Genomic DNA, 115,343 nt, shown 5'->3' on the forward strand with positions numbered 1-115,343 from the left:
GGTGGAAGCTGCGGCTGCGGCGGACACGGATCAGATGGAAGCTGCGGCTGCGGCGGACACGGACACGAACATGGCGACCGCAGTGAGCATCACGGGCAGGGCTGCGGCTGCGGCGGACACGGACACGGACACGGACACGGACACGCCCACTAAACCCTCTTCTTCCCCACTCTTAGGGACACTAAGGAATCCTCATGACTGCATTTGTTCTCGACATTGCTGGATCTGAGTCCACCGGCGGTGCCGGCTGCCAAGCCGACCTGCGCACCTTCCACCAGTTGGGCGTCTACGGAGCGTGCACCCTCACCTGCATCGTGGCGTTTGACCCCGCTAACGGTTGGAACCACCGCTTCGTCCCAGTCGATCCGCAGGTCATCAAAAACCAAACCGAAGCTACTCTCGCCTGCTGGGACATCGACGCGGTGAAGATCGGCATGCTGGGTACCGTCCCAGCTATCGACGCCACCGCAGAAATCCTCTCCCAGAACAACTTCCCGCATGTGGTGGTAGATCCCGTACTCATCTGCAAGGGTCAGGAGGCAGGGGCCGCCCTCGACATCGACAATGCACTTCGGGAGAAGATTCTTCCCCTCGCCACCGTCCTCACACCCAACCTCTTTGAAACTGAAACCCTCTCCGGTATGGAGAACATCAGTACCGTGGAGGAACTCACGGAAGCCGCCAAACGCATCGCCGATTCCGGCGCCAAGGCAGTACTCGTAAAGGGCGGCGCTAACCTGCCCGGGGACAATGCCGTAGACGTCCTCTGGGATGGGCACGAAGCCACCGTCTATTCCGCCCCCAAAGTGGGTGACCTGCGAGTCTCCGGCGCCGGCGACAGCCTGGCCGCCGCCCTTACCGCAGAACTAGCCAAGGGCAAGGACCTCCATGCCGCTGTGAGGGCGGCGAAGGACTTCGTCACCCACGGTATTGCCCAGTTACTGGACGCTGGAACTCCCTTCGGGGTCGTTTGGCAGAGCTAAGAGCACGTCACCAACACACAGGTAGCGGGGTGGACCAGCACTATCTGGTCCACCCCGCTACTTTGGCGCCGTAGCTGCACCTCCGACTAGTGCTTCGGCGGACAGCCCGGAGTGTGCGCCAGGGCATCGTTATACTGTGTACGCACACCACCAATGTACTTCGGGCGGGTCCGCGCAGCCGTCAGCGAAGCTTCCCCCACCTGATTATGGGTCAACCGCACCGGCACCGCGACAGCACGCAGATGCATTCCAATGAGCGTAGCGCCAATATCCAGGCCTGCATCTGCCCGCATAGATTCCACCACCATAGGATGGTCAAAAGTCTGGTAGGCGGCAGTCGCGAAAGAGCCCCCCGCGGTGGGAACGGGGCGGGCGTTCACTTCTTCAGCCCACCAACGGCCCACCATCGCCTCCCGCTCCACAACGAGTGCCCGGTTCAAGTGCTCGCAGCACTGGGCAGCTAGATGGATCCCGCGCGGTAGCAGTACGTCCACCAAAGCGTCGACCACTGCCTGCCCCACAACCGGGCTGGGCTCTGCGCCAATGTCATGGCCGGTGATCTCTGACGAAGAACACCCCACCACGAAAAGCGACCCGGCAGAAAGTTCACTTTTGTCACATAATTCGGTGGCGGCATCCCGCACCTGTTGCTGGATCTGCTGCACTGAGAGCGCCATGCGCACTATCCTCCTTGGCTCTGTACCTCTCCTAGCTTAATCAGCAGCCTCACAAGACGAGCAGTGTTAGCGGTGATGATTAGCCACGACCACCTTCACCCCCACCACGCATGCCACCACGCCCAGCAACAAAAGAGCGTTCACGATCGAGAAAGACTCCACGCCCGTTGCCATGGAATAAACGAACGACGAGCACAATCCACTACTTTATAGAGCGGATGTCACGCCATTGCGTCGTCCTTGTTCTGCCAGTGCTTTCACTGGCGCACCAATCATGCGGTAGTCATACCAGCCCTGCACCTCTCGACCGCCCATATGCTGGTAAACGTCAATAGCTGCCTGATTCCAGGTCAACACCGTCCATTCCAATCGGCCCCAGTTATTCTCCTCCATGATCAAGGCCAAACGCTGGAACAGGAGCGACGCATAGCCCTTTCCGCGGGCAGACGGCCGAATGTACAAGTCCTCCAGGTGAATGCCGTACACGCCCTCCCAGGTGGAGTATGTGGTGAACCAGAGTGCCATCCCCTGCACACCGTCCTCATCCACGATAAGCTCTGCCCACGCCTGCGGGTCGTCTCCGAACATTGTTTCCACAATTTGGGCGGGCGAGGTTTTCACCTCTGCAGGAGCTTTCTCGAACTCCGCTAGAGCACAAATGAGCTCATAGATAACGGCGGCGTCATCCACAGTGGCCCGCCGAATAATGGGGAGGGTCATCCTGTATTAACGCTTCCGATAGAGAGATTTACGCTGGTAGACCGGTTCAGAGGTCACCAGAACTCCGAGATTTCGGAAGATGCCGGTGTCCACTGACCCCAGGATAGTGGTGGTGTGTACATCGCACCCTCGGAGCGCATGAATCTGTGCCAACGCCCGGCGCGCATACTCGTCCGTGTTGGCGGACACAGACAGCGCAATAAGAACCTCATCAGTGTGGAGTCGAGGGTTCCGCGATCCCAAATGTTGCGTCTTTAGGGTCTGGATAGGCTCAATCGATTCACGCGCCAGTAGTTCTACCTCGTGGGGGATTCCCGCCAAGTATTTTAGGGCATTAAGCAGCAGTGCTGAGGAGCATCCCAACAGAGGGCTCGTCTTGCCGGTGATGATGGTACCGTCGGCCAGCTGAATAGCGGCTGCCGGCGCCCCGGTTGTGGCTGCAACCTCCAGCGCAGGGGTGACGACAGCACGGTCCTCCGTGCTCAGCTTCATCTTGCTCATGAGCAGGGCGATGCGCTCCGATTGGGTGGGTTCAAGCTCCTGCTGCTTTTCGTACACTTGCGCCTGGTAGAAGCGGCGAATGATCTCCTGCCGGGCAGCTTCTCTGCAGACCTCGTCATCACTGATGCAGTAACCAGCCATGTTGACCCCCATATCGGTGGGCGACTGATAGGGGGAGGCCCCCATCACTCCCTCCAATAGCTGTTTGAGGACGGGGAAAACATCAGCGTCACGGTTGTAGGACACCACCTGTTCCCCATAAGTGGCCAGGTGGAAGGGATCGATAATATTGGCGTCTTCCAGGTCTGCAGTGGCAGCTTCGTAGGCCACGTTCACCGGGTGGTCGAGGGGAAGGTTCCAGATGGGGAAGGTTTCGAATTTGGCGTAGCCAGACTTCATCCCTTGCTGGTTCTCTGCATAGATCTGCGAAAGGCAGACGGCCATTTTGCCGGAGCCGGGTCCGGGTGCGGTCACCACCACAACGTCGCGGGTGGTCTCGACATACTCGTTCTTTCCGTAGCCTTCGTCAGAGAGAATTCGACTGATCTTATTGGGGTAGCCGGCGATGGGGTAGTGGCGGGCAACGGTGATTCCCATACGGTCGAGCTTGCGATGGAACTCTTGAGCCTGGGGGTTGTCGTCATTCCAGCGTGTGATGACAACGTTGTCGACGAGGAAACCGCGCGACCGAAACACATCGATCAGACGGAGCACATCCTCCTCGTAGGAAATGCCAAGATCCGCGCGTACTTTGTTGCGGATGAGGTCTTCCGCATTCAGCACCACAAGAATCTCCATCTCGCTCTTCATGGACTCCAACATGAGAATCTTGTTGTCGGGTGTAAACCCGGGGAGGACACGCGAGGCGTGCATATCGTCGAAGAGTTTTCCACCCATTTCCAGGTAGAGGCGTCCACCGAATTGGGCCCGTCGTTCCTTAATGTGGCGTGACTGCAGGTCAATGTACTTCTGGCGGTCGAAACCAACAGCGTTCATACTGACGTGTCCTTCTTCGGTTGTAAGATTCGAGATGTCTTCCCCCGCTATTGTTGCACACGCCCTTCGGATGACTGGAACGAATCAGCCGAGGTCCGCTCTCCAGACTCCCCAACAACGCCGTCACCCGAGTCTGCGGATACATCGTCATCATCGGCGGACGGCATCTCGTCACTGTAAAAATCAACACAGAACTCGCCGGGTTCCGAACCGGTGGGCACCTCCCCCATCGAGCCACCACCCTCGGGGATATTACCCACAGTCACGGCCGGGTCCTCGTCCCCTTCCTTGCTGTACAGCATGCCGAGCTGGTGTTCTTCGGCGACTGGACCAATATCGCCGTCCTTCACACGCCCTACGAAACCAAAGATCTCTTGCTTCACCACAGGCGCCAAGAAGTAGAGCCCGAGCAGATTGGGAACAGCCATGAGGAAAAGCATCGCGTCGGAAAAGTTGACGATAGGGTCGAGGGACGTCGTCGCCCCCACCACAATGAGCAGGATGAAAACAACATTGTAGATTTTCTCCGCTTTACGCGAACCCCCGAAAAGGAACCCCACTGCCTTACACCCATAGAAGGAGTAAGAGAGCATGGTCGAGAAGGCAAAGAGAGCAACCGCGATAGCCAGTACATAGGAGAGCCACGGGGCAACAGTTTCCCATGCCCCCGAAGTGAGGGCAACGCCCTCTACCCCCGGCTCAGGATTCTGCCACACCCCCGTGATAACAACCGTTAGGGCGGTGATGGAACACACTAGCACCGAGTCTACAAAAGGCTCCCACATGGCGACGAACCCTTGTGAAGCCGGACGCCGGGTTTTCACCGCGGAGTGTGCAATGCCAGCTGTTCCGACACCCGCCGCGTTGGAGAAGGCAGCCCGCCGGAAACCGATAATCATGGCTCCGAATACGCCGCCAGCAGCGCCCTTTCCGGTGAATGCCCCATCCACGATAGCGGTGACAGCGGCAGGCAACTGCTCAATATTGACACCGATAACGACCAGGCAGGTCAGTACGTAGACAGCCGCCATAATGGGGACAATGCGGGAGGTGTAGTTACCGATTTTGGTGATTCCTCCCAAAATGACGAGTGCTACCAGACCCGCGATCGCGATGCCGATGGCCCAGCGGTAGGGTTCCAAAACTCCACCTGAGACCGAGACGATCTGCGAGGTGGCCTGGTTCGCCTGGAACATATTGCCGGCGCCAGTCATACCGAAGATGGTCGTGACGGCAAACGCCACCGACAGGACTTTGCCCAGGGTGGCGTGGCCCTGCTGTTTGAGACCATCCCGTAGGTAGTACATAGGGCCACCGTCGGTTGTGCCATCCTCTCGCACAATGCGGAACTTCGAGCCGAGCGTTGCTTCTGCCATCTTTACGGACATGCCGAGCAAGCCTGCCACGGCAATCCACAGCGCGGCGCCGGGCCCACCCACTGTGATAGCGATCGCGACGCCGGCAATATTGCCGAGCCCGACAGTGCCGGAAAGCTCGGTGGCGAGGGCCTGGAACGAAGTGACTTCACCGGGGTCCGTCTCCCGCGCAAAGCGGCCTCGGATGAGATGGTAGGAAAGCTTTTGGGAGTGGGGGCGGAGCTGTTGGACACCCAGGTAGAGCGTGAAGAAGAGGGATCCAGCGAGTAGCCAGACGAGGATGATCGGGAGAGAGTTCTCCCCGATGGGGATGTCGAAGAAGACGACGGAGGAGACGGCATCCGCGATGGGCGACATCACCGTTTCTATAGCATCATTGACGGGACTAGCTGCGAGAATCATAAGGTTAAGGTCGTCCTTGCACGGGGAAAAGTCTTTTTTCAGCGTATCGTAGGCACTATTTTGTGGACAACATGCTGGGGAGAATCGCTGCGCCGCATACTTCTACCACCGGCTTCCCTAAAATATTCTGTACACAAACGAAAAGCTCGGTTCCGAAAGGAACCGAGCTTTTCTTCTTAGTAGCGGGGGCAGGATTCGAACCTACGACCTCTGGGTTATGAGCCCAGCGAGCTACCGAGCTGCTCCACCCCGCGATGTTGCACGTTTAACGTTAGTTCACCGTGGGGCCAGGAAGCAAATCGGTAATTCTGCAGGTTACATCATGACGTGATAGTCAACATCGTTAACACGAAATAACCAGATTCCTGCGAAATAGGTGCCGCTGCTACTTATCTGCGCTCTGATAGTCCTGCACGGCACGGTCCAGATTCTGCAGCGCTTCACCGAAGCGCCCCATATCTCCCGAGGCCTGCGCCTGCTTGAGAGCAGCGAGTGCCTCACTGAGCTTCGCAGCAGCTTCATCGCGTGTCATCCTACCGGGAGCAGGATTCTTCGCTATCGGCGGGGCGGTACCGTCACCTTCTAGACCTTCTGGCTGCTCCACCAGGGAGCCATCCAGACCCACTTGCTCAAGCGCCTCAGACAGGGAGCGCCCGTATCCCATGCGATTATTGAACATCACCATCACACGAATGAGTTTCGGGTAGGCAGACTCCTGTCCCTTCCGCTGAGCGTAGAGAGGCTCCACGTACAGCACCCCCCCGTCGCCGATGGGCAAGGTCAGCAGATTGCCGTAGATGATGGTATTAGCACCTTCCAACTGCAGCTTCTCCGTCTGATAGCCACCGGCGGAGGTCATGCGGTCAAGGGCATTCTTGGGACCCTGCGTCGTGGTGTTGGTGGGCCACTGACGGATGGTGATGTGGCCGTAGTTATCCGGATCGGACGACACGGAGATCTGCGAAGAAAGGAACTCACGCTGATTCCACAACATGGGGGTGGTCAGCTGGAAGCTGGGACGCCCAGTGCGTGGGTCGGCGGAAACCACATAGTAGGGAGGCTGATCGAAAAGACCGCGGGCGGCCGCGTTCTCGGATGCCTCATTCTCGGAGATAGTGGGCTCGTTCGGGACCTGCCAGTAGGACCCGCCAGTGTAGAAGCCAAGCGGATTGGTCACATGGTAACGAGAGAGGATTTCTCGCTGGGCTTTGAACATATCCTCCGGGTAGCGGATGTGCTGACGCAGCTGTTCCGACATGTCAGACTTTGGCTTCACCAAACCCGGGAAAACACGCTTCCACGCCTTCAGCACCGGATCCTTCTCATCGAAGGTGTAGAGCTGCACGGAGCCATCGTAGGAATCCACCACTGCTTTAACCGAGTTACGAATGTAGGACACCTGCTTCATTGTCGGGGACCAATCACGACGCGACGTCTGCGAGTCGGTGGTCACCTCGCCCAGATTGACCTTCTGTGAGTAGGGCAAAGAATCCAGGGTGGTGTAGGCGTCCACGATCCACTTGATATGGCCATCAATGACAGCGGGATAAGCGGAGGTGTCGGCGGTGAGCCAAGGAGCCACCGCTTCCACGCGTGCCCGCGGGTCACGGTTCAACAGAATCTTGCTGTCTCCACCGATGAGTGTGGAAAGGATGAAGTTCAGCTCCCGATATTCGATGGCATAGGCCAACCGGTTACCCACGCTGCCCACATGGACGCCACCTGCACCCTGGTAGGTGTAGTTGGATCCATCCACGTCGTATTCCTGCGACTCTCCGGCTGTCTTCACGATGGCGTAGTCCGGGTTCTGCTTAGCGATGAGCGGACCGTAGTAGACGCGAGGTTCACGCAGTTCAAGTTGCGCAGTGTCGCTGGGGACGGGGCTGCGCTGTGCGCCATTGGCGGTGGCCTTCTCACGCGCTTGCTTCGCTGCTAGGGACTGCAAGTCGTAGACCTCGTACTTGGGGTTGCCGCCGCGGTCTCCCGCATCGGTGACAATAGCGTCAACAGTATTCGCGGGGGCCATCACAATGCCATTGCCATGGGTGTAGACGGTGTGACGGTTGATCCAGTCCGTCTGGTTACCAGTGAGAGCACTGGGATTGATTTCGCGAACTGCCACCACATAGTCGCGTAGCTGTCCATCGACCTGGTAGCGGTCAATAGAGAGAGTCTGCGGGAATCCGTAGAAAGACCGCAGCTGCTTGGACTGAGTAAACGCAGGCGACAGCACGTTCGGGTCGAGTAGCCGGATATTGGCAAGCGTTGAGGCAACACCTTTGCCACCCGGCTGTGGAACCGGAGCACTTTCCTTACCGAAGTTCGGCATCACCGTAAGGTTGTTATCCCCCAGGTTGTAGGCGAAACGGGTGGCCTGAATATTGCGTTCGATGAATTCCGCTTCTTTGTTGGCCTTGTTGGGTTTCACCGACAGCTGCTCCACCGCCCACGGCAAAATGCTGCCCACAGCAACGCCACCGATAAGCATGATGGCTGTTGCCAGTGCGGGGATACGCAGATCCCTAATAACGAAGCTGGTGAAGAACGCCACCGCACAGAACACGGCAATGACGGTGAGCAACAGCTTTGCCGACATGAGAACATTCGCAGACGTAAAGCCCGCACCGGTGATGGTCTGGTCTTTGAAGTTAATATCACCAGACAGTAACTCGTAGCGGTCAAGCCAGTAGCGTACACCCACCAGCAGGATGAGGATGCCGCCGAGGATGGCGATCTGTTGACGTGCTTTCTGTGCCAACACCACGCTGCCACGCTGCTTGCCCTGCCGCGGACGCAGTTCCAGCGAACCCTGGAAGTAGTGCAGGAAAATGTTGAGGATAACGCCAATAGCCACCAACGACACCAGCCATGTCACCAGTATGTTGAGGAAAGGTAGTTGGAAGGCGTAGAAGCCCAAATCGCGCCCAAACTGGGGGTCATTAACACCGAACGACTGAGCATTGAAAAAGACGCTGACCTGCTGCCACTTCATCTGTGCAGAAAAACCAAAGAAGATGCCCAACACTGCCGCGATAACGGAGAAAACGGGCTTGTGCTTACCCGAACCCATGCGTCGGTAAGAATCCAGCACGGGGTTAGGACGAGCCGGTGTCGTCGGTTTAGTCCGGTGGGCAAGCTCCATACACAGGTAAAGGATGACTGCCGAGAGTGCTCCGAAGATGAGGAAAAGCCCCAGACGGGTTCCCAGGATCGTTCCGAAAACACCGCCCTTAGCCAGGGAGTCGAACCACAGCCAGCCGGTGTACACACTGACCAGCGGGGGAACGATCACAAAGATACCGATAAGCACTGCCACCACAATGCCGACGGTCCTCAGCTGCTTCTTCTGCTTAGGGTTCAGAGGCTGCCGCTGGCGCGGTTGTGGAGGGCGCCGCTGCGGCTGCTGGAAACCACCAAAGCCGGGGAAGTTAAAGGCCATTACGTCTCCTCAAGACAACAACAATGCCTTAAGGATACGGGAAAAACAGGGTTCTGGCAGGAGTGCTACTGGCTGGCCTGGCAGCTCGGGGCAGGTTTACCGGCGCGCACCAACGCCAACGCATCAAGCGCACTCTGCAGGTTCGTCACCCGAATAAGCGTCAGCCCCTTCGGTACATCCGTCAGGGCTTCCCGACAATTCTGTGCAGGTACCAGGAAATAGCGGGCCCCAGCAGCACGAGCTCCCGCCAGCTTGTGGGTAATTCCACCAATAGGCCCCACCGTCCCGTCATAGTCCATGGTGCCAGTACCGGCGATGAACTTCCCACCAGTAAGAGAACCGGGGCTCAGCTTGTCGATAATCGCCAAGGTGAAGATAAGACCCGCGGAGGGACCACCCACATCCGCCAAGTTGATGTGCACTTGCACCTTGCCGGAAGGGGCACTGTAAATACCCACTCCCAACAGACCCCGATCCACAACATCGGGAGCACCACTCATCAGTGTGATGGGAAAAGTGAGGGGTTGACCATGCCGCAGCACCGACACCTGCACCGTCTGCCCCGCTGTGGTTCCTCGCAGCGCCGCATGCACATCCGTCGCCAGCGTGGTGACTTTGCCATTCACTGCCACAATCTGGTCTCCCGCCTGCAGCTTTCCTACTGCGGGACCCTTTTTCACCACTCTCCCCACATAGGTGGAGACCGGCAGGTGCAGATAGTGCAACGCAGCTGTGGCGGCGGCGTTCTCTGACTGCGTCATCTCCGCCGCTTGTTCCTGCTGCACCTGCTCCTGGCTCACCCCCGGAGGGTAAATAGCCGAGAGCGGCACCAGATTCCATTCCTTATGGAGACCAATCCGCACCATCTCGAAGAAATTCATACCCGACAGCACGTTCACCGTCGTCATGTTGAGGTGGCCATCGACCTGATCAAGCGGGGCACCCGTAATGTCAATAACCGGCACCAGCTTGCCCTTCCCGCCGGCCGCAGATGTGCTGCTAGTGGACCCACCACCCTCCCTTGGATTACTCGGGACACGAATATACCCCAAGGTGTTGAAGGTAGGGCCCGGCCCCATTGCCGCCACCGGCATCTTCACGAGCGTACCGAGCGCGAGAAACGCCAGCAGAAGGACGGTGATAATAACGGCTGACTTGGTCTTCGGTTTCACGATTGTCAGCCTACCGTGCGGTACCGTCCTCCCCCACCTACCGTGGCAGAACTGCCTCCGCGAGAAAACCCCCATCCCCCCGTGACACCCACGATAGCAATTTCGTGCCCTCACTCCTCGAGCCCGGTACCCTGAAGATATGAGCGACAAGAACGACACTCCCACTGGTGGTTCCAATGCCAACGACCCACGCGGTAATGGCGACAATAACGACCCCATGGAATTTCTCCGCCGACTGCTAGGAGGCAAGCCCGGGGACGGCTCCGCCGGCGCCAACTCTGGTACGCCCGGCAATGGAGGAGCGTCTGGCAGCTTCAACCTTAACAACCTCGGAGGGTTCAGCTTCGGCTTCGGCCCCAACCCCGGTTCGTCCGCTGCTGACGGGGACACGCACTCCGCCGATGCCGCCGGCAACCAGGGCCGCGAAGGTGGTTTCATGTTCATGATGCAGCAGATGGGAGACTTCATCTCCGGCATCAGTAGCTCCTTCGGCAGAGGTCAGGACGGCGCCATCAATACTACAGCCGCTCGCAATGCCGCTATCCGCGCACTAGGTGCGGACCCCACCGTGCGTGATGGTCAACGCCGTGCTGTGGAGGACTCGGTGCAGCTCGCAGACCTGTGGTTGAACGAAGTGACCACCCTGCCATCCGGGGTGTCTCACGTCGAAACCTGGATTCCCCGTACCTGGGTGGAGAATTCTCTTCCCACCTGGGGGCGCCTCCTCTCCCCCGTGGTGGCACGAATGAACACCGCCGGCTTAGAGGGGCTCCCCGGCGACATTTCAGAGCAGATTGGGCAGTTCGCCGAAAGCATGGGGGGCATCATGAACATCATGAACGCCATCACCAGCTACATGTTCGGAACCCAACTTGGTGGCGCACTCGCCACCCTCTCCCAACAGATCACCTGCTCCTCCGAGATGGGTATCCCCCTGGACTCTGCTGGTACCGCCGCACTACTGCCGAACACTATCGCGCAGCTATCGGAGGACCTCGAACTTCCGCAGCGCGACGTCCTAGTCTTCCTCGCTGCCCGAGAAGCCGCCTACCAGCGGCTGTGGACGCACGTACCGTGGCTTGCCCCGCGCCTTTTGGGGGCCATCCAAGACCACGCCAATGGCATCGTGGTGGACTACTCCAACATCGAATCCGCCACGCATGAGATGGGCCTCGACCCTGAAGCACTCTCGGATCCGGAGAAACTGCAGGAAGCCATGAGCCAGATGCAGACCATCGAGCTCACCCCGGAAATTCACTACACCCACGAGAAAGCACTGCAGCGCCTCGAGACAATGCTTGCCCTCATCGAAGGGTGGGTCGACGTCGTAGTGCAGAACGCCATTGGGGACCGCATCCCCTCCACTCCCGCCTTGGCAGAGATGTGGCGGCGGCGGCGCGCCACCGCCAGCCAAGCAGAGGACGCACTCAAAGCCCATGCAGGGCTGGAATTGCGGCCACGCCGGGTGCGTGACGCCGTCACCCTATGGACTCGTATCACTGACGCCTGCGGGATGGAGAAGCGTGACGGCTGTTGGGCACACCCGGATTTGCTGCCGCGCGCCAGCGACCTCGATAACCCGGCCGCCTGTATCGACCGGCTGCTGGATGACAGCACCGACTCCTTCGAGGCGGATCTTGCCAAGCTGGAAGAGGAACTTCTCGGTGGAGACGACGGCGACAGCGACAACGGTGACACTACTCCCCGGCAGTAGCCCACAAGCGGCGCACAGACACTACTGCAGTTCGTAGCGGGAGGCCGCCTCGAGGTAGCCGCGTGCCCGCTCCGTCTTCGGGTAAAACGCCACCGCCTGCCAGAAGGCCTCGGTGTGCCCACCCGGTACCGTCAAGTGGCACAGTTCGTGGACGATCACATAGTCCAACACGTAGCGTGGCATGGTCGCTAACGCCGGATGCAGCCGGATAGTGCGTGTGCGATAGCTACAGCTTCCCCAGCGGGACGTGACGTCGCGACTCCACTCGACGGCTGCTGGTTGTGCCTTACCAGCGCAGTAGCGTTCGTCTAGCTGGTGCACATAAGCGGCGAGTTCTGCACCATTCATTGTTTGCTGGGCATGCTTACGACGCTGCTGTTTACGCAGTTTCTCCACCATACTTGCCACCGCGCGTTCTTCCGCTTGTGCGCTCAGGCGTTCCGGCACCATGACGATCACCCGGTCGCCTTCAGTGCGGCCTGCAATGGTTTTGCGGCGACGGCTGGAGCGGCGGATCTCCACCTGTTGGGGAAAGGCCAGCTCATCAGGGTGGGTCATCTTTTCTGGAGACTTTTCTGGAGACACCTCATTTCCCTCACAAAGGTGGCTTTTACCTGGGATGTTAGGGAAAGGGCTGGTGTCGTGCATATCTCGAATGTACCGGGTAGCTTCCCTATCAGTGCAGTTGCCCTGCAATCATGTCGCTATGAGCATCCCCTTTGGCCCTCAGCTGCACCCCTACCTCACCGTTATCCAGTGTGCGCAACGCACACTTCAGGTGGGGCTTGTTCCCCAGGAAGCGGTACTGGTGACCGTCCCGGAAGAGTACCAACCGGAGGATGTGCAGTGGCTGCTGACACGCTGTGACGGTTCCCGGAACATGGATGAGCTGGTACGGCTATTTGGAACGGGACGGAACAAGGTGATGAGTCCCACTCATGTTACCCAGCTATTGAGGGAACTGGAGCGACTGGGGGTAGCGCATTTAGGTGAGACGAAGCACCGCCCCGCGATTCCTCGCATTTGTGTGTACGGTAAGGGCCAGTTGGCGACCCAGCTGCGACGTCTGCTGGCATTCGAGGATGTGCAGATGGTGGAGGAACGGGAGGCATGTACGCGGCAATGCACACTGGCGGTGTTGGCGGGCTCGATCGTTCCCGACCCGGTGGTGGTACGGGAGTTAATGGAGCGAAAACAGCCGTTTTTGGTGTGCACATTGGTGGACAACCGTGGGGTGGTGGGGCCACTGGTGGCACCGGGTGGTTTAGCGCGCTCCGCTCTACAACAGCTGGCGGGGCAGCTGGCACAGGTCCCGTTGGCGACTGGACTGCCTGCGCAGGTGGCCGCGCAGTTGATGCGTCAGGAGGGCCGCGCATCGCATGCGACGGTCTTGGCTACTGCGGCATTTGCAGTCCCGTTGATTGTGCAGCGAACGCAGTTGGGGGCTGCGGAAAAAGTGCTTCCCTACTATCAGCGGATGGTGGTGGCACCGGACGCCCAGCTGGTGACGCTGGTTTCAGCGAGCTAGAGAGTCTGCCGGTATTGGGTTAGAGGCTATCGGCTACCAGGCGGAGGAGATCTTCCCCATAGGTCTGCAGTTTGGCCTGCCCGATTCCGTGGATGCCGGACAGTTCCCCCAGTTCACGCGGGCTGTGAAGGGCCACCTCGATGAGGGTGCGGTCCGTAAACACCACGAAAGCGGGTTTGCCGATCTCCGCAGCGGTGGCTTTACGCCAGGCCACTAGCGCTTCAAAAAGCTCCTGTTGCCGGTAGGACATCGCCTCTAGAGCCTCCCGTTTCCATTGCTTCGAGGAGGTTACTGCACCTGCATGGCCTACTGTTCCACTGCGCGATGCTGACGGGCGTTGGGGGTTTCCCGTGATACGGCGGGGGTCTGTCCGCTTCGGTGGATCGATACTGTCGAGGAATCGGCAGCGTTGACGGGCCTTGCCGCCGGCTCGCCGGGCTGCACCCCACGTGAGAGTCAGCTGATAGCGGGCACGGGTGATGGCCACGTAGAGTAGCCGTCGTTCCTCTTCAAGAGCATCGGCGGGGGCATTGTCGTCAAACACGTAGCGGATGGGTAGTGTTCCTTCCACCAGCCCAACAACATAGACAGTGTCCCATTCCAACCCTTTCGCCGCATGAATGGAGGCGAGGGTGACACCCCGTACGGTGGGCGGTTGACGGTTGTCTGCCCGATCCTGCAACTCCCGCAGCAAACCGTCAAGCGTCAGGGAAGGGGCGGCGTCCGTAATATCCTCCACAAGAGTGACTAGAGCAGTGAGGGCCTGCCAGCGCTCCCGCGCCTGCTGGCCAGTGGGTTCCTCCGACGTGAGCCCTAAACTTTGAAGACTTGCCCGCACCAGTGTGACTAGGTGGGGACCGACCATCTCTGCCGGTAGATCAGTGCGGGTACCCAATCGCATCAGCTGGCGGTAGGCCTGCTGGATCTCTGTACGCTGGAAGAACCCTTCTCCACCACGTACTTGGTAGGGGATATGGCGTTCCTCGAGTGCCTGCTCAAAGAGTGCGGACTGGGCGTTGGTGCGGTAAAGGATGGCGATGTTCTCCGGCAGCTGGCCGGCTACGATATCAGCGGCGATGGCAGTTGCCACCTCTTCTGCTTCTTGGAAGTCATCATCGAAGCGGAGGATCTGCGGTGCACTTCCTCGCTGTTGTTGCCCGCGGAGCTGCATACTGGGTTGGGATACGTCACCTTTGGCGTCCGCGATCACCTTATTGGCGCAGCTGACGATCTCTGGGGTGGAACGGTAGTCACGCACCAAGGTGACGAACGTGGCGTGCGGGAAGCGTCGGCGGAAGCTCACTAGGAACTCCGGGGAGGCACCGTTGAAGGAGTAGATGGTTTGGTTGGGGTCACCCACGACAGTGAGGTCATCCCGCTCCCCTAGCCACCCGTCGAGAAGACGTTGTTGCAAGGGGGTGACGTCTTGGTATTCGTCCACGACGAAGCTACGGTAGCTGGCGCGAAATTCTTCTGCGATGCCAGGGAATTCGTCGAGAGCGGCGCTCATATAGAGCAGCAGATCATTGAAATCGAGGAGCATGCCGTCGCTACGCCGCTTTAACTCCTCGTAGCGGGCCATCACCTGCGCCACTGTGGCGGCATCTGCAGGGGGCTCCCGGTGGAGTCGGGCTACGCCTGCCTGGTACGTTTCTGCGTCAAGCAGCTCGGATTTAGCCCAATCGATTTCGGTGAGAAAGTCCCGGATCGCTTCTTTACTAGAGTCCGCCCCACAGTGGTCGGCGGCTCGCGCTACCACGCCGAAGCGGTCACGGTCGATGATCGACCATGGCACGTCCCCCATCATCTGCGGCCAAAAATAGCGAAGCTGGCGCAGTGCGGCAGAGTGGAAGGTGGAGGCCTGGACCTGCTGTCCCCCAAACTGTCCAACCCCCATGTGGGTGAGGCGCTCCCGCATCTCTCCGGCTGCCCGTTTGGTGAATGTGACGGCGAGAATATGCCGAGGGTTGACCTGCCCGTCGTGGATGAGACGGCTAATACGGTGAGTGATGGTGCGGGTTTTTCCGGTGCCAGCGCCGGCCAGAATGCATACGGGACCACGCGGCGCAAGGACGGCGAGATGTTGTTCGTCATCCAGCTGCATGGTCGTTCTCCTTTCTCGCCAACATGTCTCAGTGTAGAGACCGACTGTGACATTTCTAGCCTGCAAAAGCTAGCAACAGACTATAAAACGTGGTTTTCTGGAGTTATGAGTACTGTTGAAGCCCCTGAGGCCCCGAAAAACCTTGAAGACATCACCATCTACTCCGCGGCATGGTGCCCCCACTGCCAGCGTCTCAAGAAGCTCCTGGGTGAGCTCGACATTCCTTTCCACAACGTGGATGTTGACGAATATGAAGATACAGACGCCGTAGCCGCGTTCGTGGAAAGCGTGAACGACGGAAATCGGATTATCCCCACCGTTCTTTTCTCCGATGGCACCACTATGACCAATCCGCGCGCCACCAAGGTCCGCGACAAGCTCAAAGAGCTAAAGGATAACGCCTAACATCGATAGGCTATGCTGCAGCTAAGGTACCCCGCAGCCCCTCTATGACCCTACCGGTCAGTGCTCGTCCCTGCCGGTCCCCGCTGCGCTTGTCCTACCCGACCAAACATGATGCCCCACCTGCAGGTGGGGCATCACTGTAGATTAGACAGCGCGTGTCATAGAAGGCAGCGCACGTTATCGGCAGTGGATCTCAGACGTCTTCGTGTAGGGTGCCCGGTGTAGCACGCACCTGAACAGGCTAGCCGATGACAATGGGGTTCGTGTTCTCCGTCATGATGGCGGGTTGAGTCATTCGCACGTAGAGCAACCGGTCCCCAATTTCCAGCGTGTCAACCCCTGGATTGTTAACGCGATAGAGCTTGCCGTGCCGCACCACACCCAGCACCAAATCTTTCAGGTGCCGTGGCGAACCACCCAGTTCAGATTCTTCCACCGGCCGTTCGGAAACAGAGAAGCCTTCCTCCGGGGACAGAAGATCCTCAGCAAGACTCACGACAGAGGGGGTGACGGTGGCGAGGCCGAGCAGACGACCAGTGGTTTCCGCGGAAACCACCACAGAATCAGCACCGGACTGCTCAATAAGGTGGGCGTTTTCAGATTCGCGGATAGAGGCGACAATGGTAGCCCGCGGGTTCAATTCGCGTGCCGATAGTGTGACGAGGACAGCTGTATCGTCTTTGTTCGTGGCGACGATAATCGATTTCGCACGGGGCGCCCCGGCAAGTTTGAGGACGTCCGCCTTCGTTCCGGAGCCATGTACAGTGACCAGCCCCTTTAAAGCGGCAAGGTCGAGGGCAGACTGGTCGGTATCGACAACGACAATGTCGCTGGGAGGAACATCGTCGGCTAGCATAGCAGCGACCGCGGACCGACCTTTGGTGCCATAGCCGACGACGACGGTGTGGTTACGCAAGGTGGACCTCCAGCGTTGGATTCGGAAGGCTTGGCGGGAACGTTCCGTGAGAGCCTGCAGCGTCGTTCCAATCATGACGATGAGGAAGAAGACGCGGAGAGGGGTAATGAGGATGACGTTCGCAAGTCGAGCTGATTGGGTGACAGGGGTGATATCACCGTAGCCAGTGGTGGTGAGAGTGACAGTGGCGTAGTAGATACAATCCACCAGAGTCATACCGTTGGCTGGGTCATTATTGTCCTGGTAGCCAGACCGTTCAGCGTAGGTAATAATAACGGCCAGAATGAGGGCGCCAATGGCCCAGAGGACACGGACGGCGATCTGTCGCCAAGGGCTGGATTCGAGGAGTGGTACCCGTACGACACCAACGAGGGCGTAGTCTGGGCGGTTATCGAGGCGGGATTCTGGAGAGATGAGACTGCGCAGACTCTTCCCGATCCGACGGCTCACTGCCACGGGATCCTCCTTCCTCGGCAGCTGTGTGGCGGCAGGTTCACGAGAGACTCGGGACCCGTCACCCTTTTCCAGTATGGCAGGTGCGGCGCGGGGGCGCCTATGGCTGAACTCTAGCCGTTGCCAGCGATTCCTTCCACTGAATCGCCAGTGGATGTGGTGAGGTCATCGATGAGTCGCTCCAACTCGACCGAGTCGGCGAGCTCATCTAGCCAAAGAGTGTAGTCGTGCGCAACATAGTAGAACGCGGCACGGATGTTCTCTAACGGTAGAGCAGGTTGACCGTGTTCGGCTCGCTGTACATTGATAATGCGGTGAAAGGCAATACGGTAGGTGGCAAGCTGTAGTGCTTTGGTGGTGCGGTCGCGGGCAGTACGAGGGATAGTGCCTGTCTTCCAGTCCACCACCGTGTAGTGGTCGGCGTCGTCGCGGAATACGGCATCGATGCGGCCATTAATGACGACGCTACCGAGGGAGACGTCGAACGGCACTTCCACCATGGACGTGGTGCGTTCCGCCCAGCTGGAGGCGGCGAAGGTATCTTTGAGACGCGTCAACGACACTGGTTCGGCAATGTCGTCGCGCGCATCCATAATGTCCTCGAGGTCGACCAGGGAGCCAAGGTCACCCGAAAGATGGTGCTCCACCCACGTGTGGAAGTCGGTGCCGCGACGGGCATAACGATTGGGTTTAAAGGGAATGGGACGGCGGAGACGGCGAGCGAAATCCTCTGGATCTTCCCGTAGCGCCACGATTTGGCTAGCCGTCAGCCGGGTAGGAAGGGTGACGGTGCGGGCTGTTGGATCGTCTCCTGCTTGCTGACGCAGGTATTCGGCGAGGAGAACGTCGGTGTCTTGGGAGAGTGCCCACTCGGCATCGGATGCGGGAGGTGGGCTGGTGTGCTCGCTCCCTTCGCTGGCCTGCGCGCTCTCGACTGCCTGCTGGAGAGCGGCGTGTACCTGGCGAATGTGAGGGCTGTCGGCGAGATGGTCGACGGGCCAGGTAGCGCGGGCGTTACGGGCGGCGAGGGGGTGGAAGGCTGGGTCGGGAACGAGCTCTCCTTTCGGAGTGGTGATGCAGTTCGCTGGCGCGGCAGCCCAGTAGGGGTGGATGGTGATAGTCCCCCCGTGGTGGGTGGTGACGACGTGTGGCGGGGTGGGTTCTGTCTGGTCGTCATAGCTGACTAGGGGGAAAATGTCGGCGTCCGCACCGTGGTCGACGGCCATGGTTTCGGCCCACTGGTAGGCGTCGCGAAGATACTCGGAGGGTTCATGAAAGGTGATGTCGTGGTACGACCAGCCATGTCCAGTGAGCAACAGGGAGCGTTCAGTACGGGTAACACCGACGTACATGAGGCGAAGTTTCTCCTCCAGCTCTATGGCTTTGAGTTCGGTGAGGTGCTCGGTGAGCTGTTGCCAGTATTCGCTGCGGTCGTTGGCGTCTGCTGCGATAAAAGTGGGCATACCAGAAGGGAGTTCAGCTCCGGGGAGCAGTACAGCAGTGTCCCCACGGAGGTTAGCGGGGAGCTCAGCGGCGGTTTTCACCCAGTTGGTGCGGCTGCGGGCGGGTGGAAATTCACGCTGGGAGAGGTTCGGGATGGCGACACATTCCCATTCCAGTCCTTTCGCCCCAAAGATGGTGATGATTTGGACGCAGTTGCGGCGAACGGTGACGGTACCGGGAGCGAGACCGCCTTCGGATTCAGCAGCTTGTTGGAGGTATGCAAGTAGGGCGCCAAGGCTGGGATTGGCGCCGCGGCAGAAGGAGGCGACGGCATCGGCGAAGGCATCGAGGTGGTGGCGTCCAGTAAGGTGCCCAGCTCCGGGATCGAGGCGAGCTTCGGCTTCAACGTCTACTCCAATAATGCGCTCGACTTCCGCAATCAGTTCGGGAAGTGGTTGGCCGAGGCGTTTGCGAAGGTGCCGGACGTCGGCACGGAGCTGCTGAAGCCGGGCGTATCCGGCAAGTGAGTAGCGGTCTGCCGGACCGGGGTCGTCAATGGCATCGGCGAGCCCTACTTGGGCGGCGGCATCCTGCGGGAGTGCGTCCTGCAACATGGCAAGCAGATTATCGAGCGTGGTGGGGTCGGTGTCTTCAGCGGGGTCGAGATCTCCGCGGAGTTCGCGGGCACGTCCCCAGAGGGCGCGGAGGTCACTGGCACCGAGATTGAGGCGGGGACCGGTGAGTATGCGGAGGGCGGCGCCACCGTCGAGGGGGTCCGCAATGATGCGGAGCATGGCCCACACATCTTGTACCTCGGGGATGGAGAGGAGACCGCCAATGTTGACGATTTCGGCAGGGACGCCTGCTGCTTCGAGTGCTTGCGCCATGGGGAGGGAGTCTCGGTTGCGGGTGACGAGTACGGCACTAGTGGGTGGTAGTTCTCCGCGTGCAGCGGCCGCATCGAATTGGCTACGGAAGTAGCGGGCGATCCAGGTGTATTCGTCTTCGGCACTGCCGAAATAGCGGCAGTGGATGTCGGCTTCTGCTGCGTGGGGTGCAGGCCGTAGGTCGGGGACGACGATGGCGTTGCGGGTGGCAGCGCTGAGCCGGTGAGTGTAGGTGCTTGCCAGGCTGAGGATGTCGCCGGGGTTGCGCCAGCTGGTGAGGAGATAGCTGACGGGGGCGGGCTGTGCGGTGGGGGTGTCGGTGGTGACGGCTGGGAAATCGGTGCGGAAATGGGCCAGGTTGGTGGCGGAGGCGCCGCGCCATCCGTAGATGGATTGCATAGGGTCGCCAACTGCAGTGACGCTGAGAGTGGGGTCTTGGCCGTTTCCGAATAGAGAGCGGAGGAAGACGCGCTGCGCATAGCCGGTGTCTTGGTATTCGTCGAGGAGGACTACCCGGTAGCGGGCGCGTTCAGAGTGGCCGACCTGCGGATGGGTGAGGGCGAGTTCGGCGGCGTAGGCCATTTGTTGGCCGAAGTCGAGGTAGCCCATCTCGCGCATACGGTTATCGAAGAGATCGATGAGGTCGAGTAGCTGGTCTCGGTAGTCGCACACGCTGAGGAAGTCGCGCATGTCTTTGGAGAGGTCGGAGCGAGCTCGCTTCGCTTTGGGAAGATCGGTGAGGCCTTCACGAAGGCAACGGTTTTCGGCGCGAACCGTGGCGGAGTCCACCATATGGTTGGCCATTTCTCCGCGGAGACCAAGCAGGTCGTTGACGACGCTGGAGGTGGTTCGTTCGACGGCGAAGGGATGCGGCCACTGGGAAACCAGGCGGACGGCTTCTTCGGAGAGTTCAGCGGCGTTGACGATAGTGGCGGTGGTTTCCACGGGAAGGAGAAGCCCGTAGCTGCGCAGAATCGTGCCAGCGTAGGAGTCGTAGGTGGCGGTGTTCGGGTCACTGGTGTGGATGGCGTGGCGGATCTGGTCTGCTTCGGGGCCGGTGAAGTCGGGGCTGGCGGCGAGCCGTTGGAGCCGCTGGCGGATACGTTGTCCGAGCTGCTGCGCGGCTTTTCGAGTAAAGGTGAGTCCGAGGATCTGGTCGGGACGCACGTAGCCGTTGGCGACAAGCCACACTACTCGAGCCGCCATCGTCTCGGTTTTTCCTGCTCCTGCGCCGGCGATGACGAGGAGGGGGCCAGGAGGAGCGGAGATGACGTCAGCTTGCTCGTCGGTGGGGGAGAATTTCTGGCCGAGGAGGCGGGCGATATCAGCGGGTGTGTAGCGCATCCTAGGCCTTTCTAGTGAGGACGGATTGGGACTGGAGGGGGCAGGACTCGCGCACTGCACACTGTGCACAGTGGTCATTACGGCAGGCCTGGAAGGTGGGCCCGCTGGTGGCACTGGCGGCGGTTTGGAGGGCGAGACGCCAAAGTTTCTGTTGTTCGGCATCGAAGCTGTGTTGTTCTCGTTCCCCCAGTGTGCCGCCGCGGGGTCGTAGATAGACCAGTTTGGCTTTGGCGACGGGGCCTTTGGTGGCGGAGACAGCGAGTTGGTAGAGCGCTAGCTGGGCATTGTCTGCGGTGGCGGCTTTGGAGGGGAGTGTCTTACCGGTTTTGAAGTCGACAATGACGTAGTGTCCGGCATCGGTACGCTCCAGCCGGTCAATACGGCCTTTGACGCGAACAGGTATAGTGCTGGCATCAACTGCGGCGAGATCAGCGGCGCTAATACCGTAGTCGGCCAGGTCTGCGGCGGTGAAGATATGGTCCACTCCCACTTCCAGCCCGTCGAGGGTGAACGTGGCGCTTTCGGTAGCGTTCCAGGTGGCGTAATTGGCGAGGGCTTCTTCGGCGCGAGTTTTTTCCTGGTCGGCGAGCCACGCTGCATCAATGCCAAGAGCTGGCCAGGATTCATCGAGGGCCGTGCGAAGATCCGCCTCCGCTACCCCACTGGCAGAAGCTTGAGTGAGGGCGTGGATGAGGGTGCCGAATTGAGCTGCCAGCCCGGGAGCAGTGTCACCCCCATTACGGCTCAGGAACCAGCGGAGGGGGCACTCTTGGAGAGTTTCGAAGGCAGAAGGGCTGAGAGTAACGGGGCGCGGTTCGAGAGGCGTCACAGATTGGGGGCTTGTATCGGAGGTGGCGTGAGGAGTGGTGAGAGTCCACAGAGGGTCGTCTGAGGTGATCCCGTCCACTCCCCACCAGTTGAGGGCTCCGGGAACGCCTGCTTGTGCGAGTCTGACCAGCTGGTGGAAGGCCTGCTGTTGGTAGCTATCCCACTCTTCCGGTGGAATGGTGGGGAAAGGGGCGGTAGCGCACACAATGGAGCGTAGTCGAGCAACCATGGTAGGCATCGATAGCACACAGGGGACGGTGGAGGTGATGGTGGGGAGGTTGGAGTCCTCGTCGGCGCGCAGGTGGGGAGGAACGATTACCTCGGCCACGTCTTCGAGAAAGCGGCTGGGGGTGAGTGTGTCGGCACCACCACCTGATACGGCGGTGAGGACGAGACTCCGGCGGGCGCGCGAGAGAGCGACGTAGAGGAGGCGACGTTCGTCGGCGAGCTGGGGAGCGCGTCGCGAGACAATGGGGTCGGGGGCGACTCCGGCGATGCGGTCAAGCAACTCGTTGAGCTTCAGTAAGGACCCGCGTACCGCGAGGGTGGGCCATTCATCTTCTTGGATGCCGGGCACGATGACGGTATCCCATTCTCGTCCTGCCGCCGAAGTGGCGGAGATGATGGTGACGGCATCGGTGGTGTGGAGGCTGCGAATACGGGGCAGGGAGGGGAGTTCTTGTTCGCGGATATAGCGCACAAAGCTGGCGACAGTACCGGTGGGGATGCGGTCGACGTAGTCGCTGGCTGCATCGAAGAGTGCCATCATGGCGTCCAGGTTACGGTCGGCTTGGGCTCCGGCAACTCCTCCGCGCAGGCTGGCTACTCGCCAGCTATCAGCGAGTCCGGTAGCATTCCAAGCTTCCCAGAGGACTTCTTCTACGGTGCCGTGGTGTTGGACGGCCCGCCAGGCAGCATCAACTACTGTGTGTACCTGTTGGAGAGGTTTGGACTCAAAATCGGTGAGGCCAGCTTCGATCGTGCTGAGCGGGATGTCCGAGGAGTGCTCGGCGTAATAGGTGTCGCGTGCGGTAGGCGAGAGAAGGAGAGTGAGGAGGAGACCGGAATCTCGGCGACCGCCTCGGGCGAGTTCAGTGCGACGCAGCCCGCGACGCAAGCTTCGTACGTCTGCGGGATCTGCGCGGCCGACTACACCGGTGAGGAGTTTTTCTGCAACGTCACTATCGCAGGCACCGGAGACCGCTTCGAGCACCGCCAGAATGCCATCTGCGGCGTACTGTTCGGTCAGAGGCAGGTCGGCAGCATCGGTGCGAAGGGGAACGCCAGCAGCTGCCAAAGCCCGGCGTAGAGAGGGCAGATGGGGCCCCACACTACGGCAGATGATTGCGATGTCGCTCCAGGGAACATTGTCGATGAGATGGGCTCGCCGCACCACGTCTGCCACAGTGGCTGCTTCCGCAGCAATACTTTCCGTGAGGTGGATCGTCGGGGCGGGTGCCGCGGTGCCGCTCCGGGCGGCGGTGAGCTCACGCCACTGTTGGCTGTTGTCGGGGAGGCGGCTGCCCGTCACTCGCACGACCTCTGCGTTGCGGGGGGTAAGCCGGTAGCTGGAGCTCAAGACGATACGGTGGCTGCTGCCTAGGGGGGCGAGGTTGTGGAAGTAGCTGGAGTCGGCTCCGCGGAAGCGGAATACCATCTGGTCGGGGTCTCCGGCCAGTACGGTGAGCTGTGCCCCGCCGCGGATGGTGTCAATGAGTTCCGCCATTTGGGGGTCGAGGTGGTGGGCGTCGTCAACGAGGAGTAGTTCGAGGCGCTGTCGTTCTCTCGCCAGGATGTCTGGGTGGGTGGCGAGCCCTTCTAGTACCGCGCCTACCAGTTCAGCGGCGTCGAGTGCCGGACTAATTTCCTCTTCTCGTGCTGCGCCCACACTGGCGCGGAGAAGTTGGATACGCTCAAAGTCGGTGGCGAACTGCCCGGCGGCAACCCACGCGGGTTCGCCGGCGTCCTCGCCGAGGGCGCGTAGTGCAGCTCCGTCTAATCCCCGTTCGGCGGCGCGGGAGATGAGGTCGCGGAGTTCGCGGGCGAAACCGACGGTAGTGAGGGCGGGGCGGATCCACTCCGGCCAGAGGTTGGTCTCATCTTCGGCGATGGTCTCGAGCATTTCTCGGTAGATCACATCTTTTTCTGCGCCGGTGAGGAGTTTCGGAGCTGGTGCACCTTCCGCTGCAGCAATGCGGGCAAGCAGGCTGTAGGCGTAGCTATGGACGGTGCGAATGAGGGGTTGCTGAGAAGCGAGACCGTCACTTCCCACCAGCTGGGTAGCAACTTCTTCAGAGAGTGTTGCGGCAGCTCGTTTCGACTGGGTGAGGAGAAGCACCGCATCGGAGCTGTGCTCGGGCTGCCGACAGTAGGCGCAGGCGAGGTCGATGAGGAGGGAGGTCTTTCCAGTTCCGGGCCCGCCCACCACTTGGTAGGGGACAGGATCGGTGATGGGTGCACCGGTAGTCGTAAACAGCGTAGCAGCAGCACCGGTCCACTGACGCGCGGTGTGATGCTCCCCTGTGGGGGGACGGAGCAGCGTCACATGGAGGGCATCATCGGAGAGGGGGGCTGGTTCCGTCATGCTGCTAGTCGATCATACTGCTGTAACATTTGTGGGCACTGCACAACCTGCACGGACACTCAGTGATGTTCTGGGGAAGTGGCGTCCTCCCCCGTCTGGAGCTCTGGATCTGCTGAGGCAGAGCTGTCTGGGGCTCCCTCCCATGCATCGCCAACCTCGGGAAATTCTGCGGTGTCTTCCCAAGAGGTGGGTTCTGGAGAGACGTCCAGGTGCGCGCTGGAGTCCGCGCCTTCATCGACGGTGATCTCCGCAGCAGGCGGTTCGGTAGACGGCACAACCGCCGGCTCTACCGACGTGCTGTTAGCCACGAAGTCTGCAATCACCACGCCCGTGTGGAGCAGCTTGTCGTAGGCGCTCGCGGCGGAATGACGGTGCACAAGGTGCAGGCCCAACCGGAACAGATACGCTCGCAAAAGCTGTTGGGGCCATTCGGACAGGTGGCGCCAGCGCTGTGGCAAGTCGGCATCTGCTCCCGCCCAATTCAGGGCATCCACCACTATGACTCCCGCAGCCCAAGCCGGGTTGTGCCAGTAGGGCACAATATCGGGGACCAGTGGGGCACTTCCTGGCTCAAACAGTGTTCCAAACAGCATGTCTCCGTGGACAACTTGGGCAGGAGCGTGGACATCTTCTCGTAAGTCTGCAAACTGCTGGTAAAGCTCCACCCCTGCGGCAATATCAGCCCGCAGGCCGCCGTCAACTCCAGTTCCGTGCGGCAGATAGTCCCGCAGTAGTTCCAGCCCGGCAGGGTGGAAAGCGGCCCGGTCGGCCATGCTGAAGTAGTCTGCCTCCGTCCAAGGGGAGGCAGGAGCACCGACGAGGAAGCGTGGACGCTCCTGGGGGGCGAGGGCGTCGTGCAGGCGGAGAGACGTGGCGATCACCTCATCGGGGCGATTCTGCAGAACTCCGGGGCCATAGTGGTCAGCCCGCCAGTCCCCCACAATTGTGCGACCGTCAGTAGCACGGAACGGCCTGGCGATGCGGATTCCGGAGGGGTCGAGGGTGTCGCGGACGCGGGCGGACCAGGTGGCCCGGGCACGGTCCGCCACTGGGGTTAGCACGATGGGGCCAGCGAGCACGCCTCCACCCCAGCCGCGAGGGGCGGGGCTTAGATGCGGATCACGCAAACCAAAAGCGTTGAGGACATTCGGAGAGGGCTGCAGCATACTCACGTCTTTATCCTACGTGTCGGAGGCGGGTTGTGGCCGGACGAAACCCGGCGAGACCGTCTACCTATCAGGGCGAAGTGCGATTTCTCGAATACGCATCTGCATCGCGTCATAATACAACACGCGCCCCAGCAGATTATCGCCCTGTCCGAGGAGGAGCTTCACGGCTTCTGTCGCCATGAAGCCACCGATAGTACAGCAGAGCGCCCCCATGATGCCGGCACCGGGCTCCCGAGAAGGTGCATCGGCGGAGGGTTCCTGGGGATACAAATCTCGTAAGGTGACGGCACGGGCTGGATCGGGGCATTGCTCCCAAAAACTCGTCACTTGGCCGCGCCAGTGCAAAACTGAGCCCATCACCTCCGGTACTCCCAGCTGTCGGGCAAGGTCGTTGATGAGGTAGCGGGTGGCAAAGTTATCGGTGGCATCCACCACCAGATCCCAGTCGGTTCCAAATTGGGCAAAGTCGCCGGCGTGGAGACGAACCGGGAAGGGGATGACGTTTACCCCCGGGTTGACTCCCCGCATACGCCGGGCAGCCGACTCTACCTTTTGCTCCCCCACAGTGGCGGTGGAGTGGATCACTTGCCGCTGCAAATTGGAAAGATCCACGACATCATCATCAACGATGCCGATGGTGCCCACGCCAGCTGCTGCCAGATAGAGCAATACGGGAGAGCCCAAACCACCGGCTCCGATAACAAGCACCCGAGCGGTGGAGAGGCGACGCTGCCCCTCCTCCCCTACACCGGGTAGGTTGAGATGCCGGGCGTAGCGCCCTTCCTGATCTGCGGTGAGTGGGGTTCCCACTGGGGCCAGGGGGGCGAGGGGAACGCGGCTAGGGGGTACCGGGCGAGGAGTCATGTCTCCAGCATAGAAGTCGGACAGGGACCCGTCACCGGTCTTGCGACTATTACTCGTGGTGAGGAAAAAGCCTTAGGGTGTTTCGGAAACGGGAAGCTCTGGAAGTGTAGCGGCAACGACGTTTTCCGGATTAGGCCAGGGATTGGGCTGACAGGTGAAGCTGGCGGAGAATCCGGGAGCTCTGGAGAGACTCGGCTCGAGTTTCGCAACGATCGTATTGCGGAGGGTGAGAGTTTGCTGCATCATCACCGGGGCAGTGCCATTGGCAGCTCCACATACTTCGTGTCCGAACCCTAACCCATGTCCTAGCTCATGGTTGATGACGTAGTAGCGGTAGCCGGCGAGGTCGTGGGAGAAGGTGGCGGCTCCCCGGACAAAGCGTGCCAGGTTGATGACGACGCGGCGAGTCTGCGGCGACCAGCAGGAGGTTTCCACGGGCAGAGTGTAGCCGCACAGTTTGCGGGTCGTCAGTGGGGTGGCGAGGGTGAAGTGTAGGGCAGTTTTGCGAAGGTCAGCCCCTACTCCGGTGGGCTCTTTCTGGAGTGCAGCGAGCCCTACTGTGTCGAATTGGTGGAAGCTACGACGTCCACCGCTCACCCAACCGCGGGGATCCCCTAAGGCCGAATGCACCCACCACGCGAAAACATCGCGGCCACCGATGTGGCTGGTGTTGATACCGCCCTCGATGTCGATAGTGTAGGGGATGGTGACTGCCCCAAGAGTGGCGGCAGCAACAGCATCTGCCACCGAGTTAGGGGCTCCCTGCCCTGGTGTGGCTGCGGCGCTTGCTTCCATACTGGGGGCGACGTGCAGTGGGTCGGTGACAAACTCTCCGGTGCCACGCTCGGTATAGGGGCCGCCCGCGGGGAGGAATGCGGCATCAACGATGGCTGCGAGGGCGGGGTCGGACAGGTGGGTGGCTGAATGGCCATTGGACTGTTCTACGATGGCCGGCTGGTGGCCGCTGGTGGCAGTATTGTGTGTGGACTGTACGGCTTGGACAATGCCCACGATGATGATGACCACGGCGAGGAGTGCCATGAGCATGCCGCCAACCAGCCATGCTCCACTTCTTTTTGCCTGTTCAGAAGCGGCACTTGTAGATCTTGTGGAGTGTGGGGAGGGGTGTTGTGGAGCCACGGGACATCCTTTTAATTTGAACCGAGTTCACTTCTCACCTGGCCACCCTCCGGTAAGGTGCGAAGTAGCGGAGACGGTTACGACTGTATCTGTGGAGCGGGCTGCCAGGTCGTTGGCTGACGAGGAGGTACGGAGTGAACACCACGTCTACTAGTCGAGTGTCGCGAGAAGAACGGCGCGAGGCAATTTTGGACGCGGCGCGTCGCCATTTTGTCTCCAACGGATACCACGGAACCGGTATGGATGATGTGGCCAGCACACTGGGGCTCAGTAAGCCCATCGTCTACCAGTATTTTTCCTCCAAACACGATCTTTATTTGGCGGTGCTGGAAAAAGCGGGGGAAAATTTGGAGGAGACCATCGGCGCGGTGCTCAACCAACCGGGCCGTAATCGTGACATAGTGCAGGCGTCGGTGCGTGCCTTCTTTGAGTTCGTCGCCGATGACATGCAGTATTATCGGCTGCTGTTCGACTCCGACATGCTCGATGATGTGGATGCTGCGGAGCGGGTTGAGGAGGTGACGTCTGCCGTCGTGGAACGTATCGCGAACCATATTTCGAGCGACACGGGGCTCGCCGCACCACATGCGCAAGTGCTGGCAAGTTCAGTGGTGGGAGCGAGTGAGTCGGCAGCGAAGGCGTGGTTGCGGACGTCTCAGAGTGAGCTGGATATCGACACAGCCTCTGACCTCATTGCGGGAATGATGTGGAGCGGCCTACGCGCTCTACCAGCACAGTCGTAGCGCACTGCCGCGGAGTAAACCCCCACCATAATGTGCCAGCTGCGGTGATGGGAAGGGCACCTAACACTACGGGGCTGTTACTGTCGCTGATGCTAGTTGGCGAAGCCGACTTTACGGCCTTCTTCAGCGGAGACTTCCGCGGCGACAATCTTGGAGGCAGCAACGACATATTGGTGCTTTTTCACGTCAGTAAACTCCAGGACACCTGCCTGGGAGGCGAGGGCATCCTTCACCTGTGCGAGCACTGCTGCACCATCGTCCACCTGGGCAGAAATCTGGACGGGAGAGTCCTGCAGGGTGATTTTGACGGTGACGGCCATGGGTTCCTCCTCGGTGGGTGCAGGATGGCAGGGTGCCAGTCTGCGGGGTTCTCTTCTGCCAGTGTACGCATCGCCTTCCAGGTCTGCACTTCTCCTTTGCTAGACTTGAGGCACGCCGCCTGTTGAGTCAGGTTGTGTAGAAAGAAATGTGCGCGGCCTTCCATGCTTGTGGATATCTCTCCGCAAGTCGGCAGCTGAGGCAGTTCCCGGTGTTTGTCCCGCTCTGGGCGCAAGAGGAGCGCGAGAGACGGTGATGGTGCTTCCATCATGAGCATCCCATCGTCAGTACCGTGCGGAACGCTTCCCCTCCCTTCTGGACGCGCGTGCCGATAGTTTTCGCGGAAAGCGAGGCGCCTGTTATGGCCCACCCCTCCAACTTTGTAGAGTCTCAGCAGCACGATTCCGAACTGGATATGAATGTCCAGACGACGGTGCTGGATGATGGTGCAACGAGCACCGCTAACTCCCCCACTTTCGCCGCTTTGGGCGTCCATCCCGCTATTGTGGAGGCTCTGGCGGAAAAGGGTATTGAACACACCTTTGCGATCCAGGAGCTCACCCTTCCGCTGGCCATGGCGGGGCAGGATCTCATTGGTCAAGCCCGTACTGGAATGGGCAAAACGTATGGTTTTGGGGTGCCGCTGCTGCATCGTTTGGTGATGTCACCTGATCGTCCGCTTGACGGCACACCCCGCGCCTTAGTGGTCGTTCCTACTCGTGAGCTGTGCCTGCAGGTGGAGGAGGACCTTGCACAGGCTGCTCACACCCTACAGGTGCAGGAACGGACGGAGGATGGCGACGAGACCGGCCGGGTACGTCCCCTGTCAGTTTTAGCGGTCTATGGTGGCACCCCCTACGAGCCGCAGATCAAGGCCCTGCACGAGGGGGTTGATCTGGTGGTGGGTACCCCCGGCCGATTGATGGATCTTGCCCAGCAGCATCACCTTATCCTTGGCAAGGTGTCAGTGCTGGTCCTGGATGAGGCCGATGAAATGCTGGATTTGGGCTTCCTTCCCGATATGGAGAAGATCCTCAGCATGGTGCCGGAGGATCGGCAGACGATGCTTTTCTCTGCCACGATGCCGGGGCCGATCATTCGGCTTTCGCGCTCCTTCTTGCGCCAGCCCACCCATATTCGGGCTGAGTCGGTGAATGCCTCTGCCACACATGAGAACACCGCCCAGTTTGTGTATCGCGCCCACGCCCTTAACAAGACGGAGATGGTCGCCCGTATTCTGCAAGCCGAGGGGCGTGGTAAGACGATGCTCTTTACCCGGACTAAGCGCACCGCCCAGAAGTTGGCGGAGGAACTTGCGGAGCGCGGTTTCCGGGTCGCTACCGTCCACGGCGATTTGGGCCAGGTGGCCCGGGAAAAAGCTCTTGATGCATTCCGGGACGGCACCGTGGATGTGCTGGTGGCTACCGATGTGGCGGCCCGCGGTATTGACGTTGATGATGTCACCCACGTTATTAACTACCAATGCCCAGAGGATGACAAGACATATGTCCACCGCATTGGCCGTACCGGCCGTGCGGGCAACTCTGGTGTTGCTGTTACGTTGGTGGACTGGGATGACATTCCTCGCTGGATGCTCATCGACAAGGCCCTAGATTTGGGGAAGGGTGAGCCGGAGGAGACCTACCACACCTCCGAGCACCTTTACTCCGACCTCGGGATTGATCCCGACGTGAAGGGCGAAGTAGGCCCCGCACAGGAGCTCATTGGGGTGCCCACGCGGCGCCGGAGCCGAGCCCGGGATGGCCAGGGCGGCCGCGGTGGAGAGCGCGGTAAGCGCAATGGTGAGCGCCGCGAGGTGCGGGGTCGTGCCCGCCAGCGGAAGGATGCGCAGGACGGTGACGGCGAGGAGCGCCGCGAGGTGCGGGGTCGTGCCCGCCAGCGGAAGCGCACTCGTGCTGGCGCCACCCAGGGGGCGGAGATGCAGCAGGCTGTTCCTCCCGAGGCCCACAAGGCTACTGCCAAGGATTCTGTGGATAAGAATGCCTCTGCTAGTTCCGCCAAAGAGACTGGCGCGCAGCAGGGCCAAGGTTCCCAGCGGCGTCGGCGCCGCCGCCGCCGTACCCAGCATTCCTCCGCTGAGTAGGAGGCCAGGATGGCCGCCCAGCATGCTTCTGCTTCTCCTCGCCTGCGCCGCCAGTCCCGCCCTGTGCGGGTAGCGGCGGAACGCTATACCGTTCGCGATGTCGTTGCGGTGGCTCTCATAATAGTGGCAGTTGTCGTGTTGGCGGCGGTCACGTGGGTGACGGGAGGCCGGTCCCACGCCGTTCTCGCCCGTGGCGGGCAAGTACAGAGTGGTGCTCCTATTACGCGTGAACCAACTGGGCTGGTCGTGGTGTGGCGGGCCCCATCTCCGGTGACCGCCACTCGGCTGGTGCGCGGTCCGCTCACCGCTGGCCCGGTGGTGCTGACGGGCACGTTTGAGGCTGTTACTGCGCGCAGTCCGATGACGGGCGAGATGGTGTGGGAGTACCGGCGTGGTATTCCTTTGTGTGCGCTGGAAGCCGCGTGGGGCGGGGCGGTTACTGTCTGGGACTTCCCTGGTGGGTGCGGCGATGTCATGCTTATTAAGGGCGATGGCGGGCGGTATGGACCCTCTCGGTCTGGTTTTGCAGCTGGTCCACGTCGGATTGTGACCGGCGGACAACATATTCTTTCCTATGGACCGCACCAGGTGGAGTCCTGGCGCGCTGATTTGGTGCGAACGATGCTGGTGGGTCCCAGCGAAACTCCCTTGGAACCAGATCAAGCACAGCAGCCGGTGTGTGACGTCGTGGATGCTACCGAGAATGATGACACGGTGGGTGTGCTGCGGCGGTGTCCTGGCGATGCATCCCTGCGATTCACCTTCTTTAACGCTGTTCCGAAGGAGGATGTCACTCCTGAACTAGAGGGGAGCTGGTTGACGGGTGCGCACCATGGAGCGGTGCTGGAAGTCACTGATTCTCGAGCTTTGCTCTATTTAGCCGAACCTACCCCACGTTTTGTCGTGTTACGCCATTCGCGTCGGGAGAGTGCCGATGAAGCTGCGCGTACGACAGTGCGGGTACTCGAGATGACTCGTGCGGAACATGGGCGGGCGGCGTTACCGGGTATTCCGATTGTGCGGACTGATAAGTCCCTTTTCTGGAATGACGGTGAGAATCTCTACGCTTTCGATGCAGAGACTCTTGCGCCGAAGTGGAGTGCTGCGCACGTGGTGGGTACACCGGGTATTCTGTCGAGCCTGATGGGTTCCCCACATTGGTTGGTCGCTCCGGTGCGTGGGGGGCTCGCATTGGTGGATGGAAATACGGGTAAGCGGGCTCGGTTGTTGCCAGTTGCGGGGCCGGCAATCCGCAAAGTTGTGGTTATTGGAGGCATGATTGTGGTCCAGCAGGGTGACACTATCCTGGGACTTTCGCCTTTATGGGATGTGCATTAGAGGTGTCAAATCAGGATTTGTGAAAAATCCTGTTGTTTACTCCCCGGTAACATAAACTCAGCACACAGATTGCGGTGTCCCTTTTTAGGACTTTTCCCAGGAAATGCATTTACCTGCATTTTTAGGAAAAGTGAGACCCACTTCTCATATCTCATCTAGTGACTCAGATCATAGGTGAATTTACACTGTGGCTTTCGTCACATTAATGAAAAAATCTCTTGACATCCATCTTAATCGTGACAAGATTTAACGAGTGTGCAAAGAACACCCCCGTTCTTCCCATAACTTCTCTAGCTTAGATGCAATAAGCAACTCCCCCAAACTAACGACTGCAATATTTTGTGACTTTTTCAGTAAGGAGCATCGACTATGGATTGGCGCCATGAAGCACTCTGCCGCGACGAGGACCCGGAACTCTTCTTCCCCGTAGGAAATTCTGGTCCCGCGCTGGCGCAGATTGCCTGCGCAAAGCTGGTCTGTAATCGCTGCCCGGTGACCAACCAGTGCCTCGCGTGGGCCATTGAATCCGGTCAGGATGCCGGTGTCTGGGGAGGCATGAGCGAGGAAGAGCGGCGCGCCCTCAAGCGTCGTAAGGCTCGCGTCCGTGCCCGCAGCACCGTCTAATTACAACCACTTTACGATCGCCTCACTTCTCCAGTGGGGCGATCGTTTTTATCTAATTGCACTGAACCGCCCGGTAATGAAAGAATAATTTTCGTTCCAATTTGTACTGACACTTCGACGACCTCGTGGTTCGATTCGGAGGATGGTGCACACCAAACGAACCAAGGAGGCAACTATGGGAAAGCGTGGACGCAAGAAGCGCGCCCGTAAGGGCAGCAAGGCCAACCACGGAAAGCGGCCAAACTCTTAAGTCGCGGACAGGCTTGGTCTACCGAGCAGCCCGCTTAGAACGCTTCAGGCGCCTCCCGGATGCTTTCGGGAGGCGTCTTTTTCAACGCTGGGCTAGCTGTTGAGTTCTTCTCCATCAGCAGGCAGTTCACTGTTAGAACAGTGAATATACGATAACAGGCGAAGACGGAGATTTTCCGGAGCATGTTCCGCACACGCGTAATGGAGTTTGCCGCGCAGTTTCGATTCCACCTCGAGAAGCTCCGCGCCACACGGGCACTCCGCCAGTTCCTCCCCCACTTCTGCCGCCAACTCATCGTCATCATCTAGCTGGTGCAACATTCGCTGCACTTCATAAACGACGACGGAGCAGTCCAACGAGGAGTAGTCCGACACATGGGGGTCCAATAGCGCGTATGCGCGGTTCACCGGACAGGACGACGACGTGGGGTTACCGGAACATCCACAACCATTAGTGCCACAGTGGCTGGCATGCTCCTGCTGTGAGGCCAGCAAATTACGGCGACGACTGCTCACAGTTCTCCCCCCTCTCCACCAATACCGGCGGCTAGTGCGATATCTCGAAGCGACTCACGCAGCTGCTTCCGTCCACGGTGTAGACGAGACATGACCGTTCCGATGGGAGTGTCCATGATCTCTGAAATCTCCTTATAGGGCAACCCCTCCACATCCGCGTAGTACACCACCATACGACGATCCTCCGAAAGCTCATTGAGCGCATGCTTAATAGTCTCGTCGGGAAGATTATCCAGGGCCTCTACTTCGGCGGACCGGAGACCTGTGGCGTGGTGGTTCGCTACCTCAGCAACTTGCGCGTCCGTCATCTCTTCCGCGGGGGAATGATACGGCTGGCGTTGCTTCTTCCGATACGTATTGATGTACGTATTCGTCATGATGCGGTAGAGCCAAGCTTTAAGATTGGTGCCTTCTTTATAGGAAGCGAAGGAGGAGAATGCCTTCGCGTACGTTTCCTGCACGAGGTCTTCAGCATCGGCAGGGTTACGCGTCATCCGCATTGCTGCACCGTAGAGTTGGTCCAAGAGAGGCAGTGCATCGCGCTCAAAACGTGCGGCCAACTCGGTAGGGTTTTGAGCGGAGCGAACTGGGGCAGAAGCGGTACTGACGGGATTAACCTTTACTAGCAATGCACGACACGGAGGGCGCCGGGCGGGAAGAGCACTACCCCTTAACCCTAATGGGTAAGGGTCGCTCTTAGCGAGCAGGACAGTGTCAAGAATTCGTACCGACTCTTGGTTCGGCCTACACAAAATTGGGCTGTCTAGGATGCCAATGGCCATTCTCCACCTCCTTCCATCCACCTCAACACCCCCCAAATAGGTGATATTCCGTCTCATACCAAGAGTTGCCGAGAGCGTACAAGTAAAGTGAAGGGCGTGAATAAAGCTGCTTCAACCCCCGCTAACACCCCTGCTCTTGCTGCTCTCGCCCACACCTCACTCAACTACCGCGTGCACACCTACGAGAACGAGTCAGAACACTACGGCCAAGAAGCCGCACAGGTGATGGTGGACCGGCTGGGCATCGAACCAGAACAGATCTATAAAACCCTCATCATTGAGCTTTCCGGCACCCTCGCCCCCGGTGAGTCACCCCTCGCAGTTGCCATTGTCCCCGTCACCACTACTCTCACCGTGAAAAAGGCTGCGACGGCTCTGGGCGCGCACAAAGCACGTATGGCTGCCGTTGCCCTCGCCGAGAAAACAACGGGATACGTGGCTGGCGGTATCTCTCCATTAGGCCAGAAGCGAGCACTCCGCACTGTTATCGACGAAAGCGCCTTGTTGTGGGACACCATTTTTGTGTCTGGCGGACGGCGCGGCTGCGACCTGGAGATCGCACCTGGTGACCTCATTACCCTAACGAACGCGATAGTCGCCGATATCGCAGCACAATAGCAGGACTGCCACACCCCTATGTACTAGTACATGCGCATTTTTATACCTCTCGTACAATTTCCTATATTCGCAGTTCTATACACATTTTACGAATAGAGCAGAGAGATTCTCGCGGCTACCGAATCGCCCAGAGTGAACGTAGAATAATTTTTTAGAGACAATGTGTCGCTTAAGCTATTCTTAAAAGAGAAAGACTAAGTGTAGCCAACCCTTATTAAGGCTCTTCACGTCCGCATCCACAGAACACGGGATTGGAGTACTCCATGGCGAAGACCACGAAGACGAAGAAATCTCCGAAGGAACCACTGGGGACACGCGCTGGAACCCGCGTCATCCGCCTCGCTCTTCTCTTGGGACTCATCACCACCGCAACCACCGGAGGCCTCTTTGTCCTTCTCGGCACCGTCATTGACGCTGCCAACAACGGCACAGATGTCAGCGGTGGCACCATCACCGGCATCATTGTCCTGGCGCTCGTCTCCATCTTCATCGTCGGGTTCAGCCTCTTCCTCACACAGACCTCCGCCGTCTGGGAAGAACTCCACCTTCGCCACAAACTCGTCAACCACCTCATGAGCCTCGGCACCCAGGAACGCTCCGCAGAACGCACTGGTAGCATCGTCAGCCTGCTCACCGACGATACCGAACGCATCTCCTATTACCGGCAGACCTTCCTCGGCCCCATGATCGGCTCCATGTTGGCCCCCGTCATCACCATCCTCATCATCGGATCGACCATCGACTGGGAAATCGCCGGCTGGCTCTCCCTCACCATCCCAGCGGTGCCCATCCTCATCGGCAGCTTTGAAATGGTGTTCAGAAAAGTCTCCGGCAAGACCGTCAGCGCCCGGTGGGAACTCTCCTCCACCTACCTGGACGCCATCCAAGGCCTCACCACCCTGCGTACCTTCCGCGCCGCCAAACGCATCGCCAAACAACTCGCAGATATTGGTGAAAGCAACCGCGTCAGCATGATGAAACTCCTCTTCGGCAACCAACTGGTCATCTTCATCGTCGACGCCGTCTTCTCCCTGGCCATGATCACCCTCTCCACTTTCCTCGCCTACCAAGCGCTCCGCGACGGAAACATCACCATCGGGCAAGCCGTCGCTGTCGTCCTCCTCTCCACCATCATGCTGGAGCCCCTCGATCGCATCGGCCAATTCTTCTACGTCGGTATGGGAGGCCTCGCTGCCCAGCGCAAAGCTCGCGCCTTCCTCGCCGAAAAACCCGCCTACCAGATCATCAGCGAGGAAAAGCGGGCTGCCGACCCCACCGTCCACCAGGACGCTGCCGCCAGCGCACAGCCCGGCGCCATCACCCTTCACAACGTCACTTTCGCCTACAGCGCCGACGACGATGCCAAACAGGTCCTCCGCAACCTCAACCTCGACATTGCCCCCGGTGAACATGTGGGCCTCGTCGGTACCTCCGGGGGCGGAAAGTCCACCCTGGCTGGCCTTGTCCTGGGCGATCTCGTCCCTCGCACCGGATCCGTCACTGTGGACGGAAAGATCGTGGGTGAAGTACCAGCCGCACAAATTCGCTCTGGCACTGCCGCCGTCAACCAAACCACTTGGCTCTTCACCGGCTCATTGGCAGACAACCTCCGCATCGCCAAAGCCGATGCCACCGAGGAAGAAATGTGGCACTCCCTCGACACCGCTGCCCTCGCCGAAGACGTCCGCACTATGCCGGACGGCCTCAATACCGAGGTGGGCGAACGAGGCTACTCACTCTCCGGCGGCCAAGCCCAACGTCTCGCCATCGCCCGCGCCATCCTCGCCGACGCCCCCATCATGGTGTTCGACGAACCCACCTCACACGTCGACATCAACTCGGAAGCGGCCATCCTCGCCGCCATGGAAAAAGTAGGCCACGGCAAGACCGTGCTCACCATTGCCCACCGCCCCACCGCCCTCCGCGACGTGGACCGCGTCCTCGTCCTCAAAGACGGCAATCTCACAGAGGAGAAGCAGGCATGATCAAGCGCTCCGAACTCGCTCGTCAACTCGTTAGCGTCACCAAACCCGTTATGTGGCCGCTCATCCTGAGCACCCTCTGCCGCATCGTCGACCAGGTGCTGGGGATCGTGCTGCTCTCCCTCGGAGCCTGGGGCCTCGTCACCATCGGACTCGAGTACACCCAACCCACCCCTGACACCGCCGCCATCAGTCACGCCGCCGGAGTGACCTTCGGATGGATGATCGGCATCGCCTTCATCAAGGCCCTCATGCGCTACCTCGAGCAATTCCTCGGGCACTTCTGCGCCTTCCGCTCCCTCGAGCTTCTGCGCACCGACTTCTTCAACAAGATCTGGCCGCAGGCCCCTGCCATCCAACACACCACCAAATCCGGTGACCTGCTGGCACGCGCCACCAAAGACAACGACCGTATCGAAGTGTTCTACGCACACACCGGCGCCCCTGCCATCGCTGCCGTCGTCGTACCCCTCGGTACCCTCATCTGGCTCGGCGCCAGCATCAGCTGGACCGCCGCCCTCACCATCCTGCCTTTCGTCGCCCTCGCCGCCTACGTCGTGCCCTTCGCTTTCTCCGGCCCCGCGCACCGCGCCGCCCGACACATGCTACGCATCCGCGGCGACCTCACCCAGCACCTCACTGACACCACCCAAGGCATGCGGGAAGTCCTGGGCTTCGGCTACGGCCCCCGCCGCCTCACTGAAACTGATGCCATCTCGCAACAGGTAGGAGAAGCAGCCTTCGCGAACCGCCTCACCTCTGGCATCCGCCGCAGCCTCTGCGAAGGTTTACGACTCTTCGCTGTCCTCACTACCGTGCTCGTTGGGGCAAACGCCGTTCGCGACGGAAGTCTCAACCTCCCCGACCTCGCCATCTGTGCCACCGTAGCGCTAGGAGTATTCACCCCCGCCCGCGGTACCGAAGACTTTGCAGACGACCTGGAACGCTCCTTCGCAGCTGCCGAGCGCATGAGCATCATCAAGTACCGGGAACCCTTCGTCCCTGACAGCGGCGACCCCATGCCCGCAGGCTCCATCGACACCATCAGCTTCCGCCACGTCACCTTCACCTACCCGGGAATGACCGACACGGTCCGAGACCTCGATGACGCCGACCGAGGTGTCACCGTCCAGCAAGTCCGCAAACAAGCTCTCCGGGATGTCTCGGTAGACTTCCCCGGCGGCCAACACACTGCCGTCGTGGGCGTTTCCGGATCCGGCAAATCCACCATGGTGCACATGCTGCTGCGTCACTTCGACCCCGATGCCGGCGAAATCACCATCAACGGTGCGCCTACCACCAGCATCAATCCCGATGACCTCCGTGCTGCCGTCACCGAAGTGAGCCAAGCCAGCCACCTCTTCAACACCTCCATTGCAGAGAACCTGCGTCTAGCCAAACTCGATGCCACCGACGACGAGCTATGGGAGGTCCTCCGCATCGCAGGAATGGACCGAGACATACGGAACAGTCCGCGCGGTCTTGACACCCCAGTGGGGGAATTTGGCACCGAACTGTCCGGTGGGCAGGTGCAACGACTCACCATCGCACGTGCTCTCCTCACCGACGCCCAGGTGCTCGTGCTGGACGAATACACCTCTCACCTTAACCAGGAGCTGGCCCACCAGGTAGGCGAACAAATAAAGGCAGCCCGCCCCAACGCCACCATCATCGAAATCACCCACCAGCCCGCCAGCGCCCTCGACGCCGACAACGTCATCGTCATGGAAGAAGGCCGCATCGTGGAACAGGGCGAACCACACACCCTGGCAGCAGACAAGAGCAGCATCCTGGCTCGTCTCCTGCAACGCTGGGATGACATGGAAGCTGCTGCCGCACAGCACTAACCTCCGCCCTGCGCGTGCGATAATGGAGACATGAGTCCCACCTTGTACGCCGCACCCTATGGTGCCACCCCTGTGTCCGCCACCGTGCACGTACCCGGCTCTAAGTCGATCACTAACCGTGCCCTCATCCTCGCCGCACTAGCAGACGGCCCCTCCACCATCACCGGTGCCCTCCGCAGCCGCGACACCGACCTCATGATTGAGGCGCTACGGAACCTTGGCACAGAGATCATCGACGTCATCCCCGACAATGCCCGCGATAACTACATCACCCAGGCGGACAGGCGTCCCCGCGCCACCACTCTGCGGGTCATCCCGCACCCCCTCACTGGTGGCCACGTCTACTGCGGACTTGCCGGCACTCTCATGCGCTTCCTCCCCGGCGTAGCTGCTCTTGCCACCGGCGACACCTACTTCGATGGCGACGAACAAGCCAAACAGCGCCCCCTAGCCACTGTCCTTGACGCCCTCCGAGACTTCGGCGTCGAAATCACGGGCAACAACCTCCCCTTCACCGTCTCTGGCACTGGCGCAGTCCAAGGCGGCGACGTCACCATTGACGCCTCCGCCTCCAGCCAATTCGTCTCCGGCCTCATGCTCTGCGGTGCCCGCTTCGCGCACGGCATCCGCATCCACCATGAGGGCAAAGAGGGCGTCCCCAGCCAACCCCACCTCATCATGACCATGGACATGCTCGCCAAACACGGCATCCATGTCGATACGAGCGCCCCCAACACCTGGTCAGTTCCCGCCGGAACACTCCACGCCTACGACTGGACAGTTGAACCCGACCTCTCCAACGCCACCCCCTTCCTGGCAGCAGCCGCCGTCACCGGGGGCAACATCACTATCGCAGACTGGCCCACCGACACCACCCAGCCAGGCAACGCCATCCGCGACATCCTCACTCGCATGGGCTGTCGGGTAGAGCTGAGCGATGCCGGCCTCACCGTCACCGGCCCACAGCAGCTCCACGGCATTACTCTCGACATGCACAGCATGGGAGAACTCGCCCCCACCGTCGCCGCATTAGCTGCCTGCGCCGACTCCCCCACCGAACTCAGCGGCATCGCCCACCTCCGCGGACACGAAACCAACCGGCTCAACGCTCTCGTTATGGAGATCAACAGGCTGGGAGGAGATGCGGAAGAAACCGCTGACGGGCTCATTATTCGCCCCGCCCAACTGCAGGGCGCTGAATGGCGCAGCTACGCAGACCACCGTATGGCCACCGCGGGAGCCATTGTCGGGCTCCACGTCACCGGTGTCACGGTCCAGGACATTGAGACCACCAGTAAAACCCTCCCCGGGTTCGCAGACGCCTGGAGCGCCCTGACAGGAACCGCCGCGATACCCACGGAGCAGACCCACAATGACGCCCCCACCGATACCTCCTCGGGCCACCCCGGCGCCTCCGGCGCGCCACAGCGCACAATGGAGGTGTGGCTCTGAGCGCCCAGCACCGCGGCCGCAGCACCCGCGATTACGACGAATCCGATGTCAAGGTACGCGCTAAGCGCACCTCCCGCCCCCGCACCAAAAAACGCCCCAGCTACCACAACGCCGTCACCGCCCGCATAATCACCATTGACCGCGGCCGCTGGGGCTGCGCACTACTCTCCGATGCGCCCTGCAACACCGCCGACCCCACCAGCGGAATCAGCCCTGCCGGCACCCACATAACGTGCATCCGCGCCCGCACTCTGGGACGCGAGCGCATGGTGGTGGGCGACATTGTTGACGTCGTAGGCGACCTGTCCGGCAGCCCCGACGCCATCGCCCGTATCGTCCGGCTCCACGACCGTGACACCGTCCTACGTCGTACCGCCGACGACACCGACCCCTACGAACGCATCGTGGTAGCCAATGCGGACCAACTCCTCATCGTCGTAGCTGCCACCAACCCCCCACCCCGGGAGGGGTTCGTCGAACGTGCCCTCGTCGCAGCCTACGCGGCGGGTATTCGCCCGATCCTCTGTATGACCAAAAGCGACCTGGCTGACCCCACCGACTTCCTCACCCAATTCACTGGGCTTGACCTGCCTGCGGTCGTGTGTGGCACAGACGACCCGACCGATGAACTCCTCACCTATCTCGAAGGACACGTCACCGCCCTCATCGGCCATTCTGGGGTAGGTAAATCGACACTCGTCAACCGGTTGGTTCCCGCCGCAGAACGCCCCACCGGGGATGTCTCCAAAGTGGGGAAAGGCCAGCACACCTCCACCCAATCCATGGCGATGGAGTTGCCGGGTGGCGGCTGGGTCGTAGACTCCCCCGGAATCCGGTCCTTCGGCCTCGCACATGTCACGGTGGAGACCGTCGTCGCTGCTTTTGACGACCTATCTGCCCTGGCAGAGCATTGCCCGCGGGGGTGTACCCACCGGGGTGAACCCTTCGATAAAGACTGTGCCTGGGATGCTGCGCTGGCGAAAACACCCGCCGATTCGCCGCTGGCCCGCCGGATTCAGGCGGTCCGACTGCTCCTTATTGCGCTCCACAGCAATGACACGTGGGCCTTGGGTATCGCCCAAGACTAGACGCGACAGACAGAACCCCAGGTAGCTAGGCAACACTCGGCATATCGCGGAGCACGTGCTTCCGCAATTAGGACAGGTCGAGGAGGAATGCCACCTCTTCCGGCGCGTACCAGGCGAGTTCAAAATCCTCGGCATCCCCCACGGTAAGCTCCGCATCCTCATCACCGAGGTCGGCAGCGTCAATAACGGCGACAGCCGCTGCCACTGCGTCCGCCGCCATATCAAGGTCGACGTGCACAGCAGCTACCGTCCGCGCTGCCACACTGTCGTCAGCGAGCCGCACCACTGCGAGGTCTAGGTCGGGACGGCAGGTGACGAGGACATCGTCGACATCAGCGGAAATGACGACTCGTTTCCGGGCGGCAGCCCCCACCGGAACCGGGTCCCCCGCTGCTCCGCTCAGGAGGCGCAGTGATGCACGGGCCGCATCCTGGAACGCAATGTGCTCTAGTTCTTCATCATCACCAGACACATAATGCTCCCGCAGCGTCGGGGTGAGGGCGAAAGCGGTACCCCCACGTACCGGAACTACCGCCTCATCCACATAACGCTGCAGATCCGTCAATAAAGCGGGAATGTAGATACGCATTAGTGCAGGTTGAAGAGGGGCCGAAGTTCCGCTTCAGTGCGGTCATAAGCGGTGTACAGCACACCGATCAGACCCGCACGCACTGCTGCATGAATATTCTCAATGGAGTCATCCACGCATACGCAGTCTTTGTGATCCTCACCCAAAGCTCGGCAGGCAGCATAGAAGGCTTCGAAGTCTGGCTTCTCTACCCCGATTTCCGAGGACAAGACAATTTCGTCGACGTATCCGGTTTCCTTCCACCGAGCTAGGTCCGCCGGTACGTCGAAGGAATCAAAGTTGGTAAGGACGGCAATGCCAATGCCGTTCATCCGCAGTTCGGAAAGGAGCAGTTTCCAGCCTTCGGCGTCGGCGGCAGGGCCTTCCAGAACGCCGGCATAATCAATGATCAATCCGCGCATAGTCACACCCTTAGTGTATACAACCTGGGGATCACGTGGTGTTTCTGGCTGCGGCGAACTCGACTCCCGGCAGGCAAACTTTTTTATTTTTCTTGCACTGTGGGATGACGAGTCCCAAACCATATGTGAGCTGCAAATATTGTGGTGTTTTCTAACCCCAGCGTCCATCTACAGGGGCGAGCAGGCAAAGTAGCATCCCCACACGACACGCACATTTGCGACAATCCCGGCACGCTTCTCACGATAAGGACCCCCAGTGCCCAGTTCTTCGGACTACCACAACACCAGCTCGACGCTCAGCGCCGTCCCCACTCAGCAGCCCGTGCCGCACCCCTCCGCTGACAGGTTCCAGTTCGCACACCCCTACACCCATACCCCCGCATGGGCGCATAGTACCGTCACAAGTACTCCTGCCCCGACGGCCCCTCCTTCGGAACGTCACAACTCGGAGACCCCTGCCTCACAGACTGACAGCTTACAGACGCCTACCGCTGATAGTCAGCAAAGGGCGCAGGCTGCCCCTGCACCCTCTACCATCAACGATCTGCTTGGAACGGGTGGTGGAACCAGCACCGCAGAGCTTTTCCGCCAACCCCTCAAGCCACAGGACTACCGCTCCTCCAGCTCCTTCGCCCAGAAGGCCATCAGCCAACTGTTGGAAACAGTTGACCGACGCCGCCCCTTTGGGCATCTCCGCGGCTTCGTCACCCCCGACATCATGGATATCGTCGAGCAGTTCTCTACTGGGCGAAGTCGCGCCATCATGGAACTTGCCGGCCCCTCCCTCACAACTCCCGGCGCACCGGCTATGCAACCTGCCCCCTTGCGACTGCTGCGGCTCCATCTGCGTGCCCGGCGTCTCAATGCTCAGGAATCTGCGGCCGCGCGTGCTCTGGAGCGCGCCCTTCCCCCTGGCTATCAGGCGGCGGTACGTCCCGGCCAACAGCCCAAACCCACCAGCGCCATTACCGCAGATGCGGATCTACGGGTGGAAGTCTGTGGCACCTACCGGGATGGGGCACGGGTCAAGGCGTTCGCGGGAGCTGCTGAACGGTGCGAAAGCAAGTGGCGGCTAACCTCTTTCAACTTCGTGTAGCAGCCAGTTACGACTACCGAACGCACACCCCTGGCGCACTCTCCTGCCTATGAGGTGGAGCGATTGTCCCGCGAGGCAACAGACTGAGGGGAGGGCCAGCTGTTGCTGGCCCTCCCCTATCACATCTGAACTCATAGGTTGACCACCTCCACCAGGCGGCCAACCGAGTGAGGCTACTGCTGCACGTTGCCCTTCTTCCGGGCGGCACGCTTAGCGGCGCGACGCTGAGCACGGGAACCATAAACCGTAGAGTCATTCTGGTTCGCTAGCTGGCCCTGCTCATTCGGGCCGGCCAGGCTCATCGCGGCAGCACGAAGAGCAGCTTCCGCTTCGCCCTTCGCGCGAATCGTGCGCTGCATTTCTTCCTCATCGGCACGACGCTGGGCTTCCGAACGGGTATCGGCAGGTTCCACACCCACCGAGAACAGGTAGGCGATGGATTCTTCCTTAAGACCATCCATCATGGTGTCGAACATTTCGAAACCTTCACGCTGGTATTCCGTCAGCGGATCACGCTGGGCCATAGCACGCAGGCCAATGCCCTCCTTGAGGTAGTCCATCTCGTAGAGGTGCTCGCGCCACTTGCGGTCGAGAACCTGCAGCAGCACGGAACGTTCCACCTGGCGCATAGCGTCCGGGCCACCGATCTTCTCGATAGCTTCTTCGCGGGCTTCGTAGGCGGCGCGGGCGTCGGCGCGGATAGCTAGCAGCAGCTCATCTGCACTGAGGTCACCCGCCTGGCCGTACTCGTCACCGTCGATAAGATCCTGGTATTCGATACCGATCGGGTAGAGCTGACGCAGACCCGTCCACAGAGCGTCGAGGTCCCAGTCTTCCACGTAGCCGTTCTCGGTAGCGCCTTTCACGTAGGCCTCCAGCACCTCGTCGAGCATGTTCTCAACCTGCTCCTTGAGGTCTTCGCCTTCCAGGATGCGCTTGCGCTCTGCGTAGATAACCTGACGCTGCTTGTTCTGGACGTCGTCATACTTCAGAACGTTCTTACGAATTTCGAAGTTCTGGGACTCGACGGAGGTCTGGGCATTCTTAATTGCCTTGGTGACCATGCGGGAATCGATAGGCTGGTTGTCGGGAACCTGCAGACGCTCCATCAGGGTTTCCACCGCACGACCGTTGAAGCGGCGCATGAGATCATCACCCAACGACAGGTAGAAGCGGGACTCACCCGGGTCGCCCTGACGACCGGAACGACCGCGCAGCTGATTATCGATACGGCGAGATTCGTGACGCTCCGTACCGATAACGTATAGGCCACCAACCTCGCGCACCTTCTCGGCAGCTTCTTCTGCCTTCTTGCGCTGGCGGACGATCTCCTCTTCCCAAGCGTTCTGGTAGGCTTCCTCGTCCTCCACCGGGTCGAGGCCACGCTTGCGGAGTGCCGCATCAGCCAGTACGTCAGGGTTACCACCCAACACGATATCGGTACCACGGCCTGCCATGTTGGTGGAGACAGTGACAGCGCCTACTCGTCCGGCGGACGCAACGGTAAGAGCTTCCTCAGCGTTGCGCTTGGCGTTCAGCACGTTGTGCTTAATACCACGCTTCTGCAGCAGCTTGGAAAGGTATTCGGAGCGCTCCACGGAGACGGTACCAACCAGCACCGGCTGGCCTTTCTCATGCCGCTCAGCGATGTCGTCGGCGACGGCCTCGAACTTAGCTTCCTGCGTCTTATAGACGAGGTCGCGCTGGTCTTCGCGGATCATCGGCATGTTGGTGGGGATAGGAACCACGCCCAGCTTGTAGATCTGGTAAAGCTCGGCAGCTTCCGTCTCGGCGGTACCCGTCATACCGGCCAGCTTGTCATACATACGGAAGTAGTTCTGCAGGGTGATGGTGGCCAGAGTCTGGTTCTCCGCCTTCACCTCCACGCCTTCTTTAGCCTCGATGGCTTGGTGCATACCTTCGTTGTAGCGGCGGCCAGCCAGGGCGCGGCCGGTGAACTCGTCAATGATGAGTACCTCGCCGTCAACGACCATGTAGTCCTTGTCGCGGGTGAAGAGTTCCTTGGCCTTAATGGAGTTGTTGAGGTAGGACACCAGCGGGGAATTGGTGGACTCGTAAAGGTTGTCGATACCGAGCTGGTCCTCCACAAAAGCCACGCCTGCCTCGGTAATACCGACGGTGCGCTTGCGAATGTCGACTTCGTAGTGCTTGTCCTTCTCCATCATGGGAGCGAGGCGGGCAAACTCCTGGTACCACTGGCTGGAGGCGTCGGAGGGACCAGAGATGATGAGCGGGGTGCGGGCTTCGTCAATGAGAATGGAGTCCACTTCGTCGACGATGGCATAGTGATGCTCACGCTGCACCAGTTCGCTGGTGGAGTGCGCCATGTTGTCACGCAGATAGTCGAAACCGAACTCGTTGTTGGTGCCGTAGGTGATGTCAGCGTTATAGGCCTTGCGGCGCTCATCGGGGTTCATATTGGAGAGGATGACGCCCACTTCGAGGCCAAGGAAGCGGTGCACGCGGCCCATCCACTCGGCGTCGCGCTTGGCGAGGTAGTCGTTCACGGTAACGATGTGAACGCCTTTGCCTTCGAGTGCATTGAGGTAGGCGGGGAGCACGCAAGTCAGGGTTTTACCTTCACCGGTCTTCATTTCGGCAACCTGTCCCTCGTGGAGGGCGGCGCCGCCCATGATCTGCACGGGGTAGTGCTTTTGTCCGAGGACGCGCCAGGAGGCTTCGCGGGCTACTGCGAATGCTTCCGGCAGCAGGTCATCAATGGTTTCGCCGTTGTCGAGGCGAACCTTGAATTCCTGCGTCTTGGCGCGGAGCTGGTCGTCCGTCAGGTCGGCGTAGTCATCCTCAATGGACACAACGTAGTCCGCAAGCTTGCTCAGTCGCTTGACGACACGACCTTCACCGACGCGGAGAATCTTCGACAAAACAGCCACAGTTATAACGTCCTCATGTATTGACGGTTTGACGGGTATCTCGGTTCTGCTGCGTGAACAGAATAAAGACCGGCTGTACTGGTAAATACAGCCGGTCTCTATATTACTGATTATTCGCGATTTACATCATTCGCCGAGGGTAATAAGGCCATAATCATAGGCGCGACGACGGTAAACCACGCAGGGCTTATCGGTTTCGGAGTTGTGGAAGAGGAAGAAGTCGTGTCCCACCAGCTCCATCTGGTACAGCGCATCGTCGACCGTCATGGGATCATCAGGGTGCACCTTCTGACGGACAATACGACCCGGCAAAGCATCTTCGACCAGGTCAGCGTAAGTATCGACTTCGCCTAGCTCTGCTTCCGTGGGAGTGACGGCGGCGTCGCCGTCATTGACCTGAATGGCCTTGAGATCCTCTTCGATGAAGGCCGCGGATGCATCATGTAGCGAGGTCGGAGTGCGGTGGCCGGAACGTGAAATTCCGCGGCGGACTTTCACCTTGCGCAGGGAACGCTCGAGCTTATCGCAGGCGGATTCGAGCGCAGCGTAGAAGCTATCCTCAGCAGCTTCGGCGCGTACCGGGGCACCCTTGCGACGGCCAGTGATCTCAATGCGGTCACGGATGCGGGACTGGCGCGGATTCTTTTCGTGGCGGAGTTCTACCTCGAACCGAATGATGCTGGGATCGAGACGCTCCAGACGGGCAAGCTTGCCCTTAATACGATTGGCAAAGTGCTCTGGCACTTCAACGTTGCGCCCGTGAATGATGACTTGGGCGTTAGGAACGAGACCCTCCTCTTCGTCTGCCGTCACTGGCACTTCGAAGTCTTCTTGGGTGTCTTCCTGGATGGCATCACGCTTCGACATGACAAACCTCCTGTACGGGCCACCGCCCGCGGTCCACTAACGGTTGCCGCTGTCCACGGTGGCGTCGGTGGTACTGAAGTCTCCGAGTCCCTCTCCCGAGCATCTCGGTTCCTTCACTTTCCAATGTAGCGAGGTTTGTTTAGGAGTTCTTTGGGTTGCCATAACTATTGGCTTACTTTTCTGGCACAGCTCGACACACACTAGGCAGAAGCTAGCGTAAGCGCACCTCGCGGCCGCATCCCCATATGGTGAAGTGCGAAAAAACACTCGGCAAGCGTGGCACCAGTTGTTGTCACGTCATCTACCACGAGTATTTCCCAGTGCGAGAACACATTATGCGGTAGCCTGTGGGCCCGGCGCCGTACCGATTCAGCTGCCGACGGGGTTACCGATGCCGTTACCGCAGGAGTTCCCTGTGGAGTTACGGGTGCCGTCACTGGTGCTGTTACCGGCGGGGTGGCCGAAGGAGTAAACAGTGCCAGCTGAGTGGCAATATCCGGATCGCAGGTAATCGCACCAGCTAAGTTCGCCCGCCGCTGCTCTGCAGTCAAGCCCACTGCATCATGATGCGGTGCAGCACAGAGAAGCTCCGCCACCGCAATCTCCCCAGCCACACCTCCCAACACCCAATTGGTGGATGCCTGCTGCAGATAGCGCGCCATCTCCTCCCCCACTTCCCGCATATGGTGAAAACCGCGCTCGCACACCGCCTCCGCGGTAGAAGGAGCCGGCACAATCAACCAAGGACGTTCTGCTGGATGCAACAGCTCCCCAGCCTCCACCAGCCCAGCAGCCGCTTCTGCCAACGCCGCGCCAAAGGGAATGGCCAGACGGCGCCGTCGTCCCTCTTTGAACGCCACAATCCCCTCTGCCACCGGCCCCCCATATGGGCTTATGCTCCACACTGGGCACGGGACAAGCACCCGCGGACGTAGACGGCGTGCTGGGGCGGATAAATGGCGGTGGCAGCAGTCGCACCATTCCTCGCCCGGCGCGCCACAGCCGGCACACCGTACCGGCACCAAGAGTTCCCGCAGCCCCTGCGGCAGAAGTGGGGGCACGACGCCGCTTAGCCTTCCAACACGGGGATCGCGCGAGGAGAGTTCACCAGAGCAGGTACATCCTGCCAGAACCCTTCAGACCCCTGTTCCAGGCGCATCACGTCGCGACTGTCTTGCACGTAGATGCCGGTGGGGTTCGCGACCACCACGGAGACCGGGGCGGTGACGTTGCGAATCCCTAGTGGGGTGACGGAAGCCCCATCAATCGACACCATGAGAACCGGCTGATCCGTCAGCGATCCACCAACGAGAAGCTCAGTAGCAGTACGCCAGGCGACCGACAACACAACCTCATCGGAGGAGATATAGATACGCTGCGGATTCCGCAGTGACACTTCCCCATCACGGCTGGTATAGATGGTGGCAATGTAGAGTTTGCCGCCAGAAATGTAAGCCAGGCGCACTCCGTCAGGCGAAATGCTCAGGGTGTTGAAGTCGGGTTTGCGGGTGAGGTGGCTTGTATCGACCCGGGTGACCAGTGGCGAGCGCCCATCTTGCCACACAATCCGGTTGATGTGATCGTCACCAGAGACGATCCACATGTCTAGTCCCGTGGGCCCCCACGTGGGACGAGAGAAGCGGCTACCGCGCATCACAGAGACCAGCGGTCCGCCTACTGGCCCCATTTTTACCTCCAGCGGGGTGCGTTCTTTGTCGCGTACCTCTTCTACCACACCAATCATCTCGCCGCCACGGGAGAAGGAGGCAGAGCGAAGATCCTGTGAGTGCCCCAGCGGCCCCTTCACCGGTTCGAGGTTGGAGCTCACCTTCATAAGCCCATCGGACGTGATGGCGTGCAACTGCACCGGATTCTGGTGAGTCGCGTACATGGGGTCGTAGTGCACCACGTCTGCCGCGGTCCAGCCGTCCCGATGGTTTGGATCCAATGGGTTACCGTCCACGGTGATGTAAAAGGGGCCATGGATACGAGCCCGTTCGAAAGTGAAGATGATCTGGGCAGCCAAGCGACGACGAGACGCTTCCGAGCCTGCCTGGTAGTTGGAGATTTCGACGTCCACCCCATTGCCTTGCGCACCGGGAACCGCGGAAACATGTGCAGAGGCCGGAAGTTCACTGGCCACCATATCGTGCAATTGGGGTGATGGGTCCTGCACCAACAGTTGCATGAGCATATTGGGGAGGTGACTATCTTGGGCGTAGAGCCAGCGGGGATCGGGTACAACCCGGGAACCGGTGACATCCAGATAGTAGATGGACTGGGATTCGTAGGTGGCCATGAAGGCTTCGCGGTCGACGAGGAGTTCGTCGGGGAAGCGATCAATCAGCCACTGTTTGCCGTTGCGGTGCATCTTCACTTCAAAAGTGTGGGTGGAGAGGTTGGACCGGAAGGCACCTTGCTTGTCTACTTCACCCATTGAGCGGGCACGTACTTGCATGACCAGGCTGTTGGCATCGGGAGTGGCGACGGTGTTGACATCGATACGCTCAATGACTTTGAGGGTAGCTTGGTCGTCCCAGTCGGCGTTACCTTTGGCAGTGAGGAAGAGGCGCGCAGCAGCGTGCCGGTTGGTGGGTACTGCCGCAGCCCGCATAAAGTCCCGCAGGAGGAGATCCGGGGAGCGCCCGGGCTGTGGCTTGGGCGGGTTGAAGGTGATGGGGGTGCGCCGGAACTGTCCGAGGGACTGCGGTGGGGCATCCGACGGCAGGGCAGTGCATGCCGTCAGGGAGGCTGTGGAACCAGCGAGTAGGACGAGGGCACAGAGCGGGGCGAGGAGCTTCGCATGGCGGGACCGACGATCCATTAGTCATCCTCCTCCACAATATCGGGGTGATTCAGGTGTGAAGCGAGGAGGCCAGCTGTTGAATCGGGGACTTCTGCAAGCCCTTCCAAAGGTGCGGATACCGGCCCGATGCTGTTTTGCTCACTGGGGACGGTGTTGAGTTCCGTCTCACCGCTGAAGGGACGTTCAGCGGCGTCGGGCTGTGAAGCGGGGGGTTCCTGGAGGGGTAGTTCGCCACTAGTGGGGTCGGTGAGGTGGGATAGTTCCCCGGTGGGGTTGGCATTTGTCCTCCCCGCTGCGGTCTCGGAGTAGGCCTCCGCAAGGGGGATGTCGCCGGTGCGGTCAGTGAGGGAGACAACAGGAATCTCTCCACTGTGCGGGGTGACGGTGGCTGCGTCAGTACGCTTCGACTCGAGGTACTCGCTCAGGGGGATCTCCCCGGTGGCCATGGGTTCCGTCACTTCGACGGCGTCTCCCACAGGGAACCGCAGAGGGACGGGTGAACTTGTGACCGCATGTCCCGCCTCGCGTGGCAGGGTGAGACGGAAGCAGGTGCCTTCTCCTGGCATGCCCCAAGCTTCCAGCCGGCCTCCGTGTAGTTCGGCGTCCTGGGTAGCAATTGCCAAGCCCAGGCCGGTGCCACCAGACTGGCGGACGCGGGAGGGGTCGGCACGCCAGAAGCGGTCGAAGACTTTCTTTGCTTCGCCTGGTTTCAAGCCGACTCCGTGGTCGCGAACGGAGATGCCGACGGTATCGTCACCCGCCCGGACGGTAAGGATGACGGGTTTTCCTTCACAGTGGTCGTAGGCGTTGGCAAGCAGGTTGCGGAGGATACGTTCCACTCGCCGTGAGTCAACGTCGCACATCACTGGTATCTCTGGCATATCGATTTCGGCGGAGACGTCGGCCGACGCAGCCACACCGGACACTGCGGCAATAGCCGAGTAGACACAGGTACGGATATCAATGCGTTCCGAGTTCAGCTCCGCCACACCAGCATCGTGGCGAGAGATCTCGAGGAGATCATTGAGAAGAGACTCGAACTTGTCCAGTTCCTTCACCATCAGCTGAGAGGCACGGGCGGTACCGGGGTCGAGATCGTCTGCGTGGTCATAAATGATATCAGCCGCCATGCGCACAGTGGTGAGCGGGGTGCGGAGTTCGTGCGAGACGTCGGAGGTGAAGCGTTTCTGGGCCGACCCGAACTCCTCCAGCTGGACGATCTGTTGCTGAAGAGAGGCCGCCATCTCGTTGAAGGAGGTACCAAGACGGGCAAAGTCGTCTTCACCACGGATTTCCATTCGCGCATCTAGGTCGCCGGAGGCGAAACGCTGGGCGGCGTTTGCCGCTTGGCGAATGGGGCGCACCATCTGGCGGGAGACGAGGTAGGATGCGAAGCCCATGAGGATGACGATGAGCGTACCACCGGAAAAGAGGGTGGTGTTGAAGAGGTTGAGAGTGCGCTCTTCCCCTGCCAGGGAGTAGATGAGGTAGAGCTGGAGGTCCGGCATATCCACGTTGGTGGGTGTACCGACGATGAGGACTTTGGTGTCGCCCGCGCCCAGGTCCATATGGGAGTACTGGTAGGAGACCTGGTTGGAGCTGACAAAGTTCACCAAGGTCGGTGGAATTGCCAGATTGGAAGGGGTGGAAATAGCGGGACGGAGGCCATCCGCGGGAATGTAGAGAACCGGTACAAAGGAGCCGGCATTAGCGGACAGCTGTCCCGCCTGTGGCCCCTGGGCAGTGAGGACTGCAAGCGCACTCGCCATGCGGGTCTCGTCGGTGGCGGAGCGGTCGGATCCATTCAGCTGGGATTCCACAATGAGGCGGGCGGTGGAAAGGTCGCGTTCAGCACCGGCCACTTTACTGTCAAGAATACGCTGGGCAATCTGGGCGGAAAGGCCGAAGAGAGTGAGGGTGAGGATAAGCGTGGCCAGCACAATGGTGGTGGTGACGGTACGGAATTGCAGTGACTGCCGCCAGCGCTGCTGCCCTTCCCGGATTTTGCGGCGTCCCCAGCCTCGCAATACCCAAGGGAAACGCTGCTGACGCGGCCGCTGGGCTTTTTCGGCACGGTGTTGTTCTCGCTGTTCTTTCCGCTCCTTGCGGCGGCGGGCCCAGGAGGTGCGCTTCGTTCTGTCGGAAGCGGGTGTGGTGCTTTCCGACGCTTGGGCGGCGTTGTCGGTGTGCGCAGCTGCGGTGGCTTCCGCTGTGTCGCTGATGTCGTTGGGTTTAGTTGTGGCCCCCGGCGCTTCGCTATAAACGGAACCGCCCACCGTGGGCTTGTCAACCGGAAACTCTTGTGCGGAAACATCAGTGGCAGGAATATCGGCAGAAGGAAGGGAGTCCTGCGGAACACTCATGTCCACCGTTGCCGAGCCGTCCGTAGCATGGCGGTCCGGAAGAGGCCCATAGGAGATACCCCGTGTGCTACGGGTAGTAGCAGCAGGCGCCTCGGAGGCGGCAGAAGTGCCGTCACCGGGATGCCGCGGATGCCGGGGAAAAAACGTCATGGGTTAGTTTCCCGTACCAGCTTTGTAGCCGACGCCGCGCACCGTCACCACAATCTTGGGGTTTTCCGGATCTTCTTCGATCTTGGAGCGCAGACGCTGCACGTGCACGTTAATGAGACGGGAGTCGGTGGCATGGTCATAGCCCCACACATGCTGGAGTAGCGTCTCGCGGGTAAAGACGCGTCCCGGCTTGGAAGCCAGCTCCGTGAGAAGATCGAATTCCAGTGGGGTGAGGGAGACATACTTGCCGTCGCGGGTGACAGTATGCGCTGCCACATTGATGGAGACGTTGCCAATGGTGAGAATGTCGGAAGATTGCTCCTGGTTACTGCGCAGACGCGCGCGCACTCGGGCCACTAGTTCCTTCGGTTTAAAGGGTTTGGTGACGTAGTCGTCCGCTCCAGATTCCAGGCCGAGAACCACATCGATGGTGTCGGTTTTTGCAGTCAGCATAATAATGGGGACTGCAGAGGAGCGGCGGATTTCCTTGCAGACGTCCACGCCATTCATACCGGGGAGCATGAGGTCGAGCAGGATAAGGTCAGGGTTGATTTCCCGGTAGAGACGGAGGGCTTCGCTGCCGTCACCCACGATGGTGGTGCTGAAACCTTCGTTTTCCAGCACGATGCTGAGCATCTCGGCGAGAGCTTCATCGTCATCGACAACGAGAATGTGGGCCATAGCGGCTATCCCTTCTGCAGCTGGTCAATATCCGGTTCGATGAAGATCCGGTAGCGCTTCTGGTCGGTCCTACGGACGGCAGCTTCGGCCTCATCGATGGCGCGAGCGAGCTCTGCACTGCTGAGCTCTGGAGGTACCCCTATCTTAGCGGCAACGAGGACCTCGGCGGGGCCAAGATACTCAGTCTGGCAATAGATGACGCGCTGCACCTGCGGAACAGATTCTAGGGCGGCAACCAGGCGGTCAAAATCCTGCTCATCCAGGGATTCGCCTATGAGCATGGACTTCATTTCCACAATGAGCACAATGGCAATGATGATGAGCAAGATACCAATGCAGAGGGCACCCACGCCATCCCACAGGTGGTTACCCGTAGCCCACGACACCGATACACCGATGAGGGCCAGCACCAGACCGATAAGCGCACCAGAGTCTTCCATGATGACGACGATAAGGGACGGTTCATGGGTGTGGCGGATGAACTGCCACCAGCTGTCATCACCCTTTACCTTTTTCGATTCTTTCACTGCCGTAGCCAAGGAGAAGGATTCCAGAGCCAGCGCGACCACCAGGATGATGATGGCCACCAGGTGGTTTCCTCCCTCTTCGGTGCCCTGCAGCGAATGCATGATCTTGTTGACACCTTCCCCTACAGAAAACACTCCGCCCAGCAGGAAGATGACGAGCGCCACGATGAAACCGTAGAAGTAAATGTTGCGGGCGTAGCCGAACTGATGGGTGCGATCGGGGGCTTTTTCTGCCCGTTTATCACCTATGAGCAGCAGAATCTGGTTGGATGTATCGGCTACCGAGTGGATCGCCTCCGCCATCATCGAGGCAGCACCGGTGACGAGGAAGCCGACGAACTTGGCGATGGCAATACCAACGTTGGCGAGCAGTGCGGCAACAATGGCCTTTTTACCCCCAGAAGCGGACATGAGTTTTCTCCTGCAATAGCAAAGTAGACGAAATGGTGCGTGGAAAGAGCACTACTGTGCGGGAAGGGTTGACAGCAGCGTTTCTGCCACCGCGTGGGGGTCCACATCGGCGGCGACGGTCAGCCACGGACCTTGCCACTGTGATGTAGCGAGTGCACGGTAGGCAGCAGCGGTTCGTTCCTGCAGGGAACTATCCCGCTCGTAGAGGTCACGGGTACGAGAGGCATCGGAGGCTTCCCTGCCCGCCGCCCGCTCCCGAGCAAGGGAGACAGGCACATCGAGCAGGATGGTGAGGTCGGGCACGGGTAGTCCGAAACGGGAAAATTCCAGGTCGGCTACCCATTCAACAATCCCTCCAGGCTCGTCAATGGGCTGCTGGATACGAGCAGCAGAGTAGGCGGCGTTCGAGGCAACCCAACGATCCATGAGGATGATATGCGGCTGGTTCGTCGCCTCCTCGCGGGCAGCCTCAGTGAGCGCAGCCAGCCCCACTCCAGGATGGAGAGCGCCCTTGCGGTCTAGGGCGAAGAGCGTCGCCATTGCGTATGCACTCTCGACGAGATCCCCCATCTGCCCGTGGAGGGCAGCGGAGACAAGGTCTGCGTGGAGCGTCCCGTAGCGCGGAAAAGCGATACGGGACACCCGCACACCGGCGTTTCCAAGGGAGGCCGCCACTGCGCTTGTGAGCGTGTTCTTGCCAGCGCCGTCGACGCCTTCAATAGCAACTAACAGCGCGTTCTGGAACATGGGTCTCCCCTTTTACGGAAACGGCAGGCGGCAGAATTTAGTAGCGGTAGTGTTCCGGCTTGTAGGGGCCTTCCACATCCACACCAATGTATTGTGCCTGTTCCTTGGTCAGCGTGGTGAGCTTTCCACCGAGAGCTTCCACGTGGATGCGGGCGACCTTTTCGTCCAGACGCTTGGGAAGGCGGTAGACCTCCTTGTCGTAGTTTTCGGAGTTCTGGAAGAGCTCAATCTGTGCGGCAGTCTGGTCGGCAAAGGAGTTGGACATTACGAAAGAGGGGTGTCCGGTGGCGTTGCCCAGGTTGAGGAGGCGGCCTTCGGATAGCACGATGATGCTGTGGCCACGGCCGCCGTCCAGGCTGGGGTCGAAGGTGAAGAGGTCCACCTGCGGCTTGATGGGAGTGCGCTTTACCTTGGGGTGGTTTTCCAGGGTGGCCATGTCGATTTCGTTGTCGAAGTGGCCGATATTACCGAGAATGGCCTGGTCCTTCATACGGCACATGTGTTCAAAGCTGATGATGCCCAGGTTGCCGGTGGCGGTGACGACGATATCTGCTTGCTCGATGAAGTCATCCACGGTGACGACCGGGAAGCCATCCATGAGGGCTTGCAGGGCGTTGATGGGGTCGACCTCCGTGGTGTGGACGCGGGCGCCCTGGCCGTCGAGGGCTTCTGCGCAGCCCTTGCCCACGTCGCCGTAACCACACAGCAGCACAGACTTGCCGCCGATGAGGACGTCGGTGCCGCGGTTGATGCCGTCGATCAGGCTGTGGCGGGTGCCGTACTTGTTATCGAACTTCGACTTGGTGACGGCGTCGTTGACATTCATTGCGGGGAAGGGCAGGGTGCCTTGCTGCGCGAACTGGTAGAGGCGATGGACACCGGTGGTGGTTTCCTCGGTGACGCCACGAACGGTGGCACCCACGTTCTGGAAGAAGTTCTTGTCGGAGTCGGCTGCCAGGAGTTCCTCCAAGAGAGCCTTGAGGACCTTCTCATCCGCGGAGTCGCGGTCAGTGATGGGAGGTACCACGCCGGCGTTTTCGTAGTCCATACCAGTGATGACCATGAGGGTGGCGTCACCCCCGTCATCGAGGATCATGTTCGGGTAGGCGGAGGCGGGGTCTCCCTCGACGGCCGGCCAGTGCAGGATCTGTGAGGTGCACCACCAGTATTCTTCGAGGGTCTCACCCTTCCAGGCGAAGACGGGGACGCCCTTGGGCTCCTCCGGGGTGCCGTACTTGCCGACCACGATGGCGGCAGCGGCTTCATCCTGGGTGGAGAAGATGTTGCAGGAGCACCACCGTACCTGGGCGCCGAGTGCGACGAGGGTCTCGATCAGTACGGCAGTCTGGACGGTCATGTGGATGGAGCCGGCGATGCGGGCGCCCTTGAGTGGCTGTACGTCGCGGTATTCTTCGCGCAGCGCCATCAAGCCCGGCATTTCATGCTCGGCAAGGGTGATCTGCATTCGGCCAGCTTCTGCCAGGCTCAAATCGCGAACTTTAAATTCCAGTCCGTTGCGGGTGTCCACAACAAGTTCAGACATTCTTTCTCCTGCTAATGCTCATAGGGTCTCATAGGGTAGGGAACTCAGCATGCCGTCCGTGTGGAGACGCCGGGGCAGAAGTGGCTCCCGGCATGCAAGGAATACTTTACGGTACGCGTGCTAGGAAAACAGTTGCGGGGCTCTCACCAGTGGTAATGGCAGGGCGATCCTCCCAGGAACCGACCCATGCGGCCTGTCCTGCAGGCACATCCAAGTACTCGTCACCGGTCTGTGGGGTTAGGGTGACGGATCCTTCCGTCACCAGCACAATAAACGGTCCCTCTACTCCAATTTCGGCAGTGGCCTCCGCCTCCAGGCGGGTACGGCTGAGACGGAATTCGGGTACTGGAGTGAGGTATTCCACCGAGTCGACACCTTCTGTAGGGAGGATACCGTGGGTGGGGGCGATGACCGGCGCGGCTGGAGCGACGGGGTCAAGTAGCGCGTCGAACTGCAGCACATGCATAAGTTCGGGGACATCGACGTGCTTGGGGGTGAGGCCGCCGCGTAGCACGTTGTCAGAGTTGGCCATAATCTCGACGCCTACACCATGAAGATAGGCGTGCAGCATACCGGGCCCCATGAAGATAGCTTCGCCGGGCTCCAGTGTGATGCGGTTGAGAAGCAATGCGCAGAGTGCCCCCGCATCGACTCCGTACTCAGAGACGAGGTTGAGGTAGGTGGCGGCTTCGTCAACCCATTCGTCATTGGCGGCTACTAGGCGCTGTGCGGCCTGTTGGGTGGCGTTGATGCAGTCGTGCAAATGGCCCCGCGTCAGGGTAATGAACGTGGTCATCACGGCACGGATACCGTTAGCGTCGGGTTCTGCTCGCAGCATTTCTGCGAAGGGTTGCAGTTCGGCCACATGAAGGGAGTCAAAGAGGGCGAGGGTGTGCTGCGGGTCCCGGAATCCAGCCAGCGCGTGAAAGCGGGTGAGCCCAACAATAAGTTCTGGCTTGTGGTTGGGGTCGTGGTAGTTGCGGTCCGGGGCGTCCACCGGAACACCTTGTGCGTTCTCGCGTGCGAAGCCTTCTCGCGCTTGCTCCTTGCTGGGGTGGGCTTGCAGAGAGAGTGGTTCTTCCGCGGCCAGAAGTTTGAGGAGGAAAGGCAGATGGCCCTCATAGGTCTGGGAGATGGATGAACCAAGTTCGTGTGCGGGAGCGGCAGCGATGACGTCGAGAAGAGTGCGGGTGTGGTCGGCAGCCAAGTGAGCGGGGTCGCCCGTGTGAGTACCGAACCACATTTCTGCTTCGGGGTGTTCGGTGGGTGTAGGTGCTCCGCGCAGCGCGGCTAGCTCTTGATGAGAGCCCCAGGCATAGTTCCGGATAGCACCATCGAGTAGGTACATTATCGCCTTTCCAGTGAGGTGTATGACCTGAGGTCTGGTCCCTCTGCACCGACCGTACCAGTATCGCACCCAGACCGGCCGGCGCATGCGCTATAACCCCATGCCATACAGTCCTCTGTGAGTGTACTCGCCGTTACGTAACTAACAGTTTTTCAGCAACTCTTTACGACAACTTATAGGTTATCTTCAGGGTTCACTAAAGTGCCCCTGACCTGCGGATACATCCGTTACAGCAGGTAAAAAAGTGGTATTTACCACGATTCTGTCAAGGAACCGTCCGCCCCATCGAGATATTCCTCTTTTTTCGTGCAATCCCCGCTTGGGGGAAATCAATCCCCGCTAGACTTAATGGCGTTCGCGCCCCGCATTTAGGTGTGCGACCGAACTGTAGTTTTGCGTACAGAAACGAATAAGGCAGACCCAATCTGCATAACTAGGAGTTCAGCAGCTCGAGCCGCTGCGGAGCCCCGTTCCACCGTGATAGGAGGAGAGATGGATTCCCGTACTATGGCTTCCATCAATCTGCACGCCGTTCTGCGAGCCTGCGTTCCGCTCGTCGAGAACGACCCCGTTGCACGGGAAATCGTCAAGGACAGCAACATCTCTGTCCGTTTCGATATCCCAGGCATTGAACCCCGCACCCTGATCTTCGATCATGGCACTGCGCGCAGCGAAGCCCCCGGACCCTCCAAGCCGGATCTTCGCCTCGGTTTCGGATGCCCTGCCCACTTTAACGCCATGGTCGCCGGCAAGGGCATCCCGGTACCCCTTTGGGGCGTCCATCGCATGGGCTTCCTGCTTGGTCCCTTCACCAAGCTGACTGATCGTCTGTCCTACATCCTCCAGACCCCCGAAGGCGCCGCCCTCACCGCCGAGGAAGAGGACCTGAAGACCTTCCTCACCGCTAACGTTGCATTCGCAGCTCTCTGCGAGGTTGCCAATATTGACCCGGTCGGCCAAAAGTTGGCCCACGGCATGCGCGACGGTGCTCTGATCGTTGAGGTTCCCTCCGAAGGCATCAAGCTCGCCTGCCAGGTCAAGGATCACAAGCTGACCTTCTCCCCCGATGGTTCTCACACCGACCCCAACGCGTGGATGACCTTCGACAGCAAAGAGACCTTCCGCGCAGTGCTCGACGGAGCCGTCGACACCTACGCGCTCATTGGTCAGGACAAGCTCGTCATGAGTGGTGTGATTCTCAACATCGACGCCGCGAACAAGATGCTCGGACGCGTCTCCCGCTACCTGGCCTAAGGAGAAATATCCATGGAAATTTTCGATTACCCCAAGAACCGCGAGGCTTTTGCCCGCGCAACTAAGGTCATCCCCGGCGGTATTTACGGCCACCTCGGACCGACCGAAGGCTGCCACATCCCGGCTTCTGCCTACCCCTTCTATTCATCCCGCGCTAAGGGCGCCTACATCTGGGACCTCGATGGCAACAAGTTCATCGACCACATGGCTGCCTACGGCCCCATGATTCAGGGCTACGCCGATGAAGAGGTCAACGAGGCCGCCTTCAAGGCTTGCCGCAATGGTGACTGCGTCACCCTCCCCGGCACTCTCTCCATCGACCTCGCTGAACTACTGGTAGATACCGTTAACACCGCTGACTGGGCCCTCTTCGCCAAGAACGGTGGCGACGTCACCAACCTGGCTATGATGACCGCTCGCTCCGCCACAGGCCGCGACAAGATCATCATGTACAACGGCTCCTACCACGGCGTGAACATGTGGATGCAGCACGAAGGCGACCCGGGTGTGTCCGCCGCCGACGTGTCCAACAACATCTACATCGACTGGAACAACCTCCAGCAGCTCAAGGATGTTATCGCCGCCAACGAAGGTGAGATCGCCGGCCTCATCGCCATGCCTTACCTCCACTGCGCCTTCGGCGACAACATCCTCCCTGCCCCCGGCTACTGGGAGCAGGTCCGCAAGATCTGCACCGACAACGGCATCGTCCTCATCGTCGACGACGTCCGCGCCGGCTGGCGTCTGGACCTTCAGGGCTCCGACCACTTCTTCGGCTTCGAAGCAGACCTCATCTGCTTCTGCAAGGCACTCGCCAACGGCTGGAACGTGTCGGCTCTCTGCGGTAAGGAATCCCTCAAGGATGCTTGCTCCGCCGTTATGTACACCGGCTCCTACTGGCACACCGCAGCCCCGTTCGCTGCTGCCATCGCCAACATCAACAAGCTGCGCAACCACGAAGATGCTTGTGGCCACATGCGCATGATTGGCGAAGGCATCATGAGTGGCCTAGAGAAGGTTGCCGCCAACCACGGCTTCCACATGGTCACCACCGGTGAGCCCAGCCTCTTCTACATGCGTCTTGCTGACGACAACAACTTCAAGCTCCACCAGGAGTTTGTCGCTGAAACCGTCAAGCGTGGTGCCCTCATGGCCTCCCACCACAACCACTTCACCAACCTGGCCGAAACCCAGGAAGATGTGGACAAGACCATCGAGATCTGCGACGAAGCACTCTCCGTAGTTGCTTCCCGCCACCCGGATATGGGCTTCACCGCCTAAATCCGTTTCTCGTTCTCGAAACGACAAAGAACCCCCGCGCCACGGCGGGGGTTCTTTTTTGAGTTCTGCAGCGCTAGCTTAGGGCATTGAACTAGAGGCTCTACCAATGCGCAGAGTAGAGATAGACGACACCTCCTACCTCTAGCGACACCTAGGCACGGATAATGGCGAGGATCTCCTCCACTAATGCGTCCACAGCCTCTTGTGAACTGGCCTCCACGTTGAGACGCAGCAGCGGCTCCGTATTCGAGGCGCGCACGTTAAACCAATTGCCGTCCTTCAAATCGACGGTCACACCATCGAGACGGTCAACATTCTCCGTCCGGTCTGCAAATGCTGCCACCACAGCTTCTGTGCGCTCAGCCTGCGCCTCCGCATTCGCCAGCCGGGAGTTAATCTCTCCCGAGGCAGCATAGCGGTTGTACTTAGCCATCATCTCGGACAGCGGCTTATCCTGCTGCCCCAACGCTGCAAGCACGTGCATCGCCGCCAGCATGCCAGAGTCCGCCCGCCAGAAATCCCGGAAGTAGTAGTGGGCAGAGTGCTCCCCGCCGAAGATAGCATTCGTTTCGGCCATCTTTGCCTTGATGAAGGAGTGACCCACCCGGGTCCGAACCGGCTCTCCCCCGCTCTCGCGGATAATCTCTGGAACGGCTTTGGAGGTAATCAGGTTGTGAATGACGGCCGAGCCGGGCTCGCGTGCCAACTCTCGCTCTGCCACCAGGGCCGCGATAGCAGATGGGGACACCGGCTGGCCCTTCTCATCGACGACAAAGCAGCGGTCGGCATCCCCATCGAATGCCACACCGATGTCGGCCTTCACCTCAGGGGTAAACTTCTGCAGATCCACCAGATTCTTGGGATCTAGCGGATTCGCCTCATGGTTCGGGAAAGACCCATCAAGCTCAAAGTACAGTGCTTCCACGGTGAGCGGGAGATTCTCCCACACTGCCGGGACAGTGTAACCGGCCATACCGTTACCTGCGTCCACCGCCACAGTCAGCGGCCGAACGTCCTTCAAGTCAACCAGTTTGTTGAGGTAATCCACGTAATCGGGCAGCATATCTCGGTTGGTGACATAGCCGTGGGCACCACGGAACTCCGGTACGCCCTCCGCTAGCTCTCGGGAAATGGTGGCAAGGCCCGTGTCCTGGCCCACCGGGCGGGCACCAGCCCGGCAGAGTTTGATGCCGTTGTATGCTGCGGGGTTGTGGGATGCCGTGAACATGGCACCGGGCATCTGCAAGAGCCCGGAGGCACAGTACATCTCATCCGTCGAGGCGAGACCAATGTTCACCACATTGAGTCCTTGCGCGACGACACCTTCTGCGAACGCATCCACCAACTCGGGGCCGGAGTCGCGCATATCGTGTGCGACAACGACGCTAAGGGCGCCTTCCGACCGCATCAGACGGCCAAACGATTGACCCACTGCACGCACAAAATCGGTGGTGATCTGATCACCAACCAATCCGCGGACGTCATAGGCCTTAATGACATCGGCGATAAATGCGGAATCCCACCGAGGGGATGAAGCAGCAGCATTGCTCACCGGGATATCTCCTTCTTAGTGAATGCATTTAGACACACTAAGCCTACCGCCTTTCGGCGTGGAACCTGCCATCTTATGGTGGGCTAGATAAGCTAACACTATGAACGAGGACACCACGGGCCCCAATTCCCTGCCTCGGCGGCCGCTGACGAGCCGCCGGGCAGATCGCCGTGGGCGGGGTCCCCGTGGGCCCATCATCCCCCCGCAGGTTCCTCGCTACTGCACCCGTGCCTCCGCCTTCGATGAAAATGCGTTAGAGGCTTTTGCGCGAATTGACGCAACGTTCCACGACGAATTGGGGGATCTCGATCTCGCCGTCGATATGGTGCCACGGATGCGCCTCAAAGCCGGTGCTACCCTGTGGCCGGACTCAGTCGCTGCTGACGGGCCTATTCCCCTGGGCCGTGTTTTGCCCGCATCCTTTGATAAGTGGGGTACCCCTATCCGCCCGCGTATCGTCTTGTTTCGCAAGCCTATTGAGGAAAGATGTGAGGACGAAATGCAGATGCAGCGCCTTTTGCACGCTATCCTCAGCAAGCTGGTGGCTTATCACCTCAATGTGGAGCCGCAGCTTATCGACCCTCATTACGACGAGGGACCCCAGGTATAAGTGCACCGAGAGTGTGTAATGCTCTGTCGGTCGCGTGCCAGCTTGTCATTCCATCACAAATGTTTGAGGGCCTCCCATGGGAGGCCCTCAAACAAGGTCTTCAAGAATATTTAGATAGCGCGTTTCTTCAAGCGGCGACGTTCACGCTCCGACAAGCCACCCCAGATTCCAAAGCGCTCATCGTGCTCAAGTGCATACTCCAGGCACTCGTCACGAACTTCGCAGCTTTGGCAGATGCGCTTAGCCTCACGTGTGGAACCGCCCTTTTCCGGAAAGAATGCTTCCGGATCGGTCTGTGCGCAGAGAGCTCGTTCCTGCCATTCCAGTTCGACGGCAGTAATCAGTTCCTCGACACTCATGCTAGCGAGCGGCACAGCACCTGGAGCTCCGTAACTAGTCACGTAGCCTCCTGTCGTGTGTCGTGAAGATGCGCAAGCGGTTACTTACACACTTGTTATTACACCCAAAAACTGGCGCAAAAGCAACCTAAATCGGAATTCTCTAATATCGCAAATATGCGCAAATACCCGTCATTTCACCCCCGGCGTGTCATGAGATTTGTGGCATATCTTCTTAATCTTTAGAAAAATGCGCCTGACGTGCAGAAACGCTGCGATTTTCTGGGAATAACAACATTCACAGTCCGCAACCCACATCAGTTATTTTCCGTCACACCCGTCACACACGCTACCAAAAAAGTTGCCGCATCCCGCCTACTGACCCCCACAATCCTCACCCCTACAGCCAGGTATAAAGCAAAGGTTGAAGGTTTACTCAAGGCCGCTACCCAACCTCGGCAGCGGCCTTGACAAGAGCACAACAGTTACTAAGCGTCCGTGGAAAAGCGAATGCCCGCCTCTGGAATCTCAATACCTGGCCATACACGAATACCAGCGACAAGTTCACAGCGGTCCCCCACCACCGCATCATCACCGATGACAGCGTTGCGAACCACACATCCGTCACCAATACGCGCACCATTGCCGATAAGAGAGTGCTCAATGACCACATCTTTGCCCACCACTGCGCCATCAAACACCACAGAGGATGACACCACCGTGTTATCCCCCACTACCGAGTCTTGGCCAATAACCGTGCCGCCCTGCAAGGTGGCAGACTCCGCAACCTCCGCACCCGGCAGGACCAAACATTCACCCTGATGGCCTTCCAAGGCCGGTGAAGGGGCAATGCCCTGCACCAGGTCCGCCGAACCCTGTACGAAGTCCTGCGGTGTACCCATATCGCGCCAGTATTGGGAATCCACATACCCATACATACGACGGTTCTCCTCCAACAACCGGGGGAACACATCACGCTCGACACTTACCGGGACACCCGCCGGAATACTCTCGATAATCTCACGGCGGAACACGTAGCAGCCTGCGTTTATCTGGTCTGTCGGAGGGTCGGGGGTCTTCTCCAAGAACGCTTCCACCCGGCCATCAGCGTCGGTAGGCACACAGCCAAACGCTCGCGGATCCGGCACCTGGACGAGATGCAGCAGCACCTCAGCCTGCTTCTCCACAAACGTCCCCAAAATATCCTGCAAGTCCGTCCCGCCCAGCACGTCACCGTTAAACACCATAATGTTCTCACCGCGTAGCTTCGGCAGGACGTTGCGAATTGCACCGCCCGTATCCAGCGGCTGGTCCTCCACCACATACTCGATCTCTAGACCGAAGTCGGATCCGTCACCGAAATACTCGGAAAAGACCTCAGCCTTATACGAGGTGCCCAGGACGATGTGCTTAATCCCGGCGTCTTTAATACGAGACAACAGGTGGGTGAGGAAGGGCAGCCCAGCCGTCGGCAGCATCGGTTTGGGTGCCGAGAGAGTCAGGGGACGCAGGCGCGTGCCTTTGCCTCCAACGAGCACCACAGCATCGGTGGCGTCGAGAACGTCCTGGCTCAGACGGTGAGGTGCGGTCATGGTGATATCCAATTCCTTGAAGTACGCAGAGTTATAGAAGAAACGGTGGACAGACGTGGAAAGGTCAGTGCCGCTCGCGGCGCGCCAACGATACGGCAATCTGACACCGAACCCACAGGCCAGCCTTTAGTATCCACCGTAGTGGAGCTTGCCACCAATGCGGGTGGCGATCGGCCTGGAATTTATATGCACTCCGATGGTGCGCTGGCAACATGGTCTCCGGATGAGAGCTGGCAGCATGGCCTTTTGCATGCCGAATCTCAGCGGAGGGGACAAAGATGTTCTGCCAACCTGCTTTACCGAGCCGGTCACCCAGATCCACATCTTCCATATACATGAAGTAGCCCTCGTCAAAACCAGCAATCTGGTAGAAGGCTTCCCAGCGCACCAACAGACAGGAGCCAGACAGCCAGCCAGCGGGCCGCTCCCTCGTCATGTTTCGATCATCCAAATAGGACTTCGTCCACGGGTTTCCCGGCCAGATTGGGCCAAGGACGGCGTGGGCGATCCCATCGCGAATATTCGGCAAAGCCCGCGCAGAAGGGTAGATCGTACCGTCTGCTTCGCGAATGAGCGGCCCCAGCGAACCAGCCTTCTCCCAGCGCTCAGCAGCAGCGAGCAGCGCATCAATCGACCCCGGTGAGAACTCCACATCAGGGTTGGAGATAAGGATGTAGTCGGTGCGGACATCCGGGCAATTGTCCTCAAGATAAGTGAAGGCCCGGTTAATAGCAGAGCCGTAGCCGAGGTTAGACCCCATGCCTAGCAGGCTGACGGTAAGGCCTGAAGTACCAGCGTAGTCACGCACAGCGGCCTCAGGTGCCTCATCGGTGGAGCCGTTATCCGCCATAACAACGTGCACGGGCTGGTTAGTCGCTGCAGGAATGCTGTCCAGGAAGGTACGCAAGTAGCGACCCGGTGAATAGGTGACGGTTATTACTGCTAAGGATGCTTGTGCCACGAGTATTAGCCTATCTATCCGACTGGTTGAACTCGAACTGAGGAATCGGCAGATGCCCCGCGGGCAGGCTCGGTATCTGCGCCCTGTGTACACTCATCCAGCGCCGCTTCAAGCGCCTCCTGCCAGGAACGCAGCGGGGTCAGCCCGGCATCGTGCCAACTAGTGGGGCTGAGGGTCGACCAGCTGGGACGCGTTGCCGACGTGGGGAACTCGCTACTAGCGCAGGGGCGCACAGCTGTGGCCGCGTCGCTATCATGCTGGCCGATAATAGCCTGGGCGAAGTTAAACCAGGTAGTGAAACCTGAGTTAGTGGCGTGGAGGAGAGAGGGCACCGCCTCTCCGTGGCACAGTTTCTGACAGAGTTCCCACAGCCCGCGGGCCAGATCAAGGGAGTAGGTGGGGCAGCCGTACTGATCATTGACAACCGTTACGCTCCCCTTCGCCTGATAGAGATCCTGCATCGTGATAACGAAGTCGCTTCCCCGCACACCCCACTGGCGACGTTTCGGACCGGTAAACAGCCATGAAGTACGCACGATAACTGCCTGGTGTGGTCCTTCAGCACCAGCCCACGCATCCATAATGGCAGCTTCCCCGGCGGCTTTACTGGCTCCATAGACGCAGCGCGGAGAGACCGGGTCATCCGTTTCCCACGGCAGACACTGTCCTGCATCATCGCGGCGCGGCTGCCCCCCAAACACGTAGTCAGTACTGAGGTGGATAAGATGTGTACCCCTCTCCCGGCAGAGTGCCGCCAACTCACCAGGTGCTTCGGCGTTGATGCGGTAGGCCAGGTCGGGGTTCTCCTCTGCCGCATCCACTGCCGTGTAGGCAGCACAGTTAATGACAATGTCTCCGGGGCCGAGCATGAGCGTCTCGCCAGAGGTAAATACCGTTGGGTCGGAGAGATCGCAGTCCCGGCGCGAGTACGTTACTAGCGGGGTTTCCTGCCCAACTTTCCACAGAAAGGCGGGTTGGGTGGTGAGGAGCGCATAGCCAAGTTGGCCACTGGCTCCCACAATGTGAATTCGGCAGCGATGCGTTGTCACAGGAATGCTCTCTTCTTTAGACGCTAGTGTCTGACGTTTCGTGTCATTCGGCTCATGATGTATGGATGTGCGATGGTGCGAGAAATCCACTCGATGGGCGCTAAGTGTATAGAGGTTACTGGGGTTTGTGCTGGTTTCCTAATAGCTGCACGAATCGGAGAGGCCAATTATCTGCAGTCAACGCGGGTCAACATCCCGGTAGGGTGCCGCCTGGTCGAGCCGTTCCAGCCGAGGTGCCCCCGCGCGCAACGGTTCCCACCACTGTCGGTTCTCGCGATACCAAGCGATAGTGGAAGCCAGTCCGTGGTCGAAACTCATGTAGGGTCGGTATCCCAATTCCGCTCGGGCTTTAGAGTCGTCCACGCAGTAGCGCATGTCATGGCCAGGTCGGTCTGCCACGAACTCGATCATGTCCTCACTCATCCCCATCTCGGCGACAATCCGACGAGTCATTTCTAGCGCGGACATTTCCGTCCCGCCCCCAATGTTGTAGACCTCCCCGGCACGGCCCTTCGTCAACGCCAGCGCTAACCCCCGGCAATGGTCGGTAACGTGCAGCCAGTCGCGGCAGGCAGAACCATCACCGTAGACCGGTACCTTCTTTCCTTCCATGAGGTTGGTGACGAAGAGCGGGATGAGCTTTTCAGGAAACTGGTGCGGGCCGTAGTTGTTGGAGCAGCGAGTAATCACGACGGGTAGGCCGAAGCTGCGGAAGAACGCTTGGGCGACGAGGTCCGAGCCTGCTTTCGACGCGGAGTAGGGGCTGGTGGGGAGGAGCGGGTCTGTTTCCGGCCAGGACCCCAGCGGGATAGAACCGTAGATTTCGTCGGTGGAGACGTGAACGATGCGGGCAGCACCGACATCATGGGCGGCTTGCATGACGGCGGCAGTCCCTACGACGTTCGTGTGCGCAAATGTGGTGGCTCCGTTAATGGAACGGTCGACATGCGATTCTGCGGCGAAGTGGATGACGGCGTCGTGTCCGCGCATTGCCTCGTGCAGGGTAGGTTCATCGCAAATGTCACCGTGGATAAAGGAGAAGCGGGAGTCACTAGCGCATTGGGTGAGGTTCGTCAGCGTGCCCGCGTAGGTGAGGGCGTCATAGACGGTGACGGCTTCGAGCTCCGGTAGATCCAGTGCTCCGTCCAGAGCCATTGTGGTAAAAACTGAGCCGATAAAGCCAGCTCCACCTGTGACGAAGAGCTTCACCCTGTGTCCTTCCCCTACGTGCTAGTGCTGTTCCTAGATTACCTACTGTGGGAGCAGCCCTGTGCATTTCTGGAACAGCTGCTGCAGTGCACCCGAAATTCTTGGTCTCACCTCAGTTTTTTCTTGTTGAGTGGGCTCGTCAATTGTCGAAATGGAGAGCTTATTTCGTAGGCTAGTAAGAGTACTCTGTTACCACAGAGTGATCTTCTAGTTATCCGCCAGTAATAGTCCTGGTGGGTGGGTTATCGACGAGGGAAGGAGATGCTATGAATGCCCGCGCTCCTCAGACAGTTCTGACGCGCGTTGTGCGGCCAATTATCGCCATCATCGCCATCCTCCTCGTCGTTGTGTCGACCTTCGCTTGGTCAAAAATCGACACTCTCAAACACAACACCGCGAACGCATTCCTTACCCTGGGCGGTGAGGCAGACGGCGCTACCGACATCCTCCTCGTTGGCTCGGACTCTCGCACTGATGCCAAAGGCAATCCCCTCACTGCCAGTGAACGGCGCATGCTGCACGCGGGCAATGATGTGGAATCGACCAACACGGACACCATCCTGCTGGTGCGTATTCCCCACAACGGCCGATCTGCTACCGCTATCTCCATCCCCCGCGACACGTGGATCTCCACCCCAAAGTTGGGCGAAGGCAAGATCAACGGTGTCTACGGGCAAACGCTGCTGCTGGCCAAGCAGGAAGCACTCGCCAAGGGCATGTCTCCCCAACAAGCCGAAAAGATTGCCACTGATGCGGGCCGTGAAGCCCTCCTCCGTGCAGTCGCTGATCTCACCGGCGTGACGGTGGACCATTATGCCGAAGTGGGCTTGCTGGGATTTGTCCTGATTACCAATGCTGTGGGCGGCGTGGAGGTATGTCTCAACCAGGCCGTCAACGACCCTTACTCAGGTGCACACTTCCGTGCAGGTGTACAGACACTGAGTGGTTCTAAGGCACTTGCGTTTGTCCGTCAACGCCACGGTTTGTTGCGTGGTGACCTCGACCGTATTACCCGGCAGCAGGCGTATATGGCCTCTATGGTGCGCAAGGTGCTTTCCGCAGGTGTTCTCACCAATCCGGATGCGCTGAACCGGCTTACGCTGGCGATTAACCGCTCCGTGGTAGTGAACGAGGGCTGGGATGTGGTGCAGTTCGCCCAGCAGCTACAGCACTTGACCGGCGGGCAGGTGAAGTTCTCGACGATCCCCGTCGTCAACCCTGATGCTCATATGAATCTGGATAACGGCGACATGGTAAGTGCTATTGAAGTCGATCCGCCGGCTGTGAAGGCGTGGGTCGAGCGCACCATTGGTTCTGCCAAGAAACCAGGGAAGAAGAGGGAACTACCGAAGCCGGAACGCGTCAACATTGATCGTTCTGCCGTGTCACTATCAGTCTTGAACGCCGGTTCTCTCGCCGGATTGGCTGGTTCGGTGGCCAAGTACCTAGAGGGCCTGGGCTACCAGACCCAGAACACTGGAAACTCTGACAATGACACCCCAACTAGTGTGGTGGTGGGTAATCCTCAGACTATGGCTGCGGCAGATGCCGTGAGTAAAGACTTGGGTGGTCTCCCTGTCCAGAGTTCCGCAGATGTACCTATTGGAACCGTGCGAGTAGTCCTCGCTGACGACTATGAGGGACCGGCTACAAAGGACGGGAAAACCGTCTTCGCCAGTGATCTTGAGCTACCTGCCAAACCCACTGTGAGCCCCGGTAGTACTCCCTCTATTAGCGCGGGTGGACGTGGCCCACAATGCGTCAATTAGGTTCTGTGCCCCAGGCAAGCAGCGCTAATGTGACTTTGCCAACTATTGCCATTTACACATTAACACTTATTGACAATCTGTAATTCATAAGGGAGTATTGAACCGTGCCTAAGTCACCTCAGAATCCAGAATCCACCACGATGTCGGTCGATGAAGCCATCATCCAAGCTGGCCTCAACTGCATCGTGCAAGATGGTGTACGCCGCACAACCATGGCTGGAATTGCCCGAGCTGCCCAAGTGAGCCGCCCTACCCTCTACCGCCGCTACAAGGACGTCACCGCCCTCGCCACGGCCCTCCTCACCCGGGAACTCCTCGATATTCTAGACACCGTGCCCCGTATGCCTTCGGATACCGAGGAATTGGTTGACACCATCGTGATCTACACCGACAAAGCGCGGAACAATAAATTCCTCCTGGCCATTATCGAGACAGATCCCGAACTGCTGACCACGTACTCCTTCCGACGCTTCGGCCAGAGCCAAATCGCTCTCATCCGCTACTTGGAAACTCTCATCAAACGAGTCCAGGTATCAGACGTGGCTCGTGCACACGGTGAAGAGCCGGAAGCAGCACTCCTCATCCGCCAGGACGATCCCCACGTCATGGCAACTATGATTCTGGTCATAACCCAGGCCGCTGCTCTCTCCGCACAGGCAGCCTCCTCCGGTTTTGGTAGTGATGACGTTTGGCGTGAAGAACTAACCAAAACATTGAAGGGATATTTATCTCATGACCTCGCAGGATCCTCGCGCACTGTCTCCTGAACTCCGCACCGAAACTCTCACGAAACTTGCTTCGATGCCGGCCGATGAGCTCGACATGATCATCATCGGCGCCGGCATCACCGGTGCCGGTGTGGCCCTCGACGCCGTTACCCGCGGTCTCAAAGTCGCCATCATCGAAAAAGAAGATATTGCCTTCGGCACCTCCCGTTGGTCCTCCAAGCTCGCCCACGGTGGCCTCCGCTACCTCGCCAAGATGGAACTCGGTATCGCCCACAGCTCCGCGGTCGAACGTGGCATCCTCTTGGAGGAGATTGCTCCGCACCTCGTCCACGCCATCGCCCAGGTCGTTCCGCTGAACGACGCCGCCACCACCGTCCAGCAGGGCGCTTCCCGCGTCGGCTTCATCGGTGGCGACCTCCTCCGTATGGCTGCCGGCACCTCCGGAGATATTCTTCCCCACTCCCATTACCAGAGCGTCTCCAAGACCCTCGAAATGTGCCCCGGCGTCGCCCGCGAAGGCCTCAAGGGCTCCTGGGTCTTCTACGACGGCCAGATGATTGACGACGCCCGTATCGTTACCTGCGCCATCCGTACTGCCGCAGAAAAGGGCTGCCTCGTCCTCACTCACGCCGCCTGCAGTGACGTAACCGGCACCTCTGTCACCGTCACCGACCAACTGGGCGGCAAGAGCTTCACCCTCAACGCCAAGTCCGTGGTCTCCGCCGCCGGTGTCTGGGCAGGACACATCGACAACGAGATCAAGCTCCGTCCCGCCCGCGGCACCCACCTGGTGATCGACGCAGCTAAGATGGGCAACCCCACTGGCCAGCTCACTGTGCCGCTGCCTGGCTCCATTTCCCGCTACCTCTTCGCCATCCCAGAGCAGCTCGGACGCATCTACTTGGGTCTTACCGACGAAGAAACCCGCGGCGAGATCGTCGACGTTCCCCCCACTCCGGAAGAGGACATCGACTTCCTCCTCAAGAACTTCAACAGCGCCCTGGAAGTGAAGCTCACCCGCGATGACGTCATCGGCGCTTTCACCGGCTACCGCCCGCTCATCGACTCCGGTGAAGGCGGATCCACCTCGGACATGTCCCGTCGCCACGCCATCATCGAAGCTAAGAACGGCCTCATCTCCATCGTGGGCGGCAAGTTCACCGAGTACCGCCTCATGGCAGAAGAGACCGTTGACGAGGTTGTCAAGCGTCGCCACCTGAGCGCTGGCCCTTGCGTCACCCGCACCACCCCCTTCATCGGTGCTCCCAAGCACCCTGCCTCTGTCGGCGTTTCCAAGGCGGATCTGGACAAACTGCCTGCCTCGCTGGTCGCTCGTTTTGGCTACGAAGCCCCCAACGTCGTTTCCTCCTGCCCGGCCGAGCGCCCGCTGGAGCAGGTTGCTGACATGGACATCACCCGTGCTGAGTTCGCCTATGCTGTCACCCACGAAGGCGCTATGACCGTCGACGACATTCTGGATCGCCGCACCCGCGTCGGCCTGGTGAAGAAGGACCGCGACGCTGCCCTTCCCACCGCCCAGGAAATGATCGACACCCTGGTCAAGTAGGACACAATCTACGGCAACTTTATTAACTCTTCCCGGTGTGCCTAGTAGCTGTTTACTAGGCACACCGGTTTTCTTGCTCCGTGTAAGAAAAAAGCGGCACTAAATCCCGTAGCATAGTGGGCGAGCCACAATATACACTCCTCCCCCCCCCGGCAGCGCAGTGGCCTGCGCGCCATTCAATTTTCACTCTTCCATATGACCACACCACATAACTCCGTCCCCTACTCGTGGAACTTGCCCCTCAATATTGACGGCAAGATCCTCGGTGCAGCCTATGACGTCATTATGGAAAAGGGCATCGACAACACGACGATCTCTGAAATTGCAAGCCGCGCAGGGATTTCTAGGCCAACTCTGTATCGTCGCTTTAACGACATCAACGCCGTATTCTATTCCCTCGTTACCTCCATCATGCTGGACGTAATGAACCAGTGCTATCGACTTGTCGACACCGTCGAGGAACTCATCGATACCCTCCTCGACTTCGTCATCCGCGTACGCGAACAGCCCATTTTCGATCAACTCGCACGCTCCGAACGCGGCTTCCTAGCTAACTATTTCGTTATGCGCCTTGGTATCTCACAACGGGAATCGCTTGCAGTGCTGGCCTCCCTCATCCACCACTGCCGGGCTGTCGACCCCAGCCAGCTACGCGACGAAGACGACATGGAACTCGCCGCCATGGTCATCATGATGCTGCAAGGCACCAGCCTCTCCGTCGGCTCCATGTCCCGTATCATCTCCAATGCCACCTGGCGCCGGCAGCTCAAATACGCACTCACTGGGCTCCTCAGCCCCTCCGCTGACATCCCCCCAACAGAAATCCCGCCCAGCCCAGAAACCAGCGCAATCAACCAACGCTCCCACTTCATCTCCCCCGGTCTCCCCGAAGCTGAACCGATGAGTCCCCCTGCCCGCTTCATGACAGACATCTCAAAACCGAAGAACACCGGCCGGCGTACGTCAACCCGCACCTCCACCCGCGGGACAGCGGGCAAATCATCTGAGCAACAATCACGTGCAGATGACACATCAACCCCGGCCAACACACAAAAGAGCGCGAACAACAGCACTCGCCACTCCCCGCGCTCTGCCCGGTAGACTGCGCCTGCCCGGTCTACCGATCCTGTTCCAAGCGGTTCTGCAAAGCCGCGTGTTTACCCACGACCTCATCTTCCATCCCCGCCATAAAGGCCTCCATCTTAGCCCGCACTTCCGCATCAGCCGCACCAATAATGCGAGCAGCCAACAAGCCGGCATTCTTCGCGCCATCAATCGACACCGTAGCTACCGGCACGCCAGCGGGCATCTGCACGATCGACAACAGCGAATCCATCCCCTCCAGGTTCTTCAAAGCACGCGGGATACCAATAACAGGCAAAGCCGTGGCCGCTGCCATCATGCCTGGCAGATGTGCGGCACCACCGGCACAGGCAATGATGCACTGCAGCCCCCGGCCAGCTGCCTCCTTGCCGTAATCCAGCATGCGCTGCGGAGTACGGTGCGCCGAATACACACCCACCTCCCACGGGATACCGAACGTATCCAGGGCTTCCACCGCCGGCTCAACCGTCGGCCAGTCGGAATCTGACCCCATCACAATTCCCACCAAAGGGTTGGAGGATGCCATCGTCGTCACCTTTCTTCACGCCTTACCTGGCGCTCATCCATCTCAGTATTGCTGTCGTTCACGTCGCCGGCTTAGGCACGCTGGTTCACTCGTCAGCCGGCATCCCGGTATGCGGGTCCCAGCCATCCAGCCACTCTGCCGCGGACATCCAATGTGCCGCCAACTCCGCTTCCCGCTGTACTTTCGCCACATAGACGGGGTCCTCAACCGAACCACCCAGCGGGCCACACACGTTGACATGTCCCAGTTTACGGCCCGGACGCTCGCCTTTTCCGTACATATGCAGCTTCACATTGGGGAAGCGCGCAAACAGGTGATGAGCCCGCTCGTCCATCGTCATCTCCGGAGTCTCCGGTGCACCCAACACGTTGGCCATCACCGTAAACGGGACACGCATGGAGACGTCCCCCAACGGATAATCCAAAACCGCCCGAATGTGCTGCTCGAACTGGCTGGTAATGCACCCGTCCTGCGTCCAATGCCCAGTGTTATGGGGGCGCATCGCCAATTCATTAACCAGCAAAGAGTTATCCGGCAGCAAGAACAGCTCCACCGCCAGCACCCCTGTTACCCCCAGCTCCTGGGCAATGCGCAGCCCCAATTGTTGGGCAGCTGTCGCTACTTCCGCCGGCAGACCGGGCGCAGGAGCCATCGCAACAGCACAAATACCCTGCTGCTGGATGGATTGGGTGACGGGCCATACTGCCCCTTGCCCCTCTGGTGATTGAGCGACCAGGGCAGACAATTCCACCACCCACGGCACTTTCCACTCGCCCAGCATCGTCATCTCATGCTCCGTGATACCTGTGCGCACAATCTCCTGTGCCTCAGCAAGCGTCTTCGGGGCCCACACCCCATGGCCGTCGTATCCGCCACGCGCCGTCTTAATGATGACCTCGCCGTTGTTCTCCTCCCAGAACCGCGCCACATCGTCATCGTTCTGCAGATGGGCAAACGGGGGCACCGGAGCACCAATCTCCTGCAGACGCCGCCGCATCTTCAGTTTGTCCTGGGCAAAAATGAGGGCGCTCGGCCGCGGCTGGAAGTTCACACCCTCCGCCAGCAACGTCGCCAGCACGTCCTGAGGAACATGCTCATGGTCAAAGGTCACCACATCCGCCCCCTGTGCAGCAGTACGGATCGCCTCCACATCCGTATGCTCGCCGATCACCACGTCGGGGGTAACCTGGGCGGCAGATTCCGTAGGACCAGGAGACACCACCCGCAACGTCTGCCCCAGCTCGATGGCCGCCTGGGCCGTCATGCGAGCCAGCTGCCCACCTCCAATCATGGCGACCTTGGGCATAATACGTTCGGTGACGGGGGGATACTTACGTGGCGCGGTAGGCATAGGGCAGCACTCTTCCGGCAGGAGCAGGATGGATAGCGAATAATGCCATGTCGCCCGGAATCCCTCCGCCGGTCTATACCGACGCAGAGGGGGTCGACCTGGCATTCCATGTCCATTGTGTCACGTCAACGGCATAAGAAGGTAAGCTGACTTTTGTGAAAATAGAAGAGTCCCTCCTCAAACTTATGCCGGAGAAGTGGCGCCCCTTCCTCATCAAGCATCGCGAATTCATCCGCTTCGGCATCGTCGGTGGCATTACCTTCGTCATCGACAACGGCATTTTCTATGCCTTGACACTTACTGTCATGCAGCAGAAAGCCACCATGGCCAAAATTCTGGCCGTCACCATCGCTGTCGTCTGCTCATATGTTCTGAACTCCGAATGGGCATTCCAAGAACGTGGTGGAAAACGTAGCAGGCGCGAAGCGACCTTCTTCTTCATCGTCTCCGGAATCGGCATTCTCATCAACGCCATCCCACTGTGGTTCTCCCGCAACATTCTGGGACTCGCCCTGGTGAGCCACGGCGGACGCCTCACCTCACAGCTTGCCGTGTCTCTCTGGGACTTTCTCTTCGGTTCCATCATCGGCATGCTGCTAGCCATGCTGTGGCGTTGGTGGGCCTTCGACAAGTTTGTCTTCCCCAAAGCCCCCGAAATGGAAGAGATGGCAAAGCCCCATCGCGCCCCCAAGTTTGCACCAGGTGAAGCAGTGTCTATGACGCAAGACTGGAAGCAGCACTCCCGCCGCCAGACCCCCATCCGGAAGGGAACCGTCGCCAGTCGCGCTGTTGCCCGGCGGGAACGCTACCGCACGCCAGAAGAGCGGATGGCAGCAAAGCCCACGCAAGCTGACCTCAACATGTAGGCGCCATCGCCCCTACAGCGTCCTCTTTCACCCTCCCCGTTAGCGTCGGAATAATCCGCGCCGGCGGGGAGGTTTTTGTACACCCCCGCCATAAACGGCAGTGTTCCCTCGCACCGTATAAGGAGGACGGTAAGGAACCCCAGGGGGTGGCTGCAGAGGCTGCTGTAGCGGAGTCTGCGCCGGCGACTGGTAAGTAGCAAGTGGAGGCATTGGCGCATAACCTGCCCCCACTGGTGGATAAGCGGGATAGCCTTCGGCTGGTGCGTAGTACGCCCGTTGTGGATAGGCGCCTGTGCGCTGCAACTCGGCACTTCCCGAGCGCACGAAACTCTCCAGATCGTGCGGGTGCGGAACCCGGTCAAACTGCAGTCCACCGAGTTCATAGCTAGAAATATGAACAGTACCGTAGTGCAGCATGCGGCCTATCAACGATTGCTCCACATCCACCGCTTGTAGCCAAGCCAACGACACAGAGAGGGTTTCTTTACGGAACACTCCCTGTCGGAACACCACGCGGTCGCTGGTGACCACGATGGAGGATCCCAACCAGCGCAAGACCGGCATGACGACCCACACCAGCAGCACCGTCACCATCGCCAGGATAAGTGCAGCCTGCAGAATGTCCCGGAGGACTTCCTCCTGGAGAGTGTCGGATAGCCCCAGCAGTAGCATCACGAGCATGACCGTCAGGATGGCCCGCATGGTTGGACGAGCCAGGCTGATCCAGTGGGGGCGCTCGTGAATGAGAATCTCCTCACCCGGGTCGAGGATCTTCTCTGGGTAGTCACCGCTTCTCTTCATAACTCAATCATGGCAGGTAGCAGCCTCCTCCGCGAACATGTCGCACATCACCAGCTCGCACCGCCTGGACTGCTCCACCAGCTGTGCGCAACAACAGACAGCCATCCTCCGCTACATCCACTGCTGTTCCATGAGCCATCGCCCCACCCGGTAGCTGCACATCCACCTCCTGGCCAATGGTGGAGCAGCGGTCAACAAAATCTTCCAGCATCGCGGTGCCACCCTGCCGCCATTCCCGCACCCTCCGATCAAGTTCTGTGAAGATGGCGATAGCGAGATTCTCCCGGCTGGGTGTGCGGTCTCCCAGGACCATCGCCAACGACACGGCGTAGTCAACCGGCAGTTCATCGGCAGACTGGGTGACGTTGATACCTACCCCTGGCACAATCGCGGCGGCGCTACTGCCATCGGGGTAGGTACGATCCACCGCCGCCATCTCCACCAGCATGCCTGCCAGTTTCCCGCCATTGCAGAGAATGTCGTTAGGCCATTTGAGAGAAAGATCGATTTCTCCCGGAGCCCCACTGGCGCTTCCCGCACCGACACCCGCATCAACGCCGACCTCCCGGAGGGCACTGCGAAGCCCATCAATCACTGCCACCCCCGTTGCTAAAGGCAGCAGCGCCCATCGTTGGGGCGTGACCGTACGTGTGCGGATAAGAGCCGAGAAACTGATGGAAGAATGGGGCGGGGCGACAAAACTGCGGGTGTAGCGGCCCCTGCCGTTGGTCTGGTATTCGGCCAATAGTAAAGCCCGGTCGCAGGTAGGGTCCGTGGTGGCTCGCTGCACCATATCGCTATTGGTGGAACCCGTGACGTCCGCTACCTCCAAGGACTGCCAGGTAGTTGTGGGAGTGTCAACCAGAGCAGCGCGCATAAGGGCAACATCGAGTGGACGAGTGGGAACGAGCGGCATGAGGACTCCACGGGGAAGAAAAACTGATGGCGCAGCTAAGGGCACCATCATCTTGTTAGCCATTCTACGGGGTGCACTGTGCATGAGGTGAGGGGTGGTGGAGTCGAGATTTTTGCGGGAAAGCCCAACCTGGTCCATGCCCGGTTCTCCAGAAAGGCCGCAGTTGAGTAAGCTAATGCTCATGAGTAATGGCGCACCTAGTATTCACACCACTGCCGGCAAGCTGAACGAGCTTCGTCGCCGCATGGCCGAAGCCGAGGCACCTGTCGGCGCCGAGGCTATTGAGAAAGTTCACGAGGCTGGTTTGATGACCGCTCGCGAACGCATTGTGGCGTTGTTCGACGAAGGCTCCTTCGTGGAAACCGATGCGCTGGCGAAGAGCCGCTCCAACTCCTACGACCTGGCATTCTTCAAACCGGTGGGAGACGGCGTGGTTACCGGCTACGGTACCGTCGATGGCCGCTCGGTATGCGCCTTCTCCGTTGATTCCACCGTACTGGGAGGCAGCTTCGGCGAGGTGACAGGAGAGAAGATCGTCAAGATCCTTGACCTTGCTATTAAAACCGGCCGGCCGCTCGTCACCATTATTGACGGCCGCGGTGCCCGACTACAGGAAGGCGTTAACTCGCTGGCCTTCTATGGAGAGATCTTCCAGCGTCTGGTGAAGGCCTCCGGCCTCATTCCACAAATCTCTGTGGTACTGGGTCAGAGCTCCGGTGGCAATGTTTTCGCCTCCGCGCTGCAGGACTTCGTCATCATGGTGCGTGGTCAGTCGGAGATGCTCTTCGGTACCCCCGAAATGATCGCCGAGCGAGGCGAAGGCAAGTCCACCCAGGAAATGGGTGGCGCGGACGTTCACATGGAAAAGACAGGCCTCTGTCATTACGTGGCCGACGACGAATCAGACGCCCTCACCTACGCCAAGGAACTACTCGCCCACCTGCCCTCCAACAACCGGGCAGAAGCCCCCAAACAGCCCTGGGTGAAGCTTCCCGGTGCACCCGGAAGCCACCCACGTCCGGAGGATCTGGAACTCGACGCCATTATTCCCGACTCCGATGCCGCCACCTACGACATGATGGAGATCATTACCCGGTTCGTTGACGATGGCGACTTCCTGGAAGTGCAGGCAGGTCGCGCCGCCAATATGCTAACCGGTTTTGCCCGCATCGAAGGCCGCTCCGTCGCAGTCGTCGCCAACCAGCCGCAGGTTCTCGCCGGCGCGATTGACAAGGCTGCCGCCGACAAAGCCGCCCGCTTCATCCGCACCTGCGATGCCTTCAACATTCCCATCGTCACCCTGGTGGATGTGCCCGGCTTCCTCCCCTCTCTGGAAGAAGAACAAGCCGGCTCCGTACGCTCCGCCGCCAAGCTTTTCTACGCCTACGGTGAAGCCGCCACCCCACGTGTCACCGTCGTCGTGCGTAGAGCCTTCGGCGAAGCCTACAACGCCATGGGCTCCAAGCACCTCGGCGCCGACATCAACCTGGCCTGGCCGACCGCCCAGATCGCCATCGACGATGCCGCAAATTCCGTTCCCCGCCTGCACCATCAGCAGCTCGCAGAGGCTGCCGAGAAGGGCGAGGATGTAGAAGCCCTCACCGCGAAGCTACAGGCCGAGTACGAAACACAGGTGGTCAACCCGTACATCGCCGCGGAACGCGGTTTTGTGGACTCCGTCATTCCGCCATCGCACACACGGGACGAAATCGCCATCGCACTGCGCCTTCTCGAGCGCAAGGTGGTCCCCAGCTACCCGAAGCGCCACGGCAACATCCCGCTGTAATGACCACTGTGGTGTTGGGGTCGGCCTCGCCGTCCCGCCTACACATTCTTCGCAGCGGCGGAATTGAACCCTTCGTCCTCGTCTCCACGGCAGATGAGGACGAACTCAAGCGGCACTTCCCCGCAGGCCCCACACTGGTGCAACAGCTCGCTGCCGCCAAAGCCGCAAACGTTGCCCACCAACTGTGTACCGCCCACCCGACAGTGGCAGCTGACGCACTTGTCATTGGCTGCGATTCCATGCTGCTCACTGCAACCGGTGAGCTGGTAGGAAAACCCCTTTCGGTAGAACGCACCATCGCCCACTGGCAACATGTACGCGGCACCTCTGCACAACTCCTCACCGGGCACACCGTTATTCGCCTAACGGAAGGCTCAGAGGCCACCGCCTCCGCCATCACCCGCACTGTCGTACACTTTGGTACCCCCACTGACGACGATATCCGCCGCTATGCCGAATCCGGTGAGCCCCTCAACTGTGCCGGCGCCTTTACCCTGGAGGCGCTCGGCGGCTGGTTTATTGATGCCATCGAAGGGGACCCCTCCAACGTGATCGGGCTCAGCCTGCCCACCCTTCGCCGACTCGCTGCCGAAGTGGGACTGAGCGCCACCAGCCTGTGGAATATTGCCGCCAGTTCGCCGGCAGGAGAAAAGTGACGGACCACCGCACAGTAATTAGGTTTTTCGCACCACCGCGCTAAACTGTTATTTTACGTAGCAGCATAAAAGCGCTGGATACCGCCAACGCATCGGGAGCGGGAGCTGAAGAGCAACCCACTTGCCGCCCCGCGAGACTGACAGTAAGAAGGGTAAACGGATGACCGTAAAGCCGGACGTGGTTTTCGACGTCGTTAAAGGTAACCCCACTGAAGCAGAAGTTGCCGCCATCGGTGAAGCTCTCCGTACCATGGCCCTCGCCGCCTCGACCGACACCATGCCGCAGGTCACCAACGCCCTCAACAACTGGGGTGACGTGAACCGTCAGTTCGCCCCCGTGCTCGCCTACGCTCCTACCGCCTACGTCAACCTCTAGGCGCCACTCACATCTCTCGGGACTACTTCCACCCCAAAACAGCGTCCGCTACCGCAGTAGCCCCACTCAAATGGATTTCCCCTGATCGTGGTGAGAGACTGTCAAGTATGACTGTCGAACTTTCCCCGAATACTAAAGTCGTCTTGGACGAATCCGAGATGCCCACCAAGTGGTACAACCTCAACGCTGACTTCCCCGAGCCCTGCGCCCCACACCTCCACCCGGTCACCCAAGAGCCCGTCACCGAAGCTGACCTCCAACCGCTCTTCTCCGCCGAACTCTGCCACCAGGAGCTCACCAAAGACCGCTACGTAGAAATCCCCGAGCCGATCCGACGGCTCTACACGCAGTGGCGCCCCAGCCCCCTCTACCGCGCCCGTCGCCTAGAAGAGGCACTTGGCACTTCTGCCCGCATCTACTACAAGTACGAAGGTGTGAGCCCCGTCGGCTCGCACAAGACCAACACCGCTCTGCCGCAGGCCTACTACAACAAGATCGAAGGCATCGAGCACCTCACCACCGAGACGGGTGCTGGTCAATGGGGAGCCGCCCTCAGCTACGCGGGCGCCATGTTCGACATTGACGTTCAGGTGTGGCAGGTCCGCACCTCCTACGAATCCAAGCCCTACCGCCGCATGCTCATGGACCTCTACGGAGGACGCTGCTACAGCTCCCCCACCATGGACACCAAAGCCGGCCGCGCCATGAACGAAAAGTTCCCTGGCACCACCGGATCCCTCGGCATGGCCATCTCCGAAGCCGTCGAAGTAGCCCTCGGCGACGAGAAAACCCACTACACCCTGGGCTCCGTGCTCAACCACGTAATGCTCCACCAGACCGTCATCGGTGAAGAAACCCTCCTCCAGCTCAAGAAGTTCGGAGAAGAACAAGCCGACTACGTCTTCGGCTGCGCTGGTGGCGGCTCCAACCTGGCCGGCCTCTCCTTCCCCTTCATCCGGGAAATTATCGCCGGCAACTGCACCACCAAAGTTGTTGCCGTAGAACCCGCCTCCTGCCCCTCCATGACAGAAGGCGAATTCCGCTACGACTTCGGTGACGTCGCCCAAACCACCCCACTCATGAAGATGTACACCATGGGTGCAGACTTCGTACCGGACCCCATCCACGCCGGTGGCCTCCGGTACCATGGCATGGCTCCCATGGTGTCCCACGCCTACCACCTGGGCCTCATGGACGCCATGGCACTCCCGCAGGAAACCACCTTCAAAGCCGGTCGCCTGCTCGCCCGCACCGAAGGCATCGTGCCCGCCCCCGAGTCCACCCACGCACTCGCCGGCGCACTCCTGGAAGCCCGCAAGCACCAAGGTACCCCCGGCAGCGGCCCATCCATCGTCATCGGCCTCTCCGGCCATGGCCTCCTCGACATGCCCTCCTATGCCCAGGTCGGCATGCTGGAAAGCTTCTAACTGACAAGCGGCGAAACACGCCCCTCCGCGGGTACCCACCCCCGGACACCCACCGTGCCGCCGCTCACCAGTACAAGCACCCCGAACACCGTCACCCACCCCACACCCTGCAGCAAGAAGATGGGTGACGGTGTTCCATTCATTCAGCAGAGCGTCTCCAGAAAAACTAGAATCACAGATGAAAACTACCTTGCGCCCTGCAACTTCACACCCCACAACTTCACGCCCCAGGAGGACAGCGTGCCCGCGCCCTACGATCACAACCCGCGGTTCAACGACTACGCGCACCCAGAGCGCCTCGTCTCCACCGAATGGCTCGCTGAACACCTCGACTACCCAGGGCTCCGCATCCTCGAATGCAACGAAGACGGCCTCCTCTACGACATCGGCCACGTCCCCGGCGCGCTCCGCCTCGACTGGCACAAAGACCTCTTCGACCCCAACATCCGCGACTTCATCAACGGACAACACTTCGCCAGCCTGATGCGCCGCCTGGGTATCCGCCAAAACGACACCGTCGTCCTCTACGGCGACAAATCCAACTGGTGGGCCGCCTACGCACTGTGGGTCTTCGCCCTCTTTGGCCACACCGACATCCGCCTCCTCGACGGCGGCCGCGACGCCTGGTTCCTCGAAGAGCGTCCCACCAGCTTCGCTGTTCGCACCTACCCAGAGTCCGACTACCCCATCGTCGAACGCCACGACGACAACCTCCGCGTCTACCGTCAAGACGTACTCGCCGCACTCGGCTCCTCCCTCATCATCGACACTCGAAGCCGCGACGAGTACGTTGGCAACACCCTCTCTCCCCACCTCTCCAGCGCCGTCTCCCGCCGCGGACACATCCCCACCGCCTTCAACATCCCCTGGAACCGTGCAGTCGGCCCCGACTCCCGCTTCCTCCCCCGCACCACCCTCGAAGACATCTACGACGGAGTCTGCTCCCCTGACGACGAACACGACGTCATCACCTACTGCACCATGGGAGAACAAGCCAGCCACACCTGGTTCGTCCTCACCTACCTGCTCGGCTGCGACTGTGCCTACAACTATGACGGCTCTTGGTCCGAGTGGGGAACCGCCGTACGGATGCCCATTGTGCAAGGCACCGCCCCCGGATCCGTCCCCTTCCCCCTCCCCCTCAGCACCCGCCACTAAACACAACCGCACCCACCATCAGACAAAACAGCAGCACAACCCAAGGCTACGTGCCCACTTTGTTCGGTGAAACCGGCGGGAAGGCGTAGACTTGGGTAAGGTTTGACCCGGTAAAATTCCCCTTTACGGGAAAAGAAAAGTCACAGGAGAGAAGATTGTCCGCTAACGCAACAGCAACGATCAACAAAGTACTAGTTGCGAACCGCGGCGAAATTGCCGTCCGCGTCATCCGTGGTGCCCGCGACGCAGGCATCCCCAGCGTCGCCGTCTACGCCGACCCAGATGCCGACGCCCCCTTCGTCAGCCTCGCCGACGAAGCCATAGCCCTGCACGGCTCCACCGGCGCCGAAACCTACCTCAATATCGAAAAGCTGCTCGCCGCAGCAGAAGCCACCGGCGCCAACGCCATCCACCCCGGCTACGGCTTCCTCTCCGAGAACGCCGACTTCGCCCAAGCCGTCATCGACGCCGGCTACATCTGGATCGGCCCCCCGCCAGAAGCCATCCGCAAACTCGGCGACAAAGTCACCGCCCGCCACATCGCCGAACGCGCCAACGCCCCCATGGCAGCCGGCACCAAAAACCCCGTCAAAGACGCCGACGAAGTCATCGCCTTCGCCGAAAAATACGGCTGCCCAATCGCCATCAAAGCCGCCTTCGGCGGCGGCGGACGCGGCATGAAAGTCGCCCACAGCATCGACGAAATCCCCGAACTCTTCGACTCCGCCACCCGTGAAGCCACCGCCGCCTTCGGCCGCGGCGAATGCTTCGTCGAACAATACCTCGACCGTGCCCGCCACGTCGAAGCCCAAATCCTCGCCGACCAACACGGCAACGTCATCGTCGTCGGCACTCGCGACTGCACCCTGCAGCGCCGCTTCCAGAAACTCGTCGAAGAAGCCCCCGCCCCCTTCCTCACCCCCGAACAGGAAGAAAAGATCCACACCTCCGCCCGCGCCATCTGCCGTGAATCCGGCTACTACGGCGCCGGCACCGTCGAATACATGGTGCAAGGTGACACCATCTCCTTCCTCGAAGTCAACACCCGCCTCCAGGTAGAACACCCCGTCACCGAAGAAACCACCAACCTCGACCTAGTACTGCGACAGTTCGACATCGCCGAAGGCAAAGAACTCGACATCGCCGAAGACCCCAAGCCAGTCGGCCACGCCTTCGAATTCCGCATCAACGGCGAAGACCCCGGCCGCAACTTCCTCCCCGCCCCCGGTACCGTCACCCGCTACCAAGAACCCTCCGGCCCCGGTGTCCGCGTTGACTCCGGCGTCCGCGAAGGCGACATCGTCGGCGGCGAATTCGACTCCATGCTGGCCAAACTCATCGTATGGGGCGAAAACCGCGACAACGCCCTCGCCCGCGCCCGTCGCGCCCTCGCCGAATACCACATCGAAGGCCTCGCCACCACCGTAGACTTCCACCGCCACATCGTCTCCAACCCCGACTTCGTAGGCGACGGCAACAGCTTCGACGTCTTCACCAAGTGGATCGAAACCGAATGGAAGAACCCCTTCGACGCCGCTGAAGAAGACCCCGACGCCGTCCAGATGGAACACCTCCCCAACCAGATCGTGGTTGTCGAAGTAGACGGAAAACGCATGGAAGTCAGCCTGCCGGCAGACTTCGTTGTCCGCGGTTCCCGCCCCGCCAAAGTACGCAAACCCCGCCCCCGCGCATTCTCCTCCAACTCTGGATCCTCCGCCTCCGGCGACACCATCATCGCCCCCATGCAAGGCACCGTCGTCAAGGTGGCCGTCGAAGAAGGCCAAGTCGTCGAAGAAGGCGACCTCGTCATCGTGCTCGAAGCCATGAAGATGGAAAACCCCGTGGTAGCCCACCAAGCCGGCACCATCACCAACCTCTCCGTCGAGCCCGGCACCCCCGTCACCCCCGGCACCGCCATGTGCAAGATTCTGCAAGACGACGCCGAATAACACACCCCACACCAACAGCACACGCTCCCCGCTCCGCCACAGGCCGGGGAGCGTGGCGTATATCTCTTCCTACCGTGGCAACCCAGCTAGCTCACACCCACGCCACACAGCGCCCCATAACCCCCATACCACCTGCGAAAAAGCCACCCAACCAGCACCACAACCGCCCACCGTCAGGTTGCTCCCACACGCCCCTCCCCACGCCCAGCTTCGGTATATTTGGAGTAACTCTGATGCCGAAAAGGAGCATTACATGCCTAGCTCTCGCTATGTTATTGCCCTTGATCAAGACACCGTTTTCACTCACTGCTCTGTCTTCGATCACGATGGAAAACTGGTGGCCACCACCGAACGAGACCATCGCCAGATCCTCCCCTCCCCCGGATACGTCGAACACGATCCCATGGAAATCTGGAAAAACGCCCGTCTGACCCTCGCAGAAGTCCTCGCCGTCCTCGAAATCACCTCCAATGACGTCGCCGCACTCGGAATCACCAACCAACGCGAAACCGCCGTACTCTGGGACAAGACCACCGGCCTCCCCATCTGCAACGCCATCGTCTGGCAAGACACTCGCTCCCATGACTGCCTCAACCAAGTAGTCAACAAGATCGGCGAAGACCGCATCCGCGAACTCACCGGCCTACCCCCCACCATCTACTTCGCCGCACCCCGCATCAAATGGATGCTCGACAACGTCGAAGGCGCCCGCCAACTCGCCGACGAAGGCAACCTCCTCTTCGGAACCATGGACACCTGGCTCATCTGGAACCTCACCGGAGGCGCCCAAGGCTCCGTCGACGGCCCCGCCAAACACATCACCGACGTCTCCAACGCCTCCCGCACCATGCTCATGAACATCGAGACATGCAAGTGGGACGACGAACTCCTCGAAGCCTTCAACATCCCCAAGAGCATCCTCCCCCGCATCTGCTCCAGCTCAGACGTCTTCGGACACGTCCGCCGCCGCGGACCCCTCCCCGGCGTCCCCATCTCCGGCATCCTCGGCGACCAACAAGCCGCCGCCTTCGGCCAAGCCTGCCTCTCCGCCGGCGAAGCCAAAATCTCCTACGGCACCGGCAACAGCCTCCTCCTCAACGTCGGACCCGAACCCGCCGACCCCGCAGACGGCCTCATCTCTACAGTCTTCTACCGCCTCGGCGACGAAGAACCCGTATACGCCCTCGAAGGCTCCATCGCCGTCACCGGCCTCGCCGTCCGCTGGCTCCGCGACAACATGGGCTTCTTCAACTCCTCCGACGACATCGAAGCCCTCGCCGCAGAAGTCGACGACAACGGCGGCGTCTACTTCGTCCCCGCATTCTCCGGCATCATGGCACCCCGCTGGCGCGACGACGCCCGCGGCACCATCGTCGGCCTCACCCGCTTCGCCAACCGCAACCACATCGCCCGGGCCGCCCTAGAAGCAACCGCCTACCAAACCCGCGAAGTCGCCGAAGCCATGCGCAAACAAGCCGACATCCAACTCAAAACCGTCAAAGTCGACGGCGCCATGACCGAAAACAAACTACTCATGCAGTTCCAAGCCGACATGCTCAACTGCCCCGTAGTACGCGGCGGTCTCCGCGAAAACGCCGCCCTCGGCGCCGCCTACGCAGCCGGCCTGGCCGTCCACTTCTGGAGCTCCACCGACGAAATCCGGGCCAACTGGATCCCCAACGACATGTGGCGTCCCACCATGAAAGAAAACACCCGCGAAGAACTCTTCCACAACTGGAACAAAGCCGTGGAACGCTCACTCGACTGGGCCTAACCCCCACACCGAAGTACCCCGCACAAGCCACTCAAAGCCAACCTCCGGCCACAGCGGCACACGCAACAGCTTCACACACACAACCCCCATAAAAAGCCGCGGCGCCTCTCGCTAAACCCCGCCAAGGGGGTAGCACGAGAGGCGCCGTCGCGATATTCTCAAAACATGCCCCTCTACGCCGCCTACGGAACGAACATGGCGCCCGCACAAATGCTGCGTCACGCGCCCCACTCGCCACTAGCCGGCACCGCCTGGCTCGAAGGATGGAGACTCACCTTCGCCGGCGAAGACATGTCCTGCTGGGAAGGCGCCCTCGCCACCGTCGTCGAAGACCCCGACAGCCGCGTCTTCGTCGCCCTCTACGACGTCCCCGCCCACGACGAAAAACAACTCGACGAATGGGAGGCCTACGACCAAGACCTCCACCGCAAAATCAAAGCCCGCGTCACCGCCCGCATCACCACCCCACCCCGCCCCGGCACCACCGACACCGACCACGACACCCAAATCCAAGAAAAATCCGTCCTCGTCTGGTTCTACGTCATGGACGCCTACGAAGGCGGACTCCCCAGCGCCCAATACCTCGCCATGGTCGCCGACGCCGCCGAAGAAGCCGGCGCCCCCGCCAACTACGTCCACGAACTCCGCATGCGCAGCTGCCGCCCCGCAGAACGCTAACCACCCCCCAAAAAACACAACAACCCCGCCCCACCAGACACCCGGCAAGGCGGCGTTTCCCACTCCGGCTAGCTCCCGCTAGCCTACGTGACAGTGCTTGGTGCATCCACTGCGCCTAGCTCCCGCTAGCCTACGTGGATGTGCGGCCGCAGATCTCGATTCGGTTCGGCCCGGCGCAGCACCTCGTGGGTCACCGAGGCGACCTCGCCCTGGCCCCAGAAGAGGAAGCGGCCGAGGGAACGTGTGGGGCTAATGTTCGCCCACTCGAAGTACGCATCCGGCACCACACCCGTCACGTCACGGATGTACAGCAGCACCGCGGCAATAGCATTGGGCGCACCTGGCGCATCCACCCACAACACGCGGTGTTTACCGCGCATCCGACCATGCACTTCCAGAACCGAGTCGAAGTCCGACGCGTCCTTCACATTCACTTCCAGGAACACAATCGGAACATCATCCTCGATATGCGTCAATCGCCGCTGGATACGTTCCTTGATGACGTACTCATCCTGCGCAAACGTCTCCGGGTCATGCGCTACAATCACCAGGCGATCACGGCGCTTCGCCGCCTTCAACACCTTCTGAGCTTCCTTATCGAAGACAATATCCTGCACTCGCAGCTCATAAGCGCGGTGAATACGGGACGCGAACGACACACCCATAATCGCGGCAATGAACACCGCGGCGATCTGCACGCCCTCCGGCCGCTCCACAATGTTCACAATCGTTGTATAAACAAAAACACAGGTTGTGATGGCAAAGCCAACAAACTTTCCCCACTCTTTGTTCTTCCATGCCGACAACGACACCGCATAGCCAGCCGACGTAATGAGCACCAACACACCCGTCGCATAGGCTGCACCCTGGTGGTCCACATCCGCCTTAAAGAGGATCGTCACCACAATCGCGAGGACACCAAACACCATCGCCAGCGGACGAGTATGCGCCGCCCACTCCGGGGCCATACCAAAACGCGGCAAGTAGCGCGGCACCAAGTTCAGCAGGCCAGCCATGGCGGACGCACCAGCGAACCACAGAATAAGGATCGTGGCAATGTCATAGACCGTACCAATGCCGTTGCCCATGTAATGGTGAGCAATGTAAGCCAAGGCACGGCCATTCGCTTCGCCCCCCTCCTGCAACGCTTCCTCAGGAATAAGCATGGTAGTGATGATCGAAGAGGTAACGAGGAAGGTACTCATTGTCAGAGCAGCCACCGTCAACATGCGACGACAGCCCTTCACACGATTCGCAATACGCTCCTCCTGCGTACCTTCACCGCCCTTAATCTGTGGCATCACAGCCACGCCAGTCTCAAAACCAGACAGGCCCAGGGCCAACTTCGGGAACACGATCAGCGAAATCGCGATCATCATCATCGGGTCACTATGCTGCGCAAACAGGGCAGTATGCCAATCCGACACAAAATGCGGATGAGTGACCAGCACCCACAGACCATTCCCCACCACAATGAGGTTGAGGAACAGGAAGGACGACACCAGCACCACCGAAAGATTGATAGCCTCGCCAAAGCCCTTCAAAAAGACACAGGTGAGGACAAACAGCATAAAGATGGTGATGGGGACGTTCTGTCCCTGAAAAGAAGCCGGCGTGAACGGGTTCTCAATGACGTGCGCTGTTGCGTCAGCAGCTGAGAGCGTCATCGTAATGAGATAGTCCGTCGCCGCGAAGCCCAGGAAGACCAAAACGAGAATCTTGCCACCCCACTTCGGCATGAGGCGCTCCAGCATGCCGATAGAACCCGCGCCAAGCGGAGATTCTTTCGCAACGCGACGGTAGATGGGGAGTGCGCCACACACCGTCAACAGCACGAGGACGATGGTGGCAAATGGAGCGAGCGTACCGGCAGCGAGAGCTGCGATACCAGGTTGGTAGCCAAGAGTAGAGAAGTAGTCGAGGCCAGACAGGCACATGACTTTGTACCAGGGGTGACGGTGTGCGTCATGAATAACACGGCCGTGCGGACCCTGCAGTGTGGCTGGCTGCTGGTCAGTATCACTGAGCCACCAGCTCTTCATACGTTCTCCGAGTTTGCGGCTACTATGGCCACTTTCCGGCGAAGATTGATTCACTGCGAAAAATCTACTCCTATTTTTGCCAATACAAAATCCTTGCATAACGCCATTTTTGAATAGCAATAAAGAGGCCCCGAAGTAACGTCTGAAAACGCAGTTCAAGTCCTCTTTTTTAGCTTTATTTTAGGCTTCTCAATAGTGGATAACCTGGAATTTTATCGAGATACCTTATTGAGCTGAGGTGTCATCGTAGCGCGGGCCGTAAAGACGGTCACCGGCATCGCCCAGACCAGGCACAATGTAGGCGTCCTCGTTCAAACCATCGTCCACCACAGCCGTCACCAACCGTACAGGCAGCCCAGACTCCGCCAGCGCCTGAACTCCTTGCGGCGCCGACACCATACAGATAGCGGTAATATCCCGCGCCCCACGGTCTGCAATGAGTCGCAAGGTATGCAGCATAGAACCACCAGTCGCCAACATTGGATCGATGACAAAAACAGTCTGATCGGAAAGATCATCCGGCAGAGCTTCCAGATACGGAACCGGCTGATGAGTCTCCTCATTGCGCGCCATACCGACGAAGCCCACCTGCGCATCGGGAATCATCGACATAGCGGCATCCACCATGCCCAAACCAGCACGGATAACCGGCACAAGCAGCGGCGGCTGCAGCAGACGGTGACCAGTGGTCGGCACCAAAGGGGTGTTAATAGGGAGATCTTCCAACGGTAGATCGCGCGCTGCTTCATACACCAGCATCTGAGCGAGTTCTTTAAGAGCCGCCCGGAATTGTGCATTACTGCTGCGCTCATCGCGCATGGTGGTGAGACGAGAAAGGGCCAAGGGGTGATCGATGACAGTTACATCCATGCCTCTAATCTTGGCACACCTCTCCCTTATTCATTGTCTCGAGGGCACCCCGAACTGTTCCAAAAATTCTTCAACTTTTTGCGGGTGAAGGGAACCTTCTGCGAACAGACAGCGTCATATCGTTAACGTCCATCTCCATGAAGGGGGAAACATGTCTCTTAACCATGTTTCAGCAGACATCCCCGCCATTACAGCCTTCGGAACCGCAGTGGGCGCGGCCGGAGCTGCTCTTGCGGGTGAAGAGGGTCTGCTAGAAGTCGCGTCCAGCGGTGTCATCTTGCCTGCGCTGGGCGCAATCGCCACCGAATTCGCCGTCGCCTACGAAACTGCCCATGCCGTCCACAGTGCCGGATTCGCAAAGATCGTGGGCGATCTTGAAGACAGTGCAGCACGCGCCGCCGCAACCAGTGCCGCCTACCTCAGCACTGAGGGCGCCCACACCGCCGCGATCGCTAAGGAAGGCTTGGAATGCTAGATCCAGTTACCCTCGCCCTGCCCATGATCCAGACCATGTCTGGACTGGGCGCACAAGGTTCTCTTGAACTCACCAACGCCACCGGTCTACACATCCACCTCAGTGTCGGATATGGTGCCGCTGGAGCGAGCACCGGCGGACAACCTGAAGCCACCCCGTCAACCCATTCCTTCCAGAACGGGCCCACCCCAAACCCGTTCACGACCACCGCTTCCCAGCAGACATTGCAAGCTCCCCATCTAGGACTGCCACTTGGCCTGCCTACCCTACCTGCGCCGGATCTCTCTGCGCTGCACGGGCTCGTATCCGCACTGGAACAAACCGGGCAGGCATATGGCACAGTGGTCACCGCCATCGGAAGTGCCACTCAGCAGATCGTTAGTGCGTGGACTGGCCCCGCCGCCAACGCTGCACTCCAGGTCGTCAAAGACATCTCCGCACACTCCGGTGACCTCGAAGTGAAGACAGGCGAACTGGCCAAGGCCACCAACGAGGCAACCGCTATTGTCGGCAAAGCAGCCGTAGAGATCGCTGGCATCATCGCAAAGTTCCTGCACGAGGCTGTAGACTCCCTGAGCCTGATCGAGACCGGCATCGGAACAATTCTCGCTACCATTGGCGCTGCCATTAACTCCTGCCGACAAGCGGCAGAAGTGTTCATGAATGCCTTCAGCCAACTGCAAGGCCCCACCGCAGAAGCTCTGAAGACTGCACAAGATGCCCGCCTCAACCTCGGCATCAAGCTTCCGCTAGCACTGCCCTCCCTCAAGTCCATGGCGGAAGCGGCAGGAGCCGCGCTTACCCCCAAGCTACCCACGTTGGAAGGCCAAGTGAAACTCCCCGGGATGGTGGACGTAGCCGGAAAACTTTCCCCTGGATCACTCCCCTCAGGCCACGTCGCCTGGGGAAACGAAGCCGACAACTTCACCCAATCTCAACCGGCCGTCACCGCAGCAGCCTCCTCCGCCCCCGTCACCAACTCGCCCACGACAAACGGCCTCCACAACTACTCTGGTCCCACCGGTATGCAGAGCGGCGCAACCACCACTGCTTCCCCCACCAGTAGCCCCACCGCCTCGCCCACTAGTGCTGGAGTTACCTACACCCCGCCTGCTGGTAGCGGCACCGTCGCCAGCAGCAGTGTCGGCGCCAACAACCCGGCCAATGGTGCTAGCTATGCCAGCGGACACAGCAACAACCCCTATGGCTACTCCAGCTATGGCACCCGGGCAGCCACCGGAACCAGCGCCGCCCACACCCCGGCAGCCACCACCACAGGTGTCAGTTACGTACCCGAGCACCAGAACGGCAGTGGCAGCCCCAGTGGGGAACACACCAACACCGGTAGCTACGACACCTACGGAGACCTCTCCTACGGCGGCGTCGACGGCCCCATCCCCGTCGTCCTCCCCAACGGAACCACTGTGTACGCCCCCAACCCCATTGCCGCCAAAGCCATCGAGTCTGCACTGTCACAGATCGGTGTGCCCTACGTATGGGGTGGCACCAGCCCTGGAGTCGGTCTCGACTGCTCTGGCCTCACCCAGTGGGCCTACGAACAGGCAGGCCTAGAAATTGGCCGCACCACCTGGGACCAGGACAACAACCCGCACATCCCCGTCGGCGATGCTCTCCCCGGTGACCTACTCATCTGGGACGGCCACGTTGCTATGTTCCTCGGAGACGGCCTCATGATCGAGGCCGGCGACCCCGTCTCCGTCACCCCTGTTCGTACCGACAATGCCGGGATGGCCTTCGAAGGTGTCTTCCGGCCATGGCTGAAGGCATAGTACATGAGTAAGATCACCTACCACACCGCGGACCGCACCATCACCATCACCTGTGACGACAACGGCAACTTGCTCAGCATCGTGCTGCGCGGAAACCTCTCCCCCGCGCGACTTTCCGCCGAACTATGCCGACTCCACGCCAAAGCACTGCCAAAGTACGAGCAACCGTACAATAACCGCGAAATCGACAGTGTTATGGCACGGCTCAGTGAACCGCCCATCCCGGCACTCGCCGAAATCTACGGCGCCCTCCACAACAGCATGGCCACTCTCCGAAAAGCTGGCGAAGACCTCGAGACCCACTCCAGCGAAGGAAGCACCGACGCAGTCACCGTCACTATCTCGGGACGCGGCTGCCTCACCTCGGTCGAATGCAAAGACAAAGCGAAAAAGCTCACTGCAAACGAACTCGCTACGTCCATCCTGGAGGCCTATCAGCAGGCTAAAACAGCTGAACAAACTTACTCTGAACAATGGAGTACACAGCTGACGGCGACACTCGAAGAGATCAATCCGGTTCGCGTAACAACCACCTAAAAGTTCCCCACAAGATATGGCAGTGGCTCTGTAACTCCCGTAGGCTGAGAGTATGTCTGTAGCTGATATTGTTCCTGTAGCACTGGGTCTTCCCTCCGGAGACTTTGTCACCCTCTGGGCCCCCGCCTGGCGGGAAGACGGAGAAGACTGGGAAGCCATGCTTGGCCTCGACGAAGACCTTTACGGTTTCGCCACGCCTGCCGAACTCGCCGCTTTCCTCCGCTCCGGCGCACCCAACGATCTGGAGGACCACCCGTCGTGGGAACACACTGCACAACTCTCCGCACTCGAACTCGACCCCGACGAGGAACACTCCTATGACCTCCTCGGGGTTCCGGAACTCCTCTCCGAGGATCCCACCGAAGATTCTGTTCTCGAACTCGACGACTGCTTCACCATAGTGCGAACCATTGGCAGCATCTGCGACATCCCCGAAATCGAAAAATTCTTCCGCAAGCACGGAGACCTCGGAGCCACCTCCGGCGGCGTCGACAACTTCTACGGCCGCGAAGGCGCCCGTGAATGGACCCACATCGGCAAAATCGTCAGCAAGAACTGGGACGACATCCTCAACCTCATCGATAGCCTGCTCGTCAGCCCCGAGGTGGACGCCACCCTCCTTGCCCAAGCCGAAGAAGAATTCGCGGAAGCCCGCGCCCTAGCTGCAGAACGAGAAGACGACACCGCTGGTCTCCTCGACGCCGACGAATGGGAACCCGACGCCGACGAAGACCCCTTCTGGGCCAGCATCGGTATCGACCCCATCAAGATCATTCTCCCCGGCGGCACTCGATTCAGCCTCCGTTGCTACATCAACGACGAACCCCTCTTCCTCGGCAACGATGACCACATCTTCGGCTTCACCAGTCAGCGCGGCATGCTGCGCTTCCTCGCCGAAGAACCCGACCACAGCATGTACAAGCTCCCCGGATGGGACCAAGTAGCCTTCCGCGCCGGCAGCGGCGAACTCAACGTCCGCCCCACCGACGACAACATCTACTCCTTTGTCCGCCTTCCCAAGCAGATGAAGAACGGCCCCGCAGACGTCGACGAAAACCAGCTCGACCTCGCCGTCGAACTCCTCCTCGACGCTGAAGACTACCTCGACACCGACGTCGTTGACGCATACCTCAACGATTCCACCCGCCTCGGCAACTACGTCGAATCGATCATCGGGGACAACACCGAACCCCCCGAAGAGCCCTACGACGACATCGTCGACGAATGGGACAAACTGGTGATCTGGCTCGACAGCGTCATAGATAAACAGTAGCCACCACCACGCGACACAGCACGCACCCATACGCACACCGCGTTTAAGAGAGGGCCGCCCTACCAAGGGCGGCCCTCTCTTAAACCACAACGGACAAACGACGCGTCACCCCACGCTAGTCGTCATCCTCCCGCTCCCCCACCGCGGCAACAGCCACCGCAGACAAGCTCGCAGCCTTACTCTTCTCATCCAGATCCGCTTCACTGCGCTTTGCAGCTACATCGCCACGCAGCGCCCGTTGCGATGTCGCAGCCCACGCGGTGCAGAAAAGGATTATGCGCCACGTGAAGAAAAGGAACACCATAATACCGATGATCGGACCAAACACAGCACCAGCCGGAGACGATAAGACACTCTTTAAGTAGATCGCCGCCACCCTAATCCAGATCACCAGCAGCACCGTAGCAATAGCAGCCGCCATTAGCGATGCCCGCGGCACCGCACGCTTACGTGGTAGATAGCCAATCACCCAGATCATCACCACCCAGATAGCAATAGCTGAAACGAGCAGCGACACCACCGTCAACAGCACCTGCATACCCGGCACATCGCTCAAATGTAGCCACTTGATGACTTTGTCCATCAGACCGGACGACGAGATCATGGTGAGGCCAAACGCCACCACAAACGCCAGGAAAAGACCCAGCAGCGCCAGCAGATCCTTACCCTTCTTCTTGAAGAAACTCTCGGACTGCAGCGGAATGGCCCACTGTGCAGTCAAACCATCGCGCAGATTTCCAATCCACCCCAGCCCGGAGTACAAGGCAGTCAACAGACCAATAACACCAACCGCAGAACGCTGCTCCACCGCTGTCTTCACCAACTGGGACACCTGCTCCCCCATCGACCCAGGCACCTTGGCGACAATCTGATTCTGAATGTCGACCAGCAGCTCGGGGCGGGCAAACAGGAAAACACCAGCGATAGCAAAACCCACCATCAGAAGCGGGAAAATTCCCAACACCGAGAAATAGGTGATGCCGCCGGCGTAAAGATTGCCGCGTTCCTGCGAATAACGTTCGTGCGTCACCAATAGATGGTCCAGCCACGGCCACTTCATACGGAATTTAGCGAGGCCCTGGGGAGCATCCGGCTCCTTGAGATCGGTACTGATAGTCATCACTTCCTTGGACGAGTGGTGGCTAACAACAGTGATCAGCGCAGCGGACGCAAGAAACCAATCTGCTCGTACACCTTGTCCAGAACCGGAGCCGCGGACTCGCGGGCACGTTCCGCACCACGCTGCAGCACCCGCTCCAGCTCCGCCCGGTCAGAGAGAATCTCATCCACACGGGCGCGCAACGGAGTAGCGAACTCCGTCATCGCCTCTGCCGTATCCTTCTTCAGGTCGCCATACCCGTGGCCCTCATACCCAGACACCAACGTATCGATATCGGTACCGCTGAGTGCGCTGAGAATGGTGAGAAGATTGGAAACGCCGGGCTTGTTCTCGCGATCGAAAGCAATCACACCGTCGTTATCGGTTACTGCCGAACGGATCCGCTTGGCCGAAACCTTCGGGTCATCCAGCAGGTTAATAATACCTTTGGGATTCTTGCCAGATTTCGACATCTTCGAAGACGGGTCCTGCAAATCGTAAATCTTGGCCGAACTTTTAATGATAAAAGCTTCTGGCACAACGAAAGTGCGACCGTACTTATTGTTAAAACGCTCTGCGAGATTTCGCGTCAATTCAACATGCTGACGTTGATCCTCCCCCACCGGGATAAGTTGAGGGCTGTACAACAAGATGTCTGCAGCCATCAAAATGGGGTAGTCGAAAAGCCCCACAGTGGTCTTATCGCGCCCCTGTTTCAGCGACTTGTCCTTGAACTGGGTCATCCGGCTGGCCTCGCCGAAACCCGTCATGCAGTTGAACACCCAGGTCAGCTCAGCATGCTCCGGAACCTGCGACTGGACAAAGAGCACCGACTTATCGGGATCAACACCCAGTGCGATAAGCTGTGCCGCCGCACCCCAGGTCCGCTCCCGCAAAACCTTCGGATCTTGCTCCACGGTAATGGCGTGCATATCCGGAATGAAGTAGAAGGCGTCATAATCCTCCTGCAACTCCACCATCTGTTTCACAGCACCCAGATAATTGCCCAGGTGGAAAGAGTCGGCGGTGGGCTGCAGGCCAGAAAGAACGCGTTGGCGGCCCTGTGGCTTCGTATCGGTGTCAGTCATAGTTGTTCGGCTACCTATGTTCGAGGTTGTGAGAAAAAAGTGTGTGGTGTTCAGGTTACCCGCGTTGAGTTGCAAGGCGTAAAGGAGGCTGCTTGCCACAGCTCCCTGCTAGCCCTGCACACCCCGCTACTGGTAGGTGACGGTCACTGGAGCGTGGTCTGACCAGCGCAGCTCGTAGGCGTCTGCCCGCTCCACCCGCGCTTCCACCAGACGGTCCACCAGCCCAGCGGTAATCGCCTGGTAGTCGATGCGCCACCCGGCGTCATTGTCGAAGGCTTTCCCCCGGTAGCTCCACCAGGAGTAGGGGCCACGCTCCTCCGGTAGTAGATAGCGCTGCGCATCCGTCCACCCGGTAGGGATGCCGGACGCGTCCACGCCTAGACCTTGCGGCCCAAAAATGCTCGTCATCCACTCCCTCTCGGCCGGAAGGAACCCCGATTTCGTAGTGTTGGCCTTGAAGTTTTTGAGATCCTCTTCGCGGTGGGCAATATTCCAGTCCCCGCACACGACGGTTTGTGGAGCGGAGCCGGCTGCCGCCAGGGTGGCCCGCTGCTGCAAAAATGCGCTGAAGCCTTCCATGAAACGGTACTTTTCATCCTGCCGTGGAGTATCTACTTCCCCCGAGGGAAGGTAGAGCGAGGCCACGGTCAGGACGTCACCCTCACTGGCTCCTGTGAGTTTCCCGTCCACGGCAAAGTCTGCCTCAATGTAGCGCCCGGCACGTGCAAATTCCTCCACGTCGATCCCGGTACGAACAGCCAGGGGGGCCTGGCGGCTGAGAATGCCGACGCCGGCACGGCCTTTTGCAGCGGCCTCCTGCATGCAGAGGTGCCAGCATCCACCATTGTCGACGAGGGCTGGTGCTAGGGCATCCGCAGTTTGTGCAGGGGTGGCGCGCACTTCCTGCATACACACAATATCGGCGTTCGTGGACTCTAGCCACGCGAGAAACCCGGGGTTCTCGGCAGAGCGAACGCGAGTGGCGGCGCGAATGCCGTTGACGTTGACGGAGGTGACGGTAATGGTCACTGAACAGCACCTTTCACGGTAATGGAGTCCACGGAAGCGGCGGCATCCTTACCGGATTTCACCAAGTAGACGGCGCTGAGGAGGAAGACGAGGCCAATGGCACCGAGGACTGCCCCAAACACGGCGGGCAGGATGTACATGAACTCACCGCCCAGCTGATGGTGGACTACCTGCGTAGAGAGGAAAGAACCGATGACATTCGCGAGACAGAGTGACACATGATTCATTGCGGAAGCAAGGTTTTGGGAGTCGCCCGCATGGCGAATGAGGCGAACCTGCATGGCGGGTGAGAAGGCTCCTGTACCGAAGACACCCACCAGGAATACTTCTATGAAGAGGGTGATGGGGTTTTGCACCATGAGTGGTGAGACTGCCAGTACCACAACGAAACTGCCCATGATAATAGGAAAGGCGGCTTCCGGGACACGGTCCGAGAGTTGTCCGGCGAGGAGGGTACCGACAAGGGCGCCGATGCCGATGACCATCATGACGAACGGCATAATGTTGGGATTCATCCCGGTGATGGTATCCACTGTGCGGGTGATGTAGCTGAGGAACCCGTAGAGACCTCCGAAACCAATGAGACCAGCCAACAGAGTGAGAACGACCTGGCGGTTCTTGAACAGCCCTAGCTCCTGCTTGGGATTGGAGGAGGACAGGTCTTTCATGGCAGGTAGCCAGGCGAACATTGCGGCGAAGGCAAGGGTGCCGAAGAGGGCGATAATGCCGAATGCGTAGCGGTAGTTGTTGGCTTGGCCTACCCAGGTGATGAGAGGGACGATGGCAAGGTTGGCGATGGGCAAACCGAGCAGGGAGATGGACACAGTTCGGGCAGTTTTACCGGGTGGTGCCAGATAGGCACCGACGAGGGCCATGAGTCCATAGATCGCCCCGTGGGGGACGCCCGCGAGGAAGCGCCCCACCAGGAGGATCCAAAAGTTAGGGGCAAAAACGGTGAGAAGGTTACCCACCACTTGGGTAGCGACTGCCGCGATCAACAGCATTTTGCGGTTGATGTGGACGAGGACCACGGTGAAGAGGGGCGCCCCGAAAACCACACCGATCATGTAGAGGGTGATGGCGAAGCCGAGCGTGGACTCGGTCGTCATCCCCAAGTGCTGGCCAACATCGGGCAGTAGGCTAACGATGGCAGATTCCGTGCAGGCGGTACCAATACCGCCCAGGATGAGGGCGAGGATGGCGAGCTTTGCGGAACCGGAGGTGGTGTGAGACGCCCCACGACCTCCCTCCAGTGTCGCGGAGCGGGGAGAGGCAGATGTGCCAGTGCCAGCAGCAGAGAAGGGGGCGGTGGGATCGTCACTCACAGGTTAGACCGCCAGTTTCTTTCCAAGGTTGGTGATGAGAGCTTCCATGAACTGTTCGGTGGTGAGCCATTCCTGGTCGCCGCTCACGAGGAGGGCGAGGTCCTTAGTCATCTGGCCGCCTTCGACGGTGTCGACGATGACCTTTTCCAGGGTGGTAGCGAAGCCGATGAGTTCCTGGTTGCTGTCCAGCTTGCCGCGGTGGGCGAGGCCCCGGGTCCAGGCGTAGATGCTGGCAATGGGGTTGGTGGAGGTGGGGTTACCTGCCTGGTGCTGGCGGTAGTGGCGGGTGACTGTGCCGTGGGCAGCTTCCGCCTCGCAGGTCTTTCCGTCGGGGGTGAGGAGGACGGAGGTCATGAGGCCGAGGGAGCCAAAGCCTTGGGCGACAGTATCGGACTGGACGTCACCGTCGTAGTTCTTGCATGCCCAGACGTAACCGCCTTCCCACTTGAGGGCGGAGGCAACCATGTCGTCGATGAGGCGGTGCTCGTAATGGAGGCCGGCGGCCTCGAACTGTGCCTTGAACTCTTCGTCGTAGATACGCTGGAAGATGTCCTTGAACTGGCCGTCGTAAGCCTTGAGGATGGTGTTCTTGGTGGACAGGTACACCGGGTAGTTCATGCTCAAACCGTAGTTGAAGGAGGCGCGAGCGAAGTCCTCGATGGACTTGTTGAAGTTGTACATGCCCATGACAACGCCGCCGTCTTCGGGGAGGCGCACCACTTCGTGCTGGATGGGTTCGGAGCCATCATCCGGGGTGAAGGTGATGGTGACGGTGCCGGCGCTGGGGGCTTTGAAGTCGGTAGCGCGGTACTGGTCGCCGAAGGCGTGACGGCCGATGATGATGGGCTTGGTCCAGCCGGGAACCAGACGAGGCACGTTGGACATGATGATGGGGGCGCGGAAGATGGTGCCGCCGAGAATGTTACGGATGGTGCCGTTGGGGGACTTCCACATCTTCTTCAGGCCGAACTCTGCGACGCGGGCCTCATCGGGGGTGATGGTGGCGCACTTGACGCCGACGCCGTGCTTCTTGATGGCATTGGCGGCATCAATGGTGATCTGGTCGTCGCTGGCGTCACGGCTCTCAATGCCGAGGTCGTAGTACTCGAGGTTAAGGTCAAGGTAGGGAAGGATCAGTTCGTCACGAATGTCTTGCCAGATGACGCGGGTCATCTCGTCGCCGTCGAGTTCAACGACAGTGCCGTCGACGTGGATCTTCGACATTGATTCTCCTTTGGTGGCGCTGGGCGCGAGGGTTGAAGCGTGAATACAGGGATTATTGTGTAGTGTTCTGTGCCTGCCGCAGTTGGCGGCACTGGCAGGAGGTGCTTGCTGATCTGGGCGGACACAAAAAAGTTACCCTCCCCATCATAGATGAGAAGGGTGACGAGGTTGAATACGGAACCTAGCGGGAGAGGGCGACGCTCCGACCAAGCCGGGTTCATCTCTGCTCTATGTGGGGTTGAGAGTCGGTGCGCGACTACGGCTCCGTCACCGGCTGTGGCTCTGTCACTGGTTGCGGCTCCTTCTCTAATCGCGGCTCCTCCACCGGTTGCGGAGCCTCCATCTCCAGCAGCTCATTGCGGCCATCGTTGCGGAGCGCATCGGACAGGGCACAGAGCGCACCCACCGCCATCAGAGCAATAATGAACGCCAACGAGATGCCAAATGCGTGTGCATAGCCCGCCAGCGTGGTGTCGAAGCGGGTAGCGAAGAACACCAGAGTGACACCCGCAATACCCACTGCTGAGCCGACACGCTGCATGGTCTGCAGCACCCCACCAGCTGCCCCAGCCTGCTTTACTGATACTTCTGCCAGCGCAAACGTCTGGTTGGGGCTAATGGTGATACCGGAGCCAAATCCCGCGATAGCACCCGCGATAAGGATGCCCAGCCAGGCAAAATCTTCCGATAGCAGGAGCGCCGACGCCGCCATCAGGCCCAGGCCAGCCATGGTGACGACGAGGCCAATGAGGACGAGCCAGCGGCCGCGCAAGGTCATCCACACCGAAGAGCGCTGCGAACCGTACGCACCCATCAAAGCCAGCGGTACCTGCATCAGTCCGGCCAACCAGGCAGCCATCCCTAAACCTTGCTGGAGATAAAGAGTGAGGACGATGAAGACGCCGGTCCAGCCAGCGAAGTAGCAGGTGGACACTGCCGATCCTAAGGTAAAGCCGGCGTTCTTCATGAGAGCGCGCGGCATCACCACAGAATGCTGGCGATTCTCCCGCCACAGTTCCCATGCGGTGAAGAGCGCACCAAAAAGCACACCCACACCAATGAGGTACCAGGGGGAATGCTTCACACCGTAAGCGGGGTCGGTCGCCAGAATGAACGGCAACATCGATGTCAGTACACCGGCAGCCATCAACAGCAGGCCCACCGTGTCGAGGTTGAGCTTGGTGCCCTTTTCCCGCTTCTGTGGGACAGGCAGCAGCTTGGGACCCATCACCAGAATGAAAATGGAGAAAGGGATGTTAACGAGGAAGACCGAGCGCCACCCCCAGTCCAGGCCCAGCGCACTTACCAACACGCCACCAACTGCTGGGCCGATAGCGGAAGAAATACTGACGACCATGCCGAAAATGCCGAAGGCACGGGCACGCTCGCGGCCTTGGAAAAGTTCTTGAATAAAGCCAATAACCTGCGGAGTCGTAATCGATGCGCCGATACCTTGCAGGACACGCATGATGACCAGAATTTCGGCGCTAGTGGAAAAACCACAGGCCAAGGAGGTCACCATGAAAAGAAAAGAACCGGTGAGGAAGACGGGGCGTCGCCCAACGACGTCACCAAGCCGTCCCGAAGGAACGAGCAAAAGACCAAACGCAACGGAATAACCAGCCACAATCCACTGGAATTGAGTGGGGGTTGCATGTAGTGAACTCTCGATTGCGGGGAGCGCCACATTGACAATCGAGATGCTTAAAAGCCCTACGAAGCCCGCGACCATAACAACGGAAAATGCCCTCCAGTTCTGACTCCATTGTCGTGGTTTCATCCAATGTTTTGTCATGTATTCTTTCTACCTTATGGCATCAAACCACTTAAAATCACCCTGCGTAAAACCCCCTCTGAACTGGCATAAGTCACCATATCTCACGTAGTTTTTGAATCAGCAAAACACCCCCAACGAACGACTAAACAACTGTTAAAGGACTACTAAAATGACCACCAAGTATGACAACAGCAATGCCGCCAACTGGAACTTCACCACCCAGTCCGTCCATGCCGGACAAGACGTCGACAGCGAAGTGAGCGCCCGCAACCTCCCCATCTACCTCTCCTCCTCCTTCGTCTTCGACAACGCCGAGCATGCCGCTAACCGCTTCAACCTCTCGGACGCCGGCCCGGTCTACTCCCGCCTCACCAACCCCACCGTTGAAGCTCTCGAGAACCGTCTCGCCGCACTAGAAGGTGGCGTCGCTGCAGTCGGCTTCGCCTCCGGCGCCGCCGCCATCACCAGTGGTCTCCAGACCCTTGTGCAAGCGGGCGGGCACATCGTCGCCAGCCCCCGCCTCTACGGCGGCACCGAAAACCTCCTTCACCACACTCTGCCCAAGTACGGCATCGAGGTGACCTTCGTGGAGAACCCGGATGACCCACAGTCCTGGCAGGATGCCGTCCAGCCCAACACCAAGGTCTTCTACGGAGAAACCATTTCCAACCCCGCCAACGACGTCCTCAATATCCCGGGCATCGCCGAGATTGCCCACCGCAACAACGTCCCGCTCTTCATCGACAACACACTCGCCACCCCCTACCTGGTGCGTCCGCTCCAGCAGGGTGCCGACATCGTCGCCGAATCCCTCACCAAATTCATTGGCGGCCACGGCTCGGCTCTCGGCGGTGTGCTAGTTGACGGCGGCACCTTCGACTGGACGGTCGAAAAGGATGGCTCCCCCGTCTTCCCCAGCTTCGTCACGCCCGACCCCTCCTACCACGGCCTTGTCTACAAGGACCTGGGTGCGGCCGCCTTCGCTCTGAAGGTACGAGTGTCCCTCCTGCGGGATACTGGCGCCACCCTCTCTGCCTTCAACGCCTGGGTCATCCAGCAGGGCGTCGAAACTCTGGCACTGCGTGTCCGCCAGCATGTCGCCAACGCCCAGCAGGTAGCAGAATGGCTCGACCAGCAGGACCAAGTAGAGAAGGTGCACTACGCCGGACTCCCCTCTAGCCCCTGGTACCAGGTGGGCAAGCAGGTGACCCCGGAAGGTGCCGGTTCCGTCCTAGCCTTCGACATCAAGGGTGGCAAGGATGAGGCCTGGGCCTTCATCGACGCCCTCAAACTCCACAGCAACCTCGCCAACGTTGGCGACGTACGCTCCCTGGTAGCCCACCCGGCCACCACCACACACTCCCAGCTCACTGAGAAAGAACTGCTCGCCGCCGGCATTACCCCCGGCACCATCCGCCTCTCAGTCGGCATTGAGGACGTCGAGGACATCATCGACGACTTGAAGCTCGGGTTTGCTGCCATCACCCAGTAGGATGGAGTCCTAGAAGCACTGCTTAACTAGCACAAGGAGGCGCAACGCCCGTGGAGTACAAATACGACAACACTGACTACGCAGAATGGGACTTCGACACTCGTGCAGTCCACGCCGGTCAGACGTTAGATTCCGACTATGGCGCCCGTGCCATGCCACTCCACCTGACGACCGCCTTCGCCTTTGAAGATTGCCAGGATGGGGCAGACCGCTTCGCCCTCGCCAAGGGCGGCCACATCTACACCCGCTTGAACAATCCGACCAACGATATGGTAGAGGCCCGCATCGCCTCTCTCGAGAACGGTGTGGGTGCTCTACTCTTCGGATCCGGCATGGCCGCCATCCTGGCCACCGTCGAATCCATTGCCGTCGCCGGCGACCACATCGTTTCCAGCCCCCGCCTCTACGGCGGCACCGAGACTCTCTTCCGCCACACTCTCCCGAAGATGGGCCTCCAGGTGACCTTCGTGGGGAACCCGGATGATCCGCAGTCCTGGCAGGATGCCGTCCAGCCCAACACCAAGCTCTTGTACGGCGAAACCATCTCCAACCCGGCCAACGATGTACTAGACATCCCGGCCATTGCCGAGATTGCCCACCGTAACCTCGTCCCACTGGTTGTCGACAACACCATGGCCACCCCTTACCTCACCCGCCCGCTCGATATGGGTGCGGACGTGGTCGTGGAATCCGTCACCAAGTTCATGGCAGGCCATGGCACTGTCATGGCGGGCGCTATCGTGGACGGCGGCTCCTTCGATTGGACTGTCAAGCGCGACGGCGAACTCATGTTCCCCGGCCTCGCCGCCCCCGACCCGGCCTACCACGGCTTCGTCTATACCGATGCAGGTGCTGGTGCCCTCCTCCTCAAGGCCCGTGCCAGCTTCATGCGCGACACCGGATCTGGCATCGCCCCCTTCAACGCCTGGGCGGCCCAGCTTGGTCTGGAGACCCTCGCATTGCGCATGGAGCGGCATGTCACCAACGCCCAGAAAGTGGCCGAGTGGCTCGAACAGCAGGAACTAGTCGAAGCCGTCAACTACGCTGGTCTCCCCTCTTCCCCCTGGTATGAGGTGCATAAGCGCGTCTGCCCGAAGGGTGCCAGCTCCGTTCTCGCTTTTGACATCAAAGGTTCGACGAAGGAGGCCTGGACGTTCATTGACGCCCTCAAACTCCACACCAACCTCGCGAACCTAGGTGACGTGCGCTCGCTAGTCACCCATCCCGGCTCCACCACCCACTCCCAGCTGACCACCGAGGCGAAGAAGCATGCTGGCATCACCGACGCCACCATTCGCCTTTCTGTGGGCCTGGAGTCCGTTGACGACATCATCGCAGACCTACAACGCGGTTTCGACGCTGTCGCTGCACTGAAGAACTAAACTAGAAGGCCACACACCCCGGGTTGGCTTCTGCCGCCCCGTTAGGACACACGAAAGGAGGACAGACAATGGCATCCCACGCACACCCCCTATTGCCGCCCGCCGACGGCACCCTGGGCTATGTTCGCATTGGCGATGTGTTGCTGGACTCCGGTGTCCTGCTCCCCCAAGTCACCATCGCCCTACAGTGCTGGGGCACCCTCAACGCCGACGCCAGTAATGTCGTCCTCATCGAGCATGCTCTCACGGGCGATTCGCATGTCGTTGGCCCTAAAGACGCCCTCCACCCCACCCCCGGCTGGTGGCCGGGCATGGTGGGGCCGGGCTGTCCTATCGACACTGACCGCTGGTTCGTCATATGCACCAACACGCTAGGCGGTTGCCGCGGCACCACCGGCCCGTCCTCACTCCATCCGGATGGGCACTACTGGGGTGCGCGTTTCCCCGCCATCTCCATTCGTGACATGGTGCGGGCTGAGGCACAATTGGCGGACCTGCTGGGTATCCGGCGTTTCGCCGCCGTCATCGGTGGATCCATGGGTGGGGCACGAGCCCTCGAATGGATGATGATGTATCCGCAGCGGGTGGCTGCCGCGGGAGTGTTGGCGGTGGGGCCCCGCGCCTCCGCCGACCAGATTGGCTGGCAAACCACCCAGATTCTCGCGATTACCGCTGATCCTGCCTGGCAGCAGGGTGGCTACCATGGCACTGGCCGTGAACCCACTATGGGTTTGGGGATTGCCCGGCGCATCGCCCACCTCTCTTATCGCTCTGAGCAGGAGTTGGATCGGCGTTTCAGCAACCGTCCGGCCCCCGGGGAGGATCCCATTGGCGAGGACCTCAGTATGCAGGGTCGCTATGCGGTGCAGAGCTACTTGGACCATCAGGCGTCTAAGCTCATCGCCCGCTTCGATGCCTGCTGTTATGTGCTGTTGACGGATGCACTGAACCGCCATGATATTGGTCGCGACCGTGGCGGCCTCCACCATGTGTTGGAGAATTGCACGGTTCCGGCGGTGATCTGCGCGGTCGATACGGACCGTCTGTATCCACTGCGCCAGATTGAAGAGATTGCGGAGTATCTCCCCTACTGTGATGGGGTGGACATCATCACCTCTGAGAAGGGGCATGATGGGTTCTTGGCTGAAGCCGACCAGACTGCGGAGATTCTGCGTAAGACCATGGCACTGGCCGAGGCGGATGAGCAGGTACACGTCTAAACACGGGAAGCCTCACATTTAACGGGAAGCCCCTCGTTTTCTGAGACTGCCCTGTACCCCCGCGATTGTTCCAGGTTGTTGCGACCCCACCGGATTGTTGGGGGAGACAGCGAGACAGCGCGTCTCACCGATGCGAGATGAGACGCGGTTATGCGGGGTCAAGCAGGAACTGTCATCACGAGGAAGAGTAGAGCCGTCCCCACCACCAGTAGGAAGATGACGTCGAAGCGCTGCGAGCGTACTTCCAGCATCTCCACATAGTCAGCGGGAAGGAACGAGCGGAAAGCGGCTGTCAGTAGTGCGGTTCCGGCCAGCACGGTGACGCCGCGTCGCCAGTGGTCGGCCAGGACGAATGCGGCTGACACGATGAGCAGTGCCACCACAATGAAGAAGGCGACCTGCCGGCGCCACCAGGCAGGCTCGTGTTTGAAGATGCCCACACACCAATCCCAGAAGGGCTTCCAGCCGCGGGCGGCGACACCGTAGCGTTCCAGGTCGACGTTCTCGATGACGTCATCGGGGGCGTCGACTCGCCCCATGGGGGCGGGTTCAGGTGGAAATGCCGGGTTGACGAGCTGGGGTTTGTCGTCGAGGAAGTGCGGGTTCCGGGGGGTGGGGGCAGGGGTGTGCCGCCGGGAGGGGCGTTTCCTCCCGGCGGTGCGGTCCTGCTGTTGCCGGCGCGGCGGCTGTGGGGCGGTCACTCAGAGGCAGCCATTCGTTCGCAACGTTCCACCACATTGGTGACGAGGAAAGCACGGGTGAGGGGGCCCACGCCACCGGGGTTGGGGGACACGTAGCCGGCCTTCTCCCACACGTCGGGGTGGAGGTCGCCGGTCAGTTTGCCGTCCACACGGGAAACACCGACGTCGAGGAGGGCAGCGCCTTCTTTGATCATGTCGGCGGTGATCATGTGCGGCTGGCCGGCTGCTGCGATGACGATGTCGGCGTCACGGGTTTCTGCAGCCAGGTCTTTGGTGCCGGTGTGGCAGAGGGTGACGGTGGCATTCTCGCTGCGGCGGGTGAGCATAAGGCCAATGGGCCGGCCGACGGTGACGCCACGTCCCACGACGCAGACTTTAGCTCCGTTGAGTTCCACGCCGTAGCGGCGCAGCAGGCCGATACACCCGTTGGGGGTGCAGGGCAGCGGGGCGGGTTCCATGAGGACCAGCTTGCCGAGGTTGACAGGGTGCAAGCCGTCGGCGTCTTTGTCGGGGTCGATGAGGCCGAGAATACGGTTCTCGTCAAGGTGTTTGGGAAGCGGCAGCTGCACAATGTAGCCGGTGCAGTCCGGGTTCTCATTAAGTTCCTGGATGACAGCTTCCAGTTCTTCTTGGGTGGTGTCCTCCGGCAGGTCCTTGCGGATGGAGCGGACGCCGATTTTCTCGCAGTCCTGGTGCTTCATGCGCACGTAGGAGTGGGAGGCGGGGTCGTCGCCTACGAGCACAGTGGCGAGGCCCGGAACGATGCCCTTCTCTCGGAGGGCAGCTACACGGGTAGTGAGGTCGGCGAAGATTTCGTCGCGGTACTTAAGTCCATCGAGTTTAACTGCAGTCACGGTTCTTAGTATTCCATGTTCCTGCGGGAAGGAAACATCGTGTGGTGACGTTTTCTGCCGTCATCACCCCCACTACACCTCCGCAAACCCCACATGGCACAATAAACACATGCCCGGCGCCAACATTCGCATCCTCTTCGCCCGCCCCTGCATTCCGCCCAACACTGGCAATGCCATCCGCACCTCCGCCGTCACCGGCTGCGAACTCCACCTCGCCGGCCCCCTTGGCTTCGACCTCTCCGATAAGAACCTCCAGCGTGCCGGCCTGGACTACCACGACATGGCGCACGTCGTACTCCACCAGAACCTCGACACCGCCCTCACCGCCCTCACCAGCGGCCCCTCCTCCCCCGCTGCCCAAGCAATGCCCGCCGCCGCCAGCCGCACCCCCGGCCGCGTCTTCGCCTTCTCCGTCCGCGGCACCCGCCACTATGGAGAAATAGACTATCGCCCCGGCGACATCCTGCTCTTCGGACCGGAACCCACCGGGCTCACCGATGCCGAACTCGCAGACCCACGCGTTACAGAAGTGGTACGCGTGCCGATGCTACCGGGGCGACGCTCTATGAACTTAGCCAACACTGCCGCGATCGCCGTCTTCGAGGCATGGCGCCAGATGGGTTTCGTGGATGGCGTCTAATTCTTAAACCCGTGCACCGGGGCAGGTAGACGTCCGCCCCGGCCCATCAGCGTCTCCGATGAATACGGGGACGTCGCCATAATCGGAGCATGGCCCAACAATCCGCCAAACTCGACCGTGTCCCCCACCTGCATACCCGGAACCGGGATGACGCGCACCGCGGTAGTCTTCGAATTCATGATGCCAATGGCTGCCTCATCGGCGATCATGCCGGCAATGCTGGCTGCCGGAGTATCGCCAGGAACAGCCACCATATCGAGGCCAACCGAACAAATGGCCGTCATCGCTTCCAACTTCGACAGATCGATGGCACCCAATTCTGCTGCCTCAATCATGCCAATGTCCTCGGAGACGGGAATAAAGGATCCAGAAAGGCCGCCCACGTGACCGCAGGCCATCATGCCGCCCTTCTTCACTGCATCATTGAGCAGCGCCAGGGCGGCAGTGGTGCCGTGGGCACCCACCCGCTCCAGCCCCAGTTCCTCCAGGATACGAGCCACAGAGTCACCCACAGCGGCGGTAGGGGCAAGGGACAAGTCGACAATGCCAAAGGGCACTCCAAGACGCTCCGCAGCGATACGGCCGACCAGCTGTCCCACACGGGTTATTTTGAAGGCCGCTTTCTTGATGACATCAGAGGCTGCACCGAAGCTTGCCGTGGGGAAGTTCTCTAGTGCGCGCTTAATGACACCGGGGCCGGATACGCCCACCGACACCACACAGTCGGGTTCTTCGACACCGTGGAAGGCCCCGGCCATAAATGGGTTGTCCCCCACTGCATTTGCAAATACCACTAGCTTGGCAGCGCCCAACCCTTGCTGATCAGCTGTCAACTCAGCCGCCTGTTTCACAACCTCGCCCATGCGGCCCACCGCCGACATGTTGATTCCGGCCCGCGTGGAGCCAATATTTACCGACGAGCACACCAGACTCGTTTCCGCCAAGGCCTGCGGAATTGAGTTAATAAGAGCTAAATCCCCTGTTGTGGAACCCTTTTCAACAAGTGCCGAGAAGCCGCCGATAAAGTTCACGCCCACCGCATGCGCTGCTTTATCCAGCGTCCGAGCGAACTCCACATAGTCACTCTCCCCACTCGCTGCCGCAATCAACGCAATCGGGGTGACGGAAATGCGTTTGTTAATAATCGGGATTCCCAACTCCCGCTCAATCTGCTCACACACCTCCACCAGGCGAGCAGCACGCGTGGTCACAGTGTCATAGATCTTCTGACGGCAACGCTCCCCATCACTATCAATGCATCCCAACAGGGAGATACCCATAGTGACAGTACGGATATCGAGGTTTTGCTCCTCGATCATACGAATCGTTTCGAGAATATTCTCAGTGGTGTCCATACTCATCGCAACATCCGCCTTCTACAGCCGGTGCATGGCGTCGAAGATGGCCTCCGACTGGATACGAATATCCAGCTTCTGCTCCTCACCCACCACAGAAAGACGTTCCTGCAACGTACCAATGGGCTGCACAGTGTCATCGAACTCACACTGCAGGATCATGGTGAAGTACTCATCCATAAGGGTCTGCGACATGTTGAGAATATTGGTGTCAAGTTCAGCAAGAGCGTTGGCCACGGCAGCAACAATGCCAGTATGGTCAATTCCGGTAACAGTAACGATGGCCTTCATGCCACCATCCTAACTGCTGCCGCGCAGGATCCCTGCTTCCCAAGCTTCTCGCTCCAACTGCTCCCGCCAGTCAGGGTGCGCGATTGCGATCAACGCTCGCGCCCGCTCCGTCACCGTACGCCCCCGCAGCCTTGCAACGCCCCACTCCGTCACGACGTTATCCACCAGATTCTTACTGGTCGTGACGATATTCCCGCGGCTCGTCCGCACCACGATACGGCTCTTGCCACCCCGCCCAGTAGAAGGAGTGACAATGTAGCTGCGGCCCCCGGAAGACCACAACGCGCCCAGACAGAAGTCCGCTTGGCCGCCCGCCGCCGAGAAGTAGCGTCCCTCGATAGTCTCCGAACAGCACTCCCCCCACAGGTTCACCTCGCTAGTGGCGTTAATTGCGCACACCCGCCGCTCCTGGGCAATGACAGCCGGGTTATTGGTTTCTTCCACCGACAGAAACTCCACCGTCGGGTTGTAGTTCAGCCAGCTCATGAGCGCCGGCGACCCCACCGCAAAAGTCGCCACATGCTTACCCGGACGGCAGCGCTTGTAAGAGCCCGTAATGACACCCGCCTCAATGAGCTGCATGGCCCCGTCACTAATAGCCTCCGAGTGCAACCCCAGATCCCGATGGTTCGCCAAATGCCCCAGTAGCGCATTCGGTACCCGCCCCACCCCAATTTGCAGACACGAACGGTCAGGGATGTCCGCCGCCACATACTCAGCGATACGCTCATCGATTGCGCTCAGCGGCGGCGGAGTGACAGTGAGCAGCGGCGCCTCCGAATAGCAGAAACCCGCCACCTGGCTCACATGGAGGCGGTGTGCCCCATACGTGTACGGCACATGGGGGTTAACCTCCAGGAAAAAAGGGATAGTGCCGATAAAAGAGGCCACATAGTCAGCGTTCGTCCCCAGTGACACGTACCCTTCCGCATCGGGCAGGGAACAGTGGGAAATAGCCAAGGTAGGCTTCACCTGCCTACGAAGAATCGCCGGAATCTGCGAAAAATCAGCGCAGACCAGTTCAGAATGTCCCGCATGGTAGCTGTCGCGGGATCCCGAGCCCAAAAAGTAGTTCACGTGGGTAAGCCGCCCCGGGTAGGACCCTTGTTGAAATGGACGGGTGGTGAACGGATCCATCCAGTGGATCTGCACATCCTCCAAGGTGGGGCCGGCTGCGTCAATAGCATCCAAGAGGGTGACGGGTTCCGCAGCTTCAGCGGGAACCAGAATGCGGGCCCCCGGGTGAATGAAATCGAGTACGGCGGAGGCCGGCAGGTAGCTGATCTCGGAAGGGGGTATAGGGGGCCGCTCGGTCACTCTCTGTCGCTCTCGGTGGGATGCTACATCAAGGATGCAGCACACTAGTGGTGAGCTCAGAATAAACGATATTTGCACTAGCTGCCCGATTCACGGTGGAATGGAGAGGTGTTACGCATTGGATCCCTGGAACTCTCCTCCCCCGTCGTCCTCGCACCGATGGCTGGGGTTACCAACGCTGCCTTCCGGGTCCTCTGCCGCGAACAAGAACTAGCCCGCGTCGGAGCTGTTTCCGGGCTTTATGTTTGCGAGATGGTGACGGCCCGCGCCCTTGCCGAAGAACACCCCGCAACCCTCGATATGATGCGCTTTGCGCCCACCGAAACCCCCCGCTCGGTACAGCTTTACACGGTAGACCCAGAGTGGACCTACCGGGCGGCCCGCCTCATTGTGGACCGGGACATGGCAGACCACATCGATATGAACTTCGGCTGCCCCGTCCCCAAGGTCACCCGCCGGGGCGGCGGCTCCGCCCTCCCCTACAAGCGGCGCCTCTACCTGGACATTGTGCGTGCCGCCGTCCGGGCGACCGCCGGAACAAATATCCCCGTGACCGTGAAATTCCGGGTGGGTATTGACGACGACCACATCACCTACCTGGATGCAGGCCGAATTGCGGAAGACGAGGGGGCGGCCGCCGTCGCCCTCCATGGCCGGACCGCAGCGGAACGCTACGCCGGCCACGCCCACTGGGACACTATCGCCACTCTGAAAGAACACGTCACCTCTATCCCAGTGCTGGGCAATGGGGACATTTTTGCCGCGACCGATGCCGCCGCGATGATGGAACAGACCGGCTGCGATGGGGTAGTCGTGGGGCGTGGATGCTTGGGACGTCCGTGGCTCTTCGCCCAAATCCACCAAGCTCTGGCAGGGGACCCCATTTCGGCCCCACCCACATTGGGGGAAGTAACAGCAATTATGGTGCGCCATGCGCAACTGTTGGCGGAATTCCACGGTGAGCTGAAGGGCTGCCGGGATCTGCGCAAACACATCGCCTGGTATTTGCACGGCTACCCGGCAGGTCGTGAGCTACGCCAGCAGCTGTCACGCGTCTCCACTGTGGAGGAAATCACAGAGTTGCTCGCCCCCTTCGCCGACAGCCCGGCGATGCCGGAGAATCCGGATGCGCCGCGTGGCCGACAAGGCTCAGTGGCGGCAAAAGTAACGCTTCCGGACGGGTGGCTGGATGACCCCGAGCAAGAGGGTGTGGTGGTAGATGACCACGACCTACATTCGGGCGGTTAACGCGCCTGTAGTATTCACCGCACCTTAAACTTGTTCCTCTGCTTCCAGCCTGCACTTTTTCGTATGATGGACACATGCGTACTGCTTATCAGCATCAGCTTGAGACTCTGAAGAGCGGCTTGCAGGATCTTCTCCAACAGGCCACCCATAACCTGCAGCTAGCTACCAGCGCACTACTGAATGCCGACCTCTCCGCTGCGGAACATGTCATTAGTGGTGCTGACAAGCTCAGCGTAGACGCCCACGAAATGGCGGTTCTCTCCTTCGACCTGCTGGCACTCCAGGCCCCGGTGGCGAGTGACCTCCGTCAAGTAGTGTCGGCGATGAACTCCGTGAACGACGCTCGTCACATGACGATGCATGCCTTGCACATTGCAGACCTTGCCCGCGACCACCACCCCGACTGCTGTGTTCCCGACGAAGCTATTGACCTCATCGAGTCCATGGCGAAGCTGGCGACCGCCGAAGGCAACACCGCCGTGCAGGTGCTGGATGAGCTGGATATTGTCACCGCCCGTTGGTTGAGTGAACGACACCTGCGCATGCATGACTACCGGGAAGCTGCCCTCGCCCTGGTGCGTACCCCCAGCTGTACCTTCAGCCCTCGACAGGCTGCCGACCTGGCACTGCTCGCTCACTACCTGGAGCGGTTTGGCGACTACGCCGTTGATGCCGCGCAACGCGTCATCTATCTGGTGACCGGCGAGGACCCGGAGCTGGATGAGTTGGCGGAAGCTACCCAGGAGGCGGCAGAGCACGACTAAACCGTGCTGCAAGTGGGCTGGAAACCTCATACGGGTAACTGCCTACAGAGTTGCTCCCGCCCTCGTGTACTTGGCGTTGAAGTGACATATGGCCCGCACCTCCCTTACGGAAGTGCGGGCCTCTTGTGTGCTCACTGCGCCTCGCGGGGGTTAGCCGAAGCGGCCGGAGATGTAGTCCTCTGTGGCCTTGTTGTCGGGGTTGGAGAAGATCTTGTTAGTGGGGCCCACTTCCACCAGCTGACCAGGCTTCCCGGTTTCTTCCAGGTTGAAGAAGGCAGTGTCGTCGGAGACGCGGGCCGCCTGCTGCATATTGTGGGTGACGATGACGATGGTGTAGTTCTCCTTGAGCTGGCCCATGAGGTCTTCGACGGCCAGGGTGGAGATGGGGTCAAGGGCGGAGCACGGCTCGTCCATCAGCAGTACCTCGGGTTCGACGGCAATGGCACGGGCGATGCACAGTCGTTGCTGCTGTCCACCAGAGAGGGAACCGCCGGGAATAGTGAGGCGGTCTTTGACCTCATCCCAAAGGTTGGCGGCGCGCAGGGAGCGCTCCACCACCTCCTGCTTTTCCTGCTTGGAGATGCGGCGTTGCAGCTTCAGGCCGGCGACGACGTTGTCCTCGATGGACATGGTGGGGAATGGGTTGGGGCGTTGGAAGACCATGCCGATGGTGCAGCGGAGAGAAACGGGGTCAACCTGGGGGCCGTAGATGTTTTGGCCATCGAGGAGGACCTCGCCGGTGCAGTAGGCGCCGGGGGTAACTTCGTGCATGCGGTTAAGAGTGCGCAGGACGGTGGATTTACCGCAGCCGGAGGGTCCGATAAAGGCCATCACCGAGCGAGGTGCGACTGAGAGGGAAATATCTTTCACGGCGTGAAACTTGCCGTAGTAGATATTTACGTCTTTCATGTCGAGTCGTTTTGCCATGGCTAATTCTTACTCTTTCTTCCGGCTAGACGTTCTTCGGGGCGATCGCCTTGGCAATGACGCGTGCCAAGATATTGAGGATCGCGATGAGGATGACAAGGGTGAGAGCGCTTCCCCACAGGTCGGCGGAGTCCGCGTAATCGGGGGTGACGCGGAAGGCATCGTACATGTAGAGCGTCAGTGAGCTCTGCGGACCATGGAACAGGTCGTAGTTGAAGGCGCGGGTGGAGCCCACCAGGATGATGACGGGTGCGGATTCACCCATGACGCGAGCAATTGCCAGCATGACGCCGGAGGCGATGCCGGAGGCGGCGGTGGGCAGTACGATCTTCATAATGGTTTTCCACTTAGGCACGCCTAGTGCGTAGGCGGCTTCGCGGAGATCCTGCGGCACTACTTTCAGCATCTCTTCTGTGTTGCGGACGATGACGGGGATCATCAGCAGGATGAGGGCGAGGGTGACGGCGAAACCGGAACGATCGAAGCCGAAGATACTCATCCACACGGTGTAGATGAAGAGTGCGGCGACGATGGAGGGGACACCGGAGAGGATGTCCACCATGAAGGTAGTGACCCGGCCGAGTGCCTTGCCTTGCCCGTATTCCACCAGGTAGATGCCGATGGCGAGGCCGATGGGAACGGATACTAGGGTACACATGGCAACCTGCAGGAGGGTGCCGGCGATGGCATGTCCGACGCCTTTGTCACCGGGGGCATAGCCGAGGTCGCCGTTATTCCACCAGACAAGGCTGGCGATGGCAGGCGCTCCCTTGATAATGACAGTGGCGAGTACCCAGATGAGGGGGATGAGGGCCAGGATGAGACAGGCCCAGATAAGCACGGTGGCGACGTGGTTGGACACCTTGCGGCGGGTGGCCAGCGGTTCGAAACCGACGCTCTTTAGTGGGGTGCTGGGGTTGCGTGGGTTAGTGCAGGGAGTGAAGGAATCTTCGTCGCGAACGATGCCGTCAGCTGCTACATGTGACATTTACTTCCCCTTCCGTGCGAGCACGCCGCGGGCGATGCTGTTGACGATGAAGGTGAGGACGAAGAGCACTAGGCCGGCGGCGATGTAGGCGCCGGTGGAGAGTGGGTCTTTGAACTCAGCGGCGGACTGGGCGATCAAGGTGGCGAAGGTAGTGCCGGAGTCGAAGAGGGAGCCTGCGAAGGTACCGCCGGCGATCACCATGAAGAGTGCCATCGTCTCCCCGAGTGCGCGACCGAGGCCCAGCATAGCGCCGGAGATCAGCCCGGATTTACCGAAGGGGAGGACGGAGAGTTTGATCATCTCCCAGCGGGTGGCACCGAGGCCAAGGGCGGCTTCGATCTGCCCTTTGGGGGTTTGGTTGAAGACTTCGCGGGCGGTGGAGGTGATGATGGGAAGGATCATTATGGCCAGCACCACGGCACCGGTGAGGACTGTGCGGGCAGTGCCGAGCGGCGGGTCGCTCGGTTCGGAGCGGAGGAAGGGGATGACGGCACCGATGGTGTCGGAGATCCATTGGAAGGCGGGTCCGAGGAAGGGGCCGAGAACACCGGCTCCCCAGATACCGTAGACGATGGAGGGCACTGCTGCGAGGAGGTCCACGGTGTAGACC

At 59.9% G+C, this 115,343-nt stretch carries 96 protein-coding genes and 1 tRNA gene (2 of these 97 running past the window's edge); 41 read left to right on the forward strand and 56 right to left on the reverse strand.

Annotation, left to right across the window (positions count from 1 at the left end):
- A protein-coding gene (locus Q0X28_RS00285; protein ID WP_298575349.1) for an arsenic metallochaperone ArsD family protein crosses the window boundary here: on the forward strand, positions 1 to 153 show its final stretch. 363 nt of this gene lie to the left of the window's left edge; the window shows 153 of its 516 coding nt (coding positions 364-516); its start codon lies beyond the left edge, outside the window; it ends in the stop codon at positions 151 to 153.
- Between the two features lie 41 nt (positions 154 to 194).
- Positions 195 to 983, forward strand: coding sequence for a bifunctional hydroxymethylpyrimidine kinase/phosphomethylpyrimidine kinase (gene thiD / locus Q0X28_RS00290; protein ID WP_296237913.1), 789 nt, complete (start codon positions 195 to 197; stop codon positions 981 to 983).
- A gap of 86 nt (positions 984 to 1,069) precedes the next feature.
- On the opposite strand, the gene Q0X28_RS00295 is transcribed toward thiD, so the two are convergent.
- The 7 genes from Q0X28_RS00295 to Q0X28_RS00325 form a co-directional block, all read right to left on the reverse strand.
- Positions 1,070 to 1,660, reverse strand: a complete 591-nt coding sequence (locus Q0X28_RS00295) for a TIGR01440 family protein (protein ID WP_298575353.1) — start codon at positions 1,658 to 1,660, stop codon at positions 1,070 to 1,072.
- Between the two features lie 207 nt (positions 1,661 to 1,867).
- Positions 1,868 to 2,380, reverse strand: coding sequence for a GNAT family N-acetyltransferase (locus Q0X28_RS00300; protein WP_298575356.1), 513 nt, complete (start codon positions 2,378 to 2,380; stop codon positions 1,868 to 1,870).
- Between the two features lie 6 nt (positions 2,381 to 2,386).
- Entirely contained in the window at positions 2,387 to 3,877 is a 1,491-nt protein-coding gene (locus Q0X28_RS00305) for a DUF1846 domain-containing protein (RefSeq protein ID WP_296237920.1), read from the reverse strand.
- Positions 3,878 to 3,924: 47 nt separating this feature from the next.
- Positions 3,925 to 5,655: a sodium:alanine symporter family protein gene (locus tag Q0X28_RS00310; RefSeq protein ID WP_298575359.1), complete on the reverse strand. Its 1,731-nt coding sequence runs from the start codon at positions 5,653 to 5,655 to the stop codon at positions 3,925 to 3,927.
- Between the two features lie 180 nt (positions 5,656 to 5,835).
- Positions 5,836 to 5,909 (reverse strand) — tRNA-Met (locus Q0X28_RS00315).
- 131 nt (positions 5,910 to 6,040) lie between these two features.
- A complete protein-coding gene (locus Q0X28_RS00320) occupies positions 6,041 to 9,094 on the reverse strand; it encodes a UPF0182 family protein (RefSeq protein ID WP_296237924.1) in 3,054 nt (1,017 codons plus the stop codon).
- Positions 9,095 to 9,159: 65 nt separating this feature from the next.
- Complete coding sequence (locus Q0X28_RS00325; protein ID WP_298575362.1) at positions 9,160 to 10,266, reverse strand: PDZ domain-containing protein; 1,107 nt, start codon at positions 10,264 to 10,266, stop codon at positions 9,160 to 9,162.
- A 139-nt stretch (positions 10,267 to 10,405) separates the two neighbouring features.
- On the opposite strand from Q0X28_RS00325, the gene Q0X28_RS00330 reads away from it, so the two are divergent.
- The gene (locus Q0X28_RS00330) at positions 10,406 to 11,980 is read left to right on the forward strand and encodes a zinc-dependent metalloprotease (protein WP_298575364.1); all 1,575 of its coding nucleotides are present in this window, start codon (positions 10,406 to 10,408) and stop codon (positions 11,978 to 11,980) included.
- A gap of 21 nt (positions 11,981 to 12,001) precedes the next feature.
- On the opposite strand, the gene Q0X28_RS00335 is transcribed toward Q0X28_RS00330, so the two are convergent.
- Complete coding sequence (locus tag Q0X28_RS00335; RefSeq protein ID WP_298575367.1) at positions 12,002 to 12,538, reverse strand: M48 family metallopeptidase; 537 nt, start codon at positions 12,536 to 12,538, stop codon at positions 12,002 to 12,004.
- A gap of 148 nt (positions 12,539 to 12,686) precedes the next feature.
- Here Q0X28_RS00335 and Q0X28_RS00340 point away from each other — a divergent pair, with 148 nt between their 5' ends.
- A complete protein-coding gene (locus Q0X28_RS00340; protein ID WP_296237932.1) occupies positions 12,687 to 13,508 on the forward strand; it encodes a hypothetical protein in 822 nt (273 codons plus the stop codon).
- A 19-nt stretch (positions 13,509 to 13,527) separates the two neighbouring features.
- Here Q0X28_RS00340 and Q0X28_RS00345 read toward each other — a convergent pair whose 3' ends face one another.
- Entirely contained in the window at positions 13,528 to 15,612 is a 2,085-nt protein-coding gene (locus Q0X28_RS00345; RefSeq protein ID WP_296237934.1) for an ATP-dependent helicase, read from the reverse strand.
- Between the two features lie 105 nt (positions 15,613 to 15,717).
- On the opposite strand from Q0X28_RS00345, the gene Q0X28_RS00350 reads away from it, so the two are divergent.
- Positions 15,718 to 16,017, forward strand: coding sequence for a glutaredoxin domain-containing protein (locus Q0X28_RS00350; protein ID WP_296237936.1), 300 nt, complete (start codon positions 15,718 to 15,720; stop codon positions 16,015 to 16,017).
- 241 nt (positions 16,018 to 16,258) lie between these two features.
- Here the strand turns inward: Q0X28_RS00350 and Q0X28_RS00355 are convergent, their stop codons facing one another.
- From Q0X28_RS00355 to Q0X28_RS00380, 6 genes are all read right to left on the reverse strand, one after another.
- The gene (locus Q0X28_RS00355; RefSeq protein WP_296238134.1) at positions 16,259 to 17,371 is read right to left on the reverse strand and encodes a TrkA family potassium uptake protein; all 1,113 of its coding nucleotides are present in this window, start codon (positions 17,369 to 17,371) and stop codon (positions 16,259 to 16,261) included.
- A gap of 128 nt (positions 17,372 to 17,499) precedes the next feature.
- Positions 17,500 to 21,060 carry an ATP-dependent DNA helicase gene (locus tag Q0X28_RS00360; RefSeq protein WP_298575369.1) on the reverse strand — a complete coding sequence of 1,187 codons (3,561 nt, stop codon included), beginning with the start codon at positions 21,058 to 21,060 and terminating at the stop codon, positions 17,500 to 17,502.
- A gap of 1 nt (position 21,061) precedes the next feature.
- A complete protein-coding gene (locus Q0X28_RS00365; RefSeq protein WP_298575371.1) occupies positions 21,062 to 24,472 on the reverse strand; it encodes an ATP-dependent DNA helicase in 3,411 nt (1,136 codons plus the stop codon).
- A gap of 59 nt (positions 24,473 to 24,531) precedes the next feature.
- Entirely contained in the window at positions 24,532 to 25,638 is a 1,107-nt protein-coding gene (locus Q0X28_RS00370) for a TIGR02569 family protein (RefSeq protein ID WP_296238136.1), read from the reverse strand.
- Positions 25,639 to 25,701: 63 nt separating this feature from the next.
- Positions 25,702 to 26,505 carry a HesA/MoeB/ThiF family protein gene (locus Q0X28_RS00375; RefSeq protein ID WP_298575375.1) on the reverse strand — a complete coding sequence of 268 codons (804 nt, stop codon included), beginning with the start codon at positions 26,503 to 26,505 and terminating at the stop codon, positions 25,702 to 25,704.
- 72 nt (positions 26,506 to 26,577) lie between these two features.
- Entirely contained in the window at positions 26,578 to 27,546 is a 969-nt protein-coding gene (locus Q0X28_RS00380; protein WP_298575378.1) for a DUF3152 domain-containing protein, read from the reverse strand.
- A gap of 233 nt (positions 27,547 to 27,779) precedes the next feature.
- Between Q0X28_RS00380 and Q0X28_RS00385 the strand changes: the two genes are divergently transcribed.
- Positions 27,780 to 28,388 (forward strand): TetR/AcrR family transcriptional regulator, encoded by a 609-nt coding sequence (locus Q0X28_RS00385; protein WP_298575381.1) that lies wholly within the window; start codon positions 27,780 to 27,782, stop codon positions 28,386 to 28,388.
- 92 nt (positions 28,389 to 28,480) lie between these two features.
- Here Q0X28_RS00385 and Q0X28_RS00390 read toward each other — a convergent pair whose 3' ends face one another.
- A complete protein-coding gene (locus Q0X28_RS00390) occupies positions 28,481 to 28,708 on the reverse strand; it encodes a DUF3107 family protein (RefSeq protein WP_053962327.1) in 228 nt (75 codons plus the stop codon).
- A gap of 413 nt (positions 28,709 to 29,121) precedes the next feature.
- Here Q0X28_RS00390 and Q0X28_RS00395 point away from each other — a divergent pair, with 413 nt between their 5' ends.
- From Q0X28_RS00395 to Q0X28_RS00405, 3 genes are all read left to right on the forward strand, one after another.
- The gene (locus tag Q0X28_RS00395) at positions 29,122 to 30,810 is read left to right on the forward strand and encodes a DEAD/DEAH box helicase (RefSeq protein ID WP_298575976.1); all 1,689 of its coding nucleotides are present in this window, start codon (positions 29,122 to 29,124) and stop codon (positions 30,808 to 30,810) included.
- Between the two features lie 9 nt (positions 30,811 to 30,819).
- Positions 30,820 to 32,148 (forward strand): hypothetical protein, encoded by a 1,329-nt coding sequence (locus Q0X28_RS00400; protein WP_298575385.1) that lies wholly within the window; start codon positions 30,820 to 30,822, stop codon positions 32,146 to 32,148.
- Positions 32,149 to 32,517: 369 nt separating this feature from the next.
- A complete protein-coding gene (locus Q0X28_RS00405; RefSeq protein WP_053962325.1) occupies positions 32,518 to 32,772 on the forward strand; it encodes a WhiB family transcriptional regulator in 255 nt (84 codons plus the stop codon).
- Positions 32,773 to 33,114: 342 nt separating this feature from the next.
- Here Q0X28_RS00405 and Q0X28_RS00410 read toward each other — a convergent pair whose 3' ends face one another.
- Together Q0X28_RS00410 and Q0X28_RS00415 are read right to left on the reverse strand one after the other, a co-directional pair.
- A complete protein-coding gene (locus tag Q0X28_RS00410; RefSeq protein WP_298575390.1) occupies positions 33,115 to 33,537 on the reverse strand; it encodes a hypothetical protein in 423 nt (140 codons plus the stop codon).
- Positions 33,534 to 34,097, reverse strand: a complete 564-nt coding sequence (locus Q0X28_RS00415) for a sigma-70 family RNA polymerase sigma factor (protein WP_367270658.1) — start codon at positions 34,095 to 34,097, stop codon at positions 33,534 to 33,536. The genes Q0X28_RS00410 and Q0X28_RS00415 overlap by 4 nt, the downstream gene beginning before the upstream one ends.
- A gap of 318 nt (positions 34,098 to 34,415) precedes the next feature.
- Here Q0X28_RS00415 and ybaK point away from each other — a divergent pair, with 318 nt between their 5' ends.
- From ybaK to rsgA, 5 genes are all read left to right on the forward strand, one after another.
- Positions 34,416 to 34,937 (forward strand): Cys-tRNA(Pro) deacylase, encoded by a 522-nt coding sequence (gene ybaK, locus Q0X28_RS00420; RefSeq protein WP_298575393.1) that lies wholly within the window; start codon positions 34,416 to 34,418, stop codon positions 34,935 to 34,937.
- Between the two features lie 263 nt (positions 34,938 to 35,200).
- Positions 35,201 to 36,922 carry an ABC transporter ATP-binding protein/permease gene (locus Q0X28_RS00425; protein WP_298575396.1) on the forward strand — a complete coding sequence of 574 codons (1,722 nt, stop codon included), beginning with the start codon at positions 35,201 to 35,203 and terminating at the stop codon, positions 36,920 to 36,922.
- The gene (locus tag Q0X28_RS00430) at positions 36,919 to 38,766 is read left to right on the forward strand and encodes an amino acid ABC transporter ATP-binding/permease protein (RefSeq protein WP_298575399.1); all 1,848 of its coding nucleotides are present in this window, start codon (positions 36,919 to 36,921) and stop codon (positions 38,764 to 38,766) included. Before Q0X28_RS00425 ends, Q0X28_RS00430 begins: the two co-directional genes overlap by 4 nt.
- A 30-nt stretch (positions 38,767 to 38,796) precedes the next feature.
- Positions 38,797 to 40,218, forward strand: a complete 1,422-nt coding sequence (gene aroA / locus Q0X28_RS00435) for a 3-phosphoshikimate 1-carboxyvinyltransferase (RefSeq protein WP_298575402.1) — start codon at positions 38,797 to 38,799, stop codon at positions 40,216 to 40,218.
- Positions 40,209 to 41,306, forward strand: coding sequence for a ribosome small subunit-dependent GTPase A (rsgA, locus tag Q0X28_RS00440; protein ID WP_298575405.1), 1,098 nt, complete (start codon positions 40,209 to 40,211; stop codon positions 41,304 to 41,306). Before aroA ends, rsgA begins: the two co-directional genes overlap by 10 nt.
- A gap of 67 nt (positions 41,307 to 41,373) precedes the next feature.
- On the opposite strand, the gene Q0X28_RS00445 is transcribed toward rsgA, so the two are convergent.
- Positions 41,374 to 41,895 (reverse strand): DUF6912 family protein, encoded by a 522-nt coding sequence (locus tag Q0X28_RS00445; protein ID WP_298575408.1) that lies wholly within the window; start codon positions 41,893 to 41,895, stop codon positions 41,374 to 41,376.
- Positions 41,895 to 42,296: an HAD-IA family hydrolase gene (locus Q0X28_RS00450; RefSeq protein ID WP_298575982.1), complete on the reverse strand. Its 402-nt coding sequence runs from the start codon at positions 42,294 to 42,296 to the stop codon at positions 41,895 to 41,897. Before Q0X28_RS00450 ends, Q0X28_RS00445 begins: the two co-directional genes overlap by 1 nt.
- 256 nt (positions 42,297 to 42,552) lie before the next feature.
- Between Q0X28_RS00450 and Q0X28_RS00455 the strand changes: the two genes are divergently transcribed.
- On the forward strand, positions 42,553 to 43,392 hold the full coding sequence (locus tag Q0X28_RS00455; protein WP_298575411.1) for an Rv3235 family protein: 840 nt from the start codon (positions 42,553 to 42,555) through the stop codon (positions 43,390 to 43,392).
- Between the two features lie 173 nt (positions 43,393 to 43,565).
- Here Q0X28_RS00455 and secA read toward each other — a convergent pair whose 3' ends face one another.
- The 10 genes from secA to manA form a co-directional block, all read right to left on the reverse strand.
- A complete protein-coding gene (secA, locus tag Q0X28_RS00460; protein WP_296237967.1) occupies positions 43,566 to 46,304 on the reverse strand; it encodes a preprotein translocase subunit SecA in 2,739 nt (912 codons plus the stop codon).
- 126 nt (positions 46,305 to 46,430) lie between these two features.
- The gene (raiA, locus tag Q0X28_RS00465) at positions 46,431 to 47,171 is read right to left on the reverse strand and encodes a ribosome hibernation-promoting factor, HPF/YfiA family (protein WP_296237970.1); all 741 of its coding nucleotides are present in this window, start codon (positions 47,169 to 47,171) and stop codon (positions 46,431 to 46,433) included.
- A 200-nt stretch (positions 47,172 to 47,371) separates the two neighbouring features.
- On the reverse strand, positions 47,372 to 48,046 hold the full coding sequence (locus tag Q0X28_RS00470; RefSeq protein ID WP_298575415.1) for a ComF family protein: 675 nt from the start codon (positions 48,044 to 48,046) through the stop codon (positions 47,372 to 47,374).
- A gap of 194 nt (positions 48,047 to 48,240) precedes the next feature.
- Positions 48,241 to 49,995, reverse strand: coding sequence for an LpqB family beta-propeller domain-containing protein (locus tag Q0X28_RS00475; RefSeq protein ID WP_296237974.1), 1,755 nt, complete (start codon positions 49,993 to 49,995; stop codon positions 48,241 to 48,243).
- Positions 49,995 to 52,490 (reverse strand): MtrAB system histidine kinase MtrB, encoded by a 2,496-nt coding sequence (gene mtrB, locus Q0X28_RS00480; protein WP_298575420.1) that lies wholly within the window; start codon positions 52,488 to 52,490, stop codon positions 49,995 to 49,997. Before mtrB ends, Q0X28_RS00475 begins: the two co-directional genes overlap by 1 nt.
- 3 nt (positions 52,491 to 52,493) lie before the next feature.
- A complete protein-coding gene (gene mtrA / locus Q0X28_RS00485) occupies positions 52,494 to 53,171 on the reverse strand; it encodes an MtrAB system response regulator MtrA (RefSeq protein WP_296237979.1) in 678 nt (225 codons plus the stop codon).
- Positions 53,172 to 53,176: 5 nt separating this feature from the next.
- Positions 53,177 to 54,109 carry a cation diffusion facilitator family transporter gene (locus Q0X28_RS00490; protein WP_296237981.1) on the reverse strand — a complete coding sequence of 311 codons (933 nt, stop codon included), beginning with the start codon at positions 54,107 to 54,109 and terminating at the stop codon, positions 53,177 to 53,179.
- A gap of 51 nt (positions 54,110 to 54,160) precedes the next feature.
- A complete protein-coding gene (locus Q0X28_RS00495) occupies positions 54,161 to 54,841 on the reverse strand; it encodes a dTMP kinase (RefSeq protein WP_298575985.1) in 681 nt (226 codons plus the stop codon).
- Between the two features lie 52 nt (positions 54,842 to 54,893).
- Positions 54,894 to 56,399, reverse strand: coding sequence for an adenosylhomocysteinase (ahcY, locus tag Q0X28_RS00500; protein WP_296237983.1), 1,506 nt, complete (start codon positions 56,397 to 56,399; stop codon positions 54,894 to 54,896).
- A gap of 106 nt (positions 56,400 to 56,505) precedes the next feature.
- The gene (gene manA, locus Q0X28_RS00505) at positions 56,506 to 57,747 is read right to left on the reverse strand and encodes a mannose-6-phosphate isomerase, class I (protein ID WP_296237985.1); all 1,242 of its coding nucleotides are present in this window, start codon (positions 57,745 to 57,747) and stop codon (positions 56,506 to 56,508) included.
- 492 nt (positions 57,748 to 58,239) lie between these two features.
- On the opposite strand from manA, the gene Q0X28_RS00510 reads away from it, so the two are divergent.
- Together Q0X28_RS00510 and Q0X28_RS00515 are read left to right on the forward strand one after the other, a co-directional pair.
- The gene (locus Q0X28_RS00510; RefSeq protein WP_296237987.1) at positions 58,240 to 59,001 is read left to right on the forward strand and encodes a hypothetical protein; all 762 of its coding nucleotides are present in this window, start codon (positions 58,240 to 58,242) and stop codon (positions 58,999 to 59,001) included.
- Between the two features lie 12 nt (positions 59,002 to 59,013).
- Positions 59,014 to 60,282, forward strand: a complete 1,269-nt coding sequence (locus Q0X28_RS00515; RefSeq protein WP_296237989.1) for an aminotransferase class III-fold pyridoxal phosphate-dependent enzyme — start codon at positions 59,014 to 59,016, stop codon at positions 60,280 to 60,282.
- 151 nt (positions 60,283 to 60,433) lie between these two features.
- Here the strand turns inward: Q0X28_RS00515 and Q0X28_RS00520 are convergent, their stop codons facing one another.
- Positions 60,434 to 61,789 carry a phosphomannomutase/phosphoglucomutase gene (locus tag Q0X28_RS00520; protein WP_296238149.1) on the reverse strand — a complete coding sequence of 452 codons (1,356 nt, stop codon included), beginning with the start codon at positions 61,787 to 61,789 and terminating at the stop codon, positions 60,434 to 60,436.
- Positions 61,790 to 61,934: 145 nt separating this feature from the next.
- Here Q0X28_RS00520 and Q0X28_RS00525 point away from each other — a divergent pair, with 145 nt between their 5' ends.
- On the forward strand, positions 61,935 to 62,444 hold the full coding sequence (locus Q0X28_RS00525) for a metallopeptidase family protein (protein ID WP_296237992.1): 510 nt from the start codon (positions 61,935 to 61,937) through the stop codon (positions 62,442 to 62,444).
- A 110-nt stretch (positions 62,445 to 62,554) separates the two neighbouring features.
- On the opposite strand, the gene Q0X28_RS00530 is transcribed toward Q0X28_RS00525, so the two are convergent.
- The 5 genes from Q0X28_RS00530 to rfbB all read right to left on the reverse strand — a co-directional run bounded on the left by Q0X28_RS00530 (position 62,555) and on the right by rfbB (position 67,593).
- A complete protein-coding gene (locus Q0X28_RS00530; protein ID WP_053962733.1) occupies positions 62,555 to 62,803 on the reverse strand; it encodes a WhiB family transcriptional regulator in 249 nt (82 codons plus the stop codon).
- 467 nt (positions 62,804 to 63,270) lie between these two features.
- On the reverse strand, positions 63,271 to 64,374 hold the full coding sequence (locus Q0X28_RS00535) for an NDP-sugar synthase (RefSeq protein WP_296237994.1): 1,104 nt from the start codon (positions 64,372 to 64,374) through the stop codon (positions 63,271 to 63,273).
- 64 nt (positions 64,375 to 64,438) lie between these two features.
- Entirely contained in the window at positions 64,439 to 65,335 is an 897-nt protein-coding gene (locus Q0X28_RS00540; RefSeq protein ID WP_296237997.1) for a glycosyltransferase family 2 protein, read from the reverse strand.
- Between the two features lie 14 nt (positions 65,336 to 65,349).
- Positions 65,350 to 66,384, reverse strand: a complete 1,035-nt coding sequence (gene rfbD / locus Q0X28_RS00545; RefSeq protein ID WP_296237998.1) for a dTDP-4-dehydrorhamnose reductase — start codon at positions 66,382 to 66,384, stop codon at positions 65,350 to 65,352.
- A gap of 177 nt (positions 66,385 to 66,561) precedes the next feature.
- Positions 66,562 to 67,593, reverse strand: coding sequence for a dTDP-glucose 4,6-dehydratase (rfbB, locus tag Q0X28_RS00550; protein ID WP_298575433.1), 1,032 nt, complete (start codon positions 67,591 to 67,593; stop codon positions 66,562 to 66,564).
- 266 nt (positions 67,594 to 67,859) lie between these two features.
- Between rfbB and Q0X28_RS00555 the strand changes: the two genes are divergently transcribed.
- The 4 genes from Q0X28_RS00555 (at position 67,860) to Q0X28_RS00570 (ending at position 72,758) form a co-directional block, all read left to right on the forward strand.
- Positions 67,860 to 69,362: an LCP family protein gene (locus Q0X28_RS00555; RefSeq protein ID WP_298575436.1), complete on the forward strand. Its 1,503-nt coding sequence runs from the start codon at positions 67,860 to 67,862 to the stop codon at positions 69,360 to 69,362.
- 104 nt (positions 69,363 to 69,466) lie between these two features.
- Entirely contained in the window at positions 69,467 to 70,129 is a 663-nt protein-coding gene (locus Q0X28_RS00560) for a TetR/AcrR family transcriptional regulator (RefSeq protein WP_296238005.1), read from the forward strand.
- Positions 70,095 to 71,657, forward strand: coding sequence for a glycerol-3-phosphate dehydrogenase/oxidase (locus Q0X28_RS00565; RefSeq protein ID WP_298575439.1), 1,563 nt, complete (start codon positions 70,095 to 70,097; stop codon positions 71,655 to 71,657). Before Q0X28_RS00560 ends, Q0X28_RS00565 begins: the two co-directional genes overlap by 35 nt.
- Positions 71,658 to 71,852: 195 nt before the next feature.
- Positions 71,853 to 72,758 carry a TetR/AcrR family transcriptional regulator gene (locus tag Q0X28_RS00570; RefSeq protein WP_298575443.1) on the forward strand — a complete coding sequence of 302 codons (906 nt, stop codon included), beginning with the start codon at positions 71,853 to 71,855 and terminating at the stop codon, positions 72,756 to 72,758.
- Positions 72,759 to 72,774: 16 nt separating this feature from the next.
- On the opposite strand, the gene purE is transcribed toward Q0X28_RS00570, so the two are convergent.
- Together purE and Q0X28_RS00580 are read right to left on the reverse strand one after the other, a co-directional pair.
- Complete coding sequence (gene purE, locus Q0X28_RS00575) at positions 72,775 to 73,287, reverse strand: 5-(carboxyamino)imidazole ribonucleotide mutase (RefSeq protein ID WP_296238154.1); 513 nt, start codon at positions 73,285 to 73,287, stop codon at positions 72,775 to 72,777.
- Between the two features lie 85 nt (positions 73,288 to 73,372).
- A complete protein-coding gene (locus Q0X28_RS00580; protein ID WP_296238012.1) occupies positions 73,373 to 74,638 on the reverse strand; it encodes a 5-(carboxyamino)imidazole ribonucleotide synthase in 1,266 nt (421 codons plus the stop codon).
- A gap of 155 nt (positions 74,639 to 74,793) precedes the next feature.
- Between Q0X28_RS00580 and Q0X28_RS00585 the strand changes: the two genes are divergently transcribed.
- Complete coding sequence (locus tag Q0X28_RS00585) at positions 74,794 to 75,504, forward strand: GtrA family protein (protein WP_296238015.1); 711 nt, start codon at positions 74,794 to 74,796, stop codon at positions 75,502 to 75,504.
- 39 nt (positions 75,505 to 75,543) lie between these two features.
- Here Q0X28_RS00585 and Q0X28_RS00590 read toward each other — a convergent pair whose 3' ends face one another.
- On the reverse strand, positions 75,544 to 76,305 hold the full coding sequence (locus tag Q0X28_RS00590) for a PH domain-containing protein (RefSeq protein ID WP_298575447.1): 762 nt from the start codon (positions 76,303 to 76,305) through the stop codon (positions 75,544 to 75,546).
- A gap of 7 nt (positions 76,306 to 76,312) precedes the next feature.
- Entirely contained in the window at positions 76,313 to 77,404 is a 1,092-nt protein-coding gene (locus Q0X28_RS00595; RefSeq protein WP_298575450.1) for a biotin--[acetyl-CoA-carboxylase] ligase, read from the reverse strand.
- Between Q0X28_RS00595 and Q0X28_RS00600 the strand changes: the two genes are divergently transcribed.
- The 8 genes from Q0X28_RS00600 (at position 77,397) to Q0X28_RS00635 (ending at position 87,025) form a co-directional block, all read left to right on the forward strand.
- Positions 77,397 to 79,007, forward strand: coding sequence for an acyl-CoA carboxylase subunit beta (locus Q0X28_RS00600; RefSeq protein WP_296238022.1), 1,611 nt, complete (start codon positions 77,397 to 77,399; stop codon positions 79,005 to 79,007). The genes Q0X28_RS00595 and Q0X28_RS00600 overlap by 8 nt on opposite strands.
- Positions 79,007 to 79,663, forward strand: coding sequence for a Maf family protein (locus tag Q0X28_RS00605; RefSeq protein WP_296238024.1), 657 nt, complete (start codon positions 79,007 to 79,009; stop codon positions 79,661 to 79,663). Before Q0X28_RS00600 ends, Q0X28_RS00605 begins: the two co-directional genes overlap by 1 nt.
- A 160-nt stretch (positions 79,664 to 79,823) precedes the next feature.
- Positions 79,824 to 80,039: an acyl-CoA carboxylase subunit epsilon gene (locus Q0X28_RS00610; RefSeq protein ID WP_296238027.1), complete on the forward strand. Its 216-nt coding sequence runs from the start codon at positions 79,824 to 79,826 to the stop codon at positions 80,037 to 80,039.
- Positions 80,040 to 80,146: 107 nt separating this feature from the next.
- Positions 80,147 to 81,466: a TrpB-like pyridoxal phosphate-dependent enzyme gene (locus Q0X28_RS00615; RefSeq protein ID WP_296238028.1), complete on the forward strand. Its 1,320-nt coding sequence runs from the start codon at positions 80,147 to 80,149 to the stop codon at positions 81,464 to 81,466.
- A gap of 240 nt (positions 81,467 to 81,706) precedes the next feature.
- The gene (locus Q0X28_RS00620) at positions 81,707 to 82,624 is read left to right on the forward strand and encodes a sulfurtransferase (protein WP_296238030.1); all 918 of its coding nucleotides are present in this window, start codon (positions 81,707 to 81,709) and stop codon (positions 82,622 to 82,624) included.
- A gap of 155 nt (positions 82,625 to 82,779) precedes the next feature.
- Positions 82,780 to 84,573, forward strand: coding sequence for a biotin carboxylase N-terminal domain-containing protein (locus Q0X28_RS00625; protein WP_298575454.1), 1,794 nt, complete (start codon positions 82,780 to 82,782; stop codon positions 84,571 to 84,573).
- A gap of 253 nt (positions 84,574 to 84,826) precedes the next feature.
- Positions 84,827 to 86,347, forward strand: a complete 1,521-nt coding sequence (gene glpK / locus Q0X28_RS00630; protein WP_298575458.1) for a glycerol kinase GlpK — start codon at positions 84,827 to 84,829, stop codon at positions 86,345 to 86,347.
- A gap of 165 nt (positions 86,348 to 86,512) precedes the next feature.
- Entirely contained in the window at positions 86,513 to 87,025 is a 513-nt protein-coding gene (locus Q0X28_RS00635; RefSeq protein WP_296238036.1) for a gamma-glutamylcyclotransferase family protein, read from the forward strand.
- Between the two features lie 125 nt (positions 87,026 to 87,150).
- On the opposite strand, the gene Q0X28_RS00640 is transcribed toward Q0X28_RS00635, so the two are convergent.
- Positions 87,151 to 89,121, reverse strand: coding sequence for an amino acid transporter (locus tag Q0X28_RS00640; RefSeq protein ID WP_320616412.1), 1,971 nt, complete (start codon positions 89,119 to 89,121; stop codon positions 87,151 to 87,153).
- A 171-nt stretch (positions 89,122 to 89,292) separates the two neighbouring features.
- Positions 89,293 to 89,937: a uracil phosphoribosyltransferase gene (gene upp / locus Q0X28_RS00645; RefSeq protein ID WP_298575461.1), complete on the reverse strand. Its 645-nt coding sequence runs from the start codon at positions 89,935 to 89,937 to the stop codon at positions 89,293 to 89,295.
- Positions 89,938 to 90,088: 151 nt separating this feature from the next.
- Between upp and Q0X28_RS00650 the strand changes: the two genes are divergently transcribed.
- From Q0X28_RS00650 to Q0X28_RS00665, 4 genes are read left to right on the forward strand one after another with little or no spacing between them, the layout of a single operon-like run.
- Complete coding sequence (locus Q0X28_RS00650; protein WP_296238038.1) at positions 90,089 to 90,412, forward strand: hypothetical protein; 324 nt, start codon at positions 90,089 to 90,091, stop codon at positions 90,410 to 90,412.
- On the forward strand, positions 90,406 to 92,202 hold the full coding sequence (locus Q0X28_RS00655; protein WP_298575464.1) for an NlpC/P60 family protein: 1,797 nt from the start codon (positions 90,406 to 90,408) through the stop codon (positions 92,200 to 92,202). The genes Q0X28_RS00650 and Q0X28_RS00655 overlap by 7 nt, the downstream gene beginning before the upstream one ends.
- A gap of 3 nt (positions 92,203 to 92,205) precedes the next feature.
- Positions 92,206 to 92,739 (forward strand): YbaB/EbfC family nucleoid-associated protein, encoded by a 534-nt coding sequence (locus tag Q0X28_RS00660; RefSeq protein ID WP_296238042.1) that lies wholly within the window; start codon positions 92,206 to 92,208, stop codon positions 92,737 to 92,739.
- A 52-nt stretch (positions 92,740 to 92,791) separates the two neighbouring features.
- Positions 92,792 to 94,012 carry a primosomal protein gene (locus Q0X28_RS00665; RefSeq protein WP_296238045.1) on the forward strand — a complete coding sequence of 407 codons (1,221 nt, stop codon included), beginning with the start codon at positions 92,792 to 92,794 and terminating at the stop codon, positions 94,010 to 94,012.
- A 115-nt stretch (positions 94,013 to 94,127) separates the two neighbouring features.
- On the opposite strand, the gene yhjD is transcribed toward Q0X28_RS00665, so the two are convergent.
- The 6 genes from yhjD to Q0X28_RS00695 form a co-directional block, all read right to left on the reverse strand.
- A complete protein-coding gene (gene yhjD / locus Q0X28_RS00670) occupies positions 94,128 to 95,132 on the reverse strand; it encodes an inner membrane protein YhjD (RefSeq protein ID WP_298575467.1) in 1,005 nt (334 codons plus the stop codon).
- Between the two features lie 35 nt (positions 95,133 to 95,167).
- On the reverse strand, positions 95,168 to 96,199 hold the full coding sequence (gene trpS / locus Q0X28_RS00675) for a tryptophan--tRNA ligase (RefSeq protein ID WP_296238049.1): 1,032 nt from the start codon (positions 96,197 to 96,199) through the stop codon (positions 95,168 to 95,170).
- Positions 96,200 to 96,325: 126 nt separating this feature from the next.
- Entirely contained in the window at positions 96,326 to 97,228 is a 903-nt protein-coding gene (locus Q0X28_RS00680; protein WP_296238051.1) for an exodeoxyribonuclease III, read from the reverse strand.
- On the reverse strand, positions 97,225 to 98,553 hold the full coding sequence (locus Q0X28_RS00685) for an MFS transporter (RefSeq protein WP_296238053.1): 1,329 nt from the start codon (positions 98,551 to 98,553) through the stop codon (positions 97,225 to 97,227). Before Q0X28_RS00685 ends, Q0X28_RS00680 begins: the two co-directional genes overlap by 4 nt.
- Positions 98,554 to 98,556: 3 nt before the next feature.
- Complete coding sequence (locus Q0X28_RS00690; RefSeq protein ID WP_296238055.1) at positions 98,557 to 99,777, reverse strand: NADP-dependent isocitrate dehydrogenase; 1,221 nt, start codon at positions 99,775 to 99,777, stop codon at positions 98,557 to 98,559.
- A 256-nt stretch (positions 99,778 to 100,033) separates the two neighbouring features.
- The gene (locus tag Q0X28_RS00695; RefSeq protein WP_298575473.1) at positions 100,034 to 101,572 is read right to left on the reverse strand and encodes an MFS transporter; all 1,539 of its coding nucleotides are present in this window, start codon (positions 101,570 to 101,572) and stop codon (positions 100,034 to 100,036) included.
- A gap of 151 nt (positions 101,573 to 101,723) precedes the next feature.
- On the opposite strand from Q0X28_RS00695, the gene Q0X28_RS00700 reads away from it, so the two are divergent.
- The 3 genes from Q0X28_RS00700 (at position 101,724) to Q0X28_RS00710 (ending at position 105,648) form a co-directional block, all read left to right on the forward strand.
- Complete coding sequence (locus tag Q0X28_RS00700; RefSeq protein ID WP_296238059.1) at positions 101,724 to 103,046, forward strand: O-acetylhomoserine aminocarboxypropyltransferase/cysteine synthase family protein; 1,323 nt, start codon at positions 101,724 to 101,726, stop codon at positions 103,044 to 103,046.
- A 50-nt stretch (positions 103,047 to 103,096) separates the two neighbouring features.
- A complete protein-coding gene (locus Q0X28_RS00705; RefSeq protein WP_296238061.1) occupies positions 103,097 to 104,428 on the forward strand; it encodes an O-acetylhomoserine aminocarboxypropyltransferase/cysteine synthase family protein in 1,332 nt (443 codons plus the stop codon).
- Positions 104,429 to 104,496: 68 nt separating this feature from the next.
- Entirely contained in the window at positions 104,497 to 105,648 is a 1,152-nt protein-coding gene (locus Q0X28_RS00710; protein ID WP_298575477.1) for a homoserine O-acetyltransferase, read from the forward strand.
- Between the two features lie 158 nt (positions 105,649 to 105,806).
- Here the strand turns inward: Q0X28_RS00710 and Q0X28_RS00715 are convergent, their stop codons facing one another.
- Both Q0X28_RS00715 and Q0X28_RS00720 read right to left on the reverse strand, forming a co-directional pair.
- On the reverse strand, positions 105,807 to 106,349 hold the full coding sequence (locus Q0X28_RS00715; protein ID WP_296238065.1) for a DUF3017 domain-containing protein: 543 nt from the start codon (positions 106,347 to 106,349) through the stop codon (positions 105,807 to 105,809).
- Positions 106,346 to 107,203 carry a bifunctional methylenetetrahydrofolate dehydrogenase/methenyltetrahydrofolate cyclohydrolase gene (locus Q0X28_RS00720; RefSeq protein ID WP_296238067.1) on the reverse strand — a complete coding sequence of 286 codons (858 nt, stop codon included), beginning with the start codon at positions 107,201 to 107,203 and terminating at the stop codon, positions 106,346 to 106,348. The genes Q0X28_RS00715 and Q0X28_RS00720 overlap by 4 nt, the downstream gene beginning before the upstream one ends.
- Before the next feature lie 109 nt (positions 107,204 to 107,312).
- Here Q0X28_RS00720 and Q0X28_RS00725 point away from each other — a divergent pair, with 109 nt between their 5' ends.
- Positions 107,313 to 107,843, forward strand: a complete 531-nt coding sequence (locus tag Q0X28_RS00725) for a tRNA (cytidine(34)-2'-O)-methyltransferase (RefSeq protein WP_296238068.1) — start codon at positions 107,313 to 107,315, stop codon at positions 107,841 to 107,843.
- Here Q0X28_RS00725 and Q0X28_RS00730 read toward each other — a convergent pair.
- The 3 genes from Q0X28_RS00730 to Q0X28_RS00740 are packed head-to-tail and all read right to left on the reverse strand — an operon-like array spanning position 107,840 to position 110,806.
- Positions 107,840 to 109,198, reverse strand: coding sequence for a PFL family protein (locus tag Q0X28_RS00730; RefSeq protein WP_298575992.1), 1,359 nt, complete (start codon positions 109,196 to 109,198; stop codon positions 107,840 to 107,842). The two genes, Q0X28_RS00725 and Q0X28_RS00730, sit on opposite strands and share 4 nt — an antisense overlap.
- A 21-nt stretch (positions 109,199 to 109,219) precedes the next feature.
- A complete protein-coding gene (locus Q0X28_RS00735; protein WP_296238070.1) occupies positions 109,220 to 109,489 on the reverse strand; it encodes an ACT domain-containing protein in 270 nt (89 codons plus the stop codon).
- A 9-nt stretch (positions 109,490 to 109,498) separates the two neighbouring features.
- Positions 109,499 to 110,806 carry an acetyl-CoA hydrolase/transferase family protein gene (locus tag Q0X28_RS00740; protein ID WP_298575482.1) on the reverse strand — a complete coding sequence of 436 codons (1,308 nt, stop codon included), beginning with the start codon at positions 110,804 to 110,806 and terminating at the stop codon, positions 109,499 to 109,501.
- Positions 110,807 to 110,914: 108 nt separating this feature from the next.
- Between Q0X28_RS00740 and dusB the strand changes: the two genes are divergently transcribed.
- Positions 110,915 to 112,054, forward strand: a complete 1,140-nt coding sequence (gene dusB / locus Q0X28_RS00745; RefSeq protein WP_296238075.1) for a tRNA dihydrouridine synthase DusB — start codon at positions 110,915 to 110,917, stop codon at positions 112,052 to 112,054.
- 74 nt (positions 112,055 to 112,128) lie between these two features.
- Positions 112,129 to 112,818 (forward strand): phosphate uptake regulator PhoU, encoded by a 690-nt coding sequence (locus Q0X28_RS00750; protein WP_296238077.1) that lies wholly within the window; start codon positions 112,129 to 112,131, stop codon positions 112,816 to 112,818.
- A gap of 150 nt (positions 112,819 to 112,968) precedes the next feature.
- On the opposite strand, the gene pstB is transcribed toward Q0X28_RS00750, so the two are convergent.
- The 3 genes in view from pstB to pstC are tightly spaced (at most 25 nt apart) and all read right to left on the reverse strand, a layout consistent with a single transcriptional unit that may run on beyond the window.
- Positions 112,969 to 113,745: a phosphate ABC transporter ATP-binding protein PstB gene (gene pstB / locus Q0X28_RS00755; protein WP_296238079.1), complete on the reverse strand. Its 777-nt coding sequence runs from the start codon at positions 113,743 to 113,745 to the stop codon at positions 112,969 to 112,971.
- 25 nt (positions 113,746 to 113,770) lie between these two features.
- Positions 113,771 to 114,733, reverse strand: a complete 963-nt coding sequence (pstA, locus tag Q0X28_RS00760; RefSeq protein ID WP_296238082.1) for a phosphate ABC transporter permease PstA — start codon at positions 114,731 to 114,733, stop codon at positions 113,771 to 113,773.
- Positions 114,734 to 115,343: the 3' portion of a phosphate ABC transporter permease subunit PstC gene (pstC, locus tag Q0X28_RS00765; RefSeq protein ID WP_296238085.1), read on the reverse strand. Its footprint extends 326 nt past the window's final position; the window shows 610 of its 936 coding nt (coding positions 327-936); its start codon lies off the right edge, out of view; the stop codon is at positions 114,734 to 114,736.

It is taken from the genome of uncultured Lawsonella sp., assembly GCF_947252745.1.
Classification (GTDB): Bacteria; Actinomycetota; Actinomycetes; order Mycobacteriales; family Mycobacteriaceae; genus Lawsonella.

Bases quoted from the DNA above. Each gene is read 5' to 3' on its own strand.
- thiD (WP_296237913.1), top strand. From the start codon at position 195: ATGACTGCATTTGTTCTCGACATTGCTGGATCTGAGTCCACCGGCGGT.
- Q0X28_RS00295 (WP_298575353.1), bottom strand. From the start codon at position 1,660: ATGGCGCTCTCAGTGCAGCAGATCCAGCAACAGGTGCGGGATGCCGCC.
- Q0X28_RS00300 (WP_298575356.1), bottom strand. From the start codon at position 2,380: ATGACCCTCCCCATTATTCGGCGGGCCACTGTGGATGACGCCGCCGTT.
- Q0X28_RS00305 (WP_296237920.1), bottom strand. From the start codon at position 3,877: ATGAACGCTGTTGGTTTCGACCGCCAGAAGTACATTGACCTGCAGTCA.
- Q0X28_RS00310 (WP_298575359.1), bottom strand. From the start codon at position 5,655: ATGATTCTCGCAGCTAGTCCCGTCAATGATGCTATAGAAACGGTGATG.
- Q0X28_RS00320 (WP_296237924.1), bottom strand. From the start codon at position 9,094: ATGGCCTTTAACTTCCCCGGCTTTGGTGGTTTCCAGCAGCCGCAGCGG.
- Q0X28_RS00330 (WP_298575364.1), top strand. From the start codon at position 10,406: ATGAGCGACAAGAACGACACTCCCACTGGTGGTTCCAATGCCAACGAC.
- Q0X28_RS00335 (WP_298575367.1), bottom strand. From the start codon at position 12,538: ATGACCCACCCTGATGAGCTGGCCTTTCCCCAACAGGTGGAGATCCGC.
- Q0X28_RS00340 (WP_296237932.1), top strand. From the start codon at position 12,687: ATGAGCATCCCCTTTGGCCCTCAGCTGCACCCCTACCTCACCGTTATC.
- Q0X28_RS00345 (WP_296237934.1), bottom strand. From the start codon at position 15,612: ATGCAGCTGGATGACGAACAACATCTCGCCGTCCTTGCGCCGCGTGGT.
- Q0X28_RS00350 (WP_296237936.1), top strand. From the start codon at position 15,718: ATGAGTACTGTTGAAGCCCCTGAGGCCCCGAAAAACCTTGAAGACATC.
- Q0X28_RS00360 (WP_298575369.1), bottom strand. From the start codon at position 21,060: ATGCGCTACACACCCGCTGATATCGCCCGCCTCCTCGGCCAGAAATTC.
- Q0X28_RS00365 (WP_298575371.1), bottom strand. From the start codon at position 24,472: ATGACGGAACCAGCCCCCCTCTCCGATGATGCCCTCCATGTGACGCTG.
- Q0X28_RS00370 (WP_296238136.1), bottom strand. From the start codon at position 25,638: ATGCTGCAGCCCTCTCCGAATGTCCTCAACGCTTTTGGTTTGCGTGAT.
- Q0X28_RS00375 (WP_298575375.1), bottom strand. From the start codon at position 26,505: ATGACTCCTCGCCCGGTACCCCCTAGCCGCGTTCCCCTCGCCCCCCTG.
- Q0X28_RS00380 (WP_298575378.1), bottom strand. From the start codon at position 27,546: ATGGCACTCCTCGCCGTGGTCATCATCATCGTGGGCATTGTCCAAGCC.
- Q0X28_RS00390 (WP_053962327.1), bottom strand. From the start codon at position 28,708: ATGGCCGTCACCGTCAAAATCACCCTGCAGGACTCTCCCGTCCAGATT.
- Q0X28_RS00395 (WP_298575976.1), top strand. From the start codon at position 29,122: ATGAATGTCCAGACGACGGTGCTGGATGATGGTGCAACGAGCACCGCT.
- Q0X28_RS00400 (WP_298575385.1), top strand. From the start codon at position 30,820: ATGGCCGCCCAGCATGCTTCTGCTTCTCCTCGCCTGCGCCGCCAGTCC.
- Q0X28_RS00405 (WP_053962325.1), top strand. From the start codon at position 32,518: ATGGATTGGCGCCATGAAGCACTCTGCCGCGACGAGGACCCGGAACTC.
- Q0X28_RS00425 (WP_298575396.1), top strand. From the start codon at position 35,201: ATGGCGAAGACCACGAAGACGAAGAAATCTCCGAAGGAACCACTGGGG.
- Q0X28_RS00430 (WP_298575399.1), top strand. From the start codon at position 36,919: ATGATCAAGCGCTCCGAACTCGCTCGTCAACTCGTTAGCGTCACCAAA.
- aroA (WP_298575402.1), top strand. From the start codon at position 38,797: ATGAGTCCCACCTTGTACGCCGCACCCTATGGTGCCACCCCTGTGTCC.
- Q0X28_RS00445 (WP_298575408.1), bottom strand. From the start codon at position 41,895: ATGCGTATCTACATTCCCGCTTTATTGACGGATCTGCAGCGTTATGTG.
- Q0X28_RS00450 (WP_298575982.1), bottom strand. From the start codon at position 42,296: ATGCGCGGATTGATCATTGATTATGCCGGCGTTCTGGAAGGCCCTGCC.
- raiA (WP_296237970.1), bottom strand. From the start codon at position 47,171: ATGTCGAAGCGTGATGCCATCCAGGAAGACACCCAAGAAGACTTCGAA.
- Q0X28_RS00475 (WP_296237974.1), bottom strand. From the start codon at position 49,995: ATGGATCGTCGGTCCCGCCATGCGAAGCTCCTCGCCCCGCTCTGTGCC.
- mtrB (WP_298575420.1), bottom strand. From the start codon at position 52,490: ATGACGTTTTTTCCCCGGCATCCGCGGCATCCCGGTGACGGCACTTCT.
- mtrA (WP_296237979.1), bottom strand. From the start codon at position 53,171: ATGGCCCACATTCTCGTTGTCGATGACGATGAAGCTCTCGCCGAGATG.
- Q0X28_RS00490 (WP_296237981.1), bottom strand. From the start codon at position 54,109: ATGTCCGCTTCTGGGGGTAAAAAGGCCATTGTTGCCGCACTGCTCGCC.
- ahcY (WP_296237983.1), bottom strand. From the start codon at position 56,399: ATGTCTGAACTTGTTGTGGACACCCGCAACGGACTGGAATTTAAAGTT.
- manA (WP_296237985.1), bottom strand. From the start codon at position 57,747: ATGTACCTACTCGATGGTGCTATCCGGAACTATGCCTGGGGCTCTCAT.
- Q0X28_RS00510 (WP_296237987.1), top strand. From the start codon at position 58,240: ATGGATTCCCGTACTATGGCTTCCATCAATCTGCACGCCGTTCTGCGA.
- Q0X28_RS00515 (WP_296237989.1), top strand. From the start codon at position 59,014: ATGGAAATTTTCGATTACCCCAAGAACCGCGAGGCTTTTGCCCGCGCA.
- Q0X28_RS00525 (WP_296237992.1), top strand. From the start codon at position 61,935: ATGAACGAGGACACCACGGGCCCCAATTCCCTGCCTCGGCGGCCGCTG.
- Q0X28_RS00530 (WP_053962733.1), bottom strand. From the start codon at position 62,803: ATGAGTGTCGAGGAACTGATTACTGCCGTCGAACTGGAATGGCAGGAA.
- Q0X28_RS00535 (WP_296237994.1), bottom strand. From the start codon at position 64,374: ATGACCGCACCTCACCGTCTGAGCCAGGACGTTCTCGACGCCACCGAT.
- Q0X28_RS00555 (WP_298575436.1), top strand. From the start codon at position 67,860: ATGAATGCCCGCGCTCCTCAGACAGTTCTGACGCGCGTTGTGCGGCCA.
- Q0X28_RS00565 (WP_298575439.1), top strand. From the start codon at position 70,095: ATGACCTCGCAGGATCCTCGCGCACTGTCTCCTGAACTCCGCACCGAA.
- Q0X28_RS00570 (WP_298575443.1), top strand. From the start codon at position 71,853: ATGACCACACCACATAACTCCGTCCCCTACTCGTGGAACTTGCCCCTC.
- purE (WP_296238154.1), bottom strand. From the start codon at position 73,287: ATGGCATCCTCCAACCCTTTGGTGGGAATTGTGATGGGGTCAGATTCC.
- Q0X28_RS00580 (WP_296238012.1), bottom strand. From the start codon at position 74,638: ATGCCTACCGCGCCACGTAAGTATCCCCCCGTCACCGAACGTATTATG.
- Q0X28_RS00590 (WP_298575447.1), bottom strand. From the start codon at position 76,305: ATGAAGAGAAGCGGTGACTACCCAGAGAAGATCCTCGACCCGGGTGAG.
- Q0X28_RS00600 (WP_296238022.1), top strand. From the start codon at position 77,397: ATGCTCATGAGTAATGGCGCACCTAGTATTCACACCACTGCCGGCAAG.
- Q0X28_RS00595 (WP_298575450.1), bottom strand. From the start codon at position 77,404: ATGAGCATTAGCTTACTCAACTGCGGCCTTTCTGGAGAACCGGGCATG.
- Q0X28_RS00605 (WP_296238024.1), top strand. From the start codon at position 79,007: ATGACCACTGTGGTGTTGGGGTCGGCCTCGCCGTCCCGCCTACACATT.
- Q0X28_RS00610 (WP_296238027.1), top strand. From the start codon at position 79,824: ATGACCGTAAAGCCGGACGTGGTTTTCGACGTCGTTAAAGGTAACCCC.
- Q0X28_RS00615 (WP_296238028.1), top strand. From the start codon at position 80,147: ATGACTGTCGAACTTTCCCCGAATACTAAAGTCGTCTTGGACGAATCC.
- glpK (WP_298575458.1), top strand. From the start codon at position 84,827: ATGCCTAGCTCTCGCTATGTTATTGCCCTTGATCAAGACACCGTTTTC.
- Q0X28_RS00635 (WP_296238036.1), top strand. From the start codon at position 86,513: ATGCCCCTCTACGCCGCCTACGGAACGAACATGGCGCCCGCACAAATG.
- upp (WP_298575461.1), bottom strand. From the start codon at position 89,937: ATGGATGTAACTGTCATCGATCACCCCTTGGCCCTTTCTCGTCTCACC.
- Q0X28_RS00650 (WP_296238038.1), top strand. From the start codon at position 90,089: ATGTCTCTTAACCATGTTTCAGCAGACATCCCCGCCATTACAGCCTTC.
- Q0X28_RS00655 (WP_298575464.1), top strand. From the start codon at position 90,406: ATGCTAGATCCAGTTACCCTCGCCCTGCCCATGATCCAGACCATGTCT.
- Q0X28_RS00660 (WP_296238042.1), top strand. From the start codon at position 92,206: ATGAGTAAGATCACCTACCACACCGCGGACCGCACCATCACCATCACC.
- Q0X28_RS00665 (WP_296238045.1), top strand. From the start codon at position 92,792: ATGTCTGTAGCTGATATTGTTCCTGTAGCACTGGGTCTTCCCTCCGGA.
- yhjD (WP_298575467.1), bottom strand. From the start codon at position 95,132: ATGACTATCAGTACCGATCTCAAGGAGCCGGATGCTCCCCAGGGCCTC.
- trpS (WP_296238049.1), bottom strand. From the start codon at position 96,199: ATGACTGACACCGATACGAAGCCACAGGGCCGCCAACGCGTTCTTTCT.
- Q0X28_RS00690 (WP_296238055.1), bottom strand. From the start codon at position 99,777: ATGTCGAAGATCCACGTCGACGGCACTGTCGTTGAACTCGACGGCGAC.
- Q0X28_RS00695 (WP_298575473.1), bottom strand. From the start codon at position 101,572: ATGACAAAACATTGGATGAAACCACGACAATGGAGTCAGAACTGGAGG.
- Q0X28_RS00700 (WP_296238059.1), top strand. From the start codon at position 101,724: ATGACCACCAAGTATGACAACAGCAATGCCGCCAACTGGAACTTCACC.
- Q0X28_RS00710 (WP_298575477.1), top strand. From the start codon at position 104,497: ATGGCATCCCACGCACACCCCCTATTGCCGCCCGCCGACGGCACCCTG.
- Q0X28_RS00725 (WP_296238068.1), top strand. From the start codon at position 107,313: ATGCCCGGCGCCAACATTCGCATCCTCTTCGCCCGCCCCTGCATTCCG.
- Q0X28_RS00730 (WP_298575992.1), bottom strand. From the start codon at position 109,198: ATGGACACCACTGAGAATATTCTCGAAACGATTCGTATGATCGAGGAG.
- Q0X28_RS00735 (WP_296238070.1), bottom strand. From the start codon at position 109,489: ATGAAGGCCATCGTTACTGTTACCGGAATTGACCATACTGGCATTGTT.
- Q0X28_RS00750 (WP_296238077.1), top strand. From the start codon at position 112,129: ATGCGTACTGCTTATCAGCATCAGCTTGAGACTCTGAAGAGCGGCTTG.
- pstB (WP_296238079.1), bottom strand. From the start codon at position 113,745: ATGGCAAAACGACTCGACATGAAAGACGTAAATATCTACTACGGCAAG.
- pstA (WP_296238082.1), bottom strand. From the start codon at position 114,733: ATGTCACATGTAGCAGCTGACGGCATCGTTCGCGACGAAGATTCCTTC.